Genomic DNA, 113021 nt, shown 5'->3' on the forward strand with positions numbered 1-113021 from the left:
CCTTGCTCACTGGCTGGTAGCGCCGGATGCTCAGGCCGCAGCGACGTCGTCGATCAGAAGGACAGGGGGTGGAAGAGGGCGCTGCGGGTAGTCTTCGGGTCTCGCAATTGCTGCGGACCCGAAGGGCTTCACAACAACTTAAATTCGGATAATTTGCGTGATGTACGGTTTGCCTTTAATGGGCGCATAGATTTCCACGATGGCATTCCAGGATCCTGATGAGCCCGGTAGGGTTGCTACTGTCAGATAGCGATAGTTTGTGCCATTTACGACCTGGCTCGAAACTTCTTTAGGGACGTACTTCACACCAATGACGCCAGCTATCGCTTCCTCGAATACCTTTTTTTCCTCGGTAGTCAGCGGGTGGTAAGGGGTCCATCCACCAACGGAATGCTCTTGAGCTGTCATGAATTAAATCTCCATATTTAAATTCCTACTCGTCTGGCTTTTCGGAGTTCGCCCCGTCTATTGAATGGTTTCCGGAATCCATTTCCTGAATGGTTTTCCGAGCATCCCTACTCCGATTTACTGTGAACCCGGGTGCTTGGGAAAACACCGATACGAGCCTACTGCCGGTCCGGGGGAGTGTAGATCAGGAGCCTGGGGGATCAAGGCAGGGACGCGCGGAGGCAATGAGCGCAAAGCTTCGGGCTCGATACCTTCGCTGCGGTTTCACTCTGAGGTGTGGGCCATGAGCCCTGAGGAGCTAGGTATGTCAGCGTAAATTGCGACGAAATACGATGGGTGCGAAGGGTCGCGAAGCACTCCTAGATGGTCGGAGGCGAAACGCTGCTACGGCTGCTACTGGCATTTCATCCGCACTGGATGCTCGGACAGGAAGACGATAGATTCAGCCTCTAAAGGATGACTCTCACCCATGGAGTGGATTTTTTGCGCAAACTGGTTGTTGTACTTATGTTCGGTCTTCCGTGCAGCTCTCCTGTAATCGCAGGTGATGGCGGCGTGAAAGTGTCGGCCTTTGGTGCAGTTGTTTCATCGAGTCTTGCTGTGACTCTTTTCCCCGTTACCCTCACCGAAGACAGTCAAGCAAGTACCCAGAACAGCGCCAAGAAAGGCGATCCAAAAATACTTGCCGCTCGCAATGATGCGGCAGCCTTCGTCGCAAGTGATGGCGTTATTCGAAGCGCGAGCTTGGAGGCTGCATTTGAGGTGCTACGTACTCAGAGTAAAACGCGTACGGTCAGCGACATCAGGCTAGCTCAAGCGGTTTTGGTTTACGGATATCGCTAGCGAAATGCATATCGGCCACTCGTAACGAGCCCAGCACCACGTTGGGCTTATTGCATTTGGAACATACCTACTGCCTGCGAGCATCAACTTGGATTTCAGATACATAGAAGGAGCACATTATCTTAGAATGGGCCTTTCCCGCCCTTCAAAGGAATGATTACGTGGTGAGCAACAACGCCATCTGCTGTCCGCAATGCCAAGGCCAAAACGTACAGCTACTGTCCGTCATACATGCTGCTGGTACTACTCACATACAAGCAACCCATCACGCACAATCCGGATTCGGGCCAGGCGTGACCGTCGAAACTACAGGTCGGCATCAGACCTACTTGGCCGCTAGCGTCGGTCCACCTCCAGGTAAACGCTTGCTTGGCCCAGTGATCCTCACGGGGGTTGGCGCCATCATCTTGTACGACGGCCTCAAACTTATGAATACGTTCTGGGGTGTGGATTGGACGAGGTTCTTCATGGGCTCGATATTGATCACCGTCGGTGTGATTGGATTCGTTCGCCATTGGAAATTCAACGTCGCGCAGTACGACAAGTTGCAAGAGTGGCGCCGCACCTGGCTATGCCACGCTTGTGGCACGCGATTCCTGCCGTAAACGGCGCAAGAGGGCACCTTCGGGTGCCTTTTCTTTTTCGTCTTTAAGCTAACTTGTATCGTGGTGTCGAGGTTGACCGCATGAAGCTCTCCGGCAAGTGTCAGAGCAAGGATGGCTATAGCCGTGCCTACATTGGGAAGCCTGGTCTTACTGCGCAGCTATTGTCTGTACTTGAGGGAGTGGAGTTCACCCGGGGGATCATCTCTGTCTCGGCCTGCTCGCGTCGATATGTTTCTGCTCAGGATTAACGCCTGGCGCCGTAGGCGTATCAGGACACTCCTCTGTCCATCGCGTAACCGTCATCTCATTGAGTTGCTCGCCGATGGTGTCGATACGCAGGCAAGTGCCTTTCCTTGAGTAGAACAAGATGCAGCGCGAGCTATCGAAGGAGCAGGCATCGACGTCGAAAAACTTGTGCGCAGCCAGTTCTCGTTCCACGCCACTGTATCCATGACTATCAGCGGCATGCATCCGTATCGGCTGCCAACCTTGCCTGATTAATTTAGCCCTGGTCTTGATCAAAGACTCACCGACGGCGATGTTGGCCACCCCATGCTTGTTGTTTACTGCCTGCGAGTTATCGGCAAACACTGAGTGGCTACCAATGCAATAAAGCACTACGAGCGTGAGGCTCGAAAGCTTAAGGTCAAGGGTATTAAGCGAGAAGTCGGCGAATTTCATCAGCCTGGTATGCTCAGGGCAAGTGGTCTTGTTGTATCGCTTGATTTACGCATAAAGGCTGTAAGTCGATGCGCCATGGGTACTGCAACGTCCGCTACGAAAACTGATTGTCGGCCACTTGGTCGACTGCTTGAACTCATCGGTGTAGCGCGGGCTGCTTGGCCACATTTTCAGGTAAGGGAGTGTCTGTGAAATCCAGGGCAACTCACACTGCTGTTGGCCTCAGACCGACCTAGAAGGTCAAAGAGACCACCACAGTACTGGGCTTTTGGTATCTGGAACACCTTTTGGCACCACGTTACAGTACTAGACGATGGCCTGGACTCAAACCAAGAACAAGGAGGTGGCTGATGCTGGCAAAACTGTTGGTAACGGTCGGAATTGTCTTCTATGCCGTGGTCGTACCGATTCTTGAGATCAACGATACCCATGTATTCAACCCCGCGTGGGAGCCACATGCCAGGCTGCATGAGACTTGGCAGTTGTTTACCAATACTGCACTTGGAGTATTCAGTGTCTGGCTGGTTTGGGAGGCGGGTAACGTGAAGCTCGCGAGCCTTCTCACGACATTCGTAACGGGCGGATTCTTGTTGGCCTACTGGTTTCGGGATGGCTACGGCGGTTCGATGGTCCTTACCGATGGATCTGAGAGAATGATCATTGGACTCAATCTGGGATTGGTGGCCTACACACTGGCCATCCTGCTTGCCGGGCTTGCCGTGATCATTGACCAACGCAGCCGAAAGTCTGCCTAGACCTCATCGAAAGGCTTCAAATTGATGCTGACTGCCTGATTGTGACAGCGGGGCTTTGATGTTTTTTCATCATGTAGAGGGGAAGGGCAGAGGGGCGCAAATTTAGGAGGATGCCAACCCTTGAGAACTGAATCTAAACCGGTTCTTTTTACTCCGGTGGGATGATCTCAGGTCGCCCTTGGCAGCAGGTTTTTACTCCTCGTCGGTCCAGCCTTTGATTTCCATGGCAAATGCCGACCACTTCTGCTGTTCGGACTCGCTATTTTCCCCACAGTAGCTCGGACCGTCGCGCTCAACTATCGACCCTGCCTTTAGCTTGATCGTCCCGCAGTTGTTGCCGATATCTTCGTCAGCGAACAGGACAATGATTTCTTCAGATGGGTGAAGCGCCGAGAGCGCCTTGAAAACAGGTTCGGGCGCTGACCAGGCTGTATCGAAAGTGAGTTGGCAGCCATCGGTGTCGACGGTCTGGTGGTAGGCGTTCCATTTGGTTCCCCAAATCGAGCTTACTGGTTCACCTTTGGACTTGATGAGCTTGTTGAAGTCAATCTCACCGTTTGCGTTTATCAGTGATGCGAGGACATGGGCAGGGGCGTTGATCTTGTTGGTTACATGGTTGGGCATGGTAAGCCTTCTTTACCTGCGATCGCCTGGCAGGCCGTCTGTTGGTTTATCTTGAACTACCCCAGCCTTGAAGCGTGCTTCTGTACTTATGGAGGAGGTCAATCAGAAGATGCCATGGAGGGCTCGCCTTAGTGTGTTGGCGCATAGCCTTAGGCCTTCATCCAACTCGCACTCTCATGGCTTCGGCGAGAAAACCACCTTGATCGGGTTGTTGGGCTTATACATTGCAATCGATGGGCCGTACTCGGGGTTGAAGCCTGGGAGCCATGCCCGAAGTTCGGTATCCGAGACCCATTCGAGTTGTAGCTGGCTTGCCGACTCGTTTGCGTCGAATTGCATCAATGCCTCCACCGCCGATTGGCATGCTGCCGATACACCCGATTCGAGTATGGAAACCTGAATCTTCTCGCTCCATGTAATGGACCCGCTTTGAGGGCACTGACGTACCTCTACATGATACTTCCCGCTGGGTGAAGGCAGGTCGGAAACGAGTTTGTTTGGGCCGCAGGCTGCCAACAAAGCGGAAAAGAAAAGCAGGGTAGGGATGCTCTTATTCATTGCTGCATTCCAATTGCTAGGGGCTGGCGGGCAGCCAATCCATGAGTCTTGCTATGCAGTGTGAACGAAACAGGACCCGTAGTTAAGAAGTTGCTGCTAAAACACGCCGCGGTGTGCCGCAGCCCGGTTCTCTCATAAGGAGTTCCTTGCGGCATGTGGCCCTACAGGCTTGGATATTGAGTAGGTGGCAAAATGCAATTACGATGCCGCGCTTCTACAATGGAGTCGCATGATGTTTCCTCGGTACTTTCGCTGGATCTCAGCATTTGGCGTGCTCGCCGCGTTGGTTGTGCTCGTCATCATGGCGCTGCCGGTGGTGTCTGGCATGGCGCCTGCTTCTGACCTGATACGGCCTGTCATCGCGGCTGTTGCGTTTGGCTGGGCGTTCACCCAGTCGACCAAGGCCTGACTTTCCTCGATACATCATCAGGGCAGATTGCGGTCCTATGGCTTAAGGATCGACTACTGCTGGCTATAGCGATGGGTGAGGGTGACTGATCAGCCTCTGTCGATAACCGCTCTCATCGACCTGCGCAGGGTACCTGCCGCTATCAAGCAATGTCCGCAACTGTTGCGAATGACTGGATTGCCGAAAGGCGACCTGGCATTCGGCAGCATCGAAGAAGCGCCTAAGGTGCGGCAAGACTCGATCGAGGATGGCTGGCTCCACTTGCAGCGACAGGCTGACAATGTCCAGCTGATCGCTCAGCTCTCGATACATATCGATCACCAGAACGCTTTGGTACTTCCCGCAGGGGTAGACATGTACATCACCGGTGCCCACGGATGTCTCGTTGAAATAGACGTCATGGAGCCCGGTGATGTCGAGCACAATGCCCATGGCCTGCAAGGCCGCCACCAAATCGGTATTGGGGGCGCTCTGGTCGTCGTTCCAGGTAACGAAATCGGGCATGGAGATACAGATATCGAATTCGTTGGCACAGATGATCGGTGTCACTGCAGGCCGCTCCCAGAAATGAAGGGCGCTGATCCTACCACCTAAGCTTGTTGTTCCAGCAAAGCCAGCCACTCTTTCTTGCTGATACGACTTATATGCTCGGTCCGATAGTCACTCATGAATTGATTGAATTTGTTCTCCTGCGTGTGGTGATGCTTGAAGCCACATTTTGCCTGGGCCTTGAATGACTGTTCGTTTTCCGCGAAGTAGCCGCACCATAGGGCACTGAGGCCCAAGTCCTCGAAGGCATGGTGCATCAGGGCCTTGACGGCTTCCGGTATCAGACCCAGGCCCCAGAACGGAACGCCGATCCAATAGGCGACCTCGGCTTCATCATTGGCAATCTCGAAGTTGCTGTCCTTGCCGATCAACAGCCCTACCAGGCCGATTGCGATGTCGTTTTCCCTTGATGTCACGGCATAGACCTCCGGGTGCGAGAAGACTGTCTGGATAATTTCCAAACTCTGCTCCACGCTGGTATGCACCGGCCAACCGGCAATGGGCCCAACCCGTGGGTCCTTTGCGTATTGGTAGAGGCTGGGCGCGTCGCTGGCTTTCCAGGCCCGTAATACAAGGCGTTCAGTGTTCAGCATCGGTTCTCTTCTGTATTGGGAGGGAGACAGTAAGAAGACAATTGTGGAAATGAGAGCGAGCGCCGGCAACGCATGGACTTGGGTAAAATAAGTAGTTTTGAAAACTAGTAGCCCGAATGGCTCGCTGGCCTGGAGTGTTGAATGCAAATGAATTCCCTGGGAGATCCCGGCACCGAAGACTATGTTATCGGTGAGAGCCAGTTCAGCGGGGAAGTAGGGCATCCACTGGCGTTGGCCTATGTGGTTGTGCTGATTTGCCAAGACGGAAGTGCCGAACTGGAGGTCAATTTCCAGCCGTACAGGATGATGAAGGGGGATTTCCTGGTACTTGCTGAAGACTCCATTGCCTTGATAACCAGCAAGTCGGACGATTTTTCGTGTACTGGCTATCGACTCAACCGATCCGCTGCGGCAGAGGTGGCGGCTGTATTGCCTAGCAGCTTGTTCGTTTTTTTGAATCGTTTTCCGTTCTTTCGTCCAGACCAAGGGCTCAGCGCTTTCCTGCAAGCCTGGGAGAGCCAGCTGGCGATGATCCAGGGCCAATGTTCGAGCTACAAGCGGGTCATGTTCATCAATCATTTGCAGAACCTGTTCTTGTGGCTCTGCGCGGAAGTGGATCTGGAGGCGGGGACAAAAAACGACTACAGCAGGCCAGAGGCAATCTGCTGGAAGTTCTGGGAGTTGATTTCGGCACACTGCAAGCAACACCGCGAAGTGGCGTTTTATGCAGGCCTGCTACACATCACTCCCTTCTATCTGTCGCAACTTTCCAAGAAGTACTTCAATGACGCCCCCAAGACCCTGATCGATAGACAGGTGGTGCTGGAGATCAAGAAACAGCTTGGCCAACCTCGAAAGTCCGTCCAGCAGATCGCTGATGAGCTGCACTTTGCCGACGCTTCCTACTTGGGTAAGTACTTCAAGCGTCATACCGGCCTTGGCTTGAGCGAGTACCGCAAAAGCTAGGCAGCCCTGTGCGGTACGAGGGGGGTAAAGACGCCCCTGTGGGTTTTTAGGTTGTCCCCGGTCCGGGTCTTTGGCATCATCTGGCCTTCATTCCTTACCCAATCCTCCACCCCTCTCAATTGGGGGTTGGGTATAGGAATGTCTTGAACCCGGCTGCTCGGCCGGGGTTTCTTCTTAGGGATGAGCCGAAAACTTGCGATGGATATGCAGCATGAACCCTCCGTTACTGACGCTCGTTTGCCCATCAAGCGAAGTAAATGGCGGTGGCGAATTCTGTTCTTCGGTACCTGGCTTATCGCCGCCTTCCTCTTCTTGATCCTCCTGGGATTGGGTGTCGCTGCGCTGATCAGCGGATTCGATGATGAGCTTGATTGGCAATGGCGTTGCCTGGCGTTTGGCACAGGGGGCGCAATTGTCGTGTTGTGCCTGGGGATGTTGAAGGCCGCATTTGTGGAGCGTTCATCCGCTGCCACCTAGAGCAGGTTCTCCAAGACGTTAAAAGCCCGATCAAGCATCGGGCTTTTTGTTGCCTGGATGACACTGCGCCGGCAAGGCTCAGGTGGCGGATTTGAAGTAGCGGGCCGGTGTGCTTCCGAACACAGCCTTGAACGCCGCGACAAAGCTGGAGGCCGATTCGTAGCCCACATTTAGCGCGACATTCGTCACGCTTTCGCCATAGGCCAGGTACTCCATGGCCGTCAGCAGTCGTTGGCGGTGGCGCCAGTTACCGAAAGACATGCCAGCCTCATGGCTGAACAGCCGCTCAATGGTCCGTGGACTGGCGCCCACCTGCTTGGCCAGAACCTCCAGCGGCAGTCGGTTTGCCGGATCGCTACGCAGGATTTTCGCCAGGCGCGTGGCACGAGGGTCCGTGGGGAAGGGCAGGTCCACCGGTGAGTGGTCCAGAGCGGTCACCTGGTCGATCAAGACCCGGGCCAAGCGAGACTGTGGCGTGTTTTCGGCATAGTCCCAGGGGAACCCGGCACAAGCAGTCATCACTTCGCGCATCAGTGGCGTCATGGCAACCACTAGGCAGTAGCCTTCCTTGGGCATGTCGTAGGCATCCGGGTCGATGTACAGCACACGGGTATGGGTTGGCCGCTTGACCTGGGTTGCATGTTCGGTGCCGGAGCTGACCCAGATCGCCCGGGTGGCGGGGAGGACCCACTCCCCCAAATCCGTGGTGACGTGAATGACACCATTGGCGGCGCACATCAGTTGGTGGCGCCTGTGCCGGTGAGGTGCCGCTTCTTCGGGCAACCATTGCTCCAGGCGGCCGACGACGGGGGCGTAGGCATTGTCTGGATCGGGGTCCCTGGGGGGATTATCGTGACGGGTTATCGACATAATTTGGCATAGTACAGATAAATAACGAATTTCACTCCTGTTAATGTAAATCAATCTCAATAAAGAGGTGGAATTTTGCATTCCCGAGGAGTGGTTGTGTCACACGTTCAAACAGATTTCCCCGCACCTTTACCGGGTCATGCGTCGAGCACCCCATCCCTGAAGGGTGCCAAGCGATCGACTCAACTGTCGTTTTTCATGGCGGGGTTCGCACTCTCATCCTGGGCCCCCCTGGTGCCTTTTGCCCAGGCGCGCCTGGCCGTGGACTCGGCCACCCTGGGAGCCCTGCTGTTGTGCCTGGGGCTTGGAGCCCTGATCGGTATGCCCGTTGCCGGAGCGCTGGCCAGTCGCCTGGGGTGTCGCCTATTGATCGTAGTGGGAGGCATTGGCTTGACAGCCACCTTGCCGCTTCTGGCCATTGTCTCGACACCCGCGGTACTGGGGCTCTGTCTGCTGCTGTTCGGTGCATCCATAGGTGCCATTGACGTGGTGGCGAACATCCATGGGACCCAAGTACAAAAGATTGCCAATACGCCGCTGATGTCGTTGTTTCATGGTTTCTACAGCGTCGGTGGCCTGATAGGCGCTGTTGCGGTGACGGCTGCGATCGCTGCCGGGGCAAGCCCGGTGCTGGCTGCAAGCGTTGCCGCACTGGTGGTCGCCTGTTGCTTGCTGATGGCGGCTCCAGGGTTCCTGGACATCGAGAGTAGCGAGAGGGCGCCGTTGTTCGTCATGCCCAAGGGCGTGGTACTGGTGGTTGGGCTCCTGGCCATGGTGATCTTCCTGGCCGAAGGCGCGATGCTCGACTGGAGTGCACTGCTGCTCACCCGGGAAAAACACCTGGACATCGCCGTGGCCGGTGCCGGGTACTCGCTCTTTGCCTGCGCAATGACCCTGGTCCGCCTGGTGGGTGATCGGATGGTCCAGCGCATCGGCGAGCGCACGATGCTCCTGGGGGGCTTCCTGGTGACTGCCATGGCCCTGGGGCTGGCTGCCTGGGCCAGCAGCCTGGTCCTGGTATTCATCTGCATAGCCGTTGCCGGACTGGCAGCGGGCAATGTCGTCCCAGTGTTGTTCTCGCTGGCAGGCCGGCAGCGAATCATGCCAGCGTCCCACGCTATCGCGGCAGCCAGCATGCTGGGCTATCTGGGTGTCCTGCTGGGGCCGGCCTTGGTGGGGTATGCGGCACACGCCATCGGACTCATTCACTCCTTCTATGCCGTGGCAGCGCTGGTCGCCCTGGCCGCGATGGTTATCCCGTGGATGATTGCCAGTCGTGCCCCGTCTGCTGGAGCATCTGCATGAACTGCTGCAGATGCGCCGCGGCCTTCACGGGCTCGGCTTGGAGCAGGCAATGAGGGGCATCGACCTCGATCAGATGCACATCTTGGCGAAGCTGCTGGATCAAGGCCGAAGCCTGGGGAGGCACCAGTCGATCCTCCCGGGCGCGCAGATACAGCAGCGGTACCTCCAAGGCAGCCAAGGCCTGGCACCTGTCGACACCGATCACCTCCCGCAAGCGCAGACGCAGCACTGCCGGCGCCACCCGGGCGACGGCGGTGATGAGCATGTTGCGCAGCGTTGGGGTGGAAAACCCGCCCAGTAGCAGGGCATCCATCGGCCAGGAAGGCAGGTATTGCAAGGGCATGAACTTGAGCAAGGGCGCCAGGGGCGCCAACGCTGGACGGGGATTGCGGACAAAGCTGCTGCACAGGACCAACCCGATCAATCCTGTGGGCCGCCTGGCGGCGATACCCACCGCTATCGGGCCGGAAAAGGACTCACCCAGCAGCACGAACGGTCGCTCCCGTGGGATCTGCTGCCACACGCGCTCTTCCAGGGCCGGATAATCAAGGGCCCGGTCGCTCGGGTAATCCAGGACCTGCACCGGGGTGCTGGGGCCCAGTGCGTCAAGCAAGGGTTGGAACAGGGTGCCGGTGCCGTCCATTCCAGGCAGCAGGACCAGCATCGGGGGGAGGGTAGCAGTCATCGACCAGGCGATCCTTACCAGGCAGTTCGGTTAGTGGCGCAGGATACTCCGCTGCAATCGGCAGGCACAGCCAACAGCGCATCGAGCTTTATTGAGGTATATCAATCCCTTGAGTGGTAGATGGGGCCAAGCGCTGGAACAGAGCAGCTTTTCACAAATTTGAGTTAACCATTGATTACAAACTGTGGCTAAAATGCCAGCCGACGGCCAGATGCCGAGAGCCGGACGGGCAACGAAGCGTGTTGCCCGTCGCGCTTTTTCAATTCAGACGCTGCCATTTGCCTCTGGCCTTCCGGGCTTTTGGAGGCGCAGCATGTTCCCTTCTGACATGTGACGATTTCCGTGAAACTCATCATTGCCGCTGTATACGTCCTATCCATCGCATACGTACACCTGCGGGGGCGCGTGCGCCACAAACTGGGCCGCCAGCTCAGTGACCACTCCACCTTCCTGGCCCCCATCAACTGCTTCCTCTACCTGTTCTCCAAGCACCCGAACCGGCCTTACCTGGACCCGGCGGATTTTCCTGAAATGCAAAAGCTGCAGGAGCATTGGGAAGAGATTCGTGCCGAGGGCCAGAACCTGCTGCAGGCTGGCGAGATCAAGCGTTCGGAGCAGTACAACGACGTAGGTTTCAACTCGTTTTTCAAGACCGGTTGGAAGCGCTTCTACCTCAAGTGGTACGGCGATAGCCATCCATCGGCCATGAAGCTGTGCCCGCGCACCACCGAGCTGGTGCAAAGCATCGGTTCGATCAAGGCGGCGATGTTCGCCGAGTTGCCTCCGGGCTCCAAGCTGGTACGCCACCGCGACCCCTATGCTGGTTCCTACCGTTATCACCTGGGCTTGTCCACGCCTAACAGCGAAGGTTGCTACATCGACGTCGATGGCGAGCGCTATCACTGGCGTGACGGCGAAGCCGTGATGTTCGATGAGACCTATATCCACTACGCGGAAAACACCACCGACCAGAATCGCATCATCCTGTTCTGCGATGTCGAGCGGCCGATGAAATATCGCTGGGCCGCAGCGTTCAATGGATGGTTCAGCCGCACCGTGATGTCGGCGGCCGGCTCGCCCAATGATGCCGGTGACAAGACTGGTGGCCTGAACCGTGCCTTCAACCGCCTGTACAAGATTCGCCTGCGGGGCAAGGAACTGAAAAAGCGCAATCGCACGCGCTACTACCTGGAAAAGTGGGCGATCTTCGCCGCACTCTTGTTGCTGTTCATCTATATCTGATTTATCCCGCCTCCAGCAGCCCTTTCACCGAGCCGTTATTGCGCGGTGGTGAAGGGGCCTGCCGATCCGCCCCCGCATCTGCGTCCTGGATACTGGGCGCTGCATGTTCTTGAAGATAATTTGATTAACAAAGCCGAACCCTGGGCGTAGCGTGGAATCGTATTCGATACCTTGTCGCTCCCATGGAGGCTTGTCATGAACAGTCTGGTTCGCGGGCTCACCGCATTGTGTTTGCTTGGTTGGGCTACCGCCAGCACCTGGGCCGCGAGTCCCGAAGCCCTTGTTTCCAGCCCGTTTCCCGAAACCCAGCAGTTGGCTCAGAACCTGCCGGGTAGCGGCAACAACGACCCTTACAGCAATCCCATCCGTCGGGCGAACCCCAACAGCATGCAGGGTACCCAGCCTGCCAACCCTCCGCTGCGTGGTCCTGGCACCGTGCCCAATGGCCAGCCGCCTAGTCTGGAGAACGGCGGCATTGGCAACGGCTATCCTCGTGGCAGGGCCCCGCAACCCAATCCCGACCCCCGGTTGCCGAGCCCCAGTTACGACGCCAATGGCAACCGGCGTTGAGGCAATCCGTTGTCGAGCAGGCGGCCGGCAGGCTGCCAGGGAATTCAATGATCCATAGAAGGAAGCAAGGCATGCGTAGAACCCTTTTTGCCGCGTTGTGCGCCAGCACCCTGTTGAGCGCCGTATCGGTCCAGGCCGCGGATCCCCAGCAGTTTCCCAGCGAGCAGGGCACCTTGAGCCTGGTCCCTGTGGTGCAGGGGTTGAATCATCCCTGGGCCCTGGCCTTCCTGCCAGGACGCCAGGGTATTCTGGTGACCGAGCGCCCCGGCAACCTGCGACTGGTCAGCCCCGAGGGCAAGCTGTCGGCACCCCTGAGTGGCGTGCCAGAGGTGTGGGCCAAGGGGCAGGGCGGCTTGCTGGATGTGGCGCTGTCGCCGGATTTCCAGCAGGACCGCATGGTCTATCTGTCCTACGCAGAAGGCAGTGCCCAGGGCGATACGGCCGGTACGGCCGTGGGGCGCGGACGGCTGGCGGCCGATGGTCGTGGGCTCAAGGACTTCCAGGTGATCTTCCGCCAGGAGCCGAAACTGTCGGTGGGCAATCATTTCGGTTCACGGCTGGTGTTCGACCGCGACGGCTATCTGTTCATCACCCTGGGGGAAAACAATGACCGCATCACCGCCCAGGACCTGGGCAAGCTCCAGGGCAAGATCGTGCGCCTGTATGCCGACGGCCGAGTACCGCAAGACAATCCCTTCGTCGGCCGGGCCGGGGTGCGGCCGGAGATATGGAGCTATGGCCATCGCAACCCCCAGGGCGCGGCGCTCAATCCCTGGAGCGGCACGGTATGGGCGAACGAGCACGGGCCCAAGGGAGGCGACGAGGTCAACATCATCGAGCGTGGCAGGAACTACGGTTGGCCCCTGGCAACCCATGGCATCGACTATTCCGGCCAGCCGATTCCCGAGGCCAAGGGCCAGGACGCTCCTGGCACCCAGGTGCCCCATCATGTCTGGGAGAAGTCCCCGGGCATCAGCGGCATGGCCTTTTATGATGACGAGCGCTTCAAGCCCTGGCAGCACAACGCCTTTATCGGTGCCCTGGTCAGTGGCGAACTGATCCGGCTGCAGTTCGACGGTGATCGGGTGGTGCACGAGGAGCGCCTGCTGGGCGAATTCAAGTCGCGTATCCGCGATGTGCGCCAGGGGCCCGATGGGTATCTTTATGTCGTTACCGACGAGGATCAGGGTGGGCTCTACAAGATAGGCCTGCAGTAGCACCACCTACGTGGGCCGTCGTGACGAAAGCACCACGGCGGCCCGCAACTTATTGCTGCCGAAGCTGCACATCTTGTCGAACTCATCGTGGCTCACGGGTAAATGCTGGCAATCCATGGGCTGGCGGTGCTGGCTGTGGTCGACATCCGGGTCGTGCAGGTAGACGAAATCCTCGTCGCAGTCGGTCACGATCACCCAATGGGGGGCCTTGGAGCGGGTCAGGCGATAGCTGCTGATCAGCACCAGGGGGCGGCCGCCAGCATCCAGCAGCCGCGCCAGGTCCAGCGGGCCGCCGAGCACCTGCTGCACATCGCTACGGTCCAGCTCTTTGCAGAACTCATCGTGGACCAGGCGCATGACGTCTTTTTTATGCTCGTCGCGCACACCGTTGAGAAACAACGGCCCGGCACTGTTGACCTGCAGGCGCACGGCAAATCCCCGGCGCCAGGCCGCCAGTGCCAGTCCCTGGGGGCTGCAGCCGCCATGTCCGGCAGTCATGAATACCGTGGTGGCCTCGCGCCAGATCTGCAACTCCTCGGTACGCATCAAGGGGCGTGATGGTTGCAGCGCGGCCATGGCCATCAGCAAGCAGGCCGGACCACAGGTGAAATCGGTGGTCTGCTGGTAGTAAGGCACTCGAATGCTACGGGTCTCGCGGTGTTCGCGAATGCGTTTTTCCAGGCGCAGCGCGTCGGCATGGTCTTCGTAGTAGTCGTGGATACGGGCGAAGCGCCGATAGCCATGGCGCTCGTACAGGGCGATGGCTGTCGGGTTATCGCTGCGCACCTCCAGGCGCAGGTAGGCGCAGTCATGCTCCAGGGCGCAGGTTTCGATCCGTTGCAACAGGCGTTTGCCCAGGCCCAGCCCACGGGCGTCGGTAGCGATGGCGATGGAGTAGAGGCGCGCCAGGGATGTGCCGCGATGAAACAACACCAGGGCATATCCGAGTACTCGATCTTGATGCTGGGCCACCCAGAGTTGCCCATGGGCGCGGCTGATCATCCATTGAAAGCTGCGCGGGGTCAGGCGGTCGCTGGTGAAACATTGCTGTTCCAGAGCCACCAGTGCCGGCAGGTCGTCGGGGGTTGCAGTGCGAAAGACAAGATCCATATAACCGCCGTAAAAGTTGCGTAATGAAACGAGACTTCAAAAAAAGTTCGTGCTTAATAGAAAGGGTCAGGTTTCTTCAGCGAGATCGAACTTTATGTCAGCGGTACAAAATCATTGGCCAGAAGTATCCGGGCAAAGTTTGCCGGCGGCAATCACTTCGACAAGTTATTTGTCGGCTGTCGATAAAGCCTCCAGCCAGGTCATTATCATTGTCGAGCGTAAGGAAGACTGGGCTTCTTATTTTCCAAGTGAAGATATTCTCAGCGCCCAGGAGTATCTGGAACACAGTTGTGAAAGTGAACCGGGCAAGCGCGTCCAGGTCATCAACTTGTGCCGCAACTACAAGTACCTGGGTCATGGCTATTACTGCTCATTGCTGGCTGAGGCCCGCGGCCATCGGGTGATTCCTTCGGTACGGACAATCAGCGAGCTGACCCGCAAGGCCCTCTACGGGCTGGCGCTGGACGATCTGGACAAGACCCTGGAAAAGGCCCTCAGCCATCATCTCTACCGTGAAACCGAGGGCTTTACGCTAACCCTCTATTTTGGTCGAACCCATATAGAACCCTTGCAAGAGTTGGCCAGACAGTTATTCGAGTTGTTTCCATGTCCGATTCTATTGGTTGAGTTCAAAAGAACGGATAGTTGGCATATCGAAGGGGTCAAAAGTGGGGCGCTACATAAGTTGCGAGAAGATCAGGAAGATCAATTCGCCAACTCACTGGACAGTTTCAGTCGCAAGGTCTGGCGTGTTCCGCGTTCCCGGCGTCTGGCCCGTTATGACCTGGCGATCCTGCATGACCCACAGGAAGCACTACCGCCTTCCAATGCCCGGGCGCTGGAAAACTTCATCCGGGTCGGCAAGGGCCTGGGGATCGATGTGGAACTGATCGAGAAGAAGGATTACTCGCGCCTGGCCGAATACGATGCCCTGCTGATTCGCGAGACCACCAGCATCGATAACCACACCTATCGTTTTGCCAAGAAGGCCGAGAGCGAAGGGCTGGTGGTGATGGACGACCCGACCTCGATCCTGCGCTGCACCAACAAGGTCTATCTCAGCGACCTGCTCAAGCGCCACCGGCTGGGCATGCCTGCCACCGAGATCCTGTACAAGGAGCGACCGCAGGACTTCGAGCGGGTTGGCGAGCGCTTGGGCTTTCCCCTGGTGCTGAAGATTCCCGATGGCTGTTTCTCCCGAGGCGTGATCAAGGTCGAGAACCAGCAGGCGCTGCTTGAGGCGACGGCCGAACTGTTCGAGCACTCGGTACTGCTGCTGGCCCAGGAGTTTTTCTACACCGAGTACGACTGGCGCATCGGCATTCTCAATCGCAAGCCGATCTTTGCCTGCCAGTACTTCATGTCCAAGGGGCATTGGCAGATCTACAACCACAAGGCCAAGGGCCAGGACATCAACGGTGAATGCCGTACCCTGGCGGTCCACGAGGCCCCGCGGGCCGTGGTGGAGCTGGCGGTGAAAACCGCCAACCTGATCGGCGATGGGCTGTATGGGGTCGATCTCAAGCAGTCCGGCGACAAGGTGGTGGTGATCGAGGTGAACGACAACCCCAACCTCGACTGCGGAATCGAGGACGCTTATCTGCAGGACGACCTGTACTCCCTGGTGCTGGAGGAGTTCGTCCGCCGCCTGGAGCTCAAGCGTCGCGGCCAGGCCTGGTGAGACGATGATCCACAGCTATCGATTGGCCCATGGCCGCTTGCAGGCGGTACCGGGGTGGGATGCCGAGGTGATGCTGTTCAGCAATCCGGACCTGGCCGAGCGCGACCTGCTGCGCAGCGCCTTCAAGCTCGATGAACATGCCCTGGCCTCGGCCCTGGACCCGGATGAGGTTTCGCGCATCGAGTTCCACCCCGACTACCTGTTCCTGATCTGGAAGCGTCCGCAAAACTACTCCGCAGGCGCTAGCCAGTCCTTCGAAGTGTCGTCCTGCGGCCTGCTGTTCGCTGCGGACCGGTTGCTGGTGATCGCCGCCGACGACACGTCCCTGGACGGGCTCGGGAGCCGCCACAACCTGCATGCGCCCCTGGATGTGCTGCTGGACTTGCTGCTCCACAACATCCATCACTACCTGGGCCACCTGAAGGTGATCAAGCTGGTGGCTCGGGAGCTGCAACACAAGTTCAACCAGACCCTGGAAAACCGCCACCTGCTACAGATGTTCAATCTCAGCGAGAGTCTGATCCATTACCTCAACGCCCTGCACAGCAACGGCACGCTGCTGGCCCGGCTGCGCAACCATGCACACATGGAGCATTTCCAGGGCTCGGCCATTGCCCTGATCGACGATCTGATCATCGAGAACAACCAGTGCTACAAGCAGGCGGAGATCTACTCCACGGTATTTGCCGGCTTGATGGACGCCCGCGGCAACCTGATGAACAACAGCAGCAACCAGCTGTTGCGCAAGCTGACCCTGATCAACGTGGTGTTCCTGCCCCTGAACCTGATCGCCAGCATCGGCGGCATGTCCGAATTCAGCATGATGACGGCGGGCACGCCCTGGTGGCTGGCCTATTCGCTGCTACTGCTGGCGATGCTGCTGGCTGCCGTTGCCATGACCGTAGGGCTGCGACGGCTTGGCAGCCGTCGCGTACAGGAGCCGTGAGGCTCATTGCGGTTGCAGGGTCAGCACCTCGAATCCGTCGCGGGTCACGGCCACGGTGTGTTCCCATTGGGCGGAAAGGCCGTTGTCGCGAGTGACCACGGTCCAGCCGTCCTTGAGTCCACGGACCCGGGCGCTGCCCTGGTTGAGCATCGGCTCGATGGTGAAGGTCATGCCTTCGCGCAGCTCCAGGCCGGTGCCGGCGCGGCCGAAATGCAGGACCTGGGGCTCTTCGTGCATCTGCCGACCGATGCCGTGGCCGCAGTACTCGCGGACCACGCTGTAGCCGTTGGCCTGGGCACGGGACTGGATGGCGTGCCCGATATCGCCGAGCCGGGCGCCGGGGCGCACCAGCCGGATGGCATCCCACATGGCCTGGAACGTGGTGTCCACCAGGTGCTGGGCCTTGGGGGCGACATGGCCGATCAGGTACATCTTGCTGGAGTCGGCGATATAGCCGTTCTTTTCCAGGGTGATGTCGATATTGACGATGTCGCCATCCTTGAGCACGGCCTCGGGGTGGGGCATGCCGTGGCACACCACCTCGTTGATCGAGGTATTGATGCAGTAGGGATAGTTGTACTGGCCCTTGCTCGCCGGGCGAGCCTTGAGCTCATGGCGAATGAAGTGCTCCACCGCGGCGTCCAGCTCCATGGTCGACAGGCCAGGGCCGACCAGCTCATCGAGAAAGGTGAAGACTCGGGCCAGCAGTCGTCCGGATTCACGCATCAACGCCAGTTGATCGGCGGTCTTGATCAGGCTCTGGGTCATGCACGACCCCTGAGCAGGTCGGGTTTGTTCAACAACAGCTTGTTGATCAGGTCGTTATAGGCCAGATGCGGATTGAGCTCGGCCAGCAGGCCAATCTTCATCCAGAACTCGGCCTGGGCATTGATCGAACGATCCATGGTGGCACTGGCCACGCGGATCTGCTCATGCAACTCATCGGAGATCTTGACGATACCCATGTCGCGGGAGGTCCTCTTTGAGTGGGGTTAATATACGAATCATATACGTTCCATATATAAGGCCTCAAGGCAAAATAGGCCGATCCGGGGCTTGCGGGAGCGGATTTAATTCGCTAGTTTTCCTCCATGACTTTTTCTGCCGTACGTTCCCAGCCAAGCATTATTACCGCCATTCCTTATTGGCGGGCTTGCTGACGACTGCACCCAACCCGCCCTGGAGGCGGGTTTTTTCTCTCTGTCTCCCGGGCTTCGAACACAGCCAGGAGATCCATCATGAGTCACCCCAGCCGTCTTGCCAGTACCCCCGCGCCCAGCACCGACATGGCCTTGCTGGAACACTATGTGAAAATGATCCTGGCCGCACCGGTCTACGACCTGGCCATCTGCACGCCGCTGCAAGTGGCGCCGGCATTGTCCCTGCGCCTGGGCAACCAGGTGCTGCTCAAGCGCGAGGACCTGCAGCCGACCTTCTCCTTCAAGATCCGCGGTGCGTACAACCGGCTGGCGCAACTAAGCGCTGAGCAGAAACAGCGTGGGGTGATCACCGCATCTGCCGGCAACCATGCCCAGGGCGTGGCCCTGGCGGCCCGCGAGCTGGGGATCAAGGCCACCATCGTCATGCCTGAAACCACCCCGGAGCTCAAGGTCCTGGGGGTACGTAGTCGTGGCGGTGAGGCCCTGTTGCATGGGCCGAGCTTTCCGTTCGCCCTGGCCCACGCCCTGGCGCTGGCCGAGCGCACCGGTTGTACCTTCGTGCCGCCTTTCGACGACCCCCATGTGATCGCCGGGCAGGGTACGGTGGCCATGGAGATCCTGCGCCAGCACCAGGGCCCCCTGGATGCGATCTTCGTGCCGGTGGGCGGCGGCGGGTTGATCGCCGGGATCGCGGCCTATGTGAAATACCTGCAGCCGCAGATCCGTATCGTCGGTGTCGAGTCCGAACACTCCAATTGCCTGCAGCAGGCGTTGCTGGCGGGGGAGCGGGTGATCCTGCCGACGGTGGGCACGTTCGCCGACGGTGTCGCGGTGGCGCAGATCGGCGAGTACGGCTTCCAGATCTGCCGCCAGCATGTGGACCAGGTCATCAGCGTCAGCAACGACGAACTGTGTGCCGCGATCAAGGACATCTACGACGATACCCGCTCGATCACCGAACCTTCCGGGGCCCTGGCGGTAGCGGGCATCAAGCGCTACGTCGCCGACAGCGGTGCCCGTGGCCAGACCCTGGTGGCCATCGACTCGGGAGCCAATATCAACTTCGACAGCCTGCGCCACGTGGCCGAGCGGGCGGCGCTGTGCACTGCCGTGGCGCAAGCCTGAAGTGCAGGGACGGTCAGGACAGCAGTGGCCGCATGAAGCTGCGTTCGTAGCTGAGGATGAATTTCTTCTCTACCACCGAATCCACCAGGGCCACGCTTTGCGGATCGCCAAGGGCCGCCTGGCGATAGGCCTCGTAGTCGGCCAGGGACGGGAAACTGAACAGGCAGTGGGCGATGTTGCTGGCCCCTTCACTGGGCAGGAAGTAGCCATGGTGGGTGCCGCCCAGGCGCTGCACCACGGCGATCCAGGCCTTGGCGTAGGCCTCGAACTCGGCCAGTTGGTAGGGGTCGATCACATAGCGGACATGGCAGGTAATCAAGGACGGTACTCCAGTGAGGAACGGACGGGTTCGCGTCAAAAAAACTGCGGCTCAGAGCCAAATCGAATTTAACAGACTCGACAAAGCCGCATAGTCTGAACCCTGGCCCCGTGTATGCAGATCCCGCAGGCCGGGCCACGACATCGAACACGGACGTCGCCACTGGCAGGCGCTTGGCCTGTCGATTGGTCGCCTCGAAGAAGGAGAGAGTCGCCATGTTTCTATCTGCCCTGGAGTTGCGCAACATCATCGAAAGCAGTTTCCTGCCCAAGCGATGCCAATGCACCCTGAGCCCCGACCTGTCGATGACGGTGAAGGTCTTCGGTGACCGTGAGCCCGATCGCGTCGACCTGCTGGTCACCGGCATCGATGCCGCGCAGCTCAACGGCTGCCGGGAAATCAACGAACTGGTGGCCGAATTGCGCTATGACCTGGCCCACAACGCCAGTCATATCGGGGAGCTCAAGCGCGCCCATCATTGAAGCATCGCCCAGCGTTTCGTGCCCAAGTCCGGTAGGCAAGCCGCTGTTACCGATCGACCAGGTGGTTGCAGGCCCCGGTCTCGCAGCCGCTCAAGGCTGTAGCGCGCCTTATGGCCGACCCTACAGATCGCTGTAGGCGATGCGCTGGTAGCCGGGTAGCGCTTGGTCGAGCAAGTGGTCCAGGGATTGCCGGGGTGGCAGGTAGTCGTCGCCGAAGTCACCGTTGTCCAACTGGGTCGGATGGGCGACCACCTCGATCAGGCCGTGCGGGCGCAAGCCGTCGAGCAGGTCCCTGGGGGTGCAGACCCTGTCGGCCGAGGCCCCCGATAGCCAACGCATCCGACGATTCAACGAGCTTTTGAACAGCCACTTGAGCGGGCCGATGTTGCCGCCGACATTGCGCGCCAGCCGTACGGGCACCCTCTGCTGGGCGGCGAAGCGCGCGACGATCATCGCGATCGGCCAGATGTTGTGCACATGCTGGTGCGAATCGATATGGCTGGGCCTCACCCCGTGGTCCAGGCAACGCTCCCACTGGGCTTGCAGCTCTTGCCACACGGCGGTCCTGGCCGCGGCCGGCAAATGCAGGGCCGAGCGCCGCAGGTGCAGATCGAACTGGCCCTGGGCATCGCAGAATAGCGGTTGGCCAGCGATTGCCTGGCTCAAGGGGGCACCATAGGTCAGGTTGAAGTGCAGGCCGATACGCCCCAGCAGGGCGTGCTGATTAGCCAGGCGGCAGGCGTCTTCGAAGGCCGGCATGTTGGCCATCAGGGTGGCCGAGCTGATGACCCCGCGCTGGAACGCGCGTAGGGTCAGTTGGTTGTATTCGGGGTCGAGGCCGAAGTCGTCGGCATTGACGATGACCTGCAGCAGCCGGGAGTGCTTCATGGACGAACCTTCTTGGCAGTAGCGGCCAGGCGACGTTCGCGCCAGGCCTTGAAATGAGGCTTGAGTCGTTGCCAGAGGCGCTCGCCGAGCCCCGCGAGCAAGCCGCGCGGGCGCCAACTGTAGAAACTCCAGCGCTGGTGCTCCACCAGGCCACTGAGGCGTTCATGCAACTGGTGGCTGGAGCGGCTGAGGCTCACTCGGGAAGCGTCGACCCACTGCCAGCCGTCCTCCAGGCCCCAGCGAATCCACTCGTCCAGCAACAGCCGGCCGCTGCCCAGGTTGGCGTAGTCGGCGAGAAAGGCGATGTTGTAGTCATACAGGCGCCCGCGCTCCAGGAGTCCCAGGCGATAGCTGATGCAGCGCCCCTGGTGTTCCAGCATCGCCACTCGCACCCGATCTTCGGCTGCCAGGGCGTGCAAAGCGCTGAACATCCATTGCTGGCGCCGCGCTCCAGAGAAGATCCCCAGGCCATCGGTGCCTTTCCAGCTGGACTGTTCCACTTCGCAAAGCCTCTGCAGGACCTGGTCGATGTCTTGCGCGCTGGGGGACAGGCGAACGACCCGCGCATCGATTTCGGCGCAGCGTTTCTTTGCCCGGCGCAGTTCATAGCGCAGGGTCCCGCTGGCTTCATCGCGATCGCTGGGAAGAATCTGGTGCTCCGGTACGCGGCATCCCAGCGACTGTTCGCCATAGCTGCTGGCCCGGCGCCAAGGCTCCAGCACGCCGGCGGCATCGACCAGCTCGTGCAGTTGCAGCAAATCGTGGGGCAGACGCCGGCGAATCTGGCCCAGGGCTTCGGCCATGGCCGACCTTGCAGCGGGCGCCACCAACAGCGCCAGGCGATCGCTCAGTGGGTGCCCCAAGTGCCGCAAGACCCGCAATGGCAGGCCGCCACGGGACTCTCGCCCGGCGATCAATGGCAGGCACAGCAGCAACTTCGCGTCCTGCCAGCCCAGCAGGATGTGCAACGCCTGGTGCTCGGTCAGGGCCTGTTCGGCGCCGCGCAGCCAGCCCAGGCGATTGAACGGGGTGGCCTGTTCGGTGGCTTCGCACAGTCGTTCATAGGCTTGTGCGGGGAAGTTTTCGGTGCACAGGCTGGTGCACCATTGCCAACGCAGGGTCACGTGCGCTCCTTGTCGATCTGGCTGGCCGCGGCCTGCTGCTCGGCCAGGCGACCGCGCCTGAGGTGATGCAGGCGCGTCTGGTGATAGGGCCGGCGGCGATGCAAGTGCAGGCAGCGCAACAGGCAATAGACATGCAAGGATTCGCCGACCTCCTGGAAGCCCAGGCGCATGTGCATCTTCAGCGCGGCCTCGTTGCGCACGTTGACCAGTGCCCGGGTGGCCTTGAAGCCGCGCTCGCGGTACTCCTCCCAGAGCATCTTCTGCGCCAGGATCACCACCCCCGAGCCACGGTAGGGCAACGCGCATTCCCCGGCGAACTGGTACAGGCAGCCAGGTGGCATGCGCATCCAGCAGCGATACAACTGATCGTCGTAGTAATCACGCTCGCTGATCCACACCATCATCATCACGTTGCCTTCGTGATCCAGGTGGGCGCTGCCGCGACTGCCCTTGTCCAGCAGGCCGCGAATGGCCGGTAGCTGCGCCTTGAAGTACTTGTCGAAGGCCGGCAGCAGCTCCCGGGTGATGCGCACTTGGGGCCAGCGCTCGGGGCTGATGGGGCAGGGCACAGGCAGCGCCAGGGGGCGCTCCAGTGTCAACAGCTCCCAGTGGTAGTAGAAGAAACGTTCGCGCAGCAGGCGCAGGCTGCCGCGCAGGCCCTTGCGGCGAATCTTGGCCAGCAGGCCGGTCAAACGATTCATAGGGTTTTCCAGGTCAAGGCAAACAAGGTCTCGCCGGGCAGTTGGAACACTGCACGGCCGGCATGGCACTGCACCGGTGCCTCATGGCTGTAGCCGTCGGGCCCCAGCAACTCCAGGCGAGGGCCGGACTGGCAGAGATCGGTCGTCGCCGCCAGCTCGATGGTGTGTGGCCGTGGGGTCTTGGCCACTCCCAGCAAGCTGTGACGGGCGCCATCGCGCAGGGCCAGGGCGTCCACCTCGAAGGCCGGGTTGTCCAGCGCCTGGACCTCGCCCAGCCAGTGCTGCTGGATGAATTGCTGGGCCTTGGCCACTGGCTTGAGGGCAAAGCGCTGGGCGTCGCGCAGGGCCAGCATGCCCTTGGGATACTCGGGTTCGTCGGCGGCCTGGAACCAGTTGAGCATGTCCAGCAGGCCGTCCTGTGAAGCGTTGACCACTACCGACATCCACCACAGCGCCGCATAGTGGGTGTCTTGCTGGTAGGGGCTGAGGTCCGGGCCGCTGGAAATATTGGTCTGGCTCAACAGCAGCGCCTTGCGTGGCCGGCCGTGCTCGTCCAGCCCCACCAATTGCGCAGCGGCGCGCACGCTGTCGCGGTAGCGCCGGGTGGCCAGCAGATCGCGCACCATCCATTCGTGCCAGGCCAGGGCATCGATATCCTCGCCATGTTCTTGCAGCAGCCGCTGCGCCCAGTCGATGCCCCGGCGTTGCCCGGCACCGACCCGGAATGGCCCGTCCAATAGCCTGGAGCTGGCTGGCATGGCAATACGTACCCCGGCTGCGCGGGTATCGGGATTGGCCCGGGTGTGCTCCAGCATCTGCCCGAAATAGGCGGCGAACGCGGCATAGCTTGGGTAGTTCAGGTTGGGTTCGTCGGCAAAGGCCAGGTAGTGCGTGCCTCGGTTACCCAACTGCGCGCTGTCGGCCAGCCAGGCATCGAGCCCTGCGAGGGTCTGGCGATCGGCCTCCAGTACCGGACGGCGCCCGGTACCTGCCAGGAGGGTGATGTCGTGATCGATGGCGAACATTTCGCGATACAGGCGACGAAAGCCGATTTCTCGCAGCGGTTCGCTCTTGATCACATCGACGAAGCTGTAGAAGTTGGCCGATCGGGCGCCCAGGGCCCGTAGCAGTTCGAAGGTCGACTGCGGCGGCTGGGCGTAGGGCAGGGCGATACCCAAGTGCGGGCTGGGTCCCCGAGCCTGCGGCTTGAGCGTCAGCTCCACCTGTCCCGGGGTCCACTGCAATGGATGCAATTGGTGCAGGTCCTGGGCGAACAGGTTGGCGGTGCCATCGAGCCAGAACCCGACCTTGCCGGAGCCGCCCATTGACAGGCGCCAGACTTCATCCTGGCTGGCCGGTGGCAACGGGACCTGGTCGAATTGCGGGTACTGTTCGTGGCGCTCCAGCTTCAATCGCACTTGCAAGCCATCGCTCAGGCGCACGGCCTGCAACACGCTGACACCACCGTGATACTTGCCAGCCAGCACCGCTCGCTCCCCTGCGGCCACCTGAAAATACAGCTCGGCCCCTTCGGCGACATCGGCGCTGAAATGCACTTTGGCCGGCTCGAACTGGGCTTGAGTGGCGCTGTCATGGCCGATCTTGAAATTGCGAAAGCTGTAGCCCGGGACTTGCAGGCGATAGTCGCCCTGGGCCGCAGGCAGGTGGATATCCTGCTGGCCATAGGCTTGGCTGGCGGGGATATCCAGCGCTTGCAGCAACTGGCCGTCAGGCGCCAGTAAATACAACTGCTCGTGGTTGGCGTCGCTTTGCCACGCGGGGCTCCAGCGCAGATGCAGGGTGTCGGCGGCAGCGGCCTGCAGGTACAGGCTGCCATCGCGGATATCGCCCCACTGCATGGGGGCCGCGTACAGCGACGGCGCCACGAATAGCATCAGGGCGAACAGGGAACGGGGTTTCATCAGGCCTTTTCCTTGGGGCGCAACAAGTGGCGCAGGTAGACGATGTCTGCCGGTAGCAGAAACAGGGTGCGGTACCAGGCAATACCGCTGAGCCGACAGTACAGTGCGAGCATTGCCAGGCTTACCGCCAGGTAGGCGATGGACGAAGCCAGGCCCGCACCGACGATGCCCAGCCGCGGGATCAGCAGCGCGTTCAGGGCCAGGTTCAGCAGCGCGCCGGCCCCCAGCATCAACGACAGGGTGCCAGGCCGCTGCTTGCCCAGCAGGTCCAGGCGCAGGATGCTGGCGTAGCACAGGCCCAGCAGCCCGGGCAGCAGGGCCAACAGCGCTTGGTAGGCCGGGGCATAGGCCGCACCGAACAGGGTCACGATCAACCACTGGCCGATCAGCGCCATGGCAAGGCAAGCGCCGAGCATGACCGTGGCGGTCAGGCGCAAGGCCAGGGCGGTAAGCTGCTCGATGCCATTGCCTTGCTGTAACAGGTGCTTCATCAGGGGCGTGGTCACGGCCTCGGGAATGATCAGCAACAGCTCGGCGGCGGCGCTGGCCATGGCATACCAGCCAAGGGCCGTGGGGTCGAGCAAGGCGCCGATGAACAGATAGTCCGAGCGCAGCATCAACTGCTGGGCCAGGACACCGGGATGGCTCTGGGCGCTATAGCGCAGGAGCCGGCCTTGTTCGCCGGACTGCCAGCGCAAGCGCAGGTCGTGAAAGCGCGCCAGCCAGCACCAGCCCACCACGACCACCAGCAGGGTGCCCCCCAACCAACTGACCAGCGCCGCGGACAACGGCTGGTCGCGCCAGATCCACCACAGGCCGACGAACAACACCAAGGGCACCAGGGATTCCAGCAACCGCAGGGCATTGAAGGCTTCGACCCGGCCATCGGCGTTGTGCAGGGTCAGCAGGCCGCTCTTGAGCACCGTGATCGGCACCGCCAGCAGCAGTAGCCAGGCCAGGCTCCCCAGTTGCAGGCTCAGCTCCCACTGGCTGCCCAGGGTGTTGATCAGGGCCAGTGCGGCAAGGGTCAGCAGGCTGGCCAGCAGGCAGCCGTAGACCAGGACCTGGGTCAGCAGCAGCGCCATGGGGCGCTGGCGCGCAGCGTCATACCCCACTGCCGTATTGAGACCGCCGCTGGTGAGCGCGGCGATCAGGTCCGGCAGGGTACTGAGCAGGGCGAACAGGCCGCGATCCGCCGGGCCCAGTAGCCGCGCCAGGAGTATGTTGCGCAGCAGGCGCAGGCCGATCATCGCCAGGCGCGTGCCCATGCTCAGGGCCAGGTGCCAGAGGTAGCCTCCACGCCTCATGCCCGCGCCCCCTTCAGCAAGCGCCAGGCCAGGAGCCCCGGATGGGCGGCGCTGGCATGGCTGACATCGATTCGTGGCAGGGCCAGCCATGGGTTGTCACCTGCCTCGATCAGGCCGGGTTGGGTGCCCAGGGCATAGCGATAGCCCAGCTCGGCGACGGCGCTGCGCACCTGCAGGTTGTGATCGCCATTGGGATAGCAGTAGATCTCCAGCGGGGCCTGGCAATGCTTGCGTAGCGCGTCATGGGAGCGTTTCAGGTCACTGCGCAGGGCGAGCGGATCGAGACGCGTGAGGATGCCATGGCTGGCCCCGTGGGGGCCGAAAGACACCAGCCCGGAACGTTCCAGCTGCTTGACCTGGCTCCAGTCCATGGCATGGGGCGCGGCACCGGCCGGACAACTGTCGGCCAGGGCTTGCAGGGTGACCGGGTCCAGTTGCTTGAGGCGTTGCAGGTAGCCGCCCAGGGCACGACTGCGAGCCACGCTGGCGGCCGTTTGCAGCAAGGCTGCGGGCGGGGGCAGTTGCAACATCCGCAGGTAGTCCAGCAGTGGCTGGCTTGCGCTGGCGTTGGGTTGCTGCCACAGGGTCTCGCCAATGGACTCCCACCAGAAGCCCTGGCTGCGACCGATGAAATCGGTGGACAGGAAGATGCTTGCCGGCACTTCGTAGCGCTCCAGCAGCGGGTGGGCCACTTCTGCGTTGTCGCGCCAGCCATCGTCGAAGGTCAGGGCTATCCGGGGGCGGTCGCCACCGGGCAGCTCCAGCAGTTGCTGCAGCGGCACACAGTCGAAATGCCGGCGCAACCAGCGCAGCAAATGCTCGAATTGCGCCTGGCCGACACATAATGGCGCACGGTGGGGCAGGCTCGCCGCGGTGGAATCGGCGAGCACTCGGTGCAGCATCAGTATCACCGAGCAATCGCTCAGGCGCCGCCGCCCGACACTGTGCAGGTAGGCACTGCCCAACAGGCGCTTGAACGTCAGTTTCACCTTCACCTCAGCGATTCTGCTGTGGGTTCCACAGGGCATAGCGCTGCCCGCGGAGGAACTGCCAGAGACCCATGCTCATGCCCGCCAGGGTCACCAGGATGAATCCGGCCAGGCGAAACACCTTGGGCAGGCGTCCGCGCGAGTCCAGCAAGCCCAGGAGGCCCGCGCCATAACCCGCCAGTTGGGCAACCAGCAACGCGCTATAGAAGGGGCCGGCGTCCCACAGCAACAGGTTGCTCAGCAACAGTGGCAACAACAACACCGGTGCCAGGCGCCGGATCAGCTTGTGGCTGATCAGGGCAATGGCATAGGCGCCGTGGCGCCATGGATTCATCAGCTCCCGGCGTTGGGCCAGGCTCTGCAAGCCGCCCACGGTGACCCGCAGGCGCCGGCGGTATTGTTTGTCGGCTTCATCCACGCCCTGGTCCAGCACCTGGGCTTGCTCCACATAGACGATGCGCTTGCCCGCCACCGGGGCGCAGGTGCTGATGAAAAAGTCATCGTTGACCTCGGCCGGAATCCGCTGGAACAGTTCCCGGCGCAGGGCCAGCAACGCGCCGTCGGCTGAAACCATGCAGCCGGTACGATTCTCGGCCTGGCGCAACCAGGCTTCGTAATGCCGGTACAAGCTATCTCCCAGGCTCAGGTTGTGCCCGGGCCGGGGGATGATCATATGCCCACCGCAGGCGCCTACCTGCGGATCGGCCAGGGGCTCCAGGAGCTTGCCCAGGGTGTCGGTGGACCACTGGTTGTCGGCATCGGTGAACACCAGGATGTCATTGCGTGCCAACTCTACCGCGGCGTTGAGGGCCCCGGCCTTGCCCACCCGCGGCAGATCCAGCACCAGGACCCGTGAGTCGCGCAGGCCCAGGGCAATGGCCACGGTCTCGTCGCTGGAGCCATCGCTGGCCAGGATGATCTGCAGGTCGGTGGCCGGATAATCCTGTTGCAGCAGGGTCTGGAGCTTGTGCTGGATATGCGGTCCTTCGTTATGAGCGGCGATGATCACGCTGACCGATAGCGGCTGGCCCTGCATCGCAGGGCGTGGGCGCACGAACAGGCTGAGCAGGCCCAGCAGCAGCGGATAACCCACCCAGGCATAGAAGGGCAACAGCAGGCAAAGCCAGAAAAGAATCTTAGCCACGGTCGGGCCTCCTGACAGAACGGTTGAACAGACCCTGGATCAGGGCCGAGGCCCCCAGGTACAGGCGCACCCAGTGCAGCAGCCAGAGTTGCAGGACAAACAGCGGGTCGCGCTGGCGCCACCCCTGGCGCAGAGCCAGGAGCAGGGGCGCGAGGGCGGCCAAGGCCAGGTACAGCAAGGCACCGCCCCCCTGGCCCAACAGCAGCGCCAGCACGGCCATCAGGCTGAGCAAGGCACACGCCAGGCACAGCAGTGGGAAGCGCAGCAGGCGCAGGCTCGGCCCGGCGCTCTTGAGCAATTGCACATGGCTGCCCTGGCGCCAGCGTTCCTTGGCGGCCCATTCGCTCCAGCTGGCTTCGAACCCCCAGTGCAGCACCTGGGGCTGGGCCAGGCTCAACTGCCGTGCTCCGGCGGCGTTCAGGCGCAGGCCGAAGTCCTTGTCCTCGCCGGTACGCAGTTGTTCGTCGAAACCGCCGACACGCTCGAACCATTCGCGCTTCAGGCAAAGGTTGGGCGTAGGCATCCACTGCAACAGGCGAGCCTTGTCCCCGGCCGCCAGGCTGCGTCGCTGCCAGGCCCGGGCGAACCAGGGAGCGCTGGCAGGGGCGGCGCAATCCAGGGCGAAAACCTCGGCCTGCGCCTGGTTGCGTTGCCAGAGTTGCAGCCAGTTGCCGGGGACTTCGATGTCGGCATCGAGAAAGGCCAGGCAGTCGCCAGTGGCGACGGCGGCGCCGCGATTGCGCAAGGCCCCGATGCTCAGCCCGGGGCATGGCAGGACCTGGGCACCCAGTTCCCTGGCCCGTTGTGGTCCCTGGTCGGTGGAGCCGTTGTCGACCACGATCAGCTCGCAGTCCATGTCGGCCGCCCGGGCGGCGCGCAACACGCTGCCCAGGGTTCGCTCGATGTGTCGCGCCTCGTTGTACATGGGCACGATCACGCTGATCCGTTGCATTGCAGCCTCCCTTGGCAGGATCTCGCTGATGACATGCTCGCCTTGGCGTCGCGACGCCAGGACGACTTTCTTGCGGCGCTCGCGCCCCGAGTAACGGTGCCTCATCGCGCTTGCTCGGCCTCACGCCGCAGCACGCTGGACAAGGCCAGGAAGATCCACAGGTATTTGTGGTTCGGTGCGCTGAGGAACAGCAGGAACACCGCCAGTGCCAACAGGCTCAGCCCCAGGTGCGTGACAAGGTCGGCCTGCTCCCGGGCGCCCCGGGCGAGGAACGCCTGGCGCGAGCGCTCGAAATTGCGCAGCCCCATGAGCAGCAGCGCCACGAAGCTCAGGCCGCCGGGAATGCCCAGCTCGCTGAACAGTTCCAGATAGGTGTTGTGGGCCCGGCGATACAGGTCCGGCTCGTTGAGGTTTTCCGAGAAACTGCTGGCGAAGCCGGTTTGCGCGTAATGGATCGGGAAGGTACCCAGGCCTGAGCCCAGCAGTGGGTTCTCGCGGATCATCTGGCTACCGACCACCAGGTAGGAGGTCCGACGACCCAGGGAGGTGTCCGCCGAGTGCGAACCGGACTTGAGCATGCCCAGGGACTTGATCCGCGCCACATAGTCGGCCGGCAGCGCGGCAATACCCAGGGGCACGACGATCGCCACGGCGAACATGGCGAAGCCCAGGTGCTTGGGCCGCAGGCGCTTGAGGCGGTCGCGGTAATGCCAGGCCCCGATGGCGATGGTGAACAGCACCACCAGCAGGCCGGAGCGCGAGTCGGTCTTGGTCATCCCAGCCATCAGGGTCAGGCTGATGGCCACCCAGAACAGGCGCTCCAGCCAGTGGGGCGAACGCAAGGCGAGCAGGATCGCCGGTGGCACGGCCATGGCGATCAGCAGGGCAAAGTAGTTGGCGTCCTGCAGCAGGCCGATGGCCCGGCCGCCCACCTGGTACTTGGCGGAAACCAGCGCGATCACGCAGGTAATGGCCACGCTGACCGCCAACAGGCGGCAGAGCATCAGCAGGTTGATCTCACGGGCAATCAGCAAGGTCACGAAGAACAGCACCAGGCCCACGGCCAGCTCTCGCAGGCTGTCCAGGGAGACGGCCAGGTTCTCGCTGTACATCAGGCTCAAGAGCAGGCACAGCAGGAACGGCCCCAGGGCGCGCCACAGGTTGCTGCCCAGGCGGGTCTCGGGGATCTGCCGCAACAACAGCTTGAACAGCATGATCAGGATCAGCGAGGCGCCCAGCAGCTTGGCCCCGGAAAAAGCACTGTCCTTGAACAGCCCCTCGAAAGGCACCAGTGCGCAGATCCCCAGCAGGCCCCAGGCCGGACGACGATAGAGCAGGGCCAGGCCGAACATCCCGACCACCACCAGTGGTGCCAGGAATGGCCACGGGCTGGCAAGCAAGGCCAGGCCGGCCAGGCCCAGGAGCAAACCGAGAAAAGGTGCGGCGATCATACCGGGGTAGTCTCTCTGGCAACGCGGTACAGCTCATCCCAGCGCTTGGCCAGGGTGGGCAGGTGATGGTGCTGGCGCTGGGTGACACGAGCCGCCTCGGCCAGGCTCCGGGCCTGGAGTGGATCGTCCAGCAACTCGCCGATGCAGCGGGCCAGTTCCTCGCTGTCCAGGGGCGTGGCCAGCAGGCCGTTGTGCCGATGCTGCAGGACATCGGGAATGCCGCCGACGGCAAAGGCCGCCACCGGAGTCCCGACCTGCATGGCTTCGAGCAGGATCATCGGCGTGCCTTCGGTGCGCGAGCTGATCACCAGCACGTTGAGGCGCTTGAGCCAGGGCTGCATATCGCTCTGGTAGCCCGGTAGCAGGATACGCAGGGACAAGCCGGCGGCCTCGATGCGCTGGCGCAGGATCGCGTTCTGCTCGCCATCGCCCAGGAGCACCGCCTTGAGGGAGGGGCGTTGCTGGCACAGGCCGATCAAGGCATCGAGAAACAGATCCGGGCCTTTTTCCCCGCTCAGGCGCCCAACGAAACCCACCAGGGGTTCCTGCTCGTCGCGCCGCACCGGAGCGTCATGCAGGGGCGGAGCCTGGTTGCCCGTGGCGATGGCCGGGGCCGGTTCCGGCAGGCCGTTGGGAATCACCAGCAGCTTGGCTTCGGCGACGCCTGCCTGTAGATGCAGGCGGGCGATACTCTGGGCGACGCACACCACCCGGCGTACCTGGCTGCTGCGACACAGGCGCAGGCTGGTCCAGGTATAGAGCTTCTGCTTCAGGCTGCGCGGGGTGAAACCGTGCTGGGTCATTACCAGCGGCAGTTGCAGGCGCCTGGCACAGGCCCAGGCGAACACCTGGGCCTTGAAGTTGTGGGCATTGAGCAGCCCGGGCTGCTGGCGCAGATGGGCCAGCAGCTCCTTCAGGCTCCGGCAATTGTGGCTGGGCACGCCGGCCTCGGCAAAACGCTGCAGCAACGCCAGCGGAGCATCGATGAACACCACCCGATGCTCGCCCGGGGTGATCAGGCAGTGATCCAGCAACATGCGCTCGGCGCCATAGAAGCCACCGCTGTGGATCAGATGCACGATAGGCTGCGCGGCCATGCTCAAGTCGTTCACTGTTTGGCCCAATGCCAGGCCCAGCGCCAGGTCCAGCGTGGGTAGGGGTTGAGCTGCGGGGTTTCGACCGCGTTGAGCACCATCAGCACGGGCAGGCCGAGATGGTCGCTGACCTGGGCCGGATGCTTGAAGCGATGGTCGAAGAACTCATAGACATAACCCAGGGCGATGGCCAGGAGCAGCCCGGTCAAAAGACCCAGGGGGATGATCAGCATCGGTTTGGGGAAAGCCGCTTCGCTGGGTTCGTAGGGCTGGCTCAGGACTCGCGCATTGGACAGCTCGCCGCTGATCAGGCGCTCGCCGCGGCTCTCTTCATAGCGCTGGGTGTAGGTGAAGAAGGCCTTGTGCAGGGCATCGATCTCGGTGTCCAGCTGGCGCAGCTTGCTCAGCACTTCCTGCAGGTCGCGCACACGGGTCTTGTAGTCGTTGATCCGCGTGGTTTTCTGGGCGATCACCGACTGGGTGATCTGCAATTCGCTGCTGCGTTCGCGGACGCGGTTCTCCACGACCTTGAGGAACTGCGCCCGGGCCCGGACGATCTGCTCGCGCTGTTGCTGCATTGGCACGCTGTCGGCGCGGTAGGTATCGGCGGTGGTGCCGTACTGACTCACCAGGTTGGTCAACTGCTCGCCCAGGTGCTTGATCTCGCGGTCTTCGTAGGCAACGTTGTCCACGGTGTTGGCGAAGGCGAAGGGAAAGGTGTAGTCGGTCAGGCCGGCCTTGCGTGCAGCGTCCAGGCTTTTTTGCAGGTAATCCAGGCGGCGCTGGCTTTCCAGGGCCTGGTCACGGTAGCCGTTGAGCGACTGCTCCTCGGTATTGATGGCATTGAGGCGGAAGGTGATCTCCTCCTTGGGATCGGAGGCATGGGCCGCTTCCAGCAATGCCTGGCGCTTGCCCTCCAGATCGTCGAGGCGTGACTGGTACTGGGCCTTCTTCTGTTCGTAGAAGGCCTCGGGCAGTTCATTGGATTGCAAGTCCTGGCGGCTCTTGAGGTAGTTGGCCAGCAGGCGCTCGACAAAGCGCGTGCCCTCGGCGGCGGACGGGCTGCTATAGACGATGGAGATCACGTTGGAGCCGGGCAGGGTGCCGATCTTCAGGTCCTTGACCGCCTGGTCGGTGAAGGCGTCCAGGCTGGTATCGCGCACCGGGTCCACTGCCAGGCCGAAGAAACCGCGGGCCGGATTGATCACATAGTTGCGCAGCGGGTCCACCAGGATGCTGCGGATCGGCTTGAGCACCAGCTTGCTCAACAGGCCTTCGCTGCCACTGAACTGGCCCTCGCGACGCAGTTGGTCGATGGTGTCGCGGATCAGGGTCGGCGAGCGCAGGATATTGCTTTCGGTCTCCATGTCCGCCAGCGAAGGCGGGATGAACTTGTCGGCATCCGGGGCGAGCACGGTGTTGGCGTCGGTCTGCGACAGCTTCTTGGACTGCACGATGACTTCGGCAGTGATCTCGAAGCTCTGCTTGAGCACCAGCGGCAGCAACAGAGCGAGCAGGGCGAAGCCCAGGAACACCCGCTTGATCAGGCGCCGATTGACGAAGAACACGAGAAGGAACTCGTGCAGGTAGTTTTCGATCTTGGTCATCGAGAGTGGACTCACTATTTGCTGGAGCTATTCGAGTTGTTCGATTCTTTGTTGTCGACGCGATAGCCGAAGCTGAATCCGACGCCCTGGAACATGATCACGTCCGCCAACTGCTTGCTCAGTGCACCGGCCTTGGCCAGGCGGGTCTTGGGCACGTAGAGCATGTCGTCCGGCTGCAGGTAGGCGAACTGCAGGGCCTTGCCATCCAGCGCCGCGTCGGCGTCGTAGACCCGGGCCTCGACCTCGCTGCCCTTGCGCCGCAGGATCACCACCGAGTCCAGGCGCGCGGTGGGGCCGGCGCCCTTGGCCAGGGTCAGGGCCTCGAGCACCGAAATCGGCCGGCGTACCGGGTAAGCGCCCGGCTGGCCGACTTCACCCATGACGAAGACCTCGTTGGCGGCGGTGGTCTTGAGCAGTACGTCGACGCTCACCGCACCGACTTCCTTGGCGTAGCGCTGGTTGATCAGGGTTTGCAGCTCGCTCAGGCTCTTGCCCTGCAAGGACAGGCTGCCCAGCAGCGGGAAGCTGGCGCGGCCATCGGAGCCCACCACGATTTCGCGACTCAAGCCAGTGGCCGGGTTGGTCAGGCTCGTACGCAGGTTGTCCAGCTGGGCCATGGCGTGGGAGATCGAGAAAGTGATCTGGGGCTTCTTCAACACCTTGGCGTACTGCGCTTGCAGGGCCTGGCGCGCCTGTTCGGCGGAGAGCCCGGCGACCTGGATATTGCCGATATAGGGCATGTCGATGCTGCCATCGGGCAGTACCAGCTTGTTGCCCCCAAGCTCCGGCGCGCTGATGAAGGTCACATCGACCTGGTCGCCCGGTTGCACCAGGTAGCGGGTCTGGCTGGTGGTGCCGATATGGAAGATCACGTCCAGCACGTCCTGGGGACGCAACACCTGTTCGATGGGCATGACTTCGGTGAGCTGGGCCTGATCGGCCGGGGCGCTGAGGATCTGTACCGGCATGTGCTGTGGCTCGCGATCGGCGCAACCACCCAGGGCCGCCAGCAGCAGTGACAGGCTCAGCAGGGAGAGTCTTGGCTTGTTCATGGTTACACGGTCCTTGTACCGGTCAGAGGCGGTCGTAAACCCACTTGGGCATGTAGTACTTGCGGGCGTTGAACACGCTGCCGATCAGCTTCGCTTCGGCCTGGATCAACCGTTGCGCCGCGGCCTGGGCCACTTCCCAGCGGGTTTCCTCGCTGCGCACCACCAGCACCACGCCATCGACCTGGGTACTCAGGGTGAGGATGTCGCCACTGCTGTACACCGGGTCGCCATCGATGATCACGAAGCGGTATTGCCCGGCCAGGAGTTGCAGCAGGTCGCGCAACTGCTCGGGCGTCAGGCGTTCGGCGTACTGCTGGCGCCGACCCAGGGGCAGGAAGTCGAAGTCCTGCTCCTGGCTGTCATGAATGCAGCTACTCAACTGCGGTGGGGTACTGGCCAGGGCCAGGTCGAGAAAACCCGGTTGCTGGTCCAGGCCCAGGCGCCGGGTCAGGCTTTGCTCGCCCAGGCTGGTATCCACCAGCAGTACTCGGCCCCGGCTGGTGCGTGCCAGCTCACTGGCCATGCTCAGGCTGCTGCTGGTGACGCCACTGTTGCGGTTGGCCGCGGTCAACAGGATCACGCGCAGTTCCTGGTCGAGCACGGTCACTGCCAGGTTGCTTTCACTGGGGGGCTGGATTTTCAGACTGGCAAAGGTTGCTGCCGCCATTTCAACTTGCTCCGTGGCCATTGAGGACCTTGAAAGGGGTTTTGATCAGGATCTTCAGGTCGAGCCAGGGGCTCTGCTGGAAGATGTAGGTCATGTCGAGGGTCACCCGGCCGTCGAAATCCACGTCGCTGCGCCCGGAGACCTGCCACAGGCCGGTGATGCCCGGGTAGATGCTCAGGCGACCCAGGTGGTGTTCCTTGTAGGTCTGGGCGTGGAACGAGGTTGGGCGTGGGCCGACGATGCGCATCTGGCCAAGCACCACATTGATCAGGTTCGGTAGTTCGTCGAGGCTGGTACGACGCAGGAAGCCGCCGATCCCGGTGATCCGCGGATCGCGATCGATCTTGAAGTCCACCGAGTCCGGGCCGTGCTTGTTCAGGTGGCGCACCGAATCCTTGAGGGCCTCGGCGTTGACCACCATGGTGCGGAACTTGTACATGCCGAAGCGTCGGCCACGAAAACCCGTACGCAACTGGACGAAGAACACCGGCCCTGGGCTGGTGAGCTTGATTGTCAGGGCAACCACCAAAAGCACCGGCGACAGTGCCACCAGCAGCAGCGCTGCCAGTACTGCCGAGGTCAGTCGCTTGCTGCGTGACAAGGTCCAGGGCCGGCCGCCATCGCGGCCAGTGATCCAGCCATGGTGTTGCAGGTCGATGGCAGCCTGGACCTTGCGTCGGAACGGGTCGTTGCGCCGATCGATGCGCGTGGGCGCATCGCTTGCGGGCGATGAGAGGGGTCTGTCCATATCCACCGGAAGTATTTCCATTGCAAAAGAATTGGGGGAACGCTCAGGGCACGCAGGCCGCTCAGGACGTCCGGCCTTGGTAGTAGCGCAGGTACCACTGCACGAAATCCCTGAGCCCGTCTTCCAGGGGAACCTGGGGCCCGAAGCCGGTGAGGTTCTCCAGGGCGCTGACATCGGCGCAGGTGTTGAGCACATCTCCCGGTTGCAGTGGCAGGTACTCGACCTGGGCCTGGCGGCCAAGGAGTTTCTCCAGGGCGGCCACATAGTCCTTAAGGTGCACGGGGCGCTGGCCGCCGATGTTGAACAGGCGCCAGGGGGCCATGCTGGTGGAGGGGTCCGGTTGCTCGCGGTCCCACAGCGGGTCGCGGGCTGGTGGTTTGCCCAGTAGGCGCACCAGGGATTCGACGATGTCGTCGATATAGGTGAAGTCGCGCTGGTGCATGCCGTAATTGAACAGTTTCAGCGGATGCCCCTGGCTGATCGCGTCGGCGAACAGAATCGGCGACATGTCCGGTCGACCCCAGGGGCCATAGACGGTGAAGAAGCGCAGGCCGGTGGCCGGCACGCCGAACAGGTGGGCGTAGCTGTGGGCCATCAGCTCGTTGGCTTTCTTGCTGGCCGCGTACAGCGAGAGCGGGTGATCGACGTTGTCGCTGACCCGATATGGGGTTTGCTGGTTGGCCCCATACACCGAACTGGAGGAGGCATAGACCAGGTGCTGCACGGGGTAGCGCCGGCACATCTCCAGCAGGTTGAGAAAACCGCCCAGATTGCTGTCCAGGTAGGCCTTGGGATTCTCCAGGGAATAACGCACCCCGGCCTGGGCGGCGAGGTTGATCACCACCTGTGGGCGGACCTCGGCGAACAGCCGATCCAGGCCCTCGCTGTCGGCCAGGTCCAGGCGTTGCAGCGGGAAATGCCCCACTTGCTGTTCCACCCAGCGCACCCGATCGTGCTTGAGCTGGGGGTCGTAGTAATCGTTGAAATTATCCAGTCCGGTGACCTGATGCCCATCCTTGAGCAAACGCAGTGCGGTATGGGCGCCGATGAACCCGGCGGCCCCGGTAATCAGGATATTCATGCGCAAAGTGCCCCAGGTACGCGGTAAGGCAGGCCGATGCTCAGGTAGTGCAGACCAGCGTCCGCTGCCTGTTGCGGGTTGTAGAGATTGCGGCCATCGACGATCAGGCGATCGTTGAGCTTCTCGCGCAGCAGCTTGAAGTCCACCACGCGAAAGGCCTTCCACTCGGTGCAGATCACCAGCGCGTCGGCGCCTTGCAAAGTGTCGTCGCGGGTCGCGCACAGTTGCAGGTCATCGCGGTAGCCATACAGGCGCCGGCACTCGGTCATGGCCTCGGGGTCATAGGCATGGACCTTGGCCCCGGCTTCCCACAGCGCTTCCATCAGGTAGCGGCTGGTGGCTTCGCGCATGTCGTCGGTGTTGGGCTTGAATGCCAGCCCCCACAGGGCGATGACCTTGCCCTGGAGGTTGTCCCCCAGGTGCGCCTTGAGCTTGCGAAACAGCACATGACGCTGCTGCTCGTTGACGTCGCGCACGGTCTTGAGCATCTGCGGTTCCAGGCCATGGCTTTGCGCGGTGTGGATCAGCGCCCGCAGATCCTTGGGGAAGCACGAGCCGCCAAAACCGGCGCCCGGGTAGATGAAGTGATAGCCGATACGTGGGTCGGCGCCGATGCCTTTGCGTACCGCGTTGATATCCACTCCCAGCCGCTCGGCCAGGTTGGCCATCTCGTTCATGAAGCTGATGCGGGTGGCGAGCATGGCATTGGCCGCGTACTTGACCAGCTCGGCACTGCGGTTATCCATGAACATCAGTCGGTCGTGGTTGTGATTGAACGGAGCGTAGAGCTCGCTCAATTGCTGGCGAGGCAGTTCATGGGCGCAACCGATGATGATCCGGTCCGGACGCATGCAATCGGCGACCGCCGAGCCTTCCTTGAGGAACTCCGGGTTGGAGACCACGTGGACCCGCAGCTCGGACTTGCCCAGGTCCGCCAGTTGCTCGGCCACGGTCTCGACCACCAGGTCCGCGGTGCCCACAGGCACTGTGGACTTGATGACCAGGGTCTTGTCGCTGTACATGAGGCAGGCGATGTTTCGTGCAACGGCCAGGACATGATCGAGGTCCGCCGAGCCATCTTCATTGGAGGGGGTACCCACGGCGATGAAGATCACCTGGCCATGGCCTACGGCATCGCTGGGCTGAGTGGTGAAATGCAGGCGGCCGGCCTTCTGATTCTCTTCGATCAGGGCCGCCAGGCCCGGTTCGTGAATCGGTGGAATGGCGCGCTGCAGTTGGGCGATCTTGTGGCTGTCGATATCGACACACACCACGTTATGCCCAACATCGGCCAATGCAACCGCTTGCACCAGGCCAACATAGCCAGTACCAAAAACGCTGACTTCCAAGGGAACGACCTCGTCCATGATGAGTGTTGGGTGAGGGCGTGGCTCACCTTCTGAAAAAAGGCATGTGGCACATGGCCTTCATTGCGCTCTTTTTTTGACACTACCACAAGGTAAAGACGTTTAATTGACGTTTTTTGGCGTTACATAAATGACACAGCCTCTCTATTTATTTTTTAGATACAAATAAAACCCTTTTAAAACATAGCGTTACAGTTATTAATGATGGCCATAATGAAAAGCGTCAAATACTTGTATTTGTTTGTTGGGTTCGCTAAAAATCCGACGAACGGTAGGTATTTTCGACAAAAGTTTGATGCTTCTTTGCTACCAGCCTACAAAAAAGAACGATCTAGAGAGTGTTTCTGAGCGATGAGACAGTTTTTTGAGGCGCTTTCCAGGGCAGTGAAAAAGTCTCGGAATTGATCAGCTCGATGCTGGCTGGAGGTGTCGAACGTGAGCGCTGGAGTCAGACTAAAGTCGGGTAGGGCAAAGGCGGGCGATCTGCCATCATTTCCGGTCTTCATTGATTCAATCAATTCAACCGGTGATGTTTAATTTGCCGGATGGATTTCTCCTGGGTCTTTTCTGCCTCGCGTCACTGATTTTCTGCTGGAGCCTGTTCATGCGTCCCCCTTTTCCTTTACTCAATCCGTGCCCGCTCCTGGGCCTCGGAGCCGCTGTCCTGTGCGCGGGTTTTACACCGTTGGCCACTGGCGCCGGCTTTATCGAGGACAGCAGCGCCAAGCTCGAATCGCGCACGGTCTATTTCAATCGGGACTTTCGTGACGGCCATACCAGCAATGCCCAGGGTGCCTCCAAGCGTGAAGAATCCGCCCAGGGCTTCATTCTCAATCTGCAGTCGGGCTATACCGAAGGCACCGTAGGTTTTGGCCTGGATGCCTTGGGCATGCTCGGGCTCAAGCTCGACTCCAGCCCGGACCGCAGCAACAGCGGCCTGCTGCCATCCAGCGGGCATGACCCGCGGGGCTCGGCCGACCAGTACGCCAAGCTGGGCTTGACCGCCAAGGTGCGGGTATCGCAGACCGTATTCAAATACGGTGCGCAACTGCCGGACCTGCCGCTGCTCAAGTATTAACCTGGCAAATAAATAGGGCATATTAGATAATCTGTCTCCATGAAAATAGATGCCCGTAAACTCAGCCCCCAAGAACAACGTGAAAAGCGCTCCACGGCCCTACGCATGCGTGAGCAGGGTTACACCTACAAGGCTATTGGCGAAGCGGTTGGTGTTCACCCCCGCACTATTGCTCACTGGGCGCAGGTCGCAGAACATAAAGGCGAAAAGGCTGCCATTGCCGGCGGCCAGCGTGGTGTGCGCCAGGGTGATCGCCGCAGTTTGAGCTCCAGCCAGGAAGTGCTGATTCGCACCTTGATGACCGATAAGATGCCCGACCAACTCAAGCTCGGCTTTGCGCTCTGGACGCGTGATGCGGTGCGAGAACTGATCCGCCAGCGCTGTGGTTTTCTCATGCCGGTTCGAACGGTTGGTGAATACCTCAAGCGTTGGGGCTACACCCCGCAGCGCCCACTGCATCGGGCTTATCAGCAGAAACCTGAAGTGGTTCAGCACTGGCTGGATAATGAATATCCACGCATCGCACAGCGGGCCAGGGCTGAGAATGGTGAGATTCAGTGGGGCGACGAAACCGGTATGCGCAGTGACAGCCATGCTGGCCGCAGCTACGCCCCTATTGGCGAAACGCCGGTGCGCCTGGTCAGCGGCAGTCGTTTTTCCACCAACATGATTTCCACCGTGACCAATCGGGGCAAACTGCGCTTCATGCTGTATCGGGAAACGCTGACAGCCCCAGTGCTGATTCGCTTCCTGAGTCGCCTGATTCGCGATGCTCAGGGCCGCAAGGTGTTCCTGATTCTCGACAACCTGCGCGTACACCACAGCAAAAAGGTGAGCGCCTGGGTTGGCGACCGCAAAGAGCAAATCGAACTGTTCTTCTTGCCGGCCTACGCCCCGGAGTTGAACCCTGACGAGTATTTGAATTGTGATTTGAAACATCAGGTTCGCACGGGCTTGCCGGCGCGTAATCAGGACGAACTGGAAAGGCGTGTTCGCTCGGTCATGAGACGATTGCAATTACGCCCTCAAAGAATCCGTTCTTATTTCCGGCATCCACGTATCGCCTACGCAGCATGATTTGGTGTATTTGATTGCCGGGTTAATACAACGATGGCCGCCTGCTGCCCACCATGTTCAACGGTGCGGTGCTGACCTCCAAGGAGGTCAAGGACCTGACCCTGACGGCGGCGCGCCTGAATCGCTACACCGCCCGGGATTCCACGGACTCCCAGGACATCCGCGTGCACTGCAAGAACAAGCGCTATGCCTGCAACACCACGGCGGATCATTTCGATAACTATGGCGTGGACTACAAGTTCAGCGACCGCCTTAGTGGCCAATACCATTACGCCGAGCTGGAGGACATCTACCGCCAGCACTTCATCGGCTTGCTGGCCAACCAGCCCTTGGGGCCTGGCGTGCTCAAGGGTGACCTGCGCCTGATCAAGAGCGACGACAGCGGCAGTGCCCGTGCCGGTAGCATCGACCACCGGGCCCTGAGCACCATGCTCAGCTACGGCCTGGGTGGGCACGTGTTCAGCGCCGGTTGGCAGCGCATGTACGGCGAGAACTCGATGCCGTACCTGGATGGCAGCAACCCGTACCTGGTGAACTATGTACAGGTCAACGACTTCGCGGCGATCCAGGAGCGTTCCTGGCAACTGCGCTATGACTACGACTTCAAGGCCGTGGGCATCAACGGCCTGAGCTTCCTGACCCGCTACGTCAGTGGTGACAACATCAAGGTCCCGGGCAGCCTGCGCGAAGGTCGGGAATGGGAGCGTGACAGCGAACTCAAGTACGTGGTGCAGAGCGGCGCCTTCAAGGACGTCAGCCTGCGCCTGCGTAACGCCACCTACCGTAGCAACTACCAGAAGATCGCCCGCGACATGGACGAAACCCGCCTGATCGTCAGCTACAACTTCTCGATCTTCTGACGTAGCGCTGCCCTGTAGCCGCTGTCGAGCCTGTGGCGAGGCTGCACGAAGGCCCGCAGGGCCTTGTCTTGACCCGCTTGCGCGGTCGCAAGCAGCCCGCGGCAGCGGCTACACGGCGCATTACACCAGTTGATGCCGGTAGGGCAGGTCCGGCCCGGTGCGGGTGCAGGTCAGCGCTGCGGCGTTGACGGCGAAGCGCAGCAGGGCGTCGATCTGTTCGCGCCCCAGCTGCGCAAGACCCAGGGGCGAGTCCAGCCCCTGCTCGGTCAACCAGGCGATCAGCGCCGCCTGAAAGGTATCGCCGGCGCCCACGGTGTCGGCTACCTGCACTTGGGGTGTCGCGACCGACCAGTGGCCGTGGTGCTGGCTGAACACCGTCGCGCCCTGGCTGCCGCGGGTCAGGAACACCAGCTTGGCACTGCCTTGCAACCAGCCCTGGATCAGTGTCTCGGGCGCCTGCCCGGGATACAGCTGCTCCAGGTCCTCATCGCTGACCTTGATCAGGTCGGCGTGCCCGGCCAGTTCATCGATGCGTTGGCGCCACAATTGGATATCCGGCTGCGGGCCGAGTCGCACATTGGGGTCGAGGCTGATCAGACGCCGCCCCCGTTCGCGACGCACCAGGGCCAGCAGGGTATCGGCGATCGGTTGCACCACCAGGGCAAACGAGCCCACGTGCAGCCCGCGTACCAGGTCGTCCAGTTCCGGCAGGTGTTCTGTCAGCAATTGTCGGTCGGCACAGCCTTCGCCACGAAAGCTGTAGTGTGGCGAGCCATCGCTGCCCACCGCCACCATGGCCAGGGTGGTAGGGGCCGTGAATTCGCGCAGGTGGCGGGTGTCCACGCCTTCCTCCTCCAGTACCCGCCGCAAGCGCTGGCCCAGGTAGTCCCGGGACAGTCCGGCGAGCAGGGCCACATCGATGCCCAGGCGGCGCAGGCCTACCGCCACATTGAACGGCGAGCCACCGGCAATCGCCTGGAACGCCACTTTATTGGCCGGAGCACCGGCTTCGTCCACGCTAAAAACATCGAACAGCGCTTCACCGCATACCAGATACATAGTCATTCGCTCTTCAAGGGGCCAGATGCTGTCGATGGCGCTCACGCAGCGGTTGGCAGGGGCCGGGTTCGGGGCGCCGGGTCATGCATGATATCGGTGATGGCAGGCGATCGCCGCGATGTTTTCGACCCGCCATTGCCGTCCATGCAATGGCCAGGTACATCAGCCCAAGGTCCACTGGCTTTTTCCCGGTCACTGCCTAAGATGGCCGTCGTAGCTCCTCCTTTGTCCCGGAAACCGTTGGTAACGATGTCGGAAAAAGACACCATCTCCCTGCAACTGGTGCGCGAAGCCTTGTTGCAAAGCTGCGCGCCTGGCGTGGCCACCGAAGAAGTGCTGCACAAGGTCGGCATCGATCCGCTCGACGTGCAGTTAGGCGCGGGGAGGGTTCCGGCCAACGCCTATGCGCGACTCTGGCGCTTGCTGGCACGGCGCCTGGACGATGAGTTCTTCGGCATGGACCCGCGCAAGCTCAAGTCCGGCAGCCTGGCGTTTCTCTGTCGTTCGGCCATGGCCCAGCCGACCCTGGCTCAAGGCCTGGATTCGGTGCTGGAGTTTCTTTCACTGATGCTCGAACACCTGGGCGCGCAACTGGTACGCCAGCAAAGCCTGGCGGAAATCGTCCTGGCCGAGGACGAGCAGCCTCCGCGCCGGGCGTTTACCTATTTCACCTACTGGATGATCGTTCACGGCGTGGCGTGCTGGCTGGCAGGGCGGCGGATTCCGATCCTGGCCATCGAATTGCGTTGCCCGCAGCCGGAGTTCTGCGATGACTACCGGGTGATGTTCTCCGACAACCTGCGCTTTGACCGACCCCGCACGCGGATGATCATCGCCGCCGACTGCCTGGACCTGCCCATCAAGCGCAGCAAGGAGGAGCTCAAGCGGTTCCTGGCCCAGGCCCCGGCCAACATCCTGGTCAAGTACCGCGATCCGCAGAGCCTGGCCAGCCGGATCAAGCAGCAGTTGCGCCAGCTACCGGCAGAGCAGTGGCCGGAAAGCGAAAGCCTGGCCCAGAGCCTGTGCATTTCGGCCTCGACCCTGCGCCGCCGCCTGGCCGAGGAGGGCCAGAGCTACCAGGCGCTGAAGGACAGCGTGCGCAAGGAGCTGGCCATCGTCTGGCTGGCGGAACCGCAGATCAGCTTCGCGCAGATCGCCGAGCGCCTGGGCTTTGCCGATACCAGTTCGTTCTACAAGGCGTTTCGCAAGTGGTCCGGCTCCAATCCCGGGCACTATCGCAGCCTGATTCTCAACGACCCGGCCTGATCTTGGCCAAACCGGTCACGCAGGTTGACAGCTTTGACCATTGTCCGGCCAAGGCTCTGGCGCCAGTATTTCACTGATTTTCATGAGGTTCCCCAATAAAAACAACGAGGGCTTCTGGCAATGCGCGATTACCTGTCCGCCACCGAAAACTTCAACTACCAGCACACTGTCGATGCCACCCTGGCCGGCTCGCTGTCGGCGCTCAACGCCTGTGTCGAGTGCTGTGACCGGCATGCGCTGCCTGGGCGCATCGCGTTGTTCTGGGAGGGGCGAGACGGCAACAGCGCCAGCTACACCTTCACCGATCTGCAAGACAAGGCCGGACGCCTGGCCAACTTCCTCCTGGCCCAGGGCGTGGGCAAGGGCGACAAGGTCGCCGGCCTCTTGCCACGCAACGTCGAGTTATTGATCACGGTCCTGGCCACCTGGCGCATTGGCGCGGTGTACCAGCCCCTGTTCACGGCCTTCGGCCCCAAGGCCATCGAGCACCGGGTCAACAGTTCCGCTGCCAAGGTGGTGGTCACCGACGCCATCAACCGGCCCAAGCTCGCCGAGGTTGCCGGGTGCCCAACGGTAGTCACCGTGGCGGGTGCCAAGGGGCAGGGCATCGTACGGGGCGATTTCAGCTTCTGGGCCGAACTGGAGCAGTATCCGGCCCGTTGCGAACCTGTGCTGCTCAGTGGCGAAGATCCCTTCCTGCTGATGTTCACCTCGGGCACTACCGGCCCGTCCAAGGCGCTGCAAGTGCCGCTCAAGGCCATGGTCGCCTTCCAGAGCTATACCCGCGATGCCGTGGACCTGCGGCCCGAGGACGCGTTCTGGAACGTCGCCGATCCGGGCTGGGCCTACGGTATCTACTTCGGTGTCACCGGGCCGTTGGGCCTGGGTCACCCGATCACGTTCTACGATGGCCCCTTCACCCTGGAAAGCACTTGCCGGGTGATCAACAAATACGGCATCACCAACCTCACCGGGTCGCCAACCGCCTACCGCTTGCTGATTGCCGGCGGCGATCAGTTCGCCCGCTCGATCAAGGGCCGCCTGCGCATCGTCAGTAGTGCCGGCGAGCCGCTCAACCCCGAGGTCATCCGCTGGTTTGCCGAGCAGTTGGAGGTGGTGATCCACGATCACTACGGCCAGACCGAACTGGGCATGGTGCTGTGCAACCACCATGGCCTTGAGCACCCGGTGCATGTTGGCACCGCCGGTTTCGCCTCGCCGGGCCATCGCATCGTGGTGCTCGACGAGGAATATCGCGAGCTGGGTGTCGGCCAGCCGGGAATCCTGGCCATCGACCGTCGGCAATCGCCGATGTGCTGGTTCGCCGGTTACGCCGGGGCACCGACCAAGGCCTTCGTTGGTGATTACTACCTGAGCGGCGATACCGTGGAGTTGAACCAGGACGGCAGCATCAGCTTCGTCGGGCGCAGCGACGACGTGATTACCACCTCCGGCTACCGGGTCGGTCCGTTCGACGTGGAAAGTGCCCTGGTGGAGCACCCGGCGGTGATCGAGGCGGCGGTGGTGGGCAAGCCCGATCCGGAGCGTACCGAGCTGGTCAAGGCCTTCGTGGTGCTCAGCGAGCAGTACCGCGCCACTCCGGAATTGGCCGAGGAGCTGCGCCAGCATGTGCGCAAGCGCCTGGCGGCCCATTCCTACCCGAGGGAAATCGAGTTTGTCAGCGACTTGCCCAAGACCCCCAGTGGCAAATTGCAGCGCTTTATCTTGCGCAACCAGGAAATCGCCAAGGCTCAAGAGGCCGCGGCGGCAACAGTCAACGCGTGAACAGGGTTTGAACGATGCAGATTCAGAACAAGGTTTTTCTCGTCAGTGGCGGTGCGTCGGGCCTTGGTGCCGCCAGCGCTGAAATGCTGGTAGCCGCCGGCGCCAAGGTAATGCTGGTGGATCTCAACGCCGAGGCCGTGGCGGCCAAGGCGCAGCAGTTGGGTTGCCAGAGCGTGGTCGCCGATATCAGCCAGGAGGCGGCTGCCGAAGCGGCAGTCCAGGCGGCGGTGAAGGCCTTTGGCGGGCTCGATGGCCTGGTCAACTGCGCGGGCATCGTGCGCGGCGAGAAGATTCTCGGCAAGAACGGTCCCCATGCCCTGGCCACCTTCGCCCAGGTGATCAACGTCAACCTGATCGGCAGCTTCAACCTCATGCGCCTGGCGGCCGCGGCCATCGCCGAAGGCCAGGCCGACGCCGATGGCGAGCGTGGGGTCATCATCAACACCGCCTCCATCGCGGCCTTCGACGGGCAGATCGGCCAGGCCGCCTATGCCGCCTCCAAGGGCGCGGTGGCCAGCCTGACCCTGCCGGTGGCCCGCGAGCTGGCACGTTTCGGCATCCGCGTGATGACCATTGCCCCAGGCATCTTCGAGACGCCGATGATGGCTGGCATGAGCGATGAGGTCCGGGCCTCCCTGGCCGCCGGCGTACCGTTCCCGCCACGCCTGGGCAAACCCGTCGAGTACGCCGCGCTGGTGCGGCATATCATTGAAAACAGCATGCTCAATGGTGAGGTGATCCGTCTCGACGGCGCCTTGCGCATGGCCGCCAAGTAAGGAGTCAGCATCATGTCCATTAACCAAGATCCGATTGTCATTGTCAGTGCCGCCCGCACCCCGATGGGTGGTTTCCAGGGCGAGTTGAAAGGGCTCAGCGCCCCGCAACTGGGAGCGCAAGCCATTCGTGCCGCAGTGCAGCGCGCCGGGATTGCCAGCGATGCGGTGCAAGAAGTGCTGTTCGGCTGCGTGCTGCCGGCCGGCCTCGGCCAGGCGCCTGCACGCCAGGCGGCCCTGGGAGCCGGCCTGGACAAGGGCACCCGTTGCACCACCCTGAACAAAATGTGCGGTTCGGGCATGGAGGCGGCCATCCTGGCCCATGACACGCTGCTGGCCGGCAGCGCCGAAGTGGTCGTCGCCGGTGGCATGGAAAGCATGTCCAACGCGCCCTATCTCCTGGATCGCGCCCGTGCCGGCTACCGCATGGGCCATGGCAAGGTGCTGGACCACATGTTCCTCGACGGCCTGGAAGATGCCTACGACAAGGGGCGCTTGATGGGGACTTTCGCCGAGGACTGCGCCGAGACCAACGGCCTGACCCGTGAAGCCCAGGATGCCTTTGCCGTGGCCTCGCTGACCCGAGCCCAGCAGGCGATCAAGGATGGCCTGTTCAAGGATGAGATCGTTCCCGTACAAGTGACGATCGGCAAGGAAACCCGGCTGATCAGCGACGACGAGCAACCCCCCAAGGCCAAGCTGGACAAGATCGCCGGTCTCAAGCCGGCCTTCCGTGAAGGCGGCACTGTGACGGCCGCCAACTCCAGTTCGATTTCCGACGGTGCCGCGGCGCTGGTCCTGATGCGCCGTTCCGAAGCCACCAAGCGCGGGCTCAAGCCACTGGCCGTGATTCATGGCCATGCGGCCTTCGCCGATACGCCGAGCCTGTTTCCCGTGGCTCCGGTCGGTGCTATCGAGCGCCTGATGAAGAAAACCGGCTGGTCCCTGGATGACGTGGACCTGTTCGAGATCAACGAGGCCTTCGCCGTGGTCAGCCTGGTGACCATGAACAAGCTGGAAATCCCCCATGACAAGGTCAACGTCCATGGCGGCGCCTGCGCCCTGGGCCATCCGATCGGCGCCTCGGGGGCGCGGATCCTGGTGACCCTGCTGTCGGCCCTGCGCCAGAAAGGCCTCAAGCGTGGCGTGGCTGCGATCTGCATCGGTGGTGGCGAAGCCACGGCCATGGCTGTTGAATGCCTGTAACGAGGAATCGCGATGTTGCCCAATGACGAACAACTGCAGATCAGCGACGCGGCCCGGCAATTTGCCCAGGAGCGCCTAAAGCCTTTTGCCGCCGACTGGGATCGCGAGCATCGCTTTCCCAAGGAAGCCATTGCCGAGATGGCCGAACTGGGCTTCTTCGGCATGCTGGTGCCCGAGCAGTGGGGCGGTTGCGACACCGGTTACCAGGCCTATGCCATGGCCCTGGAGGAAATCGCCGCCGGTGATGGCGCCTGTTCCACCATCATGAGCGTGCACAACTCGGTGGGTTGCGTGCCGATCCTCAAGTTTGGCAACGATGAGCAAAAGGAACGTTTCCTCAAGCCCCTGGCCAGCGGCAGCATGCTCGGGGCCTTCGCCCTGACCGAGCCCCAGGCCGGCTCCGATGCCAGTAGCCTGAAGACCCGGGCCCGCCGCGATGGCGACCACTATGTGCTCAATGGCTGCAAGCAGTTCATCACCTCGGGGCAGAACGCCGGGGTGGTGATCGTTTTCGCGGTCACCGATCCGGCGGCGGGCAAGCGCGGTATCAGCGCGTTCATCGTGCCTACCGACGCCCCGGGCTATAAGGTCGCGCGGATCGAGGACAAGCTCGGCCAGCATGCTTCCGATACCTGCCAGATCCTCTTCGAGGACGTGAAGGTGCCCGTGGCCAACCGCCTGGGCGAGGAGGGCGAGGGCTACAAGATCGCCCTGGCCAACCTCGAAGGTGGCCGCGTGGGCATTGCCTCGCAATCGGTGGGCATGGCCCGGGCCGCATTCGAGGCGGCGCGCGACTATGCCCGTGAGCGCGAGACTTTCGGCAAGCCGATCATCGAGCACCAGGCCGTGGCTTTCCGCCTGGCGGACATGGCCACCCAGATCGCCGTGGCGCGGCAGATGGTGCAATACGCCGCAGCACTGCGCGACAGTGGCAAGCCGGCCCTGGTCGAGGCCTCGATGGCCAAGCTGTTCGCCTCGGAGATGGCCGAGAAGGTCTGTTCTGCGGCCTTGCAAACCCTGGGCGGCTATGGCTACTTGAGCGACTTCCCGCTGGAGCGGATCTACCGTGACGTACGGATCTGCCAGATCTATGAAGGCACCAGCGACATTCAGCGCATGGTCATTTCGCGCAATCTCTGACTTTTAGCAGGAGCTGATTCATGAGCTACGAAACCATTCTGTTGGATATCAAGGACCGGGTCGGCCTGATCACCCTCAACCGCCCCCAAGCCTTGAACGCGCTCAACGCGCAGATCGTCGGCGAGATCAACCAGGCCCTGGATCGCCTGGAAGCCGATCCGCAAATCGGCTGCATCGTCATCACCGGCTCGAAGAAAGCCTTCGCTGCCGGCGCCGACATCAAGGAAATGGCTGAGCTGAGCTATCCGCAGATCTATCTCGACGACCTGTTCAGCGACAGCGACCGAGTGGCCAACCGGCGCAAGCCGATCATCGCCGCGGTCAATGGCTTTGCCTTGGGGGGCGGTTGCGAACTGGCGCTGATGTGCGACTTCATCCTGGCCGGTGACAACGCCAAGTTCGGTCAGCCGGAAATCAACCTCGGCGTGCTGCCGGGCATGGGCGGCACCCAGCGCCTGACCCGCGCCGTGGGCAAGGCCAAGGCCATGGAAATGTGCCTGACCGGGCGTTTCATCGATGCGGTGGAGGCCGAGCGTTGCGGCATCGTCGCGCGTATCGTGCCGGCCGACGAGTTGGTGGACGAAGCCCTGAAGGTCGCCGCACTGATTGCCGGCAAGTCGGTACCGGTGAGCATGATGATCAAGGAAAGCGTGAACCGCGCCTTCGAGGTCAGCCTGTCCGAAGGCGTGCGCTTCGAGCGCCGGGTGTTCCATGCCGCTTTCGCTACCCAGGACCAAAAGGAAGGCATGGCGGCCTTTATCGCCAAGCGCGAGCCGCAGTTCAAGGATCGCTGAGGCGGTTTGCGGCTATAAAAAAATCGCAGCCTGGGCTGCGATTTTTTTGTGTCTTCAAGAAGGCTATTGCGGGCAAGCCCCGCTCCTACATGAAAATGACGTTCCTGTAGGACGCGGCTGCCCGCGATGCTTTTACTCGATCAAACCAGGTAGTGCTTCAACTCACGGGCGATCAGCATGCGCTGGATCTCGCTGGAGCCCTCGTAGATCTGGGTGATCCTTGCGTCACGGTAGTAGCGCTCCACCGGGTAGTCCTCAAGGTAGCCATAACCGCCGTGGATCTGCATGGCCGAGGAGCAGACCTTCTCGGCCATCTCCGAGGCGAACAGCTTGGCCTGGGAGGCTTCGGACAGGCAGGGCTGGCCGGCGCTGCGCAAGCGGGCGGCGTGCAGGATCAACAGGCGCGCGGCGTTGATCCGGGTGTGCATGTCCGCCAACAGGTTGGCGATGCTCTGGTGCTCGATGATCGGTTTGCCGAACTGCACCCGATCGCGGGCATAGGCCAGGGACGCTTCGAAGGCGGCCCGCGCGATCCCCAGGGCCTGGGCGGCGATGCCGATGCGCCCGCCCTCGAGGTTGGACAGGGCGATGGCCAGGCCCTTGCCCCGTTCGCCCAGCAGGTTGGCGGCCGGCACGCTGCATTGGTTGAGGGTCACGGCGCAGGTATCGGAGGCGCGGATGCCCATCTTGTGTTCGGTGCGGTCGACGATGAAACCCGGGGTGTCGGTGGGCACCAGGAACGCCGACAGGCCTTTCTTGCCCAACTCCGGATCGGTCACGGCGAAGACGATGGCCAACTGCGCCCGCTTGCCATTGCTGACGAACTGCTTGGCGCCGTTGATCACCCACTGGCCGTCGCGCAGTTCGGCGCGGGTCTTGAGGTTGTGGGCCTCGGAGCCGGCCTGGGGCTCGGTCAGGCAGAAGCAGCCGATGGCTTCGCCACTGGCCAGGCGTGGCAGCCAGGCCTGTTTCTGCTCTTCGCTGCCGTAGTTGAGGATCGGCCCGCAACCCACCGAGTTGTGGATGCTCATCAGGGCGCCGGTGGCACCGTCGCCAGCGGCGATCTCTTCCACGGCCAGGGCGTAGGCCACGTAGTCCAGGTAGCTGCCGCCCCATTGCTCGGGAACCACCATGCCCAACAGGCCCAGCTCACCCATCTTGCGGACCAGGGCGTCGTCGATCCAGCCGGCCTTTTCCCAGGCCTGGGCATGGGGCGCGATCTCGCCACGGGCGAAATCCCGGGCCATGTCGCGGATCATCACTTGTTCTTCGGTCAGTTCGATATCGTGCATGAGTTCAGCTCCCGCTGCCGTCAAAACCGCTGAAGAAGCTCGCCACCCGTTCGGCCTCGAGGGCCGCCAGGGTCGGTGGGTTCCAGTGCGGGGTCTTGTCTTTGTCGATGATCAGGGCGCGTACGCCTTCCATCAGGTCGCCGCGTTCGAACCACTGCCGGTCCAGGTGCAGCTCCAGGGCGAAGCACTGCTCCAGGCTCAGTTGGCGGCCCTGGCGCAGCATCTCCAGGGTCACGGCCATGGCCAGGGGCGAGCGGGTTTCCAGCAGGTCGGCGGTAGCCTGGGCCCACTCATGGCTGTCGGCCACGGTCACGCTGCGCAATTGCTCGACGATGCCGGGCACGTCTGGCTGGGCGAAGAAGTGATCGATGGCCGGGCGCAGCGCCTGCAATGGCGCATCGGCCAGGGCCTGGACCCCGAGCCTGGCCAGCAGGCCCTGCAGGTCCTTGAGCGGTGACTGGCCCCATTGCAAGCGGTCCAGGCGCTGATCCAGCAGTGCCAGCTTGTCGCTTTCCAGGTACCAGTCGGCCAGGCCGCAATACAGCGCGTCGGCCGCGCGGATCTGCACGCCGCTGACCCCGAGGTAGGTGCCCAGCTCACCCGGAACCCGCGACAGGAAGTAGCTGCCGCCGACATCGGGGAAATAGCCGATGGCCACTTCCGGCATCGCCAGGCGACTGCGCTCGGTGACCACCCGCAGGTCGGCGCCTTGCACCAGGCCCATGCCGCCACCGAGGACGAAGCCGTCCATCAGTGCCAGGACCGGCTTGCGGTAATGGTGGATAGCCAGGTCCAGGGCGTATTCCTCGACGAAAAACGCTTCGTGCAAGGTGCCGGCATTCTTGTAGCTGTCGTACAACGAGCGGATGTCGCCACCGGCGCAGAAGGCCTTTTCACCCGCGCCGCGCAAGACCACGGCATGGATCTTCGGGTCCAGGGCCCAGGCATCCAGTTGGCGCTGCAAGGTGCGCACCATGGACAGGGTGATAGCGTTGAGGCCGGCGGGGCGGTTTAGGGTCAGATGGCCGATATGATTGCGTACCTCGATCAGCACCTCGTCCTGAGGGGTATCGAGGTCCCGTGCCGTCTGGGATGGAACCTGAGCAGTCATCACTAACTCCCTGCTTTTATTGTTCTTTATATGAAACTCGCGCGCGAGCATCGTCGGATCGTAACAGTGCAAATTTGCCGAATTCAACCGTGAAAGCTGCAGGTTGGCTGTGCATTTTTGCATGGGTGGGTGAACGTCGGCACCAGCCCCTCAAGCGCGCTGATCCCCGAGCTAGAAGGCCTGCGACAGAATCGGCTGTGAAATGACGGTTATCAGCCGATCCCGGCTGTTTCAGGTGCCCGTTACGACACCTGCGTGGCATTCGCTATTGGCATTCTGGCGCTCGGTTGCAGCGTAGCTCGTGGCGACCAGGACGAACCCGGCGCGGTGCGCCAGGCCTCGGCGATAACGCCAAGAACCCGATTGCGGCGACCCCGCACACACTCTCTGCCCCTGTCACAAGTGGGGCCCGGTTTTACGCCGGGCCGCTATAAATCCAAATAATCCGGGACTCTGAAGATGAATAAGAAATGGCTGGCCGCGCCGTTACTGGCGCTCGCGTGCACCTGCCTGGGCGCCAGCGCCAAGGAATGGAAGGAACTGCGCTTTGGCGTCAACCCAAGCTACCCACCCTTCGAGTCGAGTACCGCCGATGGCGGGGTACAGGGCTTCGGTGTCGATCTGGGCAATGCCATCTGCGCCGAACTCAAGCTCAAGTGCGTATGGATCAGCAATGATTTCGATGGCCTGATCCCGGCGCTCAAGGCAGGCAAGTTCGACGCCATCGAGTCGTCGATGACCGTGACCGACGCGCGGCGCAAGCAGATCGACTTCAGCGACCGGCTCTATGCCGGCCCCACGGCCATCGTCACGCGCAAGGGCTCGGGGCTGGAACCCACCGGCGAGTCGTTGAAGGGCAAGACCCTGGGCTACATGCAAGGCACCGTCCAGGAGACCTACGCCAAGGCCCGGCTCGGGCCGGCGGGGGTCAAGCTGCGTGCCTACCAGAATCAGGACCAGGTGTACGCCGACCTGGTCTACGGGCGCCTTGACGCCTCGATCCAGGACAAGTTGCAGGCGCAGATGAGTTTCCTCGCCTCGCCCCAGGGCGCGGACTTCGAAAATAGCGTGGGAATCAGCGACCCGCTGGTGCCTTCGCAGATCGCCATCGGCTTGCGCAAGGATCAGGACGAGCTCAAGGCCATGCTCAATGGCGCGATCCAGGCGCTGCACGAGAAGGGCATCTACGCCCAGATCCAGCGCAAGTATTTCGGCGACCTCGACCTCTACAACAACTGATCCAAGGTCCGGCCCGGGACTGCAACAGTCGGTTCCAGGCCGAGCCATGGCGAGCGCAAGGTGACTGGCGTGAATACCCTACTGTCTCTGATTGGCCTGGACCCGACGGTCTTGCAAGGCTACGGACCGCTGTTGCTGCACGGTACCTGGACGACCCTGAAACTCTCGCTGCTGGCATTGCTGGTCAGCATGCTCCTCGGGCTTGCGGGCGCGGCGGCCAAGTTGTCTCCACTGCGCCTGCTGAACCTGCCGGCCACCTGCTACACCACGTTGATTCGCGGGGTGCCGGACCTGGTCCTGATGTTGTTGATCTTCTACAGCCTGCAGGGCTGGCTCACCGCCCTGACCGAGTGGCTGGAGTGGCCCTACATGGAGATCGACCCGTTCGTGGCAGGGATCATCACCCTGGGATTCATCTACGGCGCCTATTTCACCGAGACCTTTCGCGGGGCGATGGTCAGCGTGCCCCGGGGCCAGCAGGAGGCGGCTGCGGCCTTTGGCCTGAGTCGCTGGCAACGCTTTCGCTTCGTGGTCTTCCCACAGATGATGCGCTTTGCCTTGCCCAGCCTGGGCAATAACTGGCTGGTGCTGCTCAAGGCCACTGCGCTGGTCTCGATCATCGGCCTGGCGGACCTGGTCAAGGTGGCCCAGGAGGCCGGCAAGAGCACGTTCAACCTGCTGGATTTTCTGCTGCTGGCCGCGGCCTTGTACCTGCTGATCACCAGTGCCTCGAACCAGTTGCTGCGCCTGTTGGAGCGTCGCTATAACCAGGGTGTGCGAGGGCTGTCGCGATGATCGAACTGATCCAGGAATACTGGCGTGCGTTTCTTTTCAGCGACGGCGAGAGCCTGACCGGCCTGGCCATGACCTTGTGGCTACTGGTGGCGAGCCTGGCGATGGGTTTCGTCCTGTCGCTGCCCCTGGCGATCCTGCGGACCAGCCACTGGGCGTTGCTGCGCTGGCCGGTGCAACTGTTCACCTATGTGTTTCGCGGCACGCCGTTGTATATCCAGCTACTGATCTGCTACAGCGGCCTCTACGGCGTGGCGGCGATCCGCGAGCAGCCATTGCTGGAAGCTTTTTTCCGCGATGCCATGAATTGCACCTTGCTGGCCTTCACCCTCAATACCTGCGCCTACACGGTGGAGATCTTCGCCGGGGCCATCCGCAGCATTCCCTATGGCGAGATCGAGGCCGCCCACGCCTATGGGCTCAGCGGCTGGCGGCTGTACTGGCGGCTGATCCTGCCGTCGGCCCTGCGCCGGGCGCTGCCGTACTACAGCAACGAAGTGATCCTGATGCTGCATGCCACCTCAGTGGCGTTCACCGCCACCATCCCGGACATCCTCAAGGTGGCGCGCGATGCCAATGCCGCGACGTTCTTGACCTTCCAGGCATTCGGCATCGCCGGGCTGCTGTACCTGGGGTTGTCGTTCGCCCTGGTCGGCGCCTTCCGCCTGGCAGAACGCCGCTGGCTGGGTTTTCTCGGCCCGGCCCACTGAGCCCATTCGTCTATCCCTTGATCCAGAGCGTCGCCTGCGGCTGATGCTCCAGGAGCCCTAGATGTACAAATTGACCGTTGAAAATCTCTACAAGCGTTTTGGTGACAACGAGGTGCTCAAGGGCGTCTCGTTGAAAGCTCGGGCTGGTGATGTGGTGAGCATGATCGGCGCCAGTGGCTCGGGCAAGAGCACCATGCTGCGCTGTATCAACTTCCTGGAGCGTGCCGACGCCGGTGCCTTTGCCCTGGATGGCGAGACCATCGTCACCCGGGATGCCCCCGGCGGCATGCAGGTGGCCGACCCGGCGCAATTGCAACGCCTGCGTACTCGCCTGGCCATGGTGTTCCAGCACTTCAACCTGTGGAGCCACCTGAGCGTGCTGGAGAACATCATGCTGGCACCCTGCCGGGTGCTGGGCAGCAGCCGCAAGGAGGCCGAGGCCAGCGCCCGGGCGTATCTGGACAAGGTCGGCCTGGCCCAGCGAGTGGCCGAGCAGTACCCGGCGTTTCTCTCCGGGGGCCAGCAGCAACGGGTGGCCATCGCCCGTGCGCTGGCAGTGGAGCCGCAGATCCTGCTGTTCGACGAACCGACCTCGGCGCTGGACCCGGAACTGGTCGGCGAGGTGCTCAAGGTGATCCAGGCCTTGGCCGAGGAGGGGCGGACCATGCTCATGGTGACCCATGAAATGGGGTTCGCCCGGCAGGTGTCGAGCCAGGTGTTGTTCTTGCATCAAGGCAAGGTAGAGGAGCAGGGCAGCGCCGCGATCCTCGACCAGCCACAGAGTGAACGTTTGCAGCAGTTTTTATCCGGCCGTTTGAAGTGAGGGAGAACATCCATGGCGGACATCCGCGACCTGGCGATCGTGCTTGATCGTATCGACCAGGCCATTATCGAAGTGCTGCGCCATGAAGGGCGCATCACCTATCAGAAACTCTCCGAGCGCGTGCACCTCACGCCCAGGCCGTGCCTGGAGCGGGTGCGCAAGCTGGAACAATTGGGGGTGATTCGCGGGTACGGGGCGATCCTCGACGAGAAAAAACTGACTCCGGGATTGTCGCTGCTGGTGTTGGTAGCGCTCTCCAACCAGAGTGGGCGAGCGGCGCAAAAAGCCTTCGAGGCCAAGGTCCGGGGCTGCCCCCAGGTGCTGGAGTGCCGCTTGATCAGCGGCGCTTTCGATTACAGCCTGCGCATGCGTTGCCGTGACATGGAGCACTACCGGGTGCTGACCGAGGTCTGGTTCGACGACCCGGACCTGCACATCGACAAGCTGGTCAGCCATCTGGAACTGGCAATGGTCAAGACCGGCATGGAGTGACGCTCCGGCTTGTGCGGAATCGGCTGGAGTCTGGGGTCCATTCAGCCATTTTCTACTGTGCAAGCCTTCGGATCAGCCGGGTTTTGCCCGCGTACAAAACCACAATGGGTACCTCCCGACTCTCACTGATTGCGTGCCCATGCAGACCACCCATAGTGTTTTGATGATCCGTCCCTCGTGTTTCTCGTTCAACCAGGATACGGCGAGCAACAACAGTTTCCAGCGACCCGCCCTGGCCGCCGAAGATGTCCAGGCCAAGGCCCTGCTGGAGTTCGATGGTTATGTCGCCTGCTTGCGCGAACAGGGGGTGAAGGTACTGGTGCATGAAGACAGCGCAGTGCCTCACACCCCGGATTCGATCTTTCCCAACAACTGCTGGAGCAGCCACCCGGACGGCACCCTGGTGCTGTACCCGATGCAGGGACGCAACCGCCGCCTGGAGCGCTACAAAGGCGTACTGGCCCACTTGCATGAGCAATACCAGGTGACACGAACCCTCGACCTGAGCCCCCTGGAGCAGCAAGACATCTTCCTCGAAGGCACCGGCAGCATGGTCCTGGACCGCCAGCGGCGCATCTGCTACGCCGGCTACTCCAGTCGCACCCATGCCCGTGCCCTGGAGCAGTTGGCCGAGCTGCTGGACTACCAGCTCTGTGGGTTCCATGCCCGCGATCGCCAGGGCGTACCGATCTATCACACCAACGTGATGATGAGCGTCGGCAGCCAATTGGCCGTGGCCTGCCTGCTGGCGGTGGATGACCCGGAACAACGGGCGAGCTTGCAGCGCAGCCTGCAAGACAGCGGCAAACAGGTGCTGCCCTTGACCTGGGCCCAACTGGAATCCTTCGCCGGCAATATGCTGGAAGTGCACAACAGCGCCGGTGAGCCATTGCTGGTGATGTCGCGTACGGCCTGGCGCTCGCTGGACTTGCAGCAGCGTCGGTTGATCGAACGCCACGTCCAGCCCCTGCCGGTGAACATCGACACCATTGAACGCATCGGCGGCGGCAGTGCCCGCTGCATGCTGGCGGAAATCTACCTGCCTGAACGTCAACCCCAGAGGGAGCAATCACGATGATCGTCCGTCCTGCCAACCTGGCCGACTTGCCAGCCCTGCTGGATTTGGCCCATAGCGCCGGTGCCGGCCTGACCACCTTGCCCGCCGACGCCACGCGCTTGCGCCAGCGCCTGGAGTGGGCGCAGAAGACCTTTGCCGGCGAAGCCGAGCGGGCCGATGCCGACTACCTGTTCGTGCTGCAGAGCGAGCAGGGCGAAGCCGTGGGCATTTGCGCCCTGGCCGGGGCCGTGGGCCTGCGCGAGCCCTGGTACAACTACCGGCTGGGCTTGTTCGTCGCGGCCTCCAGGAACCTGGGCATCAACCAGCAACTACCGACCCTGTTCCTGGGGAACGACATGACCGGGCATTCGGAGTTGTGTTCGTTGTTCCTGCACGCCGATCATCGCAGCGGCCTCAACGGCCGCCTGCTGTCCAAGGCGCGGTTCCTGTTCCTGGCCGAGTTCCGCCAATGCTTTGGCGAAAAGGTGATCGCCGAGATGCGTGGCTACTCCGACGAGGCCGGGGTTTCGCCCTTCTGGGAAGGCTTGGGCCGGCATTTCTTCAAGATGGACTTTGCCGCCGCCGATCATCTCACCGGCCTGGGTAACAAGACCTTCATTGCCGAACTGATGCCCAAGTTCCCATTGCCCACCTGCCTGCTGCCCGAAGCCGCTCGCGCGGTGATCGGCCGGGTCCACCCCAATACCGAACCGGCCCTGGGCATGCTCAAGGCCGAAGGATTCGGCTTCAAGGACTACATCGATATCTTCGACGGTGGCCCGCTGATCGAATGTGCGACCGGCGATATTCGCGCCGTACGCGACAGCCAGGTCCTGCAACTGAGCATTGGCACCCCTGGCGAGCAGGCCGAGCCATACCTGATCCATAACCGCCAGTTCGCCACCTGCCGGATCACCGCGGCTCCAGCCCGGGTCGCAGCTGGCACGCTGATTGTCGATGCCGCCAGTGCCCGGGCGCTGGGCCTGGGAGCCGGGGCCTCGGTGCGGGCGGTCAGCCTGGCGGTACCGCTGCGGCAGCGTTCGGCGGCCTGATGGATTGCCCGGTGCACCAGAACAACAGGCTCTGGCTGGCCCGCAGTTGCTCCACGCAGCCCAGGGTCGGCAATTGCTCGCGCTCCTGGTCAAGGTCCTTCATCCGCCGCGCCAGGTAGAACGCCCGGTCAGTGGGCAATTGTTCCAGGGCCTTGACCCGGCGTGCTTGCCCCGCGCTGTAGAACTCAGCGGAATAGGAGCGGCGTCCCCAGTAGTAGAGCGGCCCGGGCTGGGTCGCTTGCAGGTCGTTCCAGGCCCTGGCCAGGGCTTGCTGGTTCTGCGGTCGTTGCAGGGCGGCGCCGTTGTTTACGGTGAACAGCAGGCCCAGCGGCAGCAGCAACGACAGCACCAGCAACAGGTACGGTGCGCTCCTGCTGCTGCGTTGCGGCAGTGCTTGCAGGGCCAGGGCCAACAACAGGCACCAGGCGGGCAGGGCAGGCAGTACATAGGTCCAGAGGATGTTGCCCGAAAAGGTAAAGAACAGCGGTGTAACCAGCGCCCACAAGGTGATGAAGCTCAGGCGGCGGTCGACCCCCGCAGGTGTCCGGTAGAGCCGGTACAGCAGCGGCAGCAATAGGCTCCAGGGCAACAGCGCCATCAACAGTTCCAGCCAGATGCTGGCGAAGGGCCGTTCGTGGGCGCTGCCGTACAGGTCGCCAGCCCAGTCGCTGACCACATAACGCTTCCAGTGTTCGCCCACCAGGAAGTAGTCGAGAAAGCCAGGGCTGCGCGACTCGGCCAGGAGGTACCAGGGCAGTGCAACTAATAGCATCAGGCCCACGCCGCTCGCCCAGGGCAGGCGATAGAGGGCCCGCCACTGCCTATTGAACAGCGTCCACAAGCCTGCCTGGGCACCGACCAGAACCAGAACCAGCGGACCTTTGGCCAGTAGCCCGAGGCCCAGGCCGAAGAAACCCGCCAAGGCCCAGCCGCGGTCGGCATGCACGCAGCCGCGCCAGAAGCCGTAGCAGGCCAGCAGGAGGGAAAAGCTCAGGGCCGGGTCGGTCAGCACCACGCCCGCCGCCAACAGGCCCAGGCTTGAACTGGAGAACAGGATCGCCGCCAACAGGCCACTGCGCTCGTCGTACTCCTCGCGGGCGAAGCGGATCAGGATCAGGCAACTGGCTACATGAAACAGCCAGGCCGGCAGGCGCACGGCGAATTCGTTGATCCCCAGGACCTGCATGGCCAGGGCCTGGCTCCAGAACGCCAACGGCGGCTTGCCCCAGAAGGGCACACCGTAGTCGAACATCGGCGTCACCCAATCGCCCAGCTCGAGCATCTTGCGCGCCATCTCGCCGTAGCGTGCCTCGGAGGTGTCCATCAGCGGATAGAGCCCCAGGCTTGCCAGGCGCAGGCCGAGGATGCCCAGCAGCAACCACCACAGGGTGCGGGTTGGAAGGGCGTTCATCGGATCCGCTCTTGCTCGTCGGACTCAAGCGCAGGAGGCGCCTGCAACTGGCGGGAAAACCCGCCAAAGGTGCTACGCAGGAAGTACAGCGGGCGACGCTTGACCTCCACCAGTGCGGCGCCGATGTATTCGCCCACCATGGCAACGCCCACCAGGACCAGGGCCAGGGCACCGAGGATCAGGTGATCCACGCTGAAGGCGTCGACGAACCATTGGTGCATCAGGTAAGTACCGGTCAACAGCAGCGTTGCCAGGCTCAATACGCTGAACCAGCGCAGCGGCTTGCGTGAGAACGCCAGCACACCCTCCATGGCCAGGTCCACCAGGGCCATGGGGCTCCATTTCGACTCACCGGCCTTGCGCCGGGCCCGTTGGTAGGGAATTTCGATGGTCCTGAAACCCAGCCAATTGACCAGGCCTTTCATCAGGGTGGCCCGCTCCGGCATGTTGCGCAGGGCATTCAGGGGAGCGGTACCGATCAGGCGGAAATCGCTGACATCCGGTGGTACCGGGTACTTGTCCACCAGCAGGTTCATCAACTTGTAGTAGAGCTGTGCGCTCAAACGCTTGCCGGCGGTATCGCTGCGCCGGTCGCTGCGTTGCATGTTGACGATGTCGTAGCCGGCCAGCCAGTGGCGGACCATGGCGGGAATCAGCTCCGGCGGGTCCTGCAGATCGGCATCGATAAACAGTACCGCGTCCCCCATTGCATGATCGATGCCTGCCGACATCGCCGACTCCTTGCCGAAGTTACGGCTCAAATTGAGGCAGCGCACCTTGGGCGCACGACAGAATTGTTCCAGTAGTTGGTCACTTCCATCCTGGCTGCCATCGTTGACATACACGACTTCGTAAGCCACGGGTAACGCATTCAATACCAGCATGAGGCGATGATGGAACTCGGGCAGTATGTGGGCCTCGTCATAACAGCAGACAATGATGCTGATAATCGAGTGGTTATCCATCGGTACGCAACTAGGCAACTTCATTTTTAAATGTCCAGGTTCGGTTTATCCAATAGCTGCCCAAGGTCAGGCAGAGCGTGCTGAGCATTTGCATCGACAAGGGAGAGTCTGGGTAGAGCGCCAGCAGGCACAGCATCAGCAGGGCGTTGCCGAGGTTGTAGCCGGCAGCCACCAGGCAGAAGCGCAGGGCCTGGGTGTTCCTGGTAGTGCCGACTGGTGGGAAGGTCCAACGCTTGTTGCCCAGGTAGGCGACCCAGGTGCCGAGAGCGGCACCGAGTAGGCTGGCGAGTAAGGCTGGCAAGGGGCCGAGCAACAGTAGGAACAATATGTAATGACTCAGGGTGGCAACACCTCCCACCAGTAGATAACGGAAAAGTTGTTTTAATGGGTGGCCTGATGAACTTATCGATAGTCGCGACATGAATGAACCCAAGCGTTTAAGGCTGATTGATTCTTGGGAAAATAATGTCGGTAATCAGTGGGTGTTTTGTGAAAATTTCGTTTGTCGCGTGGCGTGTAATATTTCACCAAGTAACTGACAAAGTTGTAATTAATTACCCGGGGCTGGCTGCGTCGTGGCTTTGCTTATTAACCTGGCAAATAAATAGGGCATATTAGATAATCTGTCTCCATGAAAATAGATGCCCGTAAACTCAGCCCCCAAGAACAACGTGAAAAGCGCTCCACGGCCCTACGCATGCGTGAGCAGGGTTACACCTACAAGGCTATTGGCGAAGCGGTTGGTGTTCACCCCCGCACTATTGCTCACTGGGCGCAGGTCGCAGAACATAAAGGCGAAAAGGCTGCCATTGCCGGCGGCCAGCGTGGTGTGCGCCAGGGTGATCGCCGCAGTTTGAGCTCCAGCCAGGAAGTGCTGATTCGCACCTTGATGACCGATAAGATGCCCGACCAACTCAAGCTCGGCTTTGCGCTCTGGACGCGTGATGCGGTGCGAGAACTGATCCGCCAGCGCTGTGGTTTTCTCATGCCGGTTCGAACGGTTGGTGAATACCTCAAGCGTTGGGGCTACACCCCGCAGCGCCCACTGCATCGGGCTTATCAGCAGAAACCTGAAGTGGTTCAGCACTGGCTGGATAATGAATATCCACGCATCGCACAGCGGGCCAGGGCTGAGAATGGTGAGATTCAGTGGGGCGACGAAACCGGTATGCGCAGTGACAGCCATGCTGGCCGCAGCTACGCCCCTATTGGCGAAACGCCGGTGCGCCTGGTCAGCGGCAGTCGTTTTTCCACCAACATGATTTCCACCGTGACCAATCGGGGCAAACTGCGCTTCATGCTGTATCGGGAAACGCTGACAGCCCCAGTGCTGATTCGCTTCCTGAGTCGCCTGATTCGCGATGCTCAGGGCCGCAAGGTGTTCCTGATTCTCGACAACCTGCGCGTACACCACAGCAAAAAGGTGAGCGCCTGGGTTGGCGACCGCAAAGAGCAAATCGAACTGTTCTTCTTGCCGGCCTACGCCCCGGAGTTGAACCCTGACGAGTATTTGAATTGTGATTTGAAACATCAGGTTCGCACGGGCTTGCCGGCGCGTAATCAGGACGAACTGGAAAGGCGTGTTCGCTCGGTCATGAGACGATTGCAATTACGCCCTCAAAGAATCCGTTCTTATTTCCGGCATCCACGTATCGCCTACGCAGCATGATTTGGTGTATTTGATTGCCGGGTTAATAGTTAAGTTGTTAGTTGGATTACAATAGAATGGCGTATTTGTTAGTTTGCCGTCAGCCATGGCCATGTACAGGCGATGGGCGATGGGCGAGGCACCGGTCATTTGCACCACTGGTTCAAAAGAGACGGGCCGTTACAATGGCGCTCGACTTCGACGCTACAGAGGCACTATGGATATCGATCTGGCCCGCACCTTCCTGGAGATCGTCCGCAGCGGCAGCCTGATTGCCGCCGCCGAACGCCTGCACCTGACCCAAACCGCCATCAGCGCCCGGGTGCAGAACCTGGAAGGCCAGCTCAACTGCAAGCTGCTGGTACGCAACCGTGCCGGTGCCAGGCCCACGGCCGATGGCGAGGCCTTCATTGCCTACGCCAACCAGCTGGTACAGACCTGGGAAGCGGCCCAGCGCGACCTGCCATTGCTGGCTGGCTATCGCAATGTGCTGCACATCGGTGGTGAGTTGAGCCTGTGCAATCCGCTGATGCTCAACTGGGTGCGCCGCCTGCGCCAGGCGCTGCCCAACCATGCGGTGCGCACCCAGATCGGCGACGGCGCGAGCTTGCAACGGCAGTTGGAACTGGGCGTGCTGGATGCGGCGCTGGTGTTCCAACCGCTGTACTCGCCGGGCCTGCAAGTGGAGCAAATGCTTGAGGAAAAACTGATCCAGGTGCGCCTGGCTGGCCGTCCACAGCCCTATGTCTATATCGATTGGGGCGAGGACTTCCGGCGCCAGCACGATGCCGCCTTGCCGGAGCAGGCCAAGGCCGCGGTGGGTTTCAACCTGGGGCCGCTGGCGCTGCAGTTCATCCTCGATGCCGGTGGCAGTGGCTACTTCCGTACCCGGGTGGTGCAGAGCTACCTGGACAGTGGTGTATTGGAACGAGTGGAAAAGGCCCCGGAGTTCAGCTTCCCGACCTATCTACTCTATGCCCGGGAGCGGGATTCGGAGCCGCTGCAACAGGCTTTCGATGTCTTGCGCGAGGTCATCCAGAGAGATAACGACTGGTCCCAGCGCTGGTCGCCGATGGTCTGAGCGCAACATGGCAGCCGGCAAGCGGCTGCCTGAAAAGGCTCAGGGGCGCGACTGTGGGGCCGAGGACAGCACCTGGCCAATACTGCGGCGGCGGGCGTGTGCTTCGCTGGCGTGGATCAGTTGCTCCAGGTCCTCGGGGGTGACATCGAAGAACTCCTCCATTTCCTCCAGGGCCCGCTTGAGATCGACGGCAGTGATCGCCAGGCTGTCGCTGGGCCCGGCGGGGGCGAGGACCGCCGGCGGCTCGCCCGGCCCCTTGGGATAGCGGGTACGGGTCAGGTTGTTGTAGACCAGGGCACTGGCCAGCAGACTGGCCGCGGCCAACATTACCGGGCCCAACTCGCGCCAGTCGAGGGCGACACTGGCCGGGTCGGCCAACACCAGGGTCAGGGCCAGGGCACCGGCCGGTGGGTGCAGGCAGCGCAGCCAGCACATCAGCACCAGGGCCGTGCCGGCAGCCAGGCCTGCGCTGCCCAGGCTGCGCCCCAGGAAGTGGGCGGCCAACAGGGCCATCACCGCCGCGCACAGGTAGCCCCCCAGGATCGACCAGGGTTGGGCCAGGGCGCCGGAGGATACCGCGAACAGCAGCACGGCCGATGCCCCCAGGGGACCGATCAAGTGCAAGGCCACCGGCATGCCGAAGACCTTGGCGCAGAGCCAGACACTGAACAGGGGGCCCAGGGCCACGCCGATGGCAGCGCGACTCCATTCCAGGGGGCGGGTATTGATGGCGGCGGGTTTCCAGCGGGTGAACATCGACACAAGCGATCCATTTTCAGGCGGGCAAAAAGAAGGGCTTGTCTGGATCACCAGAAAGCCCTTGAACGTTCCAACATTTGGGGGAGGAACCGGCGCAGTCTGCCGAGGAATCGATGGGTTGGCAAATTCATAATAATGCAGCTTAAGTGCAGATTTTTTGCACTCAAACCCCCGTCCGGCGGGCACTGCGATAACACAGGCAACCACCGGCGGCGCTCAGGCCGGCCAACACATAAAACATGCTGGCCGGGATGCTGTGGGTCAGCAGGTAGCCGCAGATGATCGGGCTCAGGGCACCGCCCACCGCCGCCAGGTTCTGCGCGGCGTAGTAGCTGCCGCGCAGGGACTCGGGGGCCAGGGTGTCGACGAACAGGAATTCTGCCGGGTAGATGATCATCTCCCCCAGGGTGAACACCAGCATTGCCAGGCACCAGAGCAGCAGGTTGTCGGCAACGCTGAAACCGATCAGGCCGGCCATGAACAGGGCCGTGCCCAGGGCGATCCAGTAGCGCAGTTGCTCGCGCTTGAGAAAACGACCGATCTGGTATTGCAGCGCGATTACGCACAGGGCGTTACAGGCCAGCAGCGCCGCCATGGTGTCCAAGGCCTGGCGAGGTTCCTGGGTGACCATCAGGTACTGCGACAGGTAGAGCGTGAAACGCCCGTGGACGATGGTGCTGAGCAAGCAGCCAGCGGTGAAGATGACCAGCGTGCGATCGTTTTTCAGGGTCGCCAGTGTCGTGAGGAAACTCAGCGGCTTGCCGATGTCGACCGCACCTCGGCCCACGCCGCGCATCAGCCACATGCTGCCAAGGGCAATGGCCCCGGCCAGCAGGAACGGGGCCTGAAACATATAGCCGGCGATCACCACTCCCAGCATCGGCGCGGTGGCGTAGCCGATGTTGGTCAAGGTGTAGCGCAGGGAAAAGACTCGGGCTCGCTGCTCCTGGGGCAGGCATTCACTGATGATCGCCTTGGAGCCGATCAGGAACAGCGCCGAAGCCGTTTCCACCAGGACCAGCACCACGGTAGTCAGCCACAGATCCTGGGCGAAGGTCAGCAATATGAAACCGATGCCGCTGGAGAGCATGGTCAGGATCAGCAGCCGGCGCTTGTCCAGGCGATCGATGATGTAGCCGCCGTACAGGGCGAGCAGGGTGGCGCTGAACACCGCGATGCCCAGCAGCAGGCCTACGTCCTGCTGGTCCAGGCCCAACTTGTGGCTGAGAAACTGGGTGAGCAGGGCACCGGTCAGGGCCCGGCTGACGACGATGGTCAGCGAGCAAATGAGCAACCGGCGAATGATCAGTGAGTAGGCAGCCATGGCCTCGTACGGTCCTTGTGCTGATGGCGTCTACAACAGCAGGCGCATGGCGCAACGGCGCAGCGCCGGCAATCCATGTTGCTGTTCATCGAGCAGCACCTGTTCCAGGCGTGTTCCCAATTGCCCGGCATCCAGGGTGATAAAACCCTGGCGCTGATAAAAAGGCTCGTTCCATGGCAACTGCCGGAAGGTCGTGAGGGTCAGGGCCTTGAGTCGCTGCTGCCGGGCGTGCTCGATGGCCGCCTGCAACAGTGCCTTGCCGATCCCCTGGCCCTGGTAATCACTGGCTACGGAGATTTCCCAGATGTGCAGTTCGTGGCCAAGGGGTTCGGCGCACAGGAAGGCGCAAGGCTGGTCCTCTGCCGGGCAAGCCACCCAGACCGGCAGGCGCTGGATATTGCGCCGGTGTCCTTCGGCGTCCAGCACCGGGGCCTCGGCCAGCCAGGCCAGTTGCGGATCGCGGAGAAACAGTCTGGCGGCGCAGGTTTCGATAGCGGGCAGGGCATTGGCATCGGACACTCGCGCCCGGCGGATATTGATCGTCATGGACGCGAGTGTAAGGAGGCAGCGGTACGCCGCGCAACGACTTCAGGGTTGCGCGGTCGCCGCCTTGGGCAGGTGCAGCAGGACGAAGTCGTTCTTGTCGAAGCGAGCACTGAGCACGGGCTCCAGGTGAGCCAGGGCCGTACCTTCAAGACTGGCCAGGTCGCTCTGATCGAGGATGATCCACGCCGGTCCGCTGATCTGGGCCAGGGCCTGGGGCTGATCGGTGAATTGTGGTTGCAGGTCCTGGTCGAGGTTGACCATGAACTTGATCGCCTTGGCATCCTTGCCCATGCGATGGAGGATCACCGGGGCCGGGTCCGCCTCGATCAACTGCAGGGCTGCATGGCTGAAGGTGCGGGTGTCGTAGAGCCGGTGCTCGACAGGCTCGTAAACGCCGATATAGCAAGCCCAGATCGCCAGGACCGCGCTGTAGGCCAGGCCCACGGCCCGCCATTGGCGCTTGAACAGCAAGGCCAGGGACAGCAGTTGCAACAGGCCAAGCACCACCAGCATCGGCGTGAGGTGGGTGAGCTGTTCGGGGAACTTGCGCCGCAATACCACCAGGCCGACCATCAGCAGGCCCGGTAGCAGCAACCACAAGCCCTGGATCAGGCCACGCAGCCAGGCCATGATTCGAGCGCTGCCAGCCTGGAACGGATAGGCCGCGACAATGGCCGCCATGGGCAGCATCGGCAACAGGTAGCGGGCCTTCTTCGCCTGGGGAATCGACAGGCCGATCATCACCACCAGGGCCGCTGCGGTACACAGGCGCAGTAGCTTCAGGCCAGGCCCCGGCTCTGCCGGGCGCGATAGCAGCACGGCGACCCAGGCCAGGATCGCCAGCGGATAGGCCAGGGCGTAGTTGCCCAGGGAACTGGTGAAGTAATAGAGGACGTCGCTGGAGCCTTCGCTGCCGTCCATGCGCCCCATGAACTGCATGCGGATCACGTCGTCGACGAAACCCTGGCCGCCACTGAGCTTGGCCAGCCACAGCAGCAGGGCGATGCACGCCACCAGCAACCCCAGGGCGCTGAAGCCAAAGCCGAACAAGCGACGCCACTGGCCGCCCAGCAGGTAGTAGCTGCACAGCATGCCGGTGGGGATCACCAGGCCGATGGGGCCGCGAATGGCAAAGCCCAGCACCAGCAACAGCAGGATCCAGCCCAGGCGCCGGGGCGCCGCGAAATGGTCGTGGGCATAGCCCAGGTAGAACACGGTGAGTGAAACTGCCGCCAGCATCTGGTCCAGGGAGACCGCGCGGGTTTCACTGATAAAGGTGTTGCTGAGCAGCAACAGGGCGACGCTCAGCAGGGCCCAGGTACGGGAGTAGGAGGCCAGCAGCCGGTAGACCAGGCTGACGATCAGCGCCGAGGCGATGGCCGTGGGCAGCCAGGCGGTGAGGCTGGTGACCTGCCCGTTGGGCAGCGAGAACAACCACACCAGCAGCGTCGAGGCGCTAGTGTAGTCGGCATAGGGCTCGCCATAGGTCGTGGGGAAGAACCCCGGCCCATGGCGTAGCATTTCCTTGGCGAACAGGAAGAAACGGGAGTCGAAGCCGATCGCCGATTGATGATCGGCGCCGACGCAGAACAGCAGCAAAGTCAGCAGCCCCAGCCCCAACGATTGCCAAAGTAGTGTGTTCGCAGGGGAGCTGGAGTGCGTGTTCATTCAGGCCTCGGCGGACCACTGCTGATGAGGGATCGGCAGATTGCGCGACTCGCCACGACCGATCGGGAAGTAGGTGAAGCCATTGCGCGCCAGGCGTTCGGCGTCATATAGGTTACGGCCGTCGAAAATCACAGGCGCCTTGAGGCGCTGTTGGATCAGGTCGAAGTCCGGAGCCTTGAACTGCTGCCACTCGGTGCAGATGATCAGGGCGTCGGCACCGTTGAGTACCGACTCCGGGGTGCCCATCAGCAGCAGGCGAGACTCATCCGGATACAAGCGCTGGGTTTCCTGCATGGCTTCCGGGTCGAAGGCGCGGACTTCGGCACCGGCGGCGAACAATGCATCGAGCAGCACCCGGCTTGGGGCGTCGCGCATGTCGTCGGTGTTGGGCTTGAACGCCAGGCCCCACAGGGCGAAGGTCTTGCCTTTCAGGTCGCCCTTGTAGAAAGCCTTGATACGCTCGAACAGCTTGTGCTTCTGCCGTTCGTTGATGGCTTCCACTGCTTGCAGCAGGTCGCTGGAGCAATGGGCTTGCTCGGCACTGTGGATCAGCGCGCGCATGTCCTTGGGGAAGCACGAACCGCCATAGCCGCAGCCAGGGTAGATGAAGTGGTAGCCGATACGAGTATCGGCGCCGATCCCCAAGCGTACCGATTCGATATCGGCGCCCAGGTGTTCGGCCAGTTCGGCGATCTGGTTGATGAAGCTGATCTTGGTCGCCAGCATGCAGTTGGCGGCGTACTTGGTCAGCTCGGCGCTGCGCAGGTCCATGAACATGATGCGGTCATGGTTGCGGTTGAACGGTGCGTAGAGGTCGCGCATCACGTCGCGTACTTCTTCGCGGGCGCAACCGATGATGATCCGGTCCGGGCGGCGGCAGTCGGAAACCGCCGAGCCTTCCTTGAGGAATTCCGGGTTGGAGACGATATCGAATTGCAGTGGACGGCCGTCCAGGGCTTTCTCGATGTGGGCCTTGAGGGTGTCGCCGGTGCCGACTGGCACGGTGGATTTCTCCACCAGGATCAGCGGCTGCTCACGGTGACGGGCGACGGCATCGCCCACCGACAGCACGTAGCGCAGGTCGGCCGAGCCGTCTTCGCTCGACGGCGTGCCAACGGCAATGAACAGCACCTGGCCATGCTGTACCGCGAGTTTTTCGTCGTTGGTGAAGTGCAGTCGCTTGGCTTCGAGGTTTTCCTTCACCAGGCTTGCAAGCCCGGGCTCGAAGATGCTCACGTGTCCTTGTTGCAGCTGTTTGACCTTTTGCTCATCGATGTCCATGCAGATGACATCGTGGCCGACTTCAGCCAACACGGCAGCCTGTACGAGGCCGACATAACCACTTCCAAATACACTGATTTTCATGGGGTATTCCTGGGACTTGTCGCGGGTGCAGATCGAGAGTTGATGGTGATGACCCCGAGGATGACCAAGGCCACCCCGAGGGTTTTGGAAAGCGTGAAAGGTTCGTTGAACAGCGGCAGGCTGGCGGCTAGCAGGTAGACCAGTGCATAGCTGATGCTCAACAGCGAATAGGCCCGGCCCAGCGGCAGGTCGCGCAGGGCCAGCAGCCAGCAGAGCATCGACAGGGCATAGGCGCAGATCGCCGCGATGACCACGGCCAGGGCGGCCAGATCGACTGTGCCGTTGCCCAGGGCGTCCAGCCACTGCTGTGGCGTGGGCAGGCGAGTCATACTCCAGCGCATGGCCAGTTGTGCGCCACTGACCAGCACCACGCTGCCCAGGGCGAAGATGAATCCCTTGGCCCGGCTCATGCGTGACGCCCCAGCAGCACTACGCCACCGATCACCAGGGCGACACCGAGCCAGTGGCGGCGATCGATGTGCTCACGGAACACGAAACGGGCGATCAGGGTGATGAACACGAAATTCAGGCTGAGCATCGGGTAGGCCACGCCCACCTCCATGCGCTGCAGCACCAGCAGCCACACCAGCAGGCCCAGGCCGAGGCTGAACAGGGCCAGCCACAACCAGCCCGAGCGCAGCTTGGCCACCACGGTCGATGGCTGGTCGCGCCAGCTTTCAACGGCAAATTTCTGTGCCACCTGGCCCAGGCAGGTCAGCCCGCAGGCCAGGAGTAGAAGCAACAGGCTCATGGCTGGCTCTGGGGAATGATAAAAATCACGATGTTGCCCTGGGCATAACGCTTGGCATCCGGTGGCAGCAGTTGGACTTCATGCTCCTCGTCGCGGCTCTTGACCCGCATGACCACGCCTACAGAGCCTTGCTTGCGGGCCTCGGCTATCCACGGTTGGACCTGGTCCAGGTTGACCTTGCGCTGGGCCGAATCGTCATAGGCCAGGCCGTATTTCAACTCGCCCTCGGTGTTGTACAAGGTCACATCGCTGCGGCGCAGGCGCCAGGCCAGGGCCGAGGCCGCGCCAAGGTCGTTGCTCAGCAGGTGCTTGGCTTCGTTCAGTTCACCAACGTGATCGATGATGAATTGGTCGGGAATCTTGTTGTAGACCACCGAATTGGGCAGGGCGGCCGGGGCCAGGGCCGCCAGCAGGAAACTACCCAGGGCTGGAGCCGCCCACAGGGTCAGCGGACGCATGGCTTGCAGCAGGTTGCTGAGGATCCAGCCCAGCAGCAGGACGTAAACCAGCACCAAGTGCTGCGGCTCGTCCACATACACCGGTTTTTTCAGCTGGAAGTACACCAGCGCCAGCAAACCCAACAGGCCTGCCAGCAGATTGAGCAAGCCGTTGAGGCTGATGATGCGTGTCTGCTTGGCACTCAGGCGATCCATCAGGGTATTGCCCATCAGCAGCGCCAGCGGTAGCAGGCACGGCAGGATATAGGCGGGCAGCTTGCCCTTGCTCAGGCTGAAGAAGGCCAGTGGCAGCACCAGCCACAGCAGCAGGAAGCCGCTACTGCCCAGGCGTCGCTGGCTCCAGGCCTGTTTGAAGGTTGCAGGCAACAACATGACCCAAGGCACACTGAAGGCCACCAGCAATGGCAGGTAGTACCACCATGGCGAGGCATGCTGGGCATCTTCACCGGCGAAGCGGCGAATATGCTCGTGCCAGAAGAAGAAGCGCCAGTAGTCCGGTTCCTGGGCGTGCACCGCCAAGGCCCAGGGCAGGCTGATGAGGATGGCAACGAGTACGCCGATGCCACCCAATACCAGCAGCGATTTCAGGCGTTTTTGCCAGATGGCGTAGGGCAGGGCCACCAACACTGGCAGCAACCAGGCCAGGAATCCCTTGGTCATGAAGCCCATGCCGCAGGCCAGGCCCAGGACTATCCAGGCCAGCAGCTGCCCGCGGGAGGTCTTGCAGTCGAACGTGAACCACAGCGCAACCAGGCTCAGGTTGACCCAGAAGGTGAATTGCGGGTCGAGGTTGGCGTAGCCCGCCACCAGCGCCATCACGGTGAAGCTCATGTACAGCACGGCGCTGGCCAGGGCCTTGCGCGGATCGTTCCACAAGCGCATGGCCAACAGGTAGGCCAGGACCACGCTCAGTCCGGTGCTCAGGGCTGACGCCACGCGTACCCCGAACAGGTTGTCACCGAAAACGGCCTGACCAATGGCCATCATCCAGTAACCCGCCACCGGTTTTTCGAAATAGCGAATCCCCATGAAATGTGGCGACGCCCATTGACCGCCATGGAGCATTTCCTGGCTGATCTGCGCGTAGCGGGTTTCATCGGGAATCCACAGGCCGTGGGTAGCCATGGGCAGGAGGTAGAACAGGCCGAAAGCGATCAGCAGCAGTGACAGGGCCCAACGTCTGGTCATGCTCCTTGCACTCCCAGCCAGCCTTCGCGGCCTTCCAGAGCACCGCGTACCACCTGGCCTGCCGGCAAGCTGGAGATGTCCGCCGGGAGCATGTCTCCCAGGGGCTGGAAATGAATGTCGCGCTGCTTGGCACTGGCCAGCAGCTGGCGGAAGTCATTGGCCATCAGAATCCCTTCTACTTCGGCGTGGATGGTGTAGACATTGAGCTTGCCTGGCTTGAACCGGTCGAGGATGAAAGCGTTGAAATCAGCACTCGAGACCACCGGGCCGACGACTTCGTCGAAGGTCGGCAGGTCTACCGGAATCTGTGGCGCGCCCAGGCCGCCGTCCGCCAAACGTGGCTGGAACAGGCTCTGGCCGCGGCAATCGCTGTTGTAGCGAAAACCGAATTGTTGCTTGGCTTCGATGACCCGCTCATCGGCACGCCAACCGGCAGATGCCGAGCAGCTCACCGCTTGCCCGAGAATATCGTTGAGGCTGTCGACGCCACGGCGGATCTGTTCGATCAGCTGTGCCTGGCTCCAGCGCCCGGTGTTGGCCTGCCAGCCGTGGTGATCCCAGGCGTGCAGGCCGACTTCGTGTCCGGCAGCCAGGGCCTGGCGCATCAAGTGCCCCAGGTCCCGGCCAATGGGTTTGCCTGGCCAGGCGGTGCCGGCCAGGAGAATGTCCCAGCCATACAGGCCGGCAGCATTGGACCGCAGCATTTTCCAGAGGAACTGCGGACGGATCAGGCGCCACAGGTGGCGCCCCATGTTGTCCGGCCCGACGCTGAAGAAGAACGTGGCTTTGACCCCGGCTTCATCCAGCGACTCGAGCAGCCGTGGCACCCCCTCCCGGGTGCCGCGGTAGGTATCGACATCAATGCGCAGACCTGCCTGCATCAGCGTGCTTCTTCTTTGGCGCGATCGGCGATTTCCAGCATGGCTTCGCGCAGGAAGAAGTCCAGGGTGTTGCCGATGGTTTCGCTCATTTCCACGGTCGGTTCCCAGTTCAGCAGGCGCTTGGCATTCTCGATGCTTGGCTTGCGGTGCTCCACGTCCTGGTAGCCCGCGCCGTAGAAGGCCTTGCTTTCCACTTCGCGGAAACCGGCGAACGGTGGGAAGTTGCCACGCAGCGGGTGGGCTTCGAACTGGCGCAGCAGCTCTTCGCCCAACTGGCGGATGCTGGCTTCGTTGTCCGGGTTGCCGATGTTGACGATCTGGCCGTTGCAGCAGTCGTTCTCGTTGTCGACGATGCGGGCCAGGGCCTCGATGCCGTCAGCGATGTCGGTGAAGCAGCGTTTCTGCTCGCCACCATCGAACAGGCGGATCGGGGTGCCTTCCACCAGGTTGAGGATCAGCTGGGTGATGGCCCGGGAGCTGCCGATACGTGCCGAGTCCAGGCGGTCCAGGCGCGGGCCCATCCAGTTGAATGGACGGAACAGGGTGAAGTTCAGGCCCTTGGCGCCGTAGGCCCAGATCACGCGGTCCAGCAGTTGCTTGGAGACCGAGTAGATCCAGCGCTGCTTGTTGATCGGGCCGACGATCAGGTTGGAGTTGTCTTCGTCGAAGTTCTTGTCCTGGCACATGCCATAGACTTCCGACGTCGACGGGAAGATCACCCGCTTGTTGTACTTCACGCAGTAGCGAACCAGCTTCAGGTTCTCTTCGAAGTCCAGCTCGAATACGCGCAGTGGGTTACGGGTGTATTCGATCGGGGTGGCGATGGCCACCAGCGGCAGGACCACGTCGCACTTCTTGATGTGGTACTCGATCCACTCGGAGTGAATGCTGATGTCGCCTTCGACGAAGTGGAAGTTCGGGTGGCTGCGCAGGCGCTCGATGGCGTCGCAGCCGATGTCCAGGCCATAGACTTCGTACTTGTCGTCGCGCAGCAGGCGCTCGGACAGGTGGTTACCGATGAAGCCGTTGACGCCCAGGATCAGTACGCGGGTACGACGTGGCTTGCGGCCGGACTCGGCGCCGCGCAGCAGCGAACCGTCCACCAGGCCCAGCTCGTTGGCCAGTTGCGGGCCGCTCAGGTACAGGCCGTTGGCGTTGCGCTGGCCGGAGGTGATGACCAGGGAGTCTTCGCCACAGGCGATGCGCAGCGGATCGACGCTGATGACCCGGCCCGGGGCCTGGCCTTCGTTGCCCTTGGCCACTTCGGCGCTCCAGACGATCAGCTTGTGTTCGCCGACGGCGCAGAAGGCACCTGGATAAGGTTGGGTCACGGCACGCACCAGGTTGAACAGCTCCTCGGCTGGGCGCTTCCACTCCAGCTTGCCGTCCGCAGCGGTACGACGACCGTAGTAGCTGGCCTTGGATTCGTCCTGGGCGGTTTCGCTGACCTTGCCCTGGGCCAGTGCCGGCAGGGTGTCGTGCAGCAGGCTGGCAGCGGCGTCACGCAGCTTGTGGTGCAGGCTCAGCGCCGTGTCGCTGCGCTCGATGGCTACGCGTTCCTGGGCGATGATCGCACCGGCATCGGCGCGCTTGACCATGCGGTGCAGGGTCACGCCGGTCTCGGTTTCGCCCTTGACCAGGACCCAGTTCGCAGGTGCGCGGCCACGGTAGTGCGGCAGCAGGGAACCGTGCAGGTTGAACGCGCCCTTGCTGGCGGTGGCCAGCAGCTGTTCGCTCAGCAGGTTGCGGTAGTAGAAGGAGAACAGGTAGTCAGGGTTGAGCTTGGCAATGCGCTCGATCCACAGCGGGTGGTTGGCGTCTTCCGGGGCGTGTACGGCAATACCCTTGCGTGCGCACAGTTGTGCGACGGAACCGTAGAAGGTGTTTTCCTTCGGATCATCGGCGTGGGTGAATACCGCAGCGATCTCATAACCTGCGTTGAGCAGGGCTTCGATGCCAGCACAGCCAATATCGTGGTAGGCGAAGACAACAGCTTTATTGCTCATGGGGAAACCTGATCAGTATGGGTGGAAGTTAAACCGTCGACAGTCACGGTCGGGGCGGGTGCCGCCGGCTGACTGCGCAAGACTTTTTCGATGAAGAAGCGCGGGCGGGCCCGCACGTCGCTGTACATGCGTCCCAGGTATTCGCCCAGAAGACCCATGCCGATGAACTGGCCGCCGGTGAACACGAAGAGCACCGCGAACAGCACGAAGTTACCGTCGCCGGCCCAGGTGGCGCCGAAGATCAAGCGCAGGATGATCAGCAGCATGGCGAACAACGCACCCAGACCGGCCATGCTGAAACCGATGATGCTCAGCAGGCGCAGGGGGGTGGTGGTCATGCAGGTGATCAGGTCGAACATCAGATTGACCAGGCGCATCGGGCTGTACTTGGAGTCGCCGTGCTCGCGCTCGGCGTGCTCCACCAAGACCTCGGTGGTGTGCCGGGCGAAGCTGTTGGCCAGGATCGGGATGAAGGTGCTGCGTTCGGTACAGGCCAGCATCGCGTCGATGATGGTCCGGCGGTAGGCGCGCAGCATGCAGCCGTAGTCGCTCATGGCCACGCCAGTGGAGCGTTGCACCGCCATGTTGATCAGCTTCGATGGCCAGCGGCGGAAGGCCGAGTCCTGGCGGTTGTTGCGCACGGTGCCGACCACGTCGTAGCCGAGCTCGGCCTGGGCCACCAGGCGCGGGATTTCCTCCGGCGGGTTCTGCAGGTCGGCATCGAGGGTAATCACCACGTCGCCGCGGCACTGCTCGAAACCGGCCATGATCGCCGCGTGCTGGCCGTAGTTGCGATTGAGGATGACCGCCACCACCGGGCTGCCTTCGCGTTCCGCGGCGGCTTGCAGGATATTCGCCGACTCGTCGCGACTGCCGTCGTCCACCAGGACGATTTCAAAGTCGTGCTTGAGCAGGCGGCAAGCCGCTTCGGTACGTCGCAACAGCTCGGGAAGGCTCTGTTCTTCGTTGTAGACCGGGATGACGATCGACACGAACTGAATGGGATAAGGTTTCAAGGGTTTCAGTCCAGGAGGTTTTCAATGGCGCCGGCAACCCGCTCGACATCGTCGAGTGTCATGTCCGGAAACAGTGGGATCGAGCACAGTCGCGCAGAGTTCCATTCGGTATGTGGCAGGTGCACATCCGGGAAGCGCTGGCGGTAATAGGTATGCATGTGGGTGGCGATGAAGTGGATACCCGTGCCGATGTTCTGCTCCTGCAGGCCTTTCATGAAGGCTTCGCGATCCAGGCCGCAGCGCTCGGCGTCGATGCGCAGGATGAACAGGTGCCAGCTGTGCTGCTGCGGGTACTGCGGCACGTGCAGCGGTTGCACCGGCAGGCCGGCCAGACGCTCCAGGTAAGCCTTGGCCAACACTTCGCGGCGGGCGTTGATCTGGTCCAGGCGCTGCAGTTGCACCAGGGCGATGGCGGCATTCATGTCCGCCAGGTTGTACTTGAAGCCGGGTTCGATCACCTGGGCCTGGGGCTTGCGACCATGGGTCAGGCGGTCATAGGCATCCACGCCCAGCCCGTGGAACTTGAGCATGCGCACACGGTTGGCCAGGGCTTCGTCGTCGCTGACGAACATCGCGCCTTCGGCGCATGTCATGTTCTTGATTGCATGGAACGAGAAGATCGCCGTACCCCGGGCACCGATCTCACGACCTCGGTAGGTCGTGCCGGCCGCGTGGGCGGCGTCCTCGATCACGGCGATGCCGTGCTTGTCGGCCAGGGCATACAGTGGATCGAGGTCGAAGGCTGCACCGGCATAGTGCACCGGGATAATGGCCTTGGTCTTGGGCGTGATGGCGGCTTCGATGGTGGCTGCGTCGCTCATCAGGGTGTCGGGATCGACATCGACGAACACCGGGGTAGCACCCAGCAGGCAGATCATGTTGGCGGTGGAGACCCAGGTCTGGGAGGGGGTGATCACCTCATCCCCCGGACCGATGCCCAAGGCCAGCAGGGTGATGTGCATGGCGCCGGTGGCCGAGGACAAGGCCACGGCATGGCGGGCGCCGACACGTTCGGCGAAGAGCTGCTCGAGTTCCTGGTTTTTCGGGCCGGTGGTGATCCAGCCGGAACGCAGAACCTGCTCTACAGCAGCAACCTCTTCATCGCCAATACTCGGGCGCGAGAAAGGAAGGAAAGCCTGGTTCATGGTTACCTCGGGTTACAGAATACGGGGTGTAGCGAGCGAACAACGGTTCATGGAACGCGGGGAGGTCAAGCAGTCATCAGGCGCATCCAGTTGATTGAGCCAGCGTGGCATTCCATGCAGCAAATGAGTAAAGACTAAGTTTGTGAAAAGTAAATGTGGATCAAGGTGTTATCTTTGCAACCTGCGAAAGGACTGCACTAAGACCCTTGGCCGTCGGTGGCTGAGATTAAGCGGAAAAATGTGAAACGAATATGAAAAATAAGGTAAAAGTCCGTTTTTCTGCGAGCCAGACAGGCAGGGTTCAGTTTTTTGTTAATTTTGTTCATCAATTGGCTGTAACCGCCAGTTTTAGCGGGTTTAAGGCGAGCAGAAAAGGGTGCAACCCAGGGATTTTTCGCAACTGGCCAAGGCGCTATCAAGTGCAACCGGTTTGTTACATATGTCCATGACTGCGCCCATCGAACAAGCCAGCGAAAACATCGGCGCGACCAATCCCTTGAGCCTGTACCTGGCGCGATTGGCGCCCTCCAGCCAGTCGACCCTGCGTTATGTGTTGCAGGACGCGGCCGACCGCCTGGGGTATGAGGACATGAACCTGGAGGACATCCCCTGGCACCAGCTGCAGCCGGAGCATGTCACCGCCCTGGTCGCGACCTTGCGTCGCGATGGCTACGCCCCCAATACCTCTTCGCTGTACGTCAATGCCCTGCGCGGAGTCATGAACGAGGCCTGGCGGGCCAGCCTGATCAGCCAGGATCATCTGCTCAAGATGCGCTCGGTAAAGCCCATCGCCGGCACGCGCCTGGGGCGCGGCCGCAACCTGCGACGTTCCCTGATCCAGGACCTGATGGGCGTGTGCGCGGCGGATCCGCGACCCCAGGGAGTGCGTGACGCGGCGATCATCGCGGTGCTCTATGGCTCGGGCATGCGCAAGTCGGAATCGGTGAACCTTGACCTGGCCCAGGTGGACTTCGACCAGCGCAGCCTTGAGGTGCTGGCCAAGGGCAACAAGCAGTTGATCAAGTACGCGCCGGCCTGGGCCTTCCACAAGCTGCAAGCCTGGCTCGACCTGCGCCGCGAATGCCTGCCCGAGGGGCAGGCCGATGATCCGTTCCTGTTCAATCGCATTCGCCGCGGCGGCCATATCACCCGTGAACGTATCAGCAAGCATGCCATCTACTACATCGCCCGGCAGCGAGGAGCCGAGGTGGGCGTGCGGATCATGCCCCATGATTTTCGTCGTTCGTTCATTACCCGGGTGATCGAAGAGCATGACCTGTCGATCGCCCAGAAACTGGCCCACCACACCAATATCCAGACCACCGCCAGCTATGACCTGCGCGACGACAACGAACGTCGTCGCGCCATCGACCGTTTCGACCTGTAATCCGCCGGCCTCAGGCTGCCGACGTGCCAGGGACGAGCTGGCCGGTCAGATCCCAGACTTCCAGCATCCTGGAGTACTCACAGGCGTGGCTCGGGTCGCTCAGTAGCCAGTCCTCGAAGGCCTGGCGTTCCGCGAGGCTGCAGTCGTCCTCGCGCAGGCGGATGCACCAGTGGGCCGCCTGCATCATTACGTACTCGTCTGCTGCGCTGGCAGGCTCGGTCATTGTTCAATCCTTGTTCAAAGTGGAGCTCACTGCGCCCGCCATGGGCGGGTATCGCGCCAGTATCAGGCCCAATCGCGTGCGCCGCCAAGGCGTGGCTCAAGTTGCTGTTGTCGCACCCAGGACATGCGCCAGGCCCTGGGTACAGATCCTTACCCGAGTGCCCGGGGCCGGCAGGTGGGGGCCCTGATTGCGTACCAGCAGCAGCTGCTCGCCACCGCTAGCGGTGGCCAGGGCGACATTGAGGGTGCAGGTGTTGCCGGCGAAGTCGCAATCTTTGACCACGGCGACGCAACCGGATGCGACCCCGCTTCCCGGGGCCTCTGGAGCCAGTTGCAATTGCTCGGGGCGCAACATGATCGTGGCTTGGCCCCTGGCAGCCGAATCGCGTACAGGCAGCACGCCGAGGTCGCAGTGGGCCAGGCCGTTGTCCAGGTGCGCTGGTAGCAGCACGGCATCACCCAGGAACAACGCCGTCTGCGCATCCTGCGGGTGCTGGTACAGCTCCAGGGGAGGGCCGGCCTGGATCAACCGACCCTGGCGCATGACCACCAGTTGGTCGGCAAAGGACAAGGCCTCGGCCTGGTCGTGGGTAACCAGGACCGTGGTCACTCCGGCAGCGGCCAGCAGGCGGGCGACGGTCTTGCGCATCGAGGCCCGCAAGCCGGTATCCAGGGCGGAGAAGGGCTCATCCAGCAGCATCAGCCGCGGGCGCTGGGCCAGGGCGCGAACCAGGGCCACTCGTTGTTGCTGGCCGCCGGACAGCTCATGGGGCCAGCGTGTTGCCATGTTGGCCTCCAGGGCGACCATTTCCAGCAGTTCAGCGATGCGCTGGCGCTTGCTGTCCAGGCTCCCTGGCAGGCCGAAACCGACATTGGCCGCCACGCTCAAGTGTGGGAACAGCGCGCCATCCTGCGGGACATAGCCAATCAGGCGCTGGTGGGCAGGCACTGCGCCCCGGTCGTCGACCATGACCTGGCCGTCGAGGGTAATGTGCCCACGGTCGGGGAATTCGAAACCGGCAATCATGCGCAAAAGAGTGGTCTTGCCGGAGCCCGAGGGGCCGACGATTGCCGTGCGACTGCCAGAGGGTACGCAAAGGTTGATATCGGTCAGCGCCGCTACTGGGCCGAAGGATTTGTGCACTGCATGGAGTTCAAGGGTATTCATCGGCCTGCGCTGCGCCTGGACTGTTGGTAGAGAAGGCCGGTCAACGGCAGTGAAAGCACGATCATCAGCAAGGCATAGGGCGCTGCCGCGGCGTAGTCGATTTCGCTGGTCATGGTCCAGAACCCGGTCGCCAGGGTCCGGGTGCCGTTGGGTGCCAGCAGCAGGGTGGCCGTCAGCTCGTTGCTGATGGCCAGGAACACCAGCGCCGCCCCGGCCGCCGCACCCGGTGCCGCCAGGCGCAAGGTGATCCACCACAGGGCCTGCAGCGGTCCACGGCCCAGGCTGCGAGCGATGTTTTCCAGCTCCACCGGGGCCTGGGCGATGCCGGCCCGCAAGCTGACCAGCGCCCGGGGCAGGAACATCAGGGCGTAGGCCAGGAGTACGCAAAGGCTGGTCTGGTAAAGCGGCCGGGCGAATTTTACGGTGATGGTCACCAGCGCCAGGGCAACGACGATGCCCGGCAGGGAGCTGCTGATGTAGTTGCAGCTTTCCAGCAGCCGCAGCAATGGGCCCGGGGCGCGGATCGACAACCAGGCCAGTGGCAGGGCGACCAGGGTGGTCAGCAATGCGCCGAGGCTGGCCAGGACCAGGGTCTGTTGCAGGCTGGGCAGCAAGTCCGCGCTTTGCCAGACGGCCATCCCGCCGGCCAGCAACCACTTGCCCAGGGTCCACAGGGGAACGCCCAGGGCCAGGAGGCTGGTGAGCATCGTCAGTCCCAGGCCGGCGTAGCGCGAAATCGCCTGCAAGCGCACGGCACGTTGTGCTCTGGGGCTTCCGGAGCCGACCCGGGCGTAGCGGGCGTGGCCTCGACTGGCAGACTCGATCGTCAGCAACAGCAGGCAGCACAGCACCAGCACCCCGGCCAGCATATTGGCCGCAGGTCCGTTATAGGTGGACTGGAACTGGTCATAGATGGCGGTGGTGAAGGTATCGAAGCGAATCATCGCGTAGAGGCCATACTCGGCCAGCAAGTGCAGGCCCACCAGCAACGCACCGCCGCCGATGGCCAGGCGCAGTTGTGGCAGGACTACCCGCAGGAACAGTGGCCAGGGCCGTAGCCCCAGGGACTCGGCAACGTCTTCGATAGCCGGGTCGAGCCGGCGCAAGGAGGCAGCGACCGGTAGGTAAATGAAAGGGAAATAGGCAATCACCGACACCAGCACGGCGGCCGGCAATCCATGCAGGGTCGGCAGCAGGCTGACCCAGGCATAGCTGTGAACGAACGCCGGTACGGCCAGGGGGGCCACCGCCAGCAGGGACCAGGCCCGGCGCCCCGGCAGGTCGGTGCGCTCTGTGAGCCAGGCCAGGGCCACGCCCAGCAGCACGCACAAGGGCAGCGTCAGGGCCAGCAGCAACAGGGTGTTGTACAGCAGCTCCAAGACCCGTGGGCGCAACAGCAATTGGGCAATGGTCGCCCAGCCGGTCTGGATCGAGATGCCAACGACGAACCCCAGGGGCAGCAAGGCCAGCAACGACACCAGCAAGGCCGTTGCCGACAGCCACGGCACGGCCCCTGGGCCCAGGCCACGACGGCGATAGCCGGCCAGCGTGGTGCCCCAGGCCTTGCCGATATCGGCGGCGTTGGACAGCGACAGGTCGTCGGCCATGGCTTACAGGAGACCGGCCTGGCCCATCAGGTCCACGGCTTTCTTGCTGTTGAGCCTGGCGGCATCGACCTTGGGGGCATCCAGTTCGGCCAGGGGCACCAGTTGCGAATTGGATGGCGCGTCCTGGCCCACGGCATATTCGAATGAGCGACCGCTCTTGAGTACCTCTTGGCCCTGCTTGCTGGTAATCCACTTGAGGAAGGCCTGGGCTTGTTCCTGGTGCTTGCTGGAGGCCAGTACGCCACCTCCGGAAAGGCTGACGAAAGCCCCCGGGTCCTGGTGCTTGAAGTAGTACAGCGCGGTGTTCTTGCTGTTTTCCCCGGTCTTGGACTGGTCGACGAAGCTGTAGTAGTGATAGATCACGCCACTGTCCACCTGGCCGGCATTGACGGCCTTGAGCACCGCGCTATTGCCGCGATACAGGCTGGCATTGGCCTTGATGCCCTTGAGCCATTCCAGGGTGGCGGCTTCGCCCTTGAGCTCCAGGACGGCACTGACGATGGCCTGGAAGTCAGCCCCGGCGGGCGAGGCGGCCCACCGGCCTTTCCAGGCCGGTGTTGCCAGGTCCATCAGCGACTTGGGCAACTGGCCGGAGTCGAGCTTGGTCGGGTTGTAGACGAACACGGTGGAGCGGGCTGCGATCCCCACCCAGTTGCCATGGCTCGGCCGGTAAGCGGCGCCGACCTGCTCGAGGGTGGTCGGAGCGACCTTGGCCAGCAGCCCGGCGTTATCCACCAGGGCCATGGCCGGGGAGTTCTCTGTCAGAAACACGTCTGCCGGGGAAGCGTTGCCTTCCTGCACCAACTGGTTGCCCATCTCGCTGTCATCGCCATTGCGCAGGGTGACCTTGATCCCGGTGTCGCGGGTAAAACCTTCGACCCAGGCCTTGGTCAGGCCCTCATGCTGGGCGTTGTAGACCAGGATGCCGTCGGCATCCGCCGCCCAGGCATGCCCGGCAGCCATCACGGCACCGGCGAGCAGGGCGGACTTGAAGAGAGAGGGGGTACGAATGGCCATGGTGAAGGCAGCTCCTGGTTTTTTTGGAGGCATCGGTCCGGACCTTGGCTTGGGAAGTCGCCGTTTCACGTTGACCAATGGGAATCATTTGCAGGTGAAAGCTGGGCGCAATGTAGAGCGGCAAACAAGAAAAAATCGTCAAATTTATGCGTAATTCCTGTCATGGCCGAGCTCATGCCGAATGGCCTGTGATGTGTGCCACAGCTTGGGTGGAGCAGGTTAAGAAAGGCGCAGGCAAGGCCCTGGCGCTGATTTATACTCAGCGCCGGAAAATCGCTGGAAATGGAATTGACACATCATGAGGGAAGACCGATGAGCGCCAGACTGTGCAACAACATCAGTGCCGTGACCTTTGTCAGCAAGTACAAGGCCGTGTGCCAGCCAATCGCTGATCAACTGGACCTGCCGGTGGAGAACATCCTCGGCCTGGCTGCCCAGGAAAGCCAATACGGTACCGGGCGGATTGCCCGGGATCTCAATAACTATTTTTCCATGCATGCCCCGGCGCCGCTGCAGAGCGGCGCCGAGTCGCCCCAGGGCAATGCGGCGATCAAGGTCGCCAAGTTCGCCTCATTCCAGCAATCGGCACAGTCCTTCGCCCAGCGTTATGGCGGTTCGGTACGGGGCAAGCGTGAGCCCATGGAGTTTGCCCAGGCCCTGGTACGCAGCGGCTACAACAGCGGGGACGCGGCCACGGGTGGGCGCAATGGCTTCGCCAAATACCTGGCGGACATCATCGTTGCAGTCAGGGGGCGGCTGGCATGCTGAGGGTCACGGCCGTTTCCTGGGGGCTGGGCCTGTCCCTGGCCTGTGCGGGGCTCAGTGCCTGTGCCCAATCCGCGTTGCAGCCGACCCAGATCGCCTCCACCGGGCTGAGCCGCGAACAAGCCCAACAGGTGCTGCTGGTGGCCCTCAAGCACCAGGACTACCCGATGAGCAAGCCGGGAGTCTTCGTCGATGGCGACCTGCAGGATGAGAGCGGCAAGCCCCCTCATCCGGGGTACTTCGATTTCAGCCTGGGCTACAACGATCCCAAGGCCGGTGCCACCGAGTACTGGGGCCTGTTCTCGGTGAGCCTGAATACCGGCGATGTCTGGGAAATCAACAGCTGCAAGCGCCTCGATGGTGGTGAACTGCGGGCCTTGCAAGGGCAGATCATGGGGCGCACCGGCAAGACCTTGGTGGATGAAGAGCCCCAGCGCCAGGGGCTGGGTTGCGAGGACGAAAAATAAGACTGCCCGGCGCGTCCAGTCGAGCGGTGACCGGCCAGGCTCTGGCGCCTGGCCGGTCACCATCAGTATCGCCAAGGCACCTGCCCGGGTACTGAACCGATACGCCCCGCATGGCTTCAGAAGCGGTAGCCGAGGTTGACCATCATCGCGGCGCTGCCCAGTAGCACCACCTCGGTCCCGAGCGGGCCGTAGTGGGCGCCAATGGCCGGAATCAGGGCCGGGGCCACGCCGAAGTGGTTGAGTGGAATTTTGTCCTTGTACTTTCCCTTGTAGCCCTGGATCAGGCCGCCGCTGAGCTTGGCGTAGACCGGCCAGCTGGCGTTTTCCCAGGCCTTGCCTGCATAGGCGTAGTAGGAGCGCTGGGAAAAGGAGTTGCGAAAAGTGCTCAGGCCCCAGAGCTGGCCATCGGCGTAATTGCGTTCCAGGCCGGCCAGGTCCTGGTGGTTGTTGTGGTCGGGGTCATGCTTCCAGTGCTGGGTATAGGCGCTGGTCTGCAGGTACCAATAGTCCTGTTGCGGGGCGCCCTGGCTGGTCTGGCTGGCGGCCAGCAGTAGCGCGCCACCGAGGCAGGCGCCGCCGTATCGCTGGCGAAGAAGACCGAGGCGCAGGGCCTGGAGGCGATTCTTGATTAGCATGCTCACTCCCTGCCGAGGGGCAGTCGTGCCCCCTCGTGCATCAAGGGAGCGAAAGGGACGGGACGCTAGCAGTAGGTCATTCACCGGATCAATGCTGAAACTGTTGCATGATCTATATCCGCCTCGATGCGCTGGATCAGGTAGGGAAAGAAGGGATTGGCGGTCAGGCGCATCAACTCATCCATCGGAACGACCAGTACCCCACGCTCGCCCCGGGCCGCCACGGTACCCAGGTGTACCCCGAAGTCTTCGGCAGTCGATGGCTGGGTCCCGTACAGGGCGTCATCCAGGGGGAAGGGCAGGGCCACGTGGGACAGGGAAAACACTTCCGGCGGATAGGCCAGGTCCAGGGGCTGGCGAGTGCTGTGCTCGCTGACGGCGGTGGTGGTCTGCAGCTCCATGGCCATGCTGGCGCTGCCATCGTTGGTCAGCACCTGCGTCGTGTAGCGGCGGGGCGGAGGTGGCAGCAGACCGGCCAGGGAGGTGACGCTCGCCGGGTCCAGAAGGCCTTCGAAATCCCGGGCGCGGTTGAGGTCGAAAATCACCAGCTCGCTGCCGTTGGCTGGCAACCGCTGGTACAACCCATCGACCAGCGCCCGAGTGCTGACGGTGGCGTCGGTCAGCGACTGGAAGCTCAGGATCGGTGGCAGGTTGGCCAATCGCGGATCCTCCGCCAGGGCCAGCAACTGGCTTTGCAGGGCATCGGTGAGCAACCAGGACTGGCGTGCGCCGTTGACCGGGAACGAGTTGTACTTGAACGGGTTGTACTCTGGACGCAGGTTCAGCCAAGCCGCCTTGCTGAAGGCCGGGAACACTGCGGGCCACGCGGCCAACCCGGCAAAACGCGCGGACGCCGCCACCCCGATCATTGGCGAGATCAGCACCAGGCGCTGGGCCTGGGGCAGGCGTGGATCGGCCAGGGCGTCCAGGGCGTACTTGACCGCCAGGGCGCCGCCGTTGGAGTAGCCAACGATATGCAAGGGCGCCGGAGCCGGCACTTCCTGGCGGGCGGTGCGTAGCGCCATGCGGGTCGCGGCCAGCCAGTCCTGCCAGCGCGCATCGGTCAGGCCCGCGGGTACCGTGCCGTGACCGGGCAAGCGCAGGCCGATGGCCAGGTAGCCGTGCTCGACATAGCGACGGGCGACATGGCGCAGGCTGTAGGGCGAGTCTGTAAGGCCATGCACCAGTACCACCACACCTTGTGGCCGGCCTTTGGGGCGCAGTATGTAGGAGTGGTTCCAGTTCGTGGCGAACGCTGGCGGGTAGGTCCTGCTGTCCTGGCGATAGCGATTGAAGGCCGGCACCTGGGCGGGATCGAGGGTTGCGCTGACCTGTTGCTCAACTTCGGCGAACACCCGCTCCTCGGCCTTGAGCCAGGTGGCCCAGTCTGCCCGGTCGAGTTGCTCGGCGTCGAGCTCATGGGGCACATGCAGGTGCCAGGGTTGCAGCGCCGGGCCAGCCGCACTGTCGTAGGCTCGCCAGGCCAGCAGGGTCACTCCCGCGATCCCGAGCACCAGGCCTGCCTGTTTCAGCAGGCGCCACAGCAGGGGCGCCATCAATGCGGCTCCACGGCGCTGATGCGGTATACGCAGCGGCGATCGCCAGTGATCAAGTGCTCCACCCGCTGCACATGGCCCAGTTCACCGATGGCGGCCTGGAACACCTGCAATTCGGAGCGGCAAAAGCCCTGGCATTGCCGGGCCGCGACGCAGATCGGGCAATGGCTTTCGATCAGCAGCCAAGCATCGCCATCGGGTTCGACATGGGCCATGTAGCCGGCTACCTCGCGGATCTGCGCCAGCGCCCGGACCCGTGCCTCCAGGGACGGCAATGGACTGCAGGCGCCAAGGTATTCGGCGGTGTTGATGCGCTCCATATCGCTGACGATGCGCTCCACGCCGTCGGCGCCATACACCGCGCGAATCGAGTCGATCAATTGCAAGGTCAGGTTGGCGTGGGTATCGGGAAAACGCGCCTGGGCCTGTTCGGTCAAGACCCACTTCTGCGAGGGCCGACCTGCGCCCTGGGCCGGCATCAGTTGCCCGCTGATGAGTTCGCTGTCCACCAGCTTCTGCAATTGCTGGCGAGCCGCCTCCTGGGAGATCTCCAGCAACGGTGCCAGGTCGGCGGTTTTCAGCGGGCCACGGGTCTTGAGCAGATACAGAATGCGCTCGGCGGTGGCGCCGGGGTTTTTCTTGTCGGCTTGAGGGGACATCGAAGACATGCGGGGCCATTAACCAATAGGCGGATAGGAAAATTCGGTGGCCTGCCAGTGGCTGGCGACCGGGCAAGCATAACAGGCCTGCAAGCCTTGGCCTGGCGAATCGCCAAGTCCTGATCGTCCTGGGGCCAACAGGGGCATGGAAAAAACTAATTATCAAAGCAAATACTTGTGTAATACATTGGCGCCTTCTCGAATAACCAGACAGGAACACACCATGGCATCGACAACGGATTGGTCGGCCTTGCTATCGGGCAGGAACGGGTTACGCTCCGCGGCCCTGGCCGGCGGCGTCGCGCTGCACGCAATCAACGTCTACCTGGTCACCACTTTGCTGCCCTCGGTGGTCAAGGACATCGGCGGCCTGGATTACTACGCCTGGAACACCACATTGTTCGTGGTGGCCTCGATCATCGGCTCGGTCCTGTCTACCCGGGTCCTGGCGAAGTTGGGACCCAAGCTTGCCTACGCCCTGGCGGCCCTGGTCTTCATGCTGGGGTGCGGCCTGTGCGGGCTGGCGCAGGACATGGCCTGGCTGATCGCCGGGCGCAGCGTCCAGGGCTTGGGCGGCGGGCTGTTGTTCGCCTTGCCCTACGCGATGATCCGCCTGGTGTTCCAGGAGCCGCTGTGGCCACGGGCCATGGCGCTGATTTCGGCGATGTGGGGCGCAGCCACCCTGATCGGGCCGGCGGTGGGCGGGGTCTTTGCCGAGCATGGTGCCTGGCGTGCGGCGTTCTGGGTGCTGATTCCCTGCACGTTGCTGTTCATGCTGCTGGCCATGGCCTTGCTACCCGGCCAGCGCCAGGAGCCTGCGGCCCGCAGTCCGATTCCCGGGTTGCAGCTGGTTCTGCTGACGGTCACGGTGCTGGCGATCTCCATTGGCAGCATCAGCACCTCGGTGCTGTACAACGCCGTGGGGCTGGGGGTCGGCCTGGGCCTGCTGGCATGGGTTGGCGTCCTGGAAAACCGCAGCGCGCAGCGGCTGTTGCCAAGGGGCAGCCTGGCATCGGGCAGTGCCCTTGCAGCGCTGTACCTGTCCATGGCGTTGCTGGTGGTGGGCATGACCAGCGAAGTCTTCGTGCCGTTGTTTCTCCAGGTCCTGCATCAGCAAACGCCGTTGCTGGCGGGCTACATTGCCGCACTGATGGCCGCAGGCTGGACCCTGGGCGCGCTCTTCAGCTCTGGCCGCAGCCCCCAAGGGGCGGCCCGGGCGGTGGCCTGCGGGCCGTTCCTGGTGGTCGCAGGCCTGCTCCTGGCGTTTTGGGCCATGCCAGCGGCCACCAGCCTGGTGAGCCTGGGAGCCATATGCCTGGCAATGGTGTCGGTGGGGGTGGGGATTGGCCTGGCCTGGCCCCACCTGTTGTCCCAGGTCCTGGAGCGCGCTCCTGAGGATCAGAAGGAACTGGCCGGCGCCTCGATCACCACGGTGCAACTGGTGGCTACGGCCCTGGGGGCGGCCCTGGCTGGCATGATCGTCAACCTGGCGGGCCTGGGCTCGGGCGCTGGCAGCGATGGCGCGGCCCAAGCGGCCCGTTGGCTGTTCGGACTGTACGCTGGCCTGTCGCTGTTGTTGTTCGTCTCGGTGCGCCAGGCCCAGCGCCAACCAGCAGCGGTCCCTAGCGTGTAGCCCACGATGATTGTTCGCATCGGCACAAAACTGCGTGGGCTGGCGCGCCAGGCGGACGCCGCCGAAACCGTGGATTGTGATGCTTGCCTGTCCAGGGTTTAATCGGCGTCGTGTTTACTGCCCACATGGAAGTTCGATGCATGCATGACTCTGCCCGCCATATCGTCCAGTTGTACCAGCGCCACGCCCAGGCTTGGGATAGGGGGCGTCGCACCCATACCCGGGGCTTCGAAGGCGAGCGGGTGTGGTTGCAGCGCTTTCGCCAGCTCATGGGCGATGGCCACCTGGTACTCGACCTGGGGTGCGGCGGTGCGGACCCCATGGCAAGCCACCTGATCGACAACGGCTGTGCGCTGACCGGGGTCGACAGTTCGACGACACTGCTGGAGCTGTGCCAACAGCGCCATGCCAACCAGCGCTGGATCCACGCCGACATGCGCACGCTGGCCCTGAACGAAGACTTCGACGGCATTCTGGCCTGGAACAGCCTGTTTCATCTGGCGCCCGATGACCAGCGAGCCATGTTCGCCGTGTTCGAGCGCCATGCCCGGCCAGGCTGCGCCCTGATGTTCACCAGTGGCCCGGCAGCCGGCGAGGCCATTGGTGAGTTCGAGGGCGAGGCGCTCTACCATGCCAGCCTTGATCCCGGCGAATACTGCACGCTGCTCGATACCCATGGCTTCGAGGTGGTCCGGCATATCAGCGAAGATCCCGATTGCTGCGGGTTCACGGTGTGGCTGGCGCGTGGCCTTGACTGAAACACAACGCCTGCCTACAGCACAGCTTGTGCGGTACAGGCAGGTTCGCTCCTGGCAACGCCGGAACCGGGTGGCCTAAATGAAAAAAGCCGCTGCCCGGTGTGGGCAGCGGCTTTTTCAGGACCGTACAGCGTGTGGGACCGAGGCTGGCCTCAGTGCTTCATCATGCTGTGGTCCATCGAACCATGGTCCATGGAACCGTGGTCTGGCGCATTCAGGGCGCGGGCCTCGGCATCGACCTTGATGCTTTCCTTCTCGCCCTTGGCGTTTTCCACGATCAGCGTCAGTGGCACCTTGTCGCCGGCCTTGATCTGGCCGGTCAGCTCCATGAGCATCACGTGGTAGCCGTGGGTATCCAGGCTGACCTTCTGGCCGGCCGGCAGGGTGACGGCATCCACTTGCTGCATGCTCATCACATCGTTGTGCATGCTCGACTGGTGGATCTGCACGTTCTTGGCCACGGGCGACTGCACCTGGACCAGCTTGCTATCGCTGCTGGCGGTGATGTCCATGAAGGCGCCGCTGGCGTGCTGGCCGGCGACGGTGGCGCGGACCCAGGCGTTGTCGACCTGGGTCGCGGCGCTGGCGGCATTGGCCAGGCCCAGCAGGGAGGCCAGCAGCAGGGCGGATTTGAGACGGGATGGGCGGGGTTGCAGAGTCATTAACAGACCTCCATGACGGTGAGCAGATCTTCTGCGCACTCCTGGGCGTTGAGGGACTGGGACAGGCCCAGGCGCAAGGTGCCCCGTGAGTCGTAGACAAAACTGGTGGCGGTGTGCGAGAGGGTATAGGTATCGCCGCTGGGGATCTTCTCGTAGAACACGCCGAACTCCTTGGCCGTGGCCGCGGTTTCCTCCAGGGTGCCGTACAGCGCTTCGAAGCTGGGATCGAACGCCTTGACGTAGGCATCCAGTACGGCAGGGGTGTCGCGTTCCGGGTCCAGGGTGATGAACACCACCTTGAGGCGATCGCCGTCGCGGCCCATCAGCTTCTTGGCCTGTGCCGCCCGGGCCAGGGTCGTGGGGCAGACCGCCGGGCATTGGGTGAAGCCGAAGAAGATCATTGGCATCAGGCCGCGGTAGCTGGACAGCGACTTGGTTTCGCCCTGTGAATCGGTGAGTTTGAAGGTACGGCCGAGGATCTGATTGCTCAGGTCCTTGCCGTACTTGAAGGACAGCCGGGGACTGTTGTCGCAACCGGCCAGCAGGCCCAGGCCGAGTACTCCGGCGCTGGTGAGCAGCGTGCGGCGAGTCAATAAAACACTCATGAAATAACGCCCTTTGAACAGCCAGACAGGCAAAAAACCCGCGCATGGTAACAAACGGACGAGGGCCGCGGCGGGCTAATTAGACCAAAGCCTGCGGCCATCGGTCGCACTTCACTGGCCCGTGGCCGGCCTCAGCCATGCTCATCCGCGACCGTCGGCAACTGCCTGAGCCATAGGGCGATGTCCTGCACCACGGCGGCCATCTGGCTCTGGCCGTCGCGGTCGCTCAGTCGATGGTCGAGGCCGGGATAGGCGCGAAATGTCAGGTTCGACCGGCCGTTGCGGCGCAGTTGCTCGATCAGGTCGGTCACTGCGTTGACCGATACCGCCTCATCGGCCGAGGCCTGGATGATCAACGCCGGCACGCGGCTGGCCTGCAGCAGCGCTTGTTGATCCAGTTCCAGCACTTCTTGCCACCAGCGACTGCCATGGCCACTGGCTTGCACGTCGGCCGCCGATTGCCGGCGCATCTGCTCGACGAAGGCCAGAAGCCCCTGGCGCGCCTGGTGCTGCTGCGCCGGGTCCCCACCAGCGCGATCGACACTGTGCAGCAGGTCATCGAGGAACCAGCGGCCACCCCCATTGAACGCCACGGTGGCATCGATGGCGGGCGAACGAGCCGCCAGGGCGTGGGCGATCACCGCACCTTCGCTGCCTCCCAGGGCGACGATGCGCGGGTAGGCCCGCCGCTGGCGCAGGTGCTCGATGACAGCCTGCAGGTCTGTCACACGCTGGCTGGGGCTGTCGTTGAGCAAGTAGGGGGCCGGGCAGTCCGCGCGCTCACTGTCCTGGTCGTAGGGCAGCGTTGCATCGATGCCGTACTTCTCCACCGTCAGTACATCGGCCTCGGGCATGGCCAGGAGCAACTTCCGGATGCTGGGGATGCGGCTCACGCTGTTGCAATCCGAGCCCTGGAGGATCACCAGCAGCGATTGCGCCGGCAGGCGGGGATTGCGTTGTAGCAGGTAGTAGTCGATTCGCGAGCCGTCGGGGCGGGCCAACTGCCGGTACTGCGGCGCCGGCAGCGGTGCCGAGGGCTCCGGCGTGGCGCTGGCCAGGCTGGCAACGGCCAGCAGTGAGACGCAGGCCCAGCGGATACCGAGGCTCAACTTTCCACCGCGGCCATGCGCACCAGCGCGCGCACGGCGGTACGGGTGGCCTGGGTCAGGGGTTGCGGTAGCCGGTCCAGCTCGAACCAGGCGATCTGGCTGTGTTTTTCCGGCTCCAGGTTGCACGGCGCCATCTCCGGTGCCGAGGTCAGGTATACCGGGGCGACCCAATGCTCCTGGCATTGCGGGTCGATCTGGTCCACCACGCAGAGCAGGCTGACCTCCTGCAGCGTCAAGCCCAGCTCTTCGAGGATCTCCCGGCGCATGGCTTGCTCCACCGGCTCCAGCCAATCGACCTTGCCACCAGGCAGGCCCCAGTGACCGGCCTCGGGGGCCCGCAGGCGCTTGACCAGCAGTAGTTGGCCATCGCGAACGATGGCTGCGCCGCATCCCAGGCGGGGCTGTTGGGGCATGGCGAGTACTCCTTGGGTGAAATAAAGAGGAGGGTAGGGGCGCGGGGTTCCGTCCGATGGCCTGAGGCTTGTCCGACAATATCGGTTAAGGGCATGACAGCAGATTGTTGGTTTGTTGTTGATTTGTAACTTTCCTCCCGACGCGCTTCCTGGCCTGCCTAGCGCCGCAACCAGGTCGCGCCGATCACTGCCAGGGCCAGCAGGATCAGGGTCACTCCGGTGCTTCTTTCCAACCACGGCAGGGCCCGGGCGAACCGCTGGCGAACCCGATCATTGCCGATGGCCACGGCCACCAGCACATCCCAGGCTAGCACCGCACTGAACATCCACAGGCCATAGAGCAGTTTCCAGCCGCTGCCCAGGCCGGCCCCGACCAGGGACGCCAGGCTCGCGTAGAACAGGGCGTTCTTGGGGTTGAGAAGGCCCGAAGCCAGCCCCATGCCCAGCCCGCGGGACCAGCTGGCAGTTTGCGAGCGCTGGTCGCAAGCCACAGTGGCTAAGGTGCTGGCACCGGCATGGCGGATAAACAACCAGCCCATGTACAGCAGGTAAACGCACCCGGCCAGTTGGATCACCAGGAACAGCTGGCCTTCGGGGCTGAACACCGAGACCCCGGCAAACGCCAGGACGATGAAGACGCCATTGGCCAGGGCAATGCCCAGGCAGGCGCCGGTGGCCGAGCGCCAACCGCCGGCCATGGACATGCGGGCCACCAGGAAGAAATCGGGGCCGGGGGACAGTAGCGCCAGAAAATGTGCAGCGGCCACCAACAGGAACTGTTCGATCACGATCAAGACCTCCAGCAAGCAAAAGGGCGGGAAGTCTGCTGTGCGCCAGGAACTTGGGTATTGAAGAAAATTGCGCGCCGATCAAGCCCGGTACCGCCGGCAATGCCGACCCGTCAAGGAAATGCAGGAGCCAGGCTTGCCCGCGATGGGTTTATCCAATCAACAGGCGCTACCGTTCACGACCCTCGCAAGCAAGCTTCGCCCCTGCTGGGATCAAGCATTACGGTACCGCCCGGGGGTGACGCCGACGTGGGCCTTGAACACCCGTTGAAAGTGCGCCTGGTCGGCGAAGCCCAGGCGCTGGGCCAATGCCGCGGCAGGCTCGCCAACCTGCAGGCAAGCGCGGGCCTGGATGACGCGCTGGTTCAATTGGTAGGCGTGGGGCGTCATCCCCGTAGCGGCACGAAAGGCCCGGATCAACTGATAGCGGCTCATCCCGGCCAGGTGCGCCAGGCTCTGTAGGGTGTTCACGGCCTGGGGCTGATGTTGCAGCAGGGCGATCACCCGCTGCACGCCGGCACTGGCCCGGGCAGGATCGGCAGCCAGGGCAATCGCCGGCTGCCCGGGGCTGGAGAAGTCACCGACGAACTCGATCAGCGCCACGTCCTTGTCTTGCCAACTGGCGTTGGAAAACAGCAGGGCATTGAGCTGGCAGAAGCGCTGGTAGCGATCCGGATCATCGCTGAGCAGCACCTGGTCGCGAAGTGCGCCGGGGCCAGGGGAGCGCTCCCGGCAAATGGCCTCTACCCAGTCGGCATCCAGGTGCAGCATCTGGTAACTCCAGGCTTCGCCCGGGCGAGGGTTGCAGGCATGCACGCAACCGGCTGGAACCCAGACCAGGCTGCCGGAGCGAATCAGTGTCGGCCCCTCCGCCGCGCCGCTGAACAGGCTCGTGCCATGGTCGACCGCGCCGATGGAAAGGGTGGGGTGGCTATGGGCCTTGTAATTGGCACGGCTGTCACACGCCCGACGGCTTTCGACGTAGGGCAGGTGCGGATCGCGCCAGAACTGGGCGGAGCAAGACATGAGCGGCAAGCCTTGGTGGTCGGGTGCGGCAGCAGCGTAACGGCGAACGAGGCCCGGCGCCAGCCAGCCCGAGCCAATGCCTGAGGCTGCCTATAATCGATGCTGGCCCAGGACCCAAGGAACCCATGCCCATGACATTCAGTGAAATAGCCTACGAGCAACATGGACCCGTGGTGGTGATTCGCTTCAACCGCCCCGAACAGCGCAATTGCATCGGGCCTGTCACCCATCTGGAACTGCTGCAAGCCTGGACGCGCTTTCGCGATGACGAGCAGGCGCTGGTGGCGATCATCACCGGAACTGGCGACAAGGCCTTTTGCGCAGGTGGCGACCTGAAGGCGGCGGCGCAACTGGTGCCCCACAGTCCCGAGGAGGTTGCCGCCCATGATCGCGGCGAGCGCCCGGGCATTATCGGCCCCAGCCGCTGGACCGATCTGTACAAACCGGTCATCGCCGCGGTCAATGGCGTGGCCTATGCCGGCGGCCTGGAGTGGGCCTGTTTTGCCGACATGCGCATCGCCGAGGAGCATGCCTCGTTCGGCGTGACCTGTCGGCGCTGGAACATCGGCCTGGGGGATGGCGGGACCCAGCGCCTGCCCCGGATCGTCGGCATGGGCCGGGCGCTGGAGCTGATTCTCACCGGCAAGGTGATCGATGCCCAGGAGGCCTATCGCATTGGCCTGGTCAATGAAGTCGTGCCCAAGGGGCATTCGCTGGCCCGGGCCCTGGAGCTGGCCAATGCCCTGGCACAACTGCCGCAGCCGGCACTGCGTACGGACAAGGAAGCAGCCATTCGTGGCTACGGCCTGCCACTGGCCGAGGGCTTGAAGATCGAGGCCCAGTGCTTCAACCGTTCGGTGCATCAGGCCGAAACCCGGGAGGGCCTGCGCCAGTTCATCGAGCGCGACCATCCTGACCGTACCCGGCAACCACCCAGGACACCTGGAATCGTCAGGGATTGAGGCCGCTGGGTCCGGCGTCTATTCCAGCGTCAAATGCATATCCCAGCAGTCAAGGCCGGGGCCGTGGCCGTCGGTGGTGATCTTGCCCGGCACGAAGCCCAGGTTGGCGTAGAAGCCCTGGCTGTGCTGGCTGGTGCTGATGCGTACGGTCCTGGCCTGGCCCAACTCGCGGATGGCCAGGAGCCGGGCTTGGGTCAACTGCTGCCCCAGGCCTTGGCCATGCAGCGTCTGGTCGACCATGCCCCAGCACAGGCTGGCCGTGGCATCCTCCGGGCGCATGGCATAACCACCGCAGGCGACGATCTGCCGGTCGCGCTCGATGACCAGGAAACAGTCTGGCGAGTGCTCCAGGAAATGCTTGAAGTCGTCGCGCTCCAGCGGATCGAAGAAGGCCGGGGTATTGCTGTCGAACAGCTCCAGGCAGGCCGCCAGGTCACTGGCTTGGTAGGGGCGTATGCGGTTCATGATCGGTACGCTCGAGCGGAAGATCCCGAATATTCGGGATCTTTGGCCCTGAGGGTCAAGCCAGATGAGCGCAGAGGCGCGTCATTGGCTTTGGCAAAGCATATGCAAGGTTACCCCTGCACTGGACCGCAAGCCTCGCTGCGGCCCTGAAGGGCGCGGGACTGCTCGATCCGCGCTCTGCTCGTTGCCTGCCTACCGGTGCGGCCGGTCAGTCGTGGGGGATACCTTGCAGGTCGTGGACAATCTGCTCGATAACCCGTCCGGCCTGGTCGCCATAAGCGGCGGCGTCCATGTCGATTCGCCCCGAGATGTCCTCGGTGTGCTCATCCAGGGTGATCTCGAAGGCCACGCGGCAGGTGTCGTTCGGCAACAGTTGCAAGCTCATCCACTGCTCCTCGCCCAGGCTGATACGGCTACCTGCGCTGCGCGAGTTCCAGGCGTTGAACAACTGCGCGAACGGCAATTCGAAACCGGCGGTGCGTGTCGACATGCCCTCGGGATACAGCGCTGCCGGTTCGATGCCCTGGCGCGCCGAGGCATTGATTACCGCCCGCTGTACACGCTTGATCACCGCATCCAGTGGTTCGCCAGGCTCATGCCGGGTGCTGACTGGAACCGTGTTGGACAACGGCCCCACCAGCGTCTGCGCTGCAGCTTCCGAGCGATTGGCGAAAGGTACGCCGGTCACCACGGTGCTCACGCCACTCACGGCACTGATGGCCCGCTGGTAGATCGCCAGCAGCAGCACGAACGGCGTCACACGCTGGGCCTTGGCGTAGGTCAGGACCCTGCTGCGAGGTACGTTGCTGGTGAACTTCAGGCTTTGCATGCGCCCCATGCCGCTACTGCCTTTGGTGCGCAGTGCATCGAGCCCGTAGGGGCCGGTGTGCGGGTAGACCTCCAGCTGTTGCGCCGCGCTGACCGTCTGTTCGGCCAGTTGCTGGGTCTGGCAATAGTCGTTCCAGGCGGTGCCGGATACCGGGGGCTGACCCTGGTAGTGCCGGGCGATATCGTCCAGCAGCAGATCGATCGATGCGCCGTCGCAGGTATAGACCCAGAAGCCGATCCAGATGTGCAGGCCGTCGTGGTCCACGGCCGAGGCGATGCGCAGTCCCGGCTCAGAGGCCTGCCGGGCCCGATAGGCCAGGAAGTCCTGATCGGTGATGGCGTCCTGCACCTTGCCCAGTTGCTCGCGCAACGCTTGACGCAAGTCTGGCTCGCTGGGGGCATGGCCGACCAGCTGTTCGCCGTCGATCTCGAATCGGGCCGCCAGGATCGGATGCCGTGCCAGGGTCTGGGCCACGGCGTCGAATACCTGTGCCTGGTCACACTGTGCGCTGAAGTCCAGGCGCAGCGCGCCGCAATAGGCGCGCCCCGTCTGGTCAAGCATCGCCCCGGTCCATTTTTCCCGCAGTCCCGCGACGCTGCCAAGCGTCGCGAGTGGTCCCTTGAAGGGAGGGATCAGGTAGTTCTGATGCATGACGATAACCTATGCCTGTGGGCTCGATGGGGCGGGCTCCAGAGCCAGGGCGTTGCGCCCGGCCCAGATCAGCAAGGCACCACCGAACATCGCCAGGGCCGACAGTGCGAAAGCGCTGACGAAACCGTTGGCGGCAATGGTCGGCGCACCGCTGTTATCGGAGACAGCTAGGGCCACGGCAGCCAGCGAGCTGACGCCAAACACCTGGAACAACTGCTGGATGGTGGTGGTGATGCCCGAGCCGGCACCGGCGTCTGCCTCACTGAGGTCACTGGTGGCCAGCGACTGTGCAACCGGTGCGACACAACCAAAGCCAATGGAGGTCACCAGCATGGCGGGGAACATGCCCAGCCAGTAGCTGTGCAGGGGCACGCCAAAGGCAAACAGGGCAAAACCCACTGCCGAGGTCATCAGGCCCACGACCGCTGCGGTCTGCGGGCTCCAACGCTGCATGACGAACTGGCAAAGGAAGATCCCAGGGAAGAAGCCCAGGCAGAACGGCAGCCAGGCCAGGCCAGTCTGCATCGGACTCAGGCCGAGGTATTCCTGCAGCAACAGCACGCCCAGGTAGAACAAGGCACCGGAGGTCGCGGCCAGGATGGCCACGATGGCGTAGCCGGCCAGGCGCGGCGAGCGGGTCATCAGGCGAGCAGGAACGATGCCGTTTTCCGAGCGCTTGCAACGACGCAGTACCAGGGCGATGCCCAGCAGGCCCAGCACCAGGAGTGCTACCCGTTGTCCAGGCAGGTGCTCGACGCCGGAGCCCATCACGGCCATGACGGTCGCGGCGACGGCCACCACCAGGATCAAGGCGTTGCCCAGGTCCAGAGGAGTGGAAACGCGATGGGCGAACTTGGGAATCATGACCATGGTGGCGACGATCAGCAGCAGGACGACCGGTACGTTGATCCCGAAGACCCAGCGCCAGGACAGGTAGTGAGTCAGTACGCCGGACAGCAGCACGCCGATGATCGAGCCCAGGCCGCCCAATGCCGCCCAGATGCCAAACGCCTTGCCGCGTTCAGGGCCGGAAGGAAACAGCAGCGACACCATGGCCAGGCCGGTGGCCGACGCCAGGGCTTCACCCACCCCTTGTCCGGCACGGCTGATGATCAGCACCGTGGCATCCTGGGCGAAGGTCGCCAGCAAGGAAAATGCACCGAAGATCACCACGCCGACCTGGAAGGTGCGACGTACGCCAAAGGCGTCGCCGATGCGTCCGCCCAGCAGCAGGAGCGATCCGGCGGTGATGAGGTAGGCATTGACTACCCAGGTCAGGGACCCATCCGTGAGCCCCAGTTCGTGCTTGATGCGTGGCAGTGCCACGTTCACCACGGTGGCATCCAGCAGCAGGATCAGCTGGATGATCGAGATGACAGCCAGTGCCTGCCATCGTTTTTCATTGAGCGTTGCATTCTCGGGTGTTTGAGTCATGTCTATCCAATCCTTAGATGTAATGGGTGTCGGCCGGCATCCGGCCGGCACCCAGGTTTTTCCTCGAGCGATCAGCTCATGGCGTTGACGCTGGCCAGGGCCAGCGAGTTACGGATCATTTGAATTCCGTAGTCGGTACCAATGCTCTCGGGGTGAAACTGCACGCTTTCAATTGGCCGGGTACGGTGCCGCGCCGCCATGTTCACGCCATCGTCCGAATAGGCCGTGGCCATCAGGGCGGTGGGCGTTGGCGGCTCGGTGATCGCCAGCGAGTGATAGCGCACCACGGTGAGCGCCGAAGGCACATCCTGGAAAATGCCCTTGGCGTCGTGGTGGACCTGGGCGTACTTGCCATGTTCGGTGGTAGGCGCACGAGTGAGCTTCCAGCCAAAATGTTCGCCCAGTGCCTGGTGCCCCAGGCAGACACCAAAAATAGCCTGCTGTTCATCCATCGCACGAATTATCTGCGGGTAACCATGGTCCTCGGGAGTACCCGGGCCGGGTCCCAGGACCAGCAACTGCGGTTGCCACTGCCGATAGTGGGCAAGCGGGTCGTCGTTGACGCGAACGACCTTGGTCTGCGCACCGGCGGCCGAATAGTACTGCTCGATGACATAGACGAAGCTGTCGAAGGCGTCGATTAGCATCACTTTCATGCGCAGGCCCCCATCGCTCGGGAAAACGAACGGATCTTCGCTCCCGCCTCGTTCCATTCGTCCTCGGCCCGGGAGTCGGCGACGACGCCGGCGGCAGCCTGCAGTACGTAGTGCCCGGCATTACCGACGATCGTACGGATCGTCAGCGCCAGCACCGCGCTGTTGGCCCCGGTGATGTAGCCGGCACAACCGGTGTAGAGCCCGCGAGTGGTGCCTTCCAGTTCGGCGATGATCTCCATGGCCCGGACCTTGGGGGCACCGGTCATGGTGCCCGCCGGGAAGTTGGCCACGATCAGGTCCCAGACATCGCAGTGCTCGCGCACCCGGGTTTCCACGGTCGAGACCAGGTGCAGCAGGGACCCATAGGTGTCCTGCTGCATGAACGAGCTCACCTGCACGCCCCCGGGGACGGCGCAGCGAGCCAGGTCGTTGCGCGCCAGGTCCACGAGCATCAGGTGCTCGGCGGCTTCCTTGGGAATCTTGTCCAGCGCGTTGCCACGCAGGTCCCCCCGACTCATGGTCCCGGCGATGGGGCGGACCTGGGCCACGCCGTCCTGGAGGCGGATCATCAGCTCGGGGCTCGATGACACGACATGCAGGTCGGCAAGGTCCAGGTAGTACATGTAGGGCGCCGGGTTGACCGATGCCAGGCGTTCGTAGAGATCCACCGGGGCGATCGACGCATTCGAGACCGCCCGGCGACACAGCTGCACCTGGTAGATATCACCAGAACGGATGTACTCCTTGGCCCGGGAAACGGCCGCGCAGAACCCTTCGCGATCGGTGACATCCTCGACCACGGCGCTGTCCACGGCGAGGCCAGGCGCCGATGCCGCAGGCGGCTGGCGAAGCACCTCGAACAGGGCCTCAAGGTCCGCACCCGCATTCGCGTCGGCGTTGAGCACATCGATCCGCGCCGGGCCTTGAGGGGCTTCGTAGCGGACCACATGCCGGTAGACCCGTACCAGCACTTCCGGCACATCCTGCTCGATGGCCATTCCCGGCAGGTTCTCGACGAAGCGCGCGGCGCTGTAGCCCAGGGCCAGTACCAGTGGAAAACCCTCAGGCAGCGCCAGGGTCTGGGCCACGCGCCGCAGGCGTTCGCACAGGCTCGACTGTGGATCGTTGAGTACCTGCTCGCAGGCCGCCAGGGCCCATTCGAAGGGCTCGCTGGCCGACAGGTGCCAGGCACCATTGACCAGCTTGAACTCCAGCAGAAGGTCGATCATGAAGGTGGTCTGGTTGCCGTCGACCGGCAGGAATCCCGCACCGGTCTCGAACAGCGCCGGGCAGGGATAGAGCCCGAGCAAGCCGCGGCGCACCCGGGCGACCGGCGCTGCGTCGGCGACCTCGTGATGCTCCACGCTCCACAGGGGGATGGCTTGTAATGAACTCACAGGGCCGACTCCCGTTGGTCGCGGATACGGGCGTGCTTCCAGGAGATGTAGGCCCCGGTCTCGGTCCGTGGGTCCAGGCTCTGTTCCAGTTGCAACTGGACCGAGGTGCCGAACTGGCTGGCCATCTGTTCCTGTACCTGGGCCACCGAGCGCTCGCCGATACCCGCCACCATCGATACCTCGACATGGTCACTGCCATCGCTGGCGGTGCGGATCTTGACCTCGTAGCCAGAGACCCACTCGGCGGCACCCAGCACCGCCGATTCGATCAGTGCCGGCACCACCTGGCGACCGCCCAGGGTCATCACATCACCCACCCGGCCAAAGACCCGCAGGCAACGGGAGCGATTGCCGCACCCGCATTCCTCGGCCGAATGCAGCCGCGCCAGGTCGCCGGTGCGATAGCGGATCAGCGGCTTGGCCCCGGGCACGAGCATCGTCAGGCACAACTCGCCCACATCGCCCTCCATGCCCGGGACCGGGAGAATCTCCGCCAGGTAGTTGGTTTCGGAGAAGTGCAGGTTGCCGTTGGCGCAGCCGGTGGCCACCGCATGGGCTTCCTGGGAGCCGTACAGGCCATGGGTGCAATGGGCGTTCCAGACCCGGGCGATATTGCTCAGCATCTGTGGCGTGCACAGCTCGCCCAGCACCATGATCTGGCCTACTGCGGTCTCGCGCGGATCGATGCCCTGGCTTACATAGAGGCGGGCCAGGGCCAGGGCCACGGCGGGCGAGCAAATCAGCGAGCGTACGCCCAGGTCGCTGATCAACTGGGCGGCCTTGGCCAGGCCGACCCGTGGGCTTTCCGGCCACAGCCGCACATAGGGAATCCCCAGGTTGCGGCAGACTTCGCCATAGGTATCGCCGAATGCATACAACTCCGACGGACCCATGATCGCCGTCAGGGCGTTGGTGGTGCCGAAGGTCGATTGGTACAGGTCGGCGACGGCCTTCTGTACATAGGCTCCACTGGTCTCGACATCGATCGCGGCTCGAGGGCAGGGGGTCGGCAGCCCGGTGGTCCCGGTGGTCTCGTAGTACACCGCGATCTGGTCGAATGGCAGGCTGCAAACCGAGCGGCCCACGCAGCGCAAGTCATCCTTGGTGGTGAAGGGAACGCCATCCAGCGCCGGCAGGGCACTGGGGCTGCCGGCTTGCGAGCGCAGGTGCCCGGCATAGAATGCCGAGCGCTCCTGGACATAGTCCAAGACTTCCCGGGCCCGCGACTGCCCCTTGGTCTCCAGTTCCTGTGGCGTGGTACGCCCCTCCAGATAAGCGTCCACATCGTCCAGCCATTGCTGGTGCAGGGCGTCCTTGATCATGGCTGGCTCCCCGCGTTCAGGCTGCTGGCGAACTCACTGATGGTCTCGGTGAGCATGAGGTTTTCCAGGGGCACGGCGATGGACAGCTGGGACTCGAGTTCGATCTTGATCTTCATCGCCGACAGCGAATCGCCGCCCAGGTCGAAGAAGTTGTCCTCGGGCAGTATTACCGGCTCCTCCAGATGACTGGCGATGACTCGGATCACGGTGCGCAGGATGGTTTGCGGAGTCTTGCTATTGGAGTCTTTCATGTCATTCCTCAGGAGTTCACGCAGGGCAAGTACATCCACCTTGCCGTTCTTCGACAGGGGCAATTGGGTCAGCGGCTGGACAGACTTCGGCACCATGTAGGCAGGCAGCCGCAGGGTCAGGGCCTGGGTGATTGCCGAGGCCAGGTCCGGCTCGCCGACATACACCAGGGCGATCTGCTTGGGATGCCCGTCCGGGCCCGGCAGCGCTACGGCGCAGGCTCGCGAGACGCCGGGGCAGGACTCGGCCACGCTCTCGATTTCACCCAGCTCGATACGCAGGCCGTTGAGTTTGATCTGGTTGTCGATACGCCCCAGGATCTCGATCTCACCGTTGGGCAGGTAGCGTCCCAGGTCGCCGGTGCGGTACATGCGTCGCCCGCTGCGCGGATGCTGGACAAAGGCCTTGCGGGTCAGCTCCGGTTGGCCGATGTAGCCGCAGGCCAGGGAGATATCGCTTTCCACCAGCATTTCCCCGGGAACCCAGTCCGGGCAATCGGTCCAGTCGCCGGCGATGATGTGATAAGCCGAGTTGCGCATTGGCGCGCCGTAGATCACCGAACGCACCAGTTGGCCTTCCTGCTCGTCGATCTCGTGCAGCACCGACCAGTTGGTGGTCTCGGTAGGGCCGCCGCAGGAGTACAGCCGCGCCTGCGGATACAGCGCCCTGGCCCGTGGCAGCAACGGCATGGGGATCCAGTCGCCCGCCATGACGATGTTGGCCAGCGACTCCACCGCCGAGAAGCTGCGCGCGGTCTCTGCAACGCTGCACAGCAGGTCCATGATGGCCGGCACGCAAGCCCAGAACGTCACGCCGTGGCGACGCTGCAGGCGTAGCCAGGCATCCGGGTCGGGCCCTGCCGCCTGGGCGGGCACCACCACCGAGCCGCCATGCAGCAGGGGGCCGAAGATATCGAAGACCGACATGTCGAAATGCAGCGCGGCTGTGGCCAGGTGGCGGGCTGAGGCGTCCAGGCCGAAGCGCTCGACGACGTCGTACACATGGTTGACCACCGCCACCTCGGGAATCTCGACGCCCTTGGGGTTGCCGGTGGAGCCGGAGGTGAAGATCACGTACGGCGAGTAGTCCGCCGCCAGCGGCGCCAGTGTCAGGTCAGTGTGCTGCTGGGCCCAGGCGCGCAGGTCCTGCTCCGCCAGCACCAGTCGCTGTACCTGCTCGGGCAACTGGGTATCGGCGCCTGCGATGACCGTGGTCACCCCGGCCTGGGACAACACCGAGCGGATACGCTCGGACGGCAGGTCGATATCCACCGGTACATAACCGACCCCGGCCAGCAAGCAGCCGTAGACGGCTGCGTAGTGCCCGCTGCCCTTGGGCAGCACGATCCCGACGAAGCGCTCGCCAGGCGTATGGGCTTGCTGGATCATCGCGGCGATCCGGGTCGCGGCCCGGCCGATCTCGCCCCAGCTGTAGCTGCCCAGGGTATCGATGACGGCGACTTCTTCGGCGCGCTCGGCAACCCGTGCCAGCAGCAGGTCACGCAGATGGACGGGCGGTACAGGGGCCTGGGTCGCGTTCACCGCGTCGCGCACTTCGATCTGTGCACCAGGGCGCAGGTCGAGCCAGGTGCGTTGCCAGATCTCGCTGTCGTCCGCCAATTGCTGCAACAGGGTGCAGAAGGCACCGAACATCGCTTCCACAACCTCGGGGCGAATGACCCCGGTGAGGTAGTCCCATTTGAAGTACAAGGTGCCTTCGGACTCGCGCAGCTGCACATCCAGGGTGACTTGGGGCGTCTGCGAAACGCCGTAGACTTCCTGGCCAAGACGGGCCGCGTCGTGGCGCCCGGGGTGTCCGAGCAGGCTGGTGAGGACGATTGGCATCAGCGGCGCACCGCCGCTGCGCCGGACCCGGGCCAACTCGCGCAGCACTTCGACGCCGTTGAACAGCCGGTGGTCCAGCGCCTGCCAGATGGCGCCTTGCAATTGCTGGCCGCGAGCCTCCAGGGTATCGCCGGCGGCGGTTTCGTAGGGCACCAGCAGGGTATTGGTGAAGTCCCCGACGACCTGGTCGATATCGGCGCTGACCGGCATCCGGTCGGAGACCGGGAAGTTCAGGGTGAACCGATCCTCTTCGCTCCAGCAGCGCAACACTTCGCACAAGGCCAGTGCAACCACCCCGGATGGCGAGATGTTGCGGGCCTGGGCCTTGGCCTGGAGTCGTTCCCAGGCAGCGACGGCGAGAGTGCCTTCGTGCCGTTCGAAGCGCGACTGGCCCTCGAACTCTCCCGGCTCCAGCTGCGGCAGGCGCGGTGCCGCCGGCAGATGGTTGATCTTGTCCAGCCAGTATTCGCGATCGGCCTGGTACTGGGCGCTCTTGAGCACCAGTTGGCGATAAGCGACGTAGTCGTGGAAGCTGGTCTGGAGCACCGGCAACTGCGGCTCGTCTTCCAGGTAGAGGTCGATCAGGTCAGGGATGATCACCTGGAAAATCGACCAGGCGTCGGCGATCAGCATGTCGATGCACAGGTGCACGCGACTGGTGGCGGCGCTGATGCGGCTGATGCGGAACTGGAACAGCGGCCACTGGGTGGTGCCGATTTCTTCGTTGGCCATGCGTTCACGGACCCGATCGATCTCGAGTTCGATCTGGTCTGCCTCCATGGCGCTCAGGTCGACGAACTCCACCGCCTGGGTCCCGTCGACATCGCCGATACTCTGGCGACCGCTGGCGTCGATGGTCATGCGCAGCATCGGATGGCGCTCGACCAGCAAGCCCACGGCCCGGGTGAAGCGCTCGCGATCCAGGGCTTCGACTTCCCACTCGAAGTAGCCCTGGCAACCGACGCCGCCGTAGTCGTAGAACGAGCCGCGGCCGATCCACAAGGCCTGCTGGCTTTCATTGAGTTCGAATGGCAGCAGTTGCTGCTGCGCCGGCAGGTGCTCGAACTTCGGCAACTGGGTATCACGCGAGGCGTTGGCCAGGCGGACCAGGTTCGCCAGTACCGGCTCCTCGAGGAATGCCCCCATCTGTACATGGATGCCGTGCTTGCAGGCCAGCTCGCCGACCATGCGCAAGGCGCGCAGGGAGTCGCCGCCGGCGTCGAAGAAGCTCGACTCCAGGGTCGCTTCTTCGCACAGCGTCCAGGCCAGCCAGCAATCACGTACGGCGTGGTCTGCCTGGGTCACCGGGACAAACAGGGTCTGGTTCGCATCGCGTTCGATGGGGCCGACCTGCAGTGCGCTGTAGTCGACCTTGCCGTTGCGTCCCAGGGGCAGGGCGCCGGTCACGATCTGGCCAGGCTGCGCGGCCGGGTGCAGGCGGGTGGCCAGGTGCTTGCGCACCTGGGCGACCACCTCCACGGCGTCCGGCGCCAGCTCCAGGAACAAGGCCAGGGTCGCGCCCAGGTCGTTGCTCAAGCAGTTGGCCGCGGCCTTCACCACGCCCGGTACTTGCAGCGCGGTGATCTCCAGTTCGGTCAGGTCGACCCGATGTCCGCGGATCTTGACCACCGAGTCGGTGCGTCCGAAGATTTCCACGGTGCCATCGGCGGCCATCCGTGCCCGATCGCCGGTGCTGTATTGCAGGGGGGACGTGGTATCCAGGGTGTTGCCACGAAACGCTTTCTTCGTGTCCTCGGGGTTCACGTAGCCCACCGACAGCGTCTCGCCGGTGATGATCAGCTCGCCCACGCAACGCGCCGCCAGTTGCTGGCCATGGCGGTCGACCACGTACATCTGGGCGCCGGGAATCGCCCGTCCTACCGAGGGCAGCAGGGTGCGGCGCGGGGCACTCAGGTCTTCGATGGAAACCACCGCCGCCTCTGCCGAACCATAGACATTGATCACCCGATAGCCCAGGTCGGTGGGTGGCCATTGCTTGCAGCGTTCACCGGCGATCAGCATGGTGCGCAGGCCGGTGCGGATTCCCGTGGCCCACAGCGCTTCGGCGATGGAGGTCATGGCCAGGGTATGGTTCATGTCGCCTTCGAGCAGCCAGCGTGCCAGCAGGTTGACGTCCTGCAGCACCTGCGGGCCCGGAATGCAGACGGTGCCGCCAGCGCACAGGACCGGCAACGGATCGACCTCGACCATTCCGTAGCCCGGCGACGACAGCCAGGAGCCGCGACTGTGCTCGTCCAGCCCGGCCTGTTCGATAATGGCATCCAGGGTAGCGGCCATCCCGCGATAGGACAGGCACACGGCCTTGGGCCGCCCGGTGCTGCCGGAGGTGCCGGCGATAAAGCAGGCTTCGTTGGTCGTCTCGACCCACTTGCCATGTTCCCAGTCGACGTGGCTGGGGCGTACCTGCACCTTGTCGATATCCAACTGCGGATAGGTCACCAGGTCCCGGGCCCGTTCGCTGGTGCTGCCAGCGGTCAGGACCGCATGCGGAGTGCATTCTTCGATAAAGGCGCGGATGCGTTCATCGGGGTGGGCCGGGTCGATCAGTACGCAGGTGCCCCCCATGCGCTGCACAGCGATGATCGAGGCCAGGTGTTGCCAGCCGCGCTCCAGGAACAGCGCCAGGCGCGGGCTCGAGCGGCGGGAAGTGACGCGTTCGCGGATGTGCTGGACCAGCGCCTCGGAGGCGTCCCAGAGCTCGGCGTAGGTCAGGCTACGGCCGCTGTTGTCGTCCACGATCGCCACCGCCGACGGCTTGCTCTGTACATGGCGGTAGATGCGCTCCACGAGAAATTCACGGGGGGCGGTTTCCTCAGGAACCGGGCAGGCAGGCTGCAGCGCAGCCGCCGGCAGGGCCTTGGGATCGAGTACCCGGGCGCAGGCGAAGTGCACCAGCTCAAGCAGTTCCAGGCGCATGGCCGGTGTCATGCGATCGCTGCGTACCGATAGCTGGCAGCGACCTTCCTGCACCAGTAGCCAGACCGGGGATTGCGCCTGTGGCAGGTGGGTGCCATCGCTGATCTCGATGTCGGCGCGCACGGCTGGCTCGCCCTGGGCCGCTTCGGCGTCAGCGCGCAACTGGGCGATATAGGCCCGGGCGTCTTCTGCCAGGTTCAGAGCGGTGCCATCGACGCCCAGCTGCAATGACTTGCCGTCTGCGTGGACTCCCAGGACGACTCGGCCTTCGGGGCTGAGCAGCGAGCCCAGGATCGCAGCGACCGTTGTCAGGTCGTTCATGCTGGCCGCCAGGCCAGGGGGCAGGGCAAGGTCTTCCTGCTCCCGGGTGTCGCTGGCCGGTTGTCCGGCCGCCGGGCTTGCGAACGCGTCCCACAGGCTGCGCTCGTTGCCTGGCAGCGCTGGTGCTTCGGGGGGTAGTGATGTCATGTCGTCCCTCATCTTGTTCGTGCCTTCCCTGTTGTCACGCTGTTGTTGTGTTCTGGATTTCATGAAAAGCCCCGATCTGTTGCGCCAGTAGCGAGGCCGCTTCAAGTACGGCTTCGCGCTCCTGGTCGGCGAGTGTCGAGGCATCGACGCTAAGGGAGCGCTTGCTGCCCTTGGCCGCGGTGTTCCAGGTGGCGACCGCGCGGCCGCCGATGAGCACCACCGGCCGGCCGTTCCCGGCCGAGTCGTAGCCGCCGACCCGTTCCAGCCCCAGGCAGGCGCGCTGCCTCGAACCCGGGGCATAACCCATTACCAGGGGGTCCCAGGCCGGCAGGAAGCGAATCTGCGCGCTTGCCGGGGAGGTGGTGCTTTGGATGAATTGTTCAAGACGTGCCAGTCCCGCCTGGCTGTGCCACATCTGGTCGGCGATCTGGCAGGCTGCGCAGGCTTGAAGCAGCGTGCGTGCGGTTTCCTTCGAAACCCCGAGCCACCAGGCCAGGTCATCGACGGTGACCGGTCCGTAGTGCTCGAGGTAGCGCGCGGCCAGATCGCGCTGCAGCTGGTCGCGGTCCAGGGGGACGCCATCACCGGGCAGCAAGCCTTCCGGAGCGGCGGAGTAAAGCCAGCGGCTGGACCATTGGTTCGTCGCCGGGACACGCACCAGCGCGCCGTCATAGGCGGCGACCGATGTCACCGCACGGGCCTGGGGCCCCGGCAGGTCCAGTTGTTTGCCGATGTCTGACAGGTTCAGGGTGGCGCCGGTGCCCAGCGCGACCAGTGCCGGTAGCAGTCGCCGGTAATCGTCCAGGCCGAGCCCGACGTCCCGCAGGCGCCACTCGTGGTTGGCCAGGGGCAAGCGGGTGGCGGCGAAGACCTTGGCCGCCAGTTCGCCGGGAAGCAGGAACTTGGAGCGTCGCATGCCGGGGATTCGTAGCAGGTCGCTGGCGTTTTCCATGGCCAGTACCGCCTTGCGATCGAGGTTGCGATTGCGCGCCATGACTGCCAGCCAACTGGTCGGTCGGGCCGAATAGACTCCGACATAGGCCTGGGCAATCTGTGCCACCGTTGCATCCGCCAGGCGCTCGAAGTGTTCCGCTACGATCCAGTCCCGCAGGAGGGCGTCGGTGAGGCCAACGCAGGTCGTTCTAATGCTCATAAGATTCTCGATAGCTATTGTGCCGTTGCGCTACGCAGCTCAGTCGCCAACCACATCGAAGTTGCAGTGCTGGGCGGCCTTGGCCTGGTACATGTCTGACTTGGCCGGAACGAAGAATTTGCCGTCCGTGCCCTCGCGATGGCGTTCCCCGGGCACCGAGACCTGCAGTACCGGCTGGCCTGTGAGCCGTTCGTGCTCGCGCAGCAGGCGGGTCATGGAGACCATGCGATCGAGCATCCGGCGCAGCATTTCCATGCCTTCCTTGTCGCCCAGGACTTCGCCTTTCTTGTCGCCCACCAGCATCGCCGGGAAGCCGTAGCCGACCATGATCATGCGGTTGAGCAGGGCGCACTGGAGCATCTGGTTGTAGACCTCCACGTGCCCCATGCGCCGGCCAGTCACCATGACCCCGGCGACCTTGTTGGTGAGGGTGCGATCGTGGCGCAGGAATCCGGTTCCGACCCGTTCCAGGAACGCCGACATCAATGGGGTTGCGCCAAAGCCATGGACCGCGCAGGCAAAGATCACGCCATCGCTCTCTTCCATGAGTCGCACGGCGCGGGCGGCGTCATCCTTCTGCGCGCAAGGCTCGTTGCGAAAGTTGCAGTCGCCGCAGGCCCCACAGGGGTCGATCTTGGCGCTGGCCAGTGAAAAGACCTCGAGGATCACATCCTGCTTCTCCAGGTACTCGGCTGCCCACTCCAGTGCCCTGGCATTGTTGCCATCCACCCGCTCCGAGCCATTGATGGCGACATACTTGATTTTGTCCGTCATGGTTTCTCTCTCCTTAGAGTTCGCATTTTCCGAGCACGGCGATCCTCGGACCGCCGTGCCATGTTTGCCGGGGTGCTGGTCGCGGCGTCAGTTGGCCAGGTAGTCAGCGATCGGATACTTCACGCACAGGGCCTCGGCTTCTGCACAGAACTGCTTGCGCAGCGCCGGGTCCAGGGTGAATTCGTTATCGCCCTGTGGGGTCACCTGGTCGAGGATCCGGCAGAGCAGGTCAACGATCTGCCGGCAGCCCTGCGCGTCGATATGACGTTGGGCCAGGGCCCCGGTGCCGATGCGCAGGCCGCTGGTGACGAAGGAAGAACGTGTCTCCCCGGGGATACGGTTCTTGTTGACGACGATGCCGCAGTGCTCCAGCGCGGCCTCGGCAATCGCGCCGGTCATGTTGGCGCGCAGGCGAATCAGGATGGTGTGGTTTTCGCTGCGTCCGCCCACCACTTCATAATCCCGGGCCTGGAACTCGCTGGCCATCACGTCGGCCGCGTCGCGGATGCGTTGCATCTCGGCATCGAACTCGGGGGTCATGGCGTAACCCAGCGCTGCGGCCTTGGCGGCCATCATGTTGACCGCCGGTGCGCCTTGCATCCTGGGGAACACTGCCAGCTCAAGCACTCGGGCGAAGGTCACGTCGCGGCCCGGGACCTTTTCATTGGCGTCGCGGCCCGAGAGGATCAGACCGCCACGGGGACCGGCGAGTTGCTTGTGGGTGCAGGTGGTGGTGACGTGCGCGGCGTCGATCGGGCTTGGGTGGCGTCCGGTCGCCACCAGGCCGGCGATGTGCGAGATGTCGGCCATCAGGATGGCACCGGCTTCATCGGCGATCCGCCGGAAACGATCGAAATCCACAACCCTGGAGTAGGCCGTGGCGCCGCAGATGATCAGGCGTGGCCGATGCTCCAGGGCCAGCCTGCGGACTTCGTCGTAGTCGATCAGGCCTTCCTTGGTGGTGCCGTAGCCGATGGCGTTGTAATAGGTGCCCGAGAAGGTCACGGGGCTGCCATGGGTCAGGTGGCCGCCGTTGTCCAGGGCCATGCCCAGCAGCGTGTCGCCTGGCTCCAGGAGGGCGGCGAGGACTGAATAGTTGGCGCTGGAGGCCGAGTGCGACTGGACGCCGGCATATTGCGCACCGAACAGCTGCCGGGCACGTTGGATCGCCAGGGACTCGACCAGGTCCACGTTCTCGCAGCCTGCGTGATAGCGGCGTCCGGGCACGCCTTCGGCGGTGACGTTGACCAGCACGGAGGACGAAGCTGCCAAGGTGCGCGGCTTGACTGCGCAGCAAGAGGCGACCAGCGACAGGGTGCGCTGCTGGCGAGCGACCTCGGCATCGAGGATCTGCGCCAGTTCGGCGTCATGTTCCTGCAGGTCGGCCAAGCCACGCTTGAGCAGATCGGCTTGGGTGAGAAGTGGTTGATGATTGACTGTCATTGCTTGCTATCCCTTCCATTGGTGTTGTGTGCTGCGAACGCCAGCACGGTTTCCTCGACTTCGTGCGCGTGGGTGCGTACGAAGTAATGCCCGCCACCGGCCAGGGTGGCGGCTTGGGTGACATCGATGAACTGGCTCCAGTGTTCCAGCACGGTTTCGGGTTCGGCGGTGGCCGGGTCTTGATCCCCCAGCAGCACCAGTGCCGGTACGTCGCGTGCCGGGTACTGCGCCAGGTAGCGATAGGCTTCGCAGGCGACCAGGTGGTCCCTGCGTCCGCGTGCCAGCATGCTCTCGACCTGGGTGTCCAACAGCCCGGTAAAGGCGCCCAGCGAACGCAGGTAATCGGTCCAGGTCTGGTCGGACGTGACTTCGGCGGCGCGTATCGCCGCGTCTGCATCCAGCACCGGGCGCGAGGCGGCCACGACCAGTGACAATCCCTTGTGGCTGTCAGCCATGCTGGAGGCCAGGCACGCGGCAGTGGCTGCCCCGGCGCAATGGCCATAGATCACCAGTCGCTTGGCACCGATGCCTTCGATCTGAGTGGCCAGGGTATCGAGCAGGGCATGGAAGTCCGAGGCATCCTCGACTTCGAAGTCACCGAAATCCACACCGAAGACCTGTACCTCCTGCTGGCCCTGGAACAGGTTGCGATAGGCCGTGGCATCGCCGCCGCCGAAAGGCACGGCAACCACGGCGGTCGCTCCGGCTGCGGCCTGGGCATCGCCAAAACACACCAGGCGCGCGGCTTGTCGAGTAGCTTCGCTGAGGATGCGCCGGGCCAGGTCGGTAGCCGTCGGATGCTCGAAAAGCGTCACGATGGGCAGGTTGCAAGACAAGCGCGACATCACCCGGATCGCGTCGAAGGAGTCGCCGCCGAGGTTGAAGAAATTGTCTGCCTGGCCCACATGGGGCAGCTTGAGCACCTCGGCGAAAATGGCAGAGACGCGAGCCACTTCATCGGCGAGGATTTGTTCATCGAACTGGATGTTTTCAGTCATTCCATTCACTCCTATCCATAAGTACATCAGCGAGTTCATTGATCAGGTTGGTGGCGCCAGCGGCGTCGCAGAACGGCCCTTCGATCTCCAGGAACCACTGCGCAGGCCCCGTGCGCCGTATTTCGATGCCCACCGGGAATGTGGCACTCATCACCTGGGAGGCCGGGATGCCGCGCTTGGCCGCGCCATTGATGAACAGCTCGCTGGTGCGGCAGCAATCCAGTGCCTGGCGTGCGGCTGGGCAGCGGCGAGCACGGGCCTCAAGGCTGGTTTGCCCGGGGAACAACGGCGCTTGGAGAGGCGCGAGCGAGAGCGGGACCAGGCCGGTCATCATGCCGATGGCGTCTTGTTGCTGGGCTGGGCGCCAGTCACGGGAGGAACACAGGGTGTTGCCCTCGGCGATGACTCCAGCCCGTTGCAGATAGGCCAGCAGGGTCGCCATGGGGTGCTTGTCGGCATTGCTGGCGGCAACGTCCAGGGTGCGTTGCAGGCTCATGCGCGGCCTTTGGGCGTCGAAGGCCAGGCGTCCGGTTTGCAGCAGGCGCACAGGTGTCATCGGTGGCGCCGTCGGGAGGGAACCTCCAGGGGCAGTCTGTTCGGGCCGGGCCTGGGCCTGGACATAGGCCTCGTAGAATCCATGCCCCTGGCGCATCTGTGCCAGGGCCGAATCGCTGTCCTCGGCTTGCAGCAGGCGCGCCAGGATCTGCAGGCTGTGTTCGTCGGCCAGGCCATGATGGATCGACAGGAAACACTGTGTTCCGCTGTCAGTGGCGAGGTGGCCGGCGGCAAACAGCGCAGTGCCGGATCTGACAGCTATCTGGACTTTGCGCAGGGCCTCATCAGCGCTGCTCCCGCAAACCTCGAGCACCTTGAGGTAACGGCCCAGTTCTTCGCCCCAGCCGGCGTTCAGCAGTTGGCGCAAGGGTTCCAGGTTCGGTAGTACGGCGTCCTTGAGCGGGATGACCGTGGAAACTTCCTGGGCAAGTCCGGTGTAGAGGCCCTGGGCAACCATGGCCTTGGCTTCGACGCTGAACCTGGCATCGGCCAGGGCTTGTACCATGCCTGATGGTTCAAGCGGCTCATTGAACGAGCCTGTAGCTGTTACTTTTGACATGTTCGATTCTCGGCGCGCAGGGGTTATCCGGCGGCGGTTTCGATCCAATGGCGAGCGCATTTGCAGATGCCCACGCTCCTCCCGACCAGCAGGAAAGTCATTGGGCACGCACAGTTCATCTACGACAGTCTGAATCGCTCATGTCGTAGAAATGCGTCGGTTTTTAATGGGTCTCGAGCGGGCCGATCAGTTTCTGAGGCGCGCGCAAAGGAGGGAGCCTGACGGAATGTCGGGCAGGGTTCCGAGGGGGAGGGGGGCGTTTACTGCGGTTAGCCGCTCATGGGCGCAGGTGCTGAGGACAAAGGTTGCAAGGGGGGCTGGCAGGTTCCGGACAACAATATCGGCAAACAAATACATTAAGCCATTCCTTAGCTCGGGTAGGAAAAATGTCGCCGTTGAGGCGATCTAAATAAAGCATCCTTTGACACGGCTCCAAGCTCATCCTGATGGAGCCCAGGGTAAACCCCTACATGTCACGAGGGAAAACCTTAGTAGGTAATGTCGTAAGCGCAAGTAAGTTTTTTCCTATTTGTAAAAAAAAATTATCAGGACGCTCTAGCTCGCGGTTTTGCCACCGAAAAAAATCTGCAGCGAGTATCAAGGGCAGTAGCGGGGGAATGGATCAATGCTTCTAGTGTTACAGCCAGATAACAGGCCGTAGCACCAGAAGCGGGGGAAATCCGAGGCGGGCGCTGAAGCTCTTCAGCAGTGAATGTGTTCCGCGGCGTGCATGGCCAGGTAGGCATCGAGTTTCTGGTCGTTCAGGCCCAAGGTGTTAAGAATTTGCGCCATGAAGCTGACAGGCGCGCTGCCAGGGGCAGTGACCACCCCATGGTCGGCAACGGCATAGGGTACGTCCTCGTAATAGTCCGCCCCGCGGTAATGCACCTGCTTCAGGTTCTCGGCAGAGTTGGAGGTATGTTGCAGGTGATCCAGCACTCCCGCCTGGGCCAGGACCCGGGTGCCATCGCAGATGCCCGCCACCACGATCTTCTTGGCATGGGCCGCGCGTACCAGTGCCTCGATCTCAGGTGCCTGGTCGGTTTTCCAAATAGGGCCTCCGGTCACGATCAGCAGGTCCACCTCTTCCAGGTCGATCGCTTCGATGGCCAGGTTCGGGACGATGATCATTCCGCCGGATGAGGTCAGTTGCTTACCGCCGGGGGCTGCGAAGCGAGTGTCGAAACCATAGTAGGCCCGACCGGTGGAGTTGATGAGCGCGGGTTCCCAGTCGGAGAAATTCTCGGTGAGAATAGTGACGGCACGTACCATTTGAGTGTCCTTCTCAAGTATCCATGATGATCAGCAATGGCCCAGGGGATCGCCCTACAGCGCATTGCCATCGAGTGTAGACGCCGGTGAATGGCAGGTCCGAGTATCGGCAGGATACAGCCGGTTCGACAATGACAGTGGTCAAATGGCTGTCAGGTTCACGATTGAAATCAACGGGATGACGTTTTGAGCAGGCATCATGGCTGATGCACCGTCGTGGGACGGACGCTGCTGCATCAGGGGCAGGCTGGCGTCTGGTTGCGCAAAGGGCGGCAGGCTTCTTCCAGGGTGGCGCGCAACGCCTGGCACAGGCGCTGGGGGTCGCCGTCCTGGCGGAAGCTGGCGACCTGGCGTTGCAGTTCGGCAAAGCAGGGCCCCTCGGCGCTCCTTGCCAGGCTCACGCGTGGGTCGGGCTGGATGTAGCGCGAGTCGTCCGGGGCCAGGTACAAGCCGTTGAGGTTCTGGTAGTCGGCATCGATCCAGG

Annotated in this window: 108 protein-coding genes and 3 pseudogenes (1 of these 111 only partly in view); 38 read left to right on the top strand and 73 right to left on the bottom strand. The window is 62.8% G+C overall.

Annotation, left to right across the window (positions count from 1 at the left end):
* Positions 1-138: 138 nt before the first annotated feature.
* Entirely contained in the window at positions 139-408 is a 270-nt protein-coding gene (locus ATY02_RS15050; protein ID WP_068586552.1) for a hypothetical protein, read from the bottom strand.
* Positions 409-891: 483 nt separating this feature from the next.
* On the opposite strand from ATY02_RS15050, the gene ATY02_RS15055 reads away from it, so the two are divergent.
* Both ATY02_RS15055 and ATY02_RS15060 read left to right on the top strand, forming a co-directional pair.
* A complete protein-coding gene (locus ATY02_RS15055) occupies positions 892-1251 on the top strand; it encodes a DUF2388 domain-containing protein (RefSeq protein ID WP_225926529.1) in 360 nt (119 codons plus the stop codon).
* 164 nt (positions 1252-1415) lie between these two features.
* On the top strand, positions 1416-1856 hold the full coding sequence (locus tag ATY02_RS15060; RefSeq protein ID WP_141698202.1) for a hypothetical protein: 441 nt from the start codon (positions 1416-1418) through the stop codon (positions 1854-1856).
* 198 nt (positions 1857-2054) lie between these two features.
* Here ATY02_RS15060 and ATY02_RS15065 read toward each other — a convergent pair whose 3' ends face one another.
* Positions 2055-2537, bottom strand: coding sequence for a hypothetical protein (locus ATY02_RS15065; protein ID WP_068586546.1), 483 nt, complete (start codon positions 2535-2537; stop codon positions 2055-2057).
* A gap of 350 nt (positions 2538-2887) precedes the next feature.
* Between ATY02_RS15065 and ATY02_RS15070 the strand changes: the two genes are divergently transcribed.
* Positions 2888-3292, top strand: a complete 405-nt coding sequence (locus tag ATY02_RS15070) for a hypothetical protein (RefSeq protein ID WP_068586536.1) — start codon at positions 2888-2890, stop codon at positions 3290-3292.
* A gap of 192 nt (positions 3293-3484) precedes the next feature.
* Here the strand turns inward: ATY02_RS15070 and ATY02_RS15075 are convergent, their stop codons facing one another.
* Both ATY02_RS15075 and ATY02_RS15080 read right to left on the bottom strand, forming a co-directional pair.
* A complete protein-coding gene (locus ATY02_RS15075) occupies positions 3485-3916 on the bottom strand; it encodes a hypothetical protein (RefSeq protein WP_068586532.1) in 432 nt (143 codons plus the stop codon).
* A gap of 174 nt (positions 3917-4090) precedes the next feature.
* Positions 4091-4474, bottom strand: a complete 384-nt coding sequence (locus ATY02_RS15080; RefSeq protein ID WP_068586529.1) for a hypothetical protein — start codon at positions 4472-4474, stop codon at positions 4091-4093.
* Positions 4475-4703: 229 nt separating this feature from the next.
* Here ATY02_RS15080 and ATY02_RS15085 point away from each other — a divergent pair, with 229 nt between their 5' ends.
* Positions 4704-4883 (top strand): hypothetical protein, encoded by a 180-nt coding sequence (locus ATY02_RS15085; RefSeq protein WP_068595629.1) that lies wholly within the window; start codon positions 4704-4706, stop codon positions 4881-4883.
* Between the two features lie 63 nt (positions 4884-4946).
* Here the strand turns inward: ATY02_RS15085 and ATY02_RS15090 are convergent, their stop codons facing one another.
* Together ATY02_RS15090 and ATY02_RS15095 are read right to left on the bottom strand one after the other, a co-directional pair.
* Positions 4947-5432 (bottom strand): hypothetical protein, encoded by a 486-nt coding sequence (locus ATY02_RS15090; RefSeq protein ID WP_068586526.1) that lies wholly within the window; start codon positions 5430-5432, stop codon positions 4947-4949.
* Positions 5433-5473: 41 nt separating this feature from the next.
* On the bottom strand, positions 5474-6025 hold the full coding sequence (locus ATY02_RS15095) for a GNAT family N-acetyltransferase (RefSeq protein WP_068586523.1): 552 nt from the start codon (positions 6023-6025) through the stop codon (positions 5474-5476).
* Between the two features lie 141 nt (positions 6026-6166).
* Here ATY02_RS15095 and ATY02_RS15100 point away from each other — a divergent pair, with 141 nt between their 5' ends.
* Positions 6167-6991 (top strand): helix-turn-helix domain-containing protein, encoded by an 825-nt coding sequence (locus ATY02_RS15100; RefSeq protein ID WP_068586520.1) that lies wholly within the window; start codon positions 6167-6169, stop codon positions 6989-6991.
* 180 nt (positions 6992-7171) lie between these two features.
* Positions 7172-7468, top strand: coding sequence for a hypothetical protein (locus ATY02_RS15105; RefSeq protein ID WP_083236034.1), 297 nt, complete (start codon positions 7172-7174; stop codon positions 7466-7468).
* A 78-nt stretch (positions 7469-7546) separates the two neighbouring features.
* On the opposite strand, the gene ATY02_RS15110 is transcribed toward ATY02_RS15105, so the two are convergent.
* A complete protein-coding gene (locus ATY02_RS15110) occupies positions 7547-8338 on the bottom strand; it encodes an AraC family transcriptional regulator (RefSeq protein WP_164487324.1) in 792 nt (263 codons plus the stop codon).
* Positions 8339-8536: 198 nt separating this feature from the next.
* Between ATY02_RS15110 and ATY02_RS15115 the strand changes: the two genes are divergently transcribed.
* Positions 8537-9643: an MFS transporter gene (locus ATY02_RS15115; RefSeq protein WP_083236036.1), complete on the top strand. Its 1107-nt coding sequence runs from the start codon at positions 8537-8539 to the stop codon at positions 9641-9643.
* On the opposite strand, the gene ATY02_RS15120 is transcribed toward ATY02_RS15115, so the two are convergent.
* The gene (locus ATY02_RS15120) at positions 9591-10328 is read right to left on the bottom strand and encodes an alpha/beta fold hydrolase (protein ID WP_068586512.1); all 738 of its coding nucleotides are present in this window, start codon (positions 10326-10328) and stop codon (positions 9591-9593) included. The genes ATY02_RS15115 and ATY02_RS15120 overlap by 53 nt on opposite strands.
* Before the next feature lie 342 nt (positions 10329-10670).
* On the opposite strand from ATY02_RS15120, the gene lpxO reads away from it, so the two are divergent.
* From lpxO to ATY02_RS15135, 3 genes are all read left to right on the top strand, one after another.
* Entirely contained in the window at positions 10671-11570 is a 900-nt protein-coding gene (lpxO, locus tag ATY02_RS15125; protein ID WP_068586509.1) for a lipid A hydroxylase LpxO, read from the top strand.
* 195 nt (positions 11571-11765) lie between these two features.
* Positions 11766-12140 (top strand): hypothetical protein, encoded by a 375-nt coding sequence (locus ATY02_RS15130; RefSeq protein ID WP_068586506.1) that lies wholly within the window; start codon positions 11766-11768, stop codon positions 12138-12140.
* Positions 12141-12211: 71 nt separating this feature from the next.
* Complete coding sequence (locus ATY02_RS15135; protein ID WP_068586503.1) at positions 12212-13357, top strand: PQQ-dependent sugar dehydrogenase; 1146 nt, start codon at positions 12212-12214, stop codon at positions 13355-13357.
* A gap of 6 nt (positions 13358-13363) precedes the next feature.
* On the opposite strand, the gene rimI is transcribed toward ATY02_RS15135, so the two are convergent.
* Positions 13364-14467 (bottom strand): ribosomal protein S18-alanine N-acetyltransferase, encoded by a 1104-nt coding sequence (rimI, locus tag ATY02_RS15140; RefSeq protein WP_068586501.1) that lies wholly within the window; start codon positions 14465-14467, stop codon positions 13364-13366.
* A gap of 94 nt (positions 14468-14561) precedes the next feature.
* On the opposite strand from rimI, the gene ATY02_RS15145 reads away from it, so the two are divergent.
* Together ATY02_RS15145 and ATY02_RS15150 are read left to right on the top strand one after the other, a co-directional pair.
* Positions 14562-16148 carry a RimK family protein gene (locus ATY02_RS15145; protein WP_068586498.1) on the top strand — a complete coding sequence of 529 codons (1587 nt, stop codon included), beginning with the start codon at positions 14562-14564 and terminating at the stop codon, positions 16146-16148.
* A 4-nt stretch (positions 16149-16152) separates the two neighbouring features.
* Positions 16153-17094 carry a magnesium transporter CorA family protein gene (locus ATY02_RS15150; RefSeq protein ID WP_068586496.1) on the top strand — a complete coding sequence of 314 codons (942 nt, stop codon included), beginning with the start codon at positions 16153-16155 and terminating at the stop codon, positions 17092-17094.
* Between the two features lie 3 nt (positions 17095-17097).
* On the opposite strand, the gene map is transcribed toward ATY02_RS15150, so the two are convergent.
* Positions 17098-17862 (bottom strand): type I methionyl aminopeptidase, encoded by a 765-nt coding sequence (map, locus tag ATY02_RS15155; protein WP_068586493.1) that lies wholly within the window; start codon positions 17860-17862, stop codon positions 17098-17100.
* Positions 17859-18059 carry a ParD-like family protein gene (locus ATY02_RS15160; protein ID WP_068586491.1) on the bottom strand — a complete coding sequence of 67 codons (201 nt, stop codon included), beginning with the start codon at positions 18057-18059 and terminating at the stop codon, positions 17859-17861. The genes map and ATY02_RS15160 overlap by 4 nt, the downstream gene beginning before the upstream one ends.
* A gap of 321 nt (positions 18060-18380) precedes the next feature.
* On the opposite strand from ATY02_RS15160, the pseudogene ilvA reads away from it, so the two are divergent.
* Positions 18381-19355, top strand: a pseudogene (gene ilvA, locus ATY02_RS15165) (threonine ammonia-lyase, biosynthetic); the annotation flags it as partial.
* Between the two features lie 37 nt (positions 19356-19392).
* On the opposite strand, the gene ATY02_RS15170 reads toward ilvA, so the two are convergent.
* Positions 19393-19698 (bottom strand): NIPSNAP family protein, encoded by a 306-nt coding sequence (locus tag ATY02_RS15170; protein ID WP_068586488.1) that lies wholly within the window; start codon positions 19696-19698, stop codon positions 19393-19395.
* A gap of 215 nt (positions 19699-19913) precedes the next feature.
* On the opposite strand from ATY02_RS15170, the gene ATY02_RS15175 reads away from it, so the two are divergent.
* Positions 19914-20180, top strand: a complete 267-nt coding sequence (locus ATY02_RS15175; RefSeq protein ID WP_068586485.1) for a DUF1652 domain-containing protein — start codon at positions 19914-19916, stop codon at positions 20178-20180.
* A gap of 120 nt (positions 20181-20300) precedes the next feature.
* On the opposite strand, the gene ATY02_RS15180 is transcribed toward ATY02_RS15175, so the two are convergent.
* From ATY02_RS15180 to ATY02_RS15255, 16 genes are all read right to left on the bottom strand, one after another.
* Positions 20301-21068: a carbohydrate deacetylase gene (locus tag ATY02_RS15180; protein WP_068586482.1), complete on the bottom strand. Its 768-nt coding sequence runs from the start codon at positions 21066-21068 to the stop codon at positions 20301-20303.
* The gene (locus tag ATY02_RS15185; RefSeq protein WP_068586480.1) at positions 21065-22192 is read right to left on the bottom strand and encodes a GNAT family N-acetyltransferase; all 1128 of its coding nucleotides are present in this window, start codon (positions 22190-22192) and stop codon (positions 21065-21067) included. Before ATY02_RS15185 ends, ATY02_RS15180 begins: the two co-directional genes overlap by 4 nt.
* Positions 22189-22893: an N-acetyltransferase gene (locus tag ATY02_RS15190; protein WP_068586477.1), complete on the bottom strand. Its 705-nt coding sequence runs from the start codon at positions 22891-22893 to the stop codon at positions 22189-22191. Before ATY02_RS15190 ends, ATY02_RS15185 begins: the two co-directional genes overlap by 4 nt.
* Positions 22890-24815, bottom strand: coding sequence for a hypothetical protein (locus tag ATY02_RS15195; protein ID WP_068586474.1), 1926 nt, complete (start codon positions 24813-24815; stop codon positions 22890-22892). Before ATY02_RS15195 ends, ATY02_RS15190 begins: the two co-directional genes overlap by 4 nt.
* Entirely contained in the window at positions 24815-26122 is a 1308-nt protein-coding gene (locus ATY02_RS15200) for a lipopolysaccharide biosynthesis protein (RefSeq protein WP_068586472.1), read from the bottom strand. The genes ATY02_RS15195 and ATY02_RS15200 overlap by 1 nt, the downstream gene beginning before the upstream one ends.
* Positions 26119-27150: a polysaccharide deacetylase family protein gene (locus tag ATY02_RS15205; RefSeq protein ID WP_416220661.1), complete on the bottom strand. Its 1032-nt coding sequence runs from the start codon at positions 27148-27150 to the stop codon at positions 26119-26121. The genes ATY02_RS15200 and ATY02_RS15205 overlap by 4 nt, the downstream gene beginning before the upstream one ends.
* Complete coding sequence (locus ATY02_RS15210) at positions 27119-28255, bottom strand: glycosyltransferase (protein ID WP_068586465.1); 1137 nt, start codon at positions 28253-28255, stop codon at positions 27119-27121. Before ATY02_RS15210 ends, ATY02_RS15205 begins: the two co-directional genes overlap by 32 nt.
* A complete protein-coding gene (locus tag ATY02_RS15215; RefSeq protein WP_068586464.1) occupies positions 28248-29207 on the bottom strand; it encodes a glycosyltransferase family 2 protein in 960 nt (319 codons plus the stop codon). Before ATY02_RS15215 ends, ATY02_RS15210 begins: the two co-directional genes overlap by 8 nt.
* 101 nt (positions 29208-29308) lie before the next feature.
* Positions 29309-30658, bottom strand: a complete 1350-nt coding sequence (locus ATY02_RS15220) for an O-antigen ligase family protein (protein WP_068586461.1) — start codon at positions 30656-30658, stop codon at positions 29309-29311.
* On the bottom strand, positions 30655-31755 hold the full coding sequence (locus ATY02_RS15225; protein WP_068586673.1) for a glycosyltransferase family 4 protein: 1101 nt from the start codon (positions 31753-31755) through the stop codon (positions 30655-30657). The genes ATY02_RS15220 and ATY02_RS15225 overlap by 4 nt, the downstream gene beginning before the upstream one ends.
* Positions 31756-31766: 11 nt before the next feature.
* Positions 31767-33359 carry a GumC family protein gene (locus ATY02_RS15230; protein WP_068586458.1) on the bottom strand — a complete coding sequence of 531 codons (1593 nt, stop codon included), beginning with the start codon at positions 33357-33359 and terminating at the stop codon, positions 31767-31769.
* A gap of 14 nt (positions 33360-33373) precedes the next feature.
* Positions 33374-34411: a polysaccharide biosynthesis/export family protein gene (locus tag ATY02_RS15235; protein WP_068586454.1), complete on the bottom strand. Its 1038-nt coding sequence runs from the start codon at positions 34409-34411 to the stop codon at positions 33374-33376.
* 22 nt (positions 34412-34433) lie between these two features.
* On the bottom strand, positions 34434-35078 hold the full coding sequence (locus ATY02_RS15240) for a CpsD/CapB family tyrosine-protein kinase (protein WP_068586451.1): 645 nt from the start codon (positions 35076-35078) through the stop codon (positions 34434-34436).
* Between the two features lies 1 nt (position 35079).
* Positions 35080-35826: a sugar transferase gene (locus ATY02_RS15245; RefSeq protein ID WP_068586448.1), complete on the bottom strand. Its 747-nt coding sequence runs from the start codon at positions 35824-35826 to the stop codon at positions 35080-35082.
* A 61-nt stretch (positions 35827-35887) separates the two neighbouring features.
* Positions 35888-36907, bottom strand: coding sequence for an NAD-dependent epimerase (locus ATY02_RS15250; protein ID WP_068586445.1), 1020 nt, complete (start codon positions 36905-36907; stop codon positions 35888-35890).
* Complete coding sequence (locus ATY02_RS15255) at positions 36904-38256, bottom strand: UDP-glucose dehydrogenase family protein (protein WP_068586670.1); 1353 nt, start codon at positions 38254-38256, stop codon at positions 36904-36906. The genes ATY02_RS15250 and ATY02_RS15255 overlap by 4 nt, the downstream gene beginning before the upstream one ends.
* Positions 38257-38878: 622 nt before the next feature.
* On the opposite strand from ATY02_RS15255, the pseudogene ATY02_RS15260 reads away from it, so the two are divergent.
* From ATY02_RS15260 to ATY02_RS15270, 3 genes and pseudogenes are all read left to right on the top strand, one after another.
* Positions 38879-39349: pseudogene (locus ATY02_RS15260) on the top strand (OprD family outer membrane porin); the annotation flags it as partial.
* A gap of 42 nt (positions 39350-39391) precedes the next feature.
* A complete protein-coding gene (locus tag ATY02_RS15265; protein ID WP_011911785.1) occupies positions 39392-40429 on the top strand; it encodes an IS630-like element ISPa47 family transposase in 1038 nt (345 codons plus the stop codon).
* Positions 40430-40455: 26 nt separating this feature from the next.
* Positions 40456-41289: pseudogene (locus tag ATY02_RS15270) on the top strand (OprD family outer membrane porin); the annotation flags it as partial.
* A gap of 120 nt (positions 41290-41409) precedes the next feature.
* On the opposite strand, the gene ATY02_RS15275 reads toward ATY02_RS15270, so the two are convergent.
* Positions 41410-42348, bottom strand: a complete 939-nt coding sequence (locus ATY02_RS15275) for a carbohydrate kinase family protein (protein WP_068575913.1) — start codon at positions 42346-42348, stop codon at positions 41410-41412.
* A 249-nt stretch (positions 42349-42597) separates the two neighbouring features.
* Between ATY02_RS15275 and ATY02_RS15280 the strand changes: the two genes are divergently transcribed.
* From ATY02_RS15280 to ATY02_RS15305, 6 genes are all read left to right on the top strand, one after another.
* The gene (locus ATY02_RS15280; protein ID WP_068575911.1) at positions 42598-43614 is read left to right on the top strand and encodes an AraC family transcriptional regulator; all 1017 of its coding nucleotides are present in this window, start codon (positions 42598-42600) and stop codon (positions 43612-43614) included.
* A 120-nt stretch (positions 43615-43734) separates the two neighbouring features.
* Entirely contained in the window at positions 43735-45399 is a 1665-nt protein-coding gene (locus tag ATY02_RS15285) for an AMP-binding protein (protein ID WP_068575908.1), read from the top strand.
* Positions 45400-45413: 14 nt separating this feature from the next.
* The gene (locus ATY02_RS15290) at positions 45414-46175 is read left to right on the top strand and encodes an SDR family NAD(P)-dependent oxidoreductase (protein WP_068575906.1); all 762 of its coding nucleotides are present in this window, start codon (positions 45414-45416) and stop codon (positions 46173-46175) included.
* 12 nt (positions 46176-46187) lie between these two features.
* Positions 46188-47378 (top strand): acetyl-CoA C-acyltransferase, encoded by a 1191-nt coding sequence (locus tag ATY02_RS15295; RefSeq protein WP_068575904.1) that lies wholly within the window; start codon positions 46188-46190, stop codon positions 47376-47378.
* A gap of 12 nt (positions 47379-47390) precedes the next feature.
* On the top strand, positions 47391-48518 hold the full coding sequence (locus ATY02_RS15300; RefSeq protein ID WP_068575902.1) for an acyl-CoA dehydrogenase: 1128 nt from the start codon (positions 47391-47393) through the stop codon (positions 48516-48518).
* Between the two features lie 20 nt (positions 48519-48538).
* Complete coding sequence (locus tag ATY02_RS15305) at positions 48539-49312, top strand: enoyl-CoA hydratase (RefSeq protein ID WP_068575900.1); 774 nt, start codon at positions 48539-48541, stop codon at positions 49310-49312.
* A 140-nt stretch (positions 49313-49452) separates the two neighbouring features.
* Here ATY02_RS15305 and ATY02_RS15310 read toward each other — a convergent pair whose 3' ends face one another.
* The gene (locus ATY02_RS15310) at positions 49453-50604 is read right to left on the bottom strand and encodes an acyl-CoA dehydrogenase family protein (RefSeq protein WP_068575898.1); all 1152 of its coding nucleotides are present in this window, start codon (positions 50602-50604) and stop codon (positions 49453-49455) included.
* A gap of 4 nt (positions 50605-50608) precedes the next feature.
* On the bottom strand, positions 50609-51715 hold the full coding sequence (locus ATY02_RS15315; RefSeq protein ID WP_068575896.1) for an enoyl-CoA hydratase/isomerase family protein: 1107 nt from the start codon (positions 51713-51715) through the stop codon (positions 50609-50611).
* Positions 51716-52174: 459 nt separating this feature from the next.
* Between ATY02_RS15315 and ATY02_RS15320 the strand changes: the two genes are divergently transcribed.
* The 7 genes from ATY02_RS15320 to astA all read left to right on the top strand — a co-directional run bounded on the left by ATY02_RS15320 (position 52175) and on the right by astA (position 57880).
* Positions 52175-52954: a transporter substrate-binding domain-containing protein gene (locus ATY02_RS15320; protein WP_068575894.1), complete on the top strand. Its 780-nt coding sequence runs from the start codon at positions 52175-52177 to the stop codon at positions 52952-52954.
* Positions 52955-53023: 69 nt separating this feature from the next.
* Positions 53024-53749 carry an ABC transporter permease gene (locus tag ATY02_RS15325; protein ID WP_068575892.1) on the top strand — a complete coding sequence of 242 codons (726 nt, stop codon included), beginning with the start codon at positions 53024-53026 and terminating at the stop codon, positions 53747-53749.
* The gene (locus ATY02_RS15330; RefSeq protein ID WP_068575890.1) at positions 53746-54456 is read left to right on the top strand and encodes an ABC transporter permease; all 711 of its coding nucleotides are present in this window, start codon (positions 53746-53748) and stop codon (positions 54454-54456) included. Before ATY02_RS15325 ends, ATY02_RS15330 begins: the two co-directional genes overlap by 4 nt.
* A 61-nt stretch (positions 54457-54517) precedes the next feature.
* Positions 54518-55279 (top strand): ABC transporter ATP-binding protein, encoded by a 762-nt coding sequence (locus tag ATY02_RS15335; protein WP_068575888.1) that lies wholly within the window; start codon positions 54518-54520, stop codon positions 55277-55279.
* A 12-nt stretch (positions 55280-55291) separates the two neighbouring features.
* Positions 55292-55771: an Lrp/AsnC family transcriptional regulator gene (locus tag ATY02_RS15340; protein ID WP_068575886.1), complete on the top strand. Its 480-nt coding sequence runs from the start codon at positions 55292-55294 to the stop codon at positions 55769-55771.
* Between the two features lie 139 nt (positions 55772-55910).
* The gene (ctlX, locus tag ATY02_RS15345; RefSeq protein ID WP_068575884.1) at positions 55911-56849 is read left to right on the top strand and encodes a citrulline utilization hydrolase CtlX; all 939 of its coding nucleotides are present in this window, start codon (positions 55911-55913) and stop codon (positions 56847-56849) included.
* Positions 56846-57880: an arginine N-succinyltransferase gene (gene astA, locus ATY02_RS15350; protein ID WP_068575882.1), complete on the top strand. Its 1035-nt coding sequence runs from the start codon at positions 56846-56848 to the stop codon at positions 57878-57880. The genes ctlX and astA overlap by 4 nt, the downstream gene beginning before the upstream one ends.
* On the opposite strand, the gene ATY02_RS15355 is transcribed toward astA, so the two are convergent.
* From ATY02_RS15355 to ATY02_RS15365, 3 genes are read right to left on the bottom strand one after another with little or no spacing between them, the layout of a single operon-like run.
* Positions 57840-59291, bottom strand: coding sequence for an ArnT family glycosyltransferase (locus ATY02_RS15355; RefSeq protein ID WP_068575881.1), 1452 nt, complete (start codon positions 59289-59291; stop codon positions 57840-57842). The two genes, astA and ATY02_RS15355, sit on opposite strands and share 41 nt — an antisense overlap.
* Entirely contained in the window at positions 59288-60280 is a 993-nt protein-coding gene (locus ATY02_RS15360) for a glycosyltransferase family 2 protein (RefSeq protein ID WP_068575880.1), read from the bottom strand. The genes ATY02_RS15355 and ATY02_RS15360 overlap by 4 nt, the downstream gene beginning before the upstream one ends.
* The gene (locus ATY02_RS15365) at positions 60267-60677 is read right to left on the bottom strand and encodes a GtrA family protein (RefSeq protein WP_068575879.1); all 411 of its coding nucleotides are present in this window, start codon (positions 60675-60677) and stop codon (positions 60267-60269) included. The genes ATY02_RS15360 and ATY02_RS15365 overlap by 14 nt, the downstream gene beginning before the upstream one ends.
* Positions 60678-60887: 210 nt before the next feature.
* Here ATY02_RS15365 and ATY02_RS15370 point away from each other — a divergent pair, with 210 nt between their 5' ends.
* Both ATY02_RS15370 and ATY02_RS15375 read left to right on the top strand, forming a co-directional pair.
* On the top strand, positions 60888-61925 hold the full coding sequence (locus ATY02_RS15370) for an IS630-like element ISPa47 family transposase (protein WP_011911785.1): 1038 nt from the start codon (positions 60888-60890) through the stop codon (positions 61923-61925).
* A 196-nt stretch (positions 61926-62121) separates the two neighbouring features.
* Complete coding sequence (locus tag ATY02_RS15375; RefSeq protein WP_068587281.1) at positions 62122-62985, top strand: LysR family transcriptional regulator; 864 nt, start codon at positions 62122-62124, stop codon at positions 62983-62985.
* Positions 62986-63024: 39 nt separating this feature from the next.
* Here ATY02_RS15375 and ATY02_RS15380 read toward each other — a convergent pair whose 3' ends face one another.
* The 12 genes from ATY02_RS15380 to arnB all read right to left on the bottom strand — a co-directional run bounded on the left by ATY02_RS15380 (position 63025) and on the right by arnB (position 76092).
* Entirely contained in the window at positions 63025-63741 is a 717-nt protein-coding gene (locus ATY02_RS15380; protein ID WP_068587280.1) for an HPP family protein, read from the bottom strand.
* Between the two features lie 166 nt (positions 63742-63907).
* Entirely contained in the window at positions 63908-65068 is a 1161-nt protein-coding gene (locus tag ATY02_RS15385) for an MFS transporter (RefSeq protein ID WP_068587278.1), read from the bottom strand.
* Positions 65069-65098: 30 nt separating this feature from the next.
* Positions 65099-65614 (bottom strand): GNAT family N-acetyltransferase, encoded by a 516-nt coding sequence (locus ATY02_RS15390; RefSeq protein WP_068587276.1) that lies wholly within the window; start codon positions 65612-65614, stop codon positions 65099-65101.
* A gap of 42 nt (positions 65615-65656) precedes the next feature.
* Positions 65657-67282 (bottom strand): ArnT family glycosyltransferase, encoded by a 1626-nt coding sequence (locus ATY02_RS15395; protein ID WP_068587274.1) that lies wholly within the window; start codon positions 67280-67282, stop codon positions 65657-65659.
* Positions 67283-68647: a UDP-glucose dehydrogenase family protein gene (locus ATY02_RS15400; RefSeq protein ID WP_068587272.1), complete on the bottom strand. Its 1365-nt coding sequence runs from the start codon at positions 68645-68647 to the stop codon at positions 67283-67285.
* A complete protein-coding gene (arnF, locus tag ATY02_RS15405) occupies positions 68644-69057 on the bottom strand; it encodes a 4-amino-4-deoxy-L-arabinose-phosphoundecaprenol flippase subunit ArnF (protein ID WP_068587270.1) in 414 nt (137 codons plus the stop codon). Before arnF ends, ATY02_RS15400 begins: the two co-directional genes overlap by 4 nt.
* Complete coding sequence (gene arnE / locus ATY02_RS15410; protein ID WP_068587268.1) at positions 69054-69398, bottom strand: 4-amino-4-deoxy-L-arabinose-phosphoundecaprenol flippase subunit ArnE; 345 nt, start codon at positions 69396-69398, stop codon at positions 69054-69056. The genes arnF and arnE overlap by 4 nt, the downstream gene beginning before the upstream one ends.
* The gene (gene arnT, locus ATY02_RS15415; RefSeq protein ID WP_068587266.1) at positions 69395-71044 is read right to left on the bottom strand and encodes a lipid IV(A) 4-amino-4-deoxy-L-arabinosyltransferase; all 1650 of its coding nucleotides are present in this window, start codon (positions 71042-71044) and stop codon (positions 69395-69397) included. Before arnT ends, arnE begins: the two co-directional genes overlap by 4 nt.
* Complete coding sequence (gene arnD / locus ATY02_RS15420) at positions 71041-71925, bottom strand: 4-deoxy-4-formamido-L-arabinose-phosphoundecaprenol deformylase (RefSeq protein WP_068587264.1); 885 nt, start codon at positions 71923-71925, stop codon at positions 71041-71043. The genes arnT and arnD overlap by 4 nt, the downstream gene beginning before the upstream one ends.
* On the bottom strand, positions 71925-73931 hold the full coding sequence (gene arnA / locus ATY02_RS15425) for a bifunctional UDP-4-amino-4-deoxy-L-arabinose formyltransferase/UDP-glucuronic acid oxidase ArnA (RefSeq protein WP_068587262.1): 2007 nt from the start codon (positions 73929-73931) through the stop codon (positions 71925-71927). The genes arnD and arnA overlap by 1 nt, the downstream gene beginning before the upstream one ends.
* Positions 73928-74947 (bottom strand): undecaprenyl-phosphate 4-deoxy-4-formamido-L-arabinose transferase, encoded by a 1020-nt coding sequence (gene arnC / locus ATY02_RS15430; protein ID WP_068587260.1) that lies wholly within the window; start codon positions 74945-74947, stop codon positions 73928-73930. The genes arnA and arnC overlap by 4 nt, the downstream gene beginning before the upstream one ends.
* Before the next feature lie 5 nt (positions 74948-74952).
* On the bottom strand, positions 74953-76092 hold the full coding sequence (gene arnB, locus ATY02_RS15435) for a UDP-4-amino-4-deoxy-L-arabinose aminotransferase (protein ID WP_068587258.1): 1140 nt from the start codon (positions 76090-76092) through the stop codon (positions 74953-74955).
* Positions 76093-76537: 445 nt separating this feature from the next.
* Here arnB and ATY02_RS15440 point away from each other — a divergent pair, with 445 nt between their 5' ends.
* Positions 76538-77479: a site-specific integrase gene (locus ATY02_RS15440; RefSeq protein ID WP_068587294.1), complete on the top strand. Its 942-nt coding sequence runs from the start codon at positions 76538-76540 to the stop codon at positions 77477-77479.
* A 10-nt stretch (positions 77480-77489) separates the two neighbouring features.
* On the opposite strand, the gene ATY02_RS15445 is transcribed toward ATY02_RS15440, so the two are convergent.
* The 4 genes from ATY02_RS15445 to ATY02_RS15460 form a co-directional block, all read right to left on the bottom strand.
* Positions 77490-77702, bottom strand: coding sequence for a FecR/PupR family sigma factor regulator (locus ATY02_RS15445; RefSeq protein WP_068587256.1), 213 nt, complete (start codon positions 77700-77702; stop codon positions 77490-77492).
* A 96-nt stretch (positions 77703-77798) separates the two neighbouring features.
* Positions 77799-78869: an ABC transporter ATP-binding protein gene (locus ATY02_RS15450; RefSeq protein ID WP_068587255.1), complete on the bottom strand. Its 1071-nt coding sequence runs from the start codon at positions 78867-78869 to the stop codon at positions 77799-77801.
* Positions 78866-80476 carry an ABC transporter permease gene (locus ATY02_RS15455; protein ID WP_068587253.1) on the bottom strand — a complete coding sequence of 537 codons (1611 nt, stop codon included), beginning with the start codon at positions 80474-80476 and terminating at the stop codon, positions 78866-78868. The genes ATY02_RS15450 and ATY02_RS15455 overlap by 4 nt, the downstream gene beginning before the upstream one ends.
* A 3-nt stretch (positions 80477-80479) precedes the next feature.
* Positions 80480-81493: an iron ABC transporter substrate-binding protein gene (locus ATY02_RS15460; RefSeq protein ID WP_068587251.1), complete on the bottom strand. Its 1014-nt coding sequence runs from the start codon at positions 81491-81493 to the stop codon at positions 80480-80482.
* A 312-nt stretch (positions 81494-81805) separates the two neighbouring features.
* Between ATY02_RS15460 and ATY02_RS15465 the strand changes: the two genes are divergently transcribed.
* On the top strand, positions 81806-82261 hold the full coding sequence (locus ATY02_RS15465) for a glucosaminidase domain-containing protein (protein WP_068587250.1): 456 nt from the start codon (positions 81806-81808) through the stop codon (positions 82259-82261).
* On the top strand, positions 82255-82725 hold the full coding sequence (locus ATY02_RS15470) for a hypothetical protein (protein WP_068587248.1): 471 nt from the start codon (positions 82255-82257) through the stop codon (positions 82723-82725). Before ATY02_RS15465 ends, ATY02_RS15470 begins: the two co-directional genes overlap by 7 nt.
* Positions 82726-82841: 116 nt before the next feature.
* On the opposite strand, the gene ATY02_RS15475 is transcribed toward ATY02_RS15470, so the two are convergent.
* The 3 genes from ATY02_RS15475 to ATY02_RS15485 all read right to left on the bottom strand — a co-directional run bounded on the left by ATY02_RS15475 (position 82842) and on the right by ATY02_RS15485 (position 85584).
* Positions 82842-83360, bottom strand: coding sequence for a sn-glycerol-3-phosphate transporter (locus tag ATY02_RS15475; protein WP_277621493.1), 519 nt, complete (start codon positions 83358-83360; stop codon positions 82842-82844).
* Positions 83361-83440: 80 nt separating this feature from the next.
* Positions 83441-84916 (bottom strand): alpha/beta hydrolase, encoded by a 1476-nt coding sequence (locus tag ATY02_RS15480; protein WP_083235682.1) that lies wholly within the window; start codon positions 84914-84916, stop codon positions 83441-83443.
* Entirely contained in the window at positions 84916-85584 is a 669-nt protein-coding gene (locus tag ATY02_RS15485; RefSeq protein ID WP_164823667.1) for a helix-turn-helix transcriptional regulator, read from the bottom strand. Before ATY02_RS15485 ends, ATY02_RS15480 begins: the two co-directional genes overlap by 1 nt.
* Before the next feature lie 214 nt (positions 85585-85798).
* On the opposite strand from ATY02_RS15485, the gene ATY02_RS15490 reads away from it, so the two are divergent.
* Positions 85799-87208 (top strand): MFS transporter, encoded by a 1410-nt coding sequence (locus tag ATY02_RS15490; protein ID WP_068587246.1) that lies wholly within the window; start codon positions 85799-85801, stop codon positions 87206-87208.
* Positions 87209-87348: 140 nt separating this feature from the next.
* The gene (locus ATY02_RS15495; protein ID WP_068587245.1) at positions 87349-87966 is read left to right on the top strand and encodes a class I SAM-dependent methyltransferase; all 618 of its coding nucleotides are present in this window, start codon (positions 87349-87351) and stop codon (positions 87964-87966) included.
* A 152-nt stretch (positions 87967-88118) separates the two neighbouring features.
* Here the strand turns inward: ATY02_RS15495 and ATY02_RS15500 are convergent, their stop codons facing one another.
* The 6 genes from ATY02_RS15500 to ATY02_RS15525 all read right to left on the bottom strand — a co-directional run bounded on the left by ATY02_RS15500 (position 88119) and on the right by ATY02_RS15525 (position 92569).
* A complete protein-coding gene (locus ATY02_RS15500) occupies positions 88119-88628 on the bottom strand; it encodes a copper chaperone PCu(A)C (protein ID WP_068587243.1) in 510 nt (169 codons plus the stop codon).
* Positions 88628-89233: an SCO family protein gene (locus ATY02_RS15505; RefSeq protein WP_068587288.1), complete on the bottom strand. Its 606-nt coding sequence runs from the start codon at positions 89231-89233 to the stop codon at positions 88628-88630. Before ATY02_RS15505 ends, ATY02_RS15500 begins: the two co-directional genes overlap by 1 nt.
* Before the next feature lie 131 nt (positions 89234-89364).
* Positions 89365-90342 (bottom strand): alpha/beta hydrolase family protein, encoded by a 978-nt coding sequence (locus ATY02_RS15510; protein WP_141698148.1) that lies wholly within the window; start codon positions 90340-90342, stop codon positions 89365-89367.
* Positions 90339-90755 carry an NUDIX hydrolase gene (locus ATY02_RS15515; protein WP_068587237.1) on the bottom strand — a complete coding sequence of 139 codons (417 nt, stop codon included), beginning with the start codon at positions 90753-90755 and terminating at the stop codon, positions 90339-90341. The genes ATY02_RS15510 and ATY02_RS15515 overlap by 4 nt, the downstream gene beginning before the upstream one ends.
* A gap of 158 nt (positions 90756-90913) precedes the next feature.
* On the bottom strand, positions 90914-91540 hold the full coding sequence (locus ATY02_RS15520; RefSeq protein ID WP_068587285.1) for a LysE family translocator: 627 nt from the start codon (positions 91538-91540) through the stop codon (positions 90914-90916).
* A gap of 216 nt (positions 91541-91756) precedes the next feature.
* Positions 91757-92569, bottom strand: coding sequence for an AraC family transcriptional regulator (locus tag ATY02_RS15525; RefSeq protein ID WP_068587236.1), 813 nt, complete (start codon positions 92567-92569; stop codon positions 91757-91759).
* Positions 92570-92700: 131 nt separating this feature from the next.
* Between ATY02_RS15525 and ATY02_RS15530 the strand changes: the two genes are divergently transcribed.
* On the top strand, positions 92701-93531 hold the full coding sequence (locus ATY02_RS15530; protein WP_068587235.1) for an enoyl-CoA hydratase/isomerase family protein: 831 nt from the start codon (positions 92701-92703) through the stop codon (positions 93529-93531).
* An 18-nt stretch (positions 93532-93549) separates the two neighbouring features.
* On the opposite strand, the gene ATY02_RS15535 is transcribed toward ATY02_RS15530, so the two are convergent.
* The 14 genes from ATY02_RS15535 to ATY02_RS15600 all read right to left on the bottom strand — a co-directional run.
* Positions 93550-93996 (bottom strand): GNAT family N-acetyltransferase, encoded by a 447-nt coding sequence (locus tag ATY02_RS15535; protein WP_068587234.1) that lies wholly within the window; start codon positions 93994-93996, stop codon positions 93550-93552.
* 208 nt (positions 93997-94204) lie between these two features.
* On the bottom strand, positions 94205-95386 hold the full coding sequence (locus ATY02_RS15540) for a condensation domain-containing protein (protein ID WP_083236629.1): 1182 nt from the start codon (positions 95384-95386) through the stop codon (positions 94205-94207).
* Between the two features lie 99 nt (positions 95387-95485).
* The gene (locus ATY02_RS15545) at positions 95486-96910 is read right to left on the bottom strand and encodes an MFS transporter (protein ID WP_068580013.1); all 1425 of its coding nucleotides are present in this window, start codon (positions 96908-96910) and stop codon (positions 95486-95488) included.
* 71 nt (positions 96911-96981) lie between these two features.
* Positions 96982-97566, bottom strand: coding sequence for an aminodeoxychorismate/anthranilate synthase component II (locus ATY02_RS15550; protein ID WP_068580010.1), 585 nt, complete (start codon positions 97564-97566; stop codon positions 96982-96984).
* Positions 97563-98963, bottom strand: coding sequence for an anthranilate synthase component I family protein (locus ATY02_RS15555; protein ID WP_068580008.1), 1401 nt, complete (start codon positions 98961-98963; stop codon positions 97563-97565). The genes ATY02_RS15550 and ATY02_RS15555 overlap by 4 nt, the downstream gene beginning before the upstream one ends.
* A complete protein-coding gene (locus ATY02_RS15560; RefSeq protein WP_068580006.1) occupies positions 98960-100285 on the bottom strand; it encodes a phenylacetate--CoA ligase family protein in 1326 nt (441 codons plus the stop codon). The genes ATY02_RS15555 and ATY02_RS15560 overlap by 4 nt, the downstream gene beginning before the upstream one ends.
* Entirely contained in the window at positions 100282-105783 is a 5502-nt protein-coding gene (locus ATY02_RS15565) for a non-ribosomal peptide synthetase (RefSeq protein ID WP_228022289.1), read from the bottom strand. The genes ATY02_RS15560 and ATY02_RS15565 overlap by 4 nt, the downstream gene beginning before the upstream one ends.
* Positions 105784-105817: 34 nt before the next feature.
* Entirely contained in the window at positions 105818-106936 is a 1119-nt protein-coding gene (locus ATY02_RS15570) for a DNA glycosylase AlkZ-like family protein (RefSeq protein WP_068580002.1), read from the bottom strand.
* Positions 106937-106975: 39 nt separating this feature from the next.
* Positions 106976-107710 (bottom strand): flavodoxin family protein, encoded by a 735-nt coding sequence (locus ATY02_RS15575; RefSeq protein WP_068580001.1) that lies wholly within the window; start codon positions 107708-107710, stop codon positions 106976-106978.
* Positions 107711-107797: 87 nt separating this feature from the next.
* Entirely contained in the window at positions 107798-109153 is a 1356-nt protein-coding gene (gene glyA / locus ATY02_RS15580) for a serine hydroxymethyltransferase (protein WP_068580000.1), read from the bottom strand.
* Complete coding sequence (locus ATY02_RS15585; protein ID WP_068579999.1) at positions 109150-110151, bottom strand: alpha/beta fold hydrolase; 1002 nt, start codon at positions 110149-110151, stop codon at positions 109150-109152. Before ATY02_RS15585 ends, glyA begins: the two co-directional genes overlap by 4 nt.
* Positions 110144-111211: a hypothetical protein gene (locus ATY02_RS15590; RefSeq protein ID WP_068579997.1), complete on the bottom strand. Its 1068-nt coding sequence runs from the start codon at positions 111209-111211 to the stop codon at positions 110144-110146. The genes ATY02_RS15585 and ATY02_RS15590 overlap by 8 nt, the downstream gene beginning before the upstream one ends.
* A 756-nt stretch (positions 111212-111967) precedes the next feature.
* Positions 111968-112537 (bottom strand): DJ-1/PfpI family protein, encoded by a 570-nt coding sequence (locus ATY02_RS15595; protein ID WP_068579993.1) that lies wholly within the window; start codon positions 112535-112537, stop codon positions 111968-111970.
* Between the two features lie 236 nt (positions 112538-112773).
* Positions 112774-113021: the 3' end of a hypothetical protein gene (locus ATY02_RS15600; protein ID WP_068579990.1), read on the bottom strand. It continues 1009 nt past the right edge of the window; 248 of the gene's 1257 nt are visible here — the last part of the coding sequence; the start codon falls outside the window, past its right edge — the gene reads right to left on this strand; its stop codon occupies positions 112774-112776.

Origin of the sequence: Pseudomonas sp. BIOMIG1BAC (genome assembly GCF_001705995.2) — a bacterium.
Taxonomy (GTDB): domain Bacteria; phylum Pseudomonadota; class Gammaproteobacteria; order Pseudomonadales; family Pseudomonadaceae; genus Aquipseudomonas; species Aquipseudomonas sessilinigenes.

Bases quoted from the DNA above. Each gene is read 5' to 3' on its own strand.
- rimI (WP_068586501.1), bottom strand. From the start codon at position 14,467: ATGGATCTTGTCTTTCGCACTGCAACCCCCGACGACCTGCCGGCACTG.
- ATY02_RS15465 (WP_068587250.1), top strand. From the start codon at position 81,806: ATGAGCGCCAGACTGTGCAACAACATCAGTGCCGTGACCTTTGTCAGC.
- glyA (WP_068580000.1), bottom strand. From the start codon at position 109,153: ATGACAGTCAATCATCAACCACTTCTCACCCAAGCCGATCTGCTCAAG.
- ATY02_RS15315 (WP_068575896.1), bottom strand. From the start codon at position 51,715: ATGACTGCTCAGGTTCCATCCCAGACGGCACGGGACCTCGATACCCCT.
- ATY02_RS15110 (WP_164487324.1), bottom strand. From the start codon at position 8,338: ATGTCGATAACCCGTCACGATAATCCCCCCAGGGACCCCGATCCAGAC.
- ATY02_RS15250 (WP_068586445.1), bottom strand. From the start codon at position 36,907: ATGAATATCCTGATTACCGGGGCCGCCGGGTTCATCGGCGCCCATACC.
- ATY02_RS15335 (WP_068575888.1), top strand. From the start codon at position 54,518: ATGTACAAATTGACCGTTGAAAATCTCTACAAGCGTTTTGGTGACAAC.
- ATY02_RS15205 (WP_416220661.1), bottom strand. From the start codon at position 27,150: ATGCCCTGTGGAACCCACAGCAGAATCGCTGAGGTGAAGGTGAAACTG.
- map (WP_068586493.1), bottom strand. From the start codon at position 17,862: ATGACCCAGAGCCTGATCAAGACCGCCGATCAACTGGCGTTGATGCGT.
- ATY02_RS15200 (WP_068586472.1), bottom strand. From the start codon at position 26,122: ATGAGGCGTGGAGGCTACCTCTGGCACCTGGCCCTGAGCATGGGCACG.
- ATY02_RS15160 (WP_068586491.1), bottom strand. From the start codon at position 18,059: ATGGGTATCGTCAAGATCTCCGATGAGTTGCATGAGCAGATCCGCGTG.
- ATY02_RS15495 (WP_068587245.1), top strand. From the start codon at position 87,349: ATGCATGACTCTGCCCGCCATATCGTCCAGTTGTACCAGCGCCACGCC.
- ATY02_RS15455 (WP_068587253.1), bottom strand. From the start codon at position 80,476: ATGGCCGACGACCTGTCGCTGTCCAACGCCGCCGATATCGGCAAGGCC.
- ATY02_RS15120 (WP_068586512.1), bottom strand. From the start codon at position 10,328: ATGACTGCTACCCTCCCCCCGATGCTGGTCCTGCTGCCTGGAATGGAC.
- ATY02_RS15490 (WP_068587246.1), top strand. From the start codon at position 85,799: ATGGCATCGACAACGGATTGGTCGGCCTTGCTATCGGGCAGGAACGGG.
- ATY02_RS15545 (WP_068580013.1), bottom strand. From the start codon at position 96,910: ATGACTCAAACACCCGAGAATGCAACGCTCAATGAAAAACGATGGCAG.
- ATY02_RS15100 (WP_068586520.1), top strand. From the start codon at position 6,167: ATGCAAATGAATTCCCTGGGAGATCCCGGCACCGAAGACTATGTTATC.
- astA (WP_068575882.1), top strand. From the start codon at position 56,846: ATGATCGTCCGTCCTGCCAACCTGGCCGACTTGCCAGCCCTGCTGGAT.
- ATY02_RS15145 (WP_068586498.1), top strand. From the start codon at position 14,562: ATGTCAGCGGTACAAAATCATTGGCCAGAAGTATCCGGGCAAAGTTTG.
- ATY02_RS15375 (WP_068587281.1), top strand. From the start codon at position 62,122: ATGGATATCGATCTGGCCCGCACCTTCCTGGAGATCGTCCGCAGCGGC.
- ATY02_RS15330 (WP_068575890.1), top strand. From the start codon at position 53,746: ATGATCGAACTGATCCAGGAATACTGGCGTGCGTTTCTTTTCAGCGAC.
- ATY02_RS15480 (WP_083235682.1), bottom strand. From the start codon at position 84,916: ATGGCGCCCCTGCTGTGGCGCCTGCTGAAACAGGCAGGCCTGGTGCTC.
- ATY02_RS15515 (WP_068587237.1), bottom strand. From the start codon at position 90,755: ATGCCCCAACAGCCCCGCCTGGGATGCGGCGCAGCCATCGTTCGCGAT.
- ATY02_RS15080 (WP_068586529.1), bottom strand. From the start codon at position 4,474: ATGAATAAGAGCATCCCTACCCTGCTTTTCTTTTCCGCTTTGTTGGCA.
- ATY02_RS15440 (WP_068587294.1), top strand. From the start codon at position 76,538: ATGACTGCGCCCATCGAACAAGCCAGCGAAAACATCGGCGCGACCAAT.
- ATY02_RS15560 (WP_068580006.1), bottom strand. From the start codon at position 100,285: ATGATCAAGGACGCCCTGCACCAGCAATGGCTGGACGATGTGGACGCT.
- ATY02_RS15225 (WP_068586673.1), bottom strand. From the start codon at position 31,755: ATGGCCGCGCAGCCTATCGTGCATCTGATCCACAGCGGTGGCTTCTAT.
- ATY02_RS15590 (WP_068579997.1), bottom strand. From the start codon at position 111,211: ATGGTACAAGCCCTGGCCGATGCCAGGTTCAGCGTCGAAGCCAAGGCC.
- ATY02_RS15595 (WP_068579993.1), bottom strand. From the start codon at position 112,537: ATGGTACGTGCCGTCACTATTCTCACCGAGAATTTCTCCGACTGGGAA.
- ATY02_RS15265 (WP_011911785.1), top strand. From the start codon at position 39,392: ATGAAAATAGATGCCCGTAAACTCAGCCCCCAAGAACAACGTGAAAAG.
- ATY02_RS15245 (WP_068586448.1), bottom strand. From the start codon at position 35,826: ATGGACAGACCCCTCTCATCGCCCGCAAGCGATGCGCCCACGCGCATC.
- ATY02_RS15180 (WP_068586482.1), bottom strand. From the start codon at position 21,068: ATGAAGCACTCCCGGCTGCTGCAGGTCATCGTCAATGCCGACGACTTC.
- ATY02_RS15285 (WP_068575908.1), top strand. From the start codon at position 43,735: ATGCGCGATTACCTGTCCGCCACCGAAAACTTCAACTACCAGCACACT.
- arnE (WP_068587268.1), bottom strand. From the start codon at position 69,398: ATGAGCCTGTTGCTTCTACTCCTGGCCTGCGGGCTGACCTGCCTGGGC.
- ATY02_RS15320 (WP_068575894.1), top strand. From the start codon at position 52,175: ATGAATAAGAAATGGCTGGCCGCGCCGTTACTGGCGCTCGCGTGCACC.
- ATY02_RS15095 (WP_068586523.1), bottom strand. From the start codon at position 6,025: ATGCTGAACACTGAACGCCTTGTATTACGGGCCTGGAAAGCCAGCGAC.
- ATY02_RS15150 (WP_068586496.1), top strand. From the start codon at position 16,153: ATGATCCACAGCTATCGATTGGCCCATGGCCGCTTGCAGGCGGTACCG.
- ATY02_RS15365 (WP_068575879.1), bottom strand. From the start codon at position 60,677: ATGTCGCGACTATCGATAAGTTCATCAGGCCACCCATTAAAACAACTT.
- ATY02_RS15290 (WP_068575906.1), top strand. From the start codon at position 45,414: ATGCAGATTCAGAACAAGGTTTTTCTCGTCAGTGGCGGTGCGTCGGGC.
- arnT (WP_068587266.1), bottom strand. From the start codon at position 71,044: ATGACCAGACGTTGGGCCCTGTCACTGCTGCTGATCGCTTTCGGCCTG.
- ATY02_RS15275 (WP_068575913.1), bottom strand. From the start codon at position 42,348: ATGTATCTGGTATGCGGTGAAGCGCTGTTCGATGTTTTTAGCGTGGAC.
- ATY02_RS15070 (WP_068586536.1), top strand. From the start codon at position 2,888: ATGCTGGCAAAACTGTTGGTAACGGTCGGAATTGTCTTCTATGCCGTG.
- ATY02_RS15190 (WP_068586477.1), bottom strand. From the start codon at position 22,893: ATGAATCGTTTGACCGGCCTGCTGGCCAAGATTCGCCGCAAGGGCCTG.
- ATY02_RS15175 (WP_068586485.1), top strand. From the start codon at position 19,914: ATGTTTCTATCTGCCCTGGAGTTGCGCAACATCATCGAAAGCAGTTTC.
- ATY02_RS15530 (WP_068587235.1), top strand. From the start codon at position 92,701: ATGACATTCAGTGAAATAGCCTACGAGCAACATGGACCCGTGGTGGTG.
- arnA (WP_068587262.1), bottom strand. From the start codon at position 73,931: ATGAGCAATAAAGCTGTTGTCTTCGCCTACCACGATATTGGCTGTGCT.
- ATY02_RS15460 (WP_068587251.1), bottom strand. From the start codon at position 81,493: ATGGCCATTCGTACCCCCTCTCTCTTCAAGTCCGCCCTGCTCGCCGGT.
- ATY02_RS15370 (WP_011911785.1), top strand. From the start codon at position 60,888: ATGAAAATAGATGCCCGTAAACTCAGCCCCCAAGAACAACGTGAAAAG.
- ATY02_RS15220 (WP_068586461.1), bottom strand. From the start codon at position 30,658: ATGATCGCCGCACCTTTTCTCGGTTTGCTCCTGGGCCTGGCCGGCCTG.
- ATY02_RS15195 (WP_068586474.1), bottom strand. From the start codon at position 24,815: ATGAAACCCCGTTCCCTGTTCGCCCTGATGCTATTCGTGGCGCCGTCG.
- arnD (WP_068587264.1), bottom strand. From the start codon at position 71,925: ATGCAGGCAGGTCTGCGCATTGATGTCGATACCTACCGCGGCACCCGG.
- ATY02_RS15540 (WP_083236629.1), bottom strand. From the start codon at position 95,386: ATGCTTGACCAGACGGGGCGCGCCTATTGCGGCGCGCTGCGCCTGGAC.
- ATY02_RS15075 (WP_068586532.1), bottom strand. From the start codon at position 3,916: ATGCCCAACCATGTAACCAACAAGATCAACGCCCCTGCCCATGTCCTC.
- ATY02_RS15135 (WP_068586503.1), top strand. From the start codon at position 12,212: ATGCGTAGAACCCTTTTTGCCGCGTTGTGCGCCAGCACCCTGTTGAGC.
- ATY02_RS15050 (WP_068586552.1), bottom strand. From the start codon at position 408: ATGACAGCTCAAGAGCATTCCGTTGGTGGATGGACCCCTTACCACCCG.
- ATY02_RS15535 (WP_068587234.1), bottom strand. From the start codon at position 93,996: ATGAACCGCATACGCCCCTACCAAGCCAGTGACCTGGCGGCCTGCCTG.
- arnF (WP_068587270.1), bottom strand. From the start codon at position 69,057: ATGAGCCGGGCCAAGGGATTCATCTTCGCCCTGGGCAGCGTGGTGCTG.
- ATY02_RS15310 (WP_068575898.1), bottom strand. From the start codon at position 50,604: ATGCACGATATCGAACTGACCGAAGAACAAGTGATGATCCGCGACATG.
- ATY02_RS15390 (WP_068587276.1), bottom strand. From the start codon at position 65,614: ATGACGATCAATATCCGCCGGGCGCGAGTGTCCGATGCCAATGCCCTG.
- ATY02_RS15380 (WP_068587280.1), bottom strand. From the start codon at position 63,741: ATGTTCACCCGCTGGAAACCCGCCGCCATCAATACCCGCCCCCTGGAA.
- ATY02_RS15215 (WP_068586464.1), bottom strand. From the start codon at position 29,207: ATGCAACGGATCAGCGTGATCGTGCCCATGTACAACGAGGCGCGACAC.
- ATY02_RS15450 (WP_068587255.1), bottom strand. From the start codon at position 78,869: ATGAATACCCTTGAACTCCATGCAGTGCACAAATCCTTCGGCCCAGTA.
- ATY02_RS15570 (WP_068580002.1), bottom strand. From the start codon at position 106,936: ATGAGCATTAGAACGACCTGCGTTGGCCTCACCGACGCCCTCCTGCGG.
- ATY02_RS15470 (WP_068587248.1), top strand. From the start codon at position 82,255: ATGCTGAGGGTCACGGCCGTTTCCTGGGGGCTGGGCCTGTCCCTGGCC.
- ATY02_RS15300 (WP_068575902.1), top strand. From the start codon at position 47,391: ATGTTGCCCAATGACGAACAACTGCAGATCAGCGACGCGGCCCGGCAA.
- ATY02_RS15340 (WP_068575886.1), top strand. From the start codon at position 55,292: ATGGCGGACATCCGCGACCTGGCGATCGTGCTTGATCGTATCGACCAG.
- ATY02_RS15280 (WP_068575911.1), top strand. From the start codon at position 42,598: ATGTCGGAAAAAGACACCATCTCCCTGCAACTGGTGCGCGAAGCCTTG.
- ATY02_RS15400 (WP_068587272.1), bottom strand. From the start codon at position 68,647: ATGAAAATCAGTGTATTTGGAAGTGGTTATGTCGGCCTCGTACAGGCT.
- ATY02_RS15575 (WP_068580001.1), bottom strand. From the start codon at position 107,710: ATGACGGACAAAATCAAGTATGTCGCCATCAATGGCTCGGAGCGGGTG.
- ATY02_RS15445 (WP_068587256.1), bottom strand. From the start codon at position 77,702: ATGACCGAGCCTGCCAGCGCAGCAGACGAGTACGTAATGATGCAGGCG.
- ATY02_RS15065 (WP_068586546.1), bottom strand. From the start codon at position 2,537: ATGAAATTCGCCGACTTCTCGCTTAATACCCTTGACCTTAAGCTTTCG.
- ATY02_RS15525 (WP_068587236.1), bottom strand. From the start codon at position 92,569: ATGTCTTGCTCCGCCCAGTTCTGGCGCGATCCGCACCTGCCCTACGTC.
- ATY02_RS15240 (WP_068586451.1), bottom strand. From the start codon at position 35,078: ATGGCGGCAGCAACCTTTGCCAGTCTGAAAATCCAGCCCCCCAGTGAA.
- ATY02_RS15115 (WP_083236036.1), top strand. From the start codon at position 8,537: ATGGCGGGGTTCGCACTCTCATCCTGGGCCCCCCTGGTGCCTTTTGCC.
- ATY02_RS15130 (WP_068586506.1), top strand. From the start codon at position 11,766: ATGAACAGTCTGGTTCGCGGGCTCACCGCATTGTGTTTGCTTGGTTGG.
- ATY02_RS15305 (WP_068575900.1), top strand. From the start codon at position 48,539: ATGAGCTACGAAACCATTCTGTTGGATATCAAGGACCGGGTCGGCCTG.
- ATY02_RS15235 (WP_068586454.1), bottom strand. From the start codon at position 34,411: ATGAACAAGCCAAGACTCTCCCTGCTGAGCCTGTCACTGCTGCTGGCG.
- ATY02_RS15565 (WP_228022289.1), bottom strand. From the start codon at position 105,783: ATGACATCACTACCCCCCGAAGCACCAGCGCTGCCAGGCAACGAGCGC.
- ATY02_RS15585 (WP_068579999.1), bottom strand. From the start codon at position 110,151: ATGACTGAAAACATCCAGTTCGATGAACAAATCCTCGCCGATGAAGTG.
- ATY02_RS15105 (WP_083236034.1), top strand. From the start codon at position 7,172: ATGAGCCGAAAACTTGCGATGGATATGCAGCATGAACCCTCCGTTACT.
- ATY02_RS15500 (WP_068587243.1), bottom strand. From the start codon at position 88,628: ATGACTCTGCAACCCCGCCCATCCCGTCTCAAATCCGCCCTGCTGCTG.
- arnB (WP_068587258.1), bottom strand. From the start codon at position 76,092: ATGAACCAGGCTTTCCTTCCTTTCTCGCGCCCGAGTATTGGCGATGAA.
- ATY02_RS15485 (WP_164823667.1), bottom strand. From the start codon at position 85,584: ATGTCTTCGATGTCCCCTCAAGCCGACAAGAAAAACCCCGGCGCCACC.
- ATY02_RS15395 (WP_068587274.1), bottom strand. From the start codon at position 67,282: ATGAACACGCACTCCAGCTCCCCTGCGAACACACTACTTTGGCAATCG.
- ATY02_RS15360 (WP_068575880.1), bottom strand. From the start codon at position 60,280: ATGAAGTTGCCTAGTTGCGTACCGATGGATAACCACTCGATTATCAGC.
- ATY02_RS15475 (WP_277621493.1), bottom strand. From the start codon at position 83,360: ATGCTAATCAAGAATCGCCTCCAGGCCCTGCGCCTCGGTCTTCTTCGC.
- ATY02_RS15550 (WP_068580010.1), bottom strand. From the start codon at position 97,566: ATGAAAGTGATGCTAATCGACGCCTTCGACAGCTTCGTCTATGTCATC.
- ATY02_RS15505 (WP_068587288.1), bottom strand. From the start codon at position 89,233: ATGAGTGTTTTATTGACTCGCCGCACGCTGCTCACCAGCGCCGGAGTA.
- ATY02_RS15385 (WP_068587278.1), bottom strand. From the start codon at position 65,068: ATGGCTGCCTACTCACTGATCATTCGCCGGTTGCTCATTTGCTCGCTG.
- ATY02_RS15230 (WP_068586458.1), bottom strand. From the start codon at position 33,359: ATGACCAAGATCGAAAACTACCTGCACGAGTTCCTTCTCGTGTTCTTC.
- ATY02_RS15295 (WP_068575904.1), top strand. From the start codon at position 46,188: ATGTCCATTAACCAAGATCCGATTGTCATTGTCAGTGCCGCCCGCACC.
- ATY02_RS15355 (WP_068575881.1), bottom strand. From the start codon at position 59,291: ATGAACGCCCTTCCAACCCGCACCCTGTGGTGGTTGCTGCTGGGCATC.
- ATY02_RS15085 (WP_068595629.1), top strand. From the start codon at position 4,704: ATGATGTTTCCTCGGTACTTTCGCTGGATCTCAGCATTTGGCGTGCTC.
- ctlX (WP_068575884.1), top strand. From the start codon at position 55,911: ATGCAGACCACCCATAGTGTTTTGATGATCCGTCCCTCGTGTTTCTCG.